Consider the following 115,343-nt stretch of genomic DNA (forward strand, 5'->3'; position numbering starts at 1 on the left):
CCAAATCGGCGCCGGCCTATCCATCGCCACCGGGCTTTTGACCCGCATCGGCGCGTCCGCCTTAGGCCTATTTTGCGTCGCCACTGCCACGCTTTTCCATACCAACTTCAGCGATCAGAACGAACTGCTTCATTTCGAAAAAGATCTGGCCATCGCGGGCGGCATGTTCGTGCTCGCCGCCGCCGGAGCGGGCACTCTCTCAATCGATCACTGGCTAAGGGGTCGCGGGCAGTAGTGCCGGGCCACGCTGGACGGCGACTGGCATGCGTCCCGTCGCAACCACGACACGACAGGTCACTATAAGGTTACACGGCGTCGCGCCGCTCTGCCCGATAGGATCTCAAGATCGCATCGACCGCCTTCGCCGCTTCGGCAGCGTTCGTCTGGTAGTTGGCAACCGATAGGCGCATGACCTGCCTGCCGCGCCATGTCGCTGCGCCGGCAAACAGAGCGCCCTCGCGCTGAAAGGCGCCGATCGTTCGCTTGGTGAGCTCGTCGGCCTGCTCAGGCGGCAGGTCCGCTCCGAAGCGCACAATCACCTGATTGAGGAGCACATCGTTGCCAATCGCAATTCCCGGTTCCCCGGCAAGCACCAGTGCCATGCCTGTCGCAGCGTCGCAGGCGCCGTCGACCAGGGCCTCGACGCCGCTGCGCCCGAGATGCCTGATCATCGCCCATGTGGCAAAGCCGCGCGCCCGCCGCGACAGCTCCGGCACATAGTGCGAAGGATCGCGCTCGCCCTCGCTGGCAAGCGGCAGATAGCTCGCCGATATGGTCATGGCCCGCCGGTGCGCAAGTTCGTCGCGCACGATCGCATAGCCGCAATCATAGGGCGTCTGCAGCCATTTGTGCCCATCGGTGGCCCAGCTGTCCGCCTGCTCCACGCCGGCGGTTAAATGACGCCGCCGCGCCGAGGCCTGCGCCCAGAGGCCGAACGCCCGGTCGACATGCACCCATGCGCCCTTCGACTTGGCAATCGGGATCAAGTTGCCGAAATCGTCACAGGCGCCCGTATTGATCTGCCCTGCCTGGAGGATCGCTATGCAAGGGCCAGAGACATCGGCAACGGCCTGCTCGAACGCCACCGGCGCGATGCTCCCCAGATCATCCGTCGGGATCCGCACCACGCGATCGTGGCCGAGGCCGAGAAACTGCAACGCGGAGAACACCGTCGTATGCGCATCATCGCCGATCAGCACCGTGATTTGCGGCGCTCCCCGTTGGCATCGACATCCCAGCCTGACCGTAGCAGCACCTCGCCTCGAGCGGCCGCAAGGCAGGTGAAATTCGCGACGGTCGCGCCCGTGACAAAGCCGACAGAACAGCCAGCGGGAAGTCCAAGCAGCTGAAGCAGCCAGCGCGCGCCTACCGTTTCAGCGGCGGCCGCCGACGGCGACGCCGTATGGTTGCCGGCATTCTGTCCCCACGCGCTCGTTAGAAAATCGGCGGCAACTCCCATCGGGTGAGAGCCTCCGATGACCCAGCCGAAAAAGCGCGCGCCGGTCATCAGATGCAATCCCGGCTCCGCCGTCGTCACCAGTTCGTCGAGCACGTCGACCATCGGCGATGACTGTTCAGGCAGCGGGGCGGCAAAGGCCTCCACGGCGGTGGCATAGTCACGCAATGGGCGATGGGGGCGACTGTCGGCCGTGTCACGAAAGCGCACGGCATGATCGGCGGCGATTGAGAACAATTCCTTCGTGCCCATGGCATCCGCCTCCCCATATCGCGCTGCCAAAGCATGCGATGGCGGAGATTAGCCTGAACTCTGTGGCGGTGCAGCCCGACGGCTAAACGCACCGGTGACGTGCCCTCAGAGCGTCAGCCCCCGACGCTGCGAAACGCTGTGGGCGCATCTCGTTTCTCACTGCCGTAGAGTTCATTCATGATTTTGGCGACCTCGACGGCGTGGCGTTCCGTCAAGCCATGCAGTATCTGCCCGCCGAAGGACGCAGGCTCTTCAGTCTGGTTGTCCCACACCATCCAGAGATCGAGCGGGTCGCAAATGACGTCGTATCGTTGATCGGAACTATACATGGGTAAATTGCCTTACGAACCCTACCCGTTTAAGCCCCTACTATTAACGCGCCCTTGCTTCGGACTCCCAATTAGCGCGAGCGATTTCTTGTCCTGATGATCGGGAAGCCCAGAAAATACCAGGACAAGGCAGTTCCCAAACCCACCGGCGCGATCGCACCGATGTTGCCGCCGCGCAGCAGGCAGGCCAGAAGCCCTGCGGCCACCCCGACGATCACCAGATCGATCAGGCACGGCCGCGATTCGGATGATGATTTCTCTCCCATGATGTCGGCTTAGGTCATCCGCCGGGGTTGAAAAAGGCCTTGCCCCCGAGATACCTAACAGAGTCTGAATATCAGTAACATCGTCTCTCTGAGAGACGTCCGAAGTACCAATTTGATGCACCCGCCGCCGCTGGCGCAGAACAAAACTGACGCGCCCTCATTTATCGCGCAGGAACGCTGCCCGTGACGATCCGATCCGTCTTCATCACGTCCATCTGCGGCCAGTTGGACGCAGCCTCGGTCGCCGGGCGACTGCCGACCGCCAGAATTGTGATCAGACCAGCCACGATGGCAGTAAGAAGCAAGCCGCTGTAGGTCATTGTTTCGAGCCTCAATGCTGTGGTTTCCCAGCCACTGCGGCGCAAACTGATACGAGACGCTGAATGAAGGCCTAATGAACATGGTTAACGTATAGCGTTTCCCTGTTTGAAACACGGTCTGTGGATAACTAGTCGCCCTCGCCCGTCTGCACGGACCGCTCCTCGAACAGCCGCTTCAAGGCGTTGAGCCGCTCGCGGTCAATCTTCGCGTCCGTCACGGCGATCCAGCCATCGATATAGTGCTGGGGGGCATAGACGTGGCCGTACCCCATCGGAGAACTCGTTGCGATCGCCATATCGACCAGCAATTGCAGCATTGTCAGCGCCGGAAACCAGCGCAGGCTCGGCGAAACATCTGGCCCGCGCGGACGCCTCATCCATGCCGGCTCCCGATAGAAAGAATAGGGATCGAAGAACGTCACGGCGTCGCTGGCATACTGCAGATAGACGATGCGAATGGGTCCCCAGTTTGCGCCGGGAATATCCAACTGGTTCGTCTGGTTGGTGAATCGGATGAGGGATCCGTCGCGGAACTGCGGCAACCACGCAGGTGATTGGGGATTGCGCGCGGCCGTCACGTCTCGCCACATCCTGCTTTCAAAAGGAGGCCCGCTCCACAACGCCCCCTGGAATGGATCCGCCACGATGTCGAAGATATCCGCGGAGACTTGGGAATTCAGTGCTCCAAGGCTGAGGCCGTGCAGGTAAAGCTTCGGTCTCTCGTCCCGCGGCAACGTTGTCCAGTAGCCGTAGACCTCGCGAAACAACGCCCTGGCGGACGCCGAACCGTATTCCGGCTCGACAAGCAGCGACAACCAACTTGTCAGATAGGAATATTGAAGCCCGACGCTCGCCACGTCCCCGTGACGCAGATACTCGAGCGTGTCCATTGCCTCCGGGTCGATCCAGCCGGTTCCCGTCGGAACGATGATGATGAGGAGCGAGCGTTCGAATGCGCCTTGGCGCTTCATCTCTTCGAGTGCGAGCTTTGCGCGCTCCTCGATCGTTTCTGCGTTGTTGAGGCCCACATAGGTTCGCAGCGGCTCGCGCGCCGGCGTCTTCCAGAAATCGCCGATTTGCGCGGCTGTCGGCCCAGAGACGATGAAATTACGGCCCTGACGCCCAAGTCCCTCCCAGGCGACAAGCGAGGCGGCGCTTCCGGTCTTTGCCGGATCGCCTGGGATAGGAACGCCGTCTTCCAGAAGCGCATCGACCCTTTGGAATGAACTGTCGGCTAGATGCAACGCCGCACGCAGGAGCACGCCGTCTACGACAGACCAGAAGAGGGCGATCGCAAGGACACCCCCAGTCAGCTGCGAGACGCGGCGCGGCACGAAGCGCGACAGCCACTTCGACAGGAACAGACACGTGAACCGGAACAGCCGACCGATCAGAAGAGCAACGAAGAAGGCGACGGTTGCGACAAGCGCGACACTGAAAGGCTCAGCCGTATCGACGCGCTCCATGTGCCACAAGTCACGGATCGAATTCTGCCAGCCGGCAGCGCGCCAAAGGACGACCACCGACAGCACAACACCCAGTCCGCAAACGATCAGGTTGCCGGGCAGTCTGCGTCCGCTGGCGACCGGCAGCTCCAGGTATTTCCACAGCCAGGTAAAGGTTACCCCGAAAAGATACCCTACGGCGGCGGCGATGCCCGACAGCGCGCCTTGAATGAAGAAGGAGCGCGGCATGAGGCTCGGCGTCAGCGATGCGGCAAAGAAAATGAAGCCAAGTGCCAACCCCGGCGTCGAAAGCGACACGAATAGGCGCAGCAGCAAATGTCTCATGCGTTCCCTCTCATTTGCTTCTCGCGCCTGTAGAGACCGACCATTTGCCGTTCGTGACTTTGACATTCCCCATCAGCACGAAATTCAGGAAAGGCGCCCAGGCTGCAATCGACAACAAGCAGAAAACGATGCCGAACAAGCTCATGCATGGGAAGCAAGGCGAGAACCGAAGCATTCGTGGACTCCATTGCGGACGCCATGCACATTACTATCTGAAAGCGCAAATTCAAAGGACGCAACGGGCAGGTAGGCATCACGAAAAAGGTCCCCCGTGGCGTCGCCCGGGAGACCCTCGATCTATTTGTTAGTCAACTCATCAGGCAGCGCGGGACATCCGTCCTGCACCATTTCCACGGGCAGCACGCAGTCTGAAATTGGCCAGCAAGGTGCTCAACTGCCGGCTTTCTTCGGCCAGTGTCTGGCTTGCAGCCGTCGTCTCCTCCACCATCGCGGCATTCTGCTGCGTCATCTGATCCATGTGGTTGACCGAGGTGTTGATCTCGTTGAGCCCCGTGGCCTGCTCGCGCGCTGCAGTCGCGATCGAGGCGACATGGTTGTTGACACGATTGACCAGCTCCTCGATTTCGAGCAGCGCATCACCAGTAGAACGCACCAGCGTTACGCCGTTTCCGACTTCGCTTGCCGAGGTGCTGATGAGTACCTTGATCTCCTTTGCTGCGTTTGCGGAGCGTTGAGCCAGTTCGCGTACTTCCTGTGCGACCACCGCAAAACCGCGACCCGCCTCGCCTGCACGTGCCGCCTCGACGCCGGCATTCAGCGCCAGCAGGTTCGTCTGGAAGGCAATCTCATCGATGACGCCGATGATCTGGCTGATGCGGTTTGATGAGTCCTCGATCCGGTTCATCGCGGTGACCGCATTGCGGACGATCTCGCCCGACTTGCCGGCGCTGGTCTTGGTTTCCGCCACCATCTCGCGGGCTTCCGCCGCACGTTCCGAAGCAGTCCGCACGGTCGCGGTGATCTCGTCGAGTGCCGCCGCCGTCTCTTCAAGGGCGGCCGCCTGCTGCTCGGTGCGCTTCGACAGATCGTTCGTGGCTGCACTGATATTGCCGGCGCTGTCGTTGACGACACGGGTCGATTCCGCGATCGCCTGAATCACGCCGTTCAGCGCGTCGACGGCTGAGTTGAAGTCGGAACGCAGCTTGGCGTAATCGTCGCCGAGATCGCCGATCGATACGGTCAGGTCACCGGCGGCAAGCTTTTCCAGGCCTGCCCCGAGCGACTGGATCGCAAAGGTCTGGCGATCGGCTGCCGAGCGCCAGTTGGCCTCGTTGCCGCGACGCTCCTCCTCGATCTGCAGCTGGTGCTGGCTCTCGCGATCGCGCATCAGGGTACGCTCGCGGACGGAGTCACGCAGCACAAGCAGAGACTTCGCCATTGCGCCGATCTCGTCACGCCGCTCGTGATCGACGATCTCGCCGACGTCGCGTTCATCGGCAATGGCGTTCATCGCGCCCTTCAGCCGAGCGATCGGCGAGGTCACGCTGCGTACGATCCCGAAGGCGACGCCGATGATCACGATCGCGCCGATCAGGCAAGCCCCTACGGCCCAGATCGCGTTCTGGCGATAGAGCGCCGCAAGGTCGTCGGCATAGACGCCGGTGCCGACCACCCAGCCCCAGGGCTCGAAGCCGACCACATGAGAATATTTGAGCACCGGATCGGCCGCACCCGGCTTTGGCCAGTAGTAATCAACGAAGCCTTCGCCACTCTTCTTCACGGTATTGGCGAACTCGACGAAGATGAACTTGCCGGTCGGATCCTTGTTCTGGGACAGGTCCGTTCCGTTCAGCTCCGGCTTGATCGGATGCATGATCATCCTCGGGTGCATGTCGTTGATCCAGAAGTAGCCATTGCCGCCGTAGCGCATGGCTGAAATCACCTCCTTCGACGCGGTCTGCGCCTGCTCCCGCGTCATGGCGCCGGACTGTTCCAACTTGTAGTATTTCTGGAAGATGGCGATCGCCGTCGCATCCATCTGCGCAAGACCATGCTTGCGCTCGCTCTCCAGCTTCGCGTGCGAATAGTTGAGGAAGAAGGTGATGGCGAGCACCAGAATGGTCAGCGCCAGCCCCACGAGAGAATAGAGGCGAGTGGAAATCTTGACGTTACGCATTGAGCCCCGGCAGTTCAGAATTTGAGAATAGTCAAATACTGCAATGCGAGCCTTACCGGATCGTGAATTTTAATTAGAGTTTACTGAACTGCCGCTGCGTGAGCACTTTCGCCACCACCGCATATTTCCAAGGCAAAGCATTGATTTTTATTGACAAGCCACGACCCGTGCAAACCGCGCTAGTACCGCGCCACAGAGATTATGACGGGTTGGGTTATCGTAGAATGGGCAAGTCTTCTGGTGGGATGAGAAGTTGGATGCTGCGTGCTGCGCCTGGCACGCGGGATATAAATCCTGCCTTCTCGAGGGTCAGCACCATCTGGTGAACAGACGGAGCCGTAACGGCGAAGTGGCGACGCATGTCGGCTTCGGCCGGAGGCTGTTTGAAGATGCGGCTGTAGGCGTAGATGAAGGCCAGGTACTGGCCTTGGACTTGCGTAAGGCCATGTCTTGCCGTTGCGGCTTGCGGGTCAAGTGAGGGACTCATTTTCGGATTCATCTGCGTCTCCGCGCTGAAGGAGGTGTCGATGAATATAAAGTTTCACGTAGAGCTTAGCCAATCGGAACGTGATCAACTGGCCGTTTTGTTGAGCGGGGGACGCCATGCGTCGCGCAAGATCAAGCGCGCCCAGATCCTGGTGGCGGCGGACGAAGGCTTCAGCGACGAGGTGATCGCGGCAACCTTGAACGTCAGCGGATCGACGATTTACCGGACCAAGCGCCGGTTTGTGGAAGCCAATCTGGAAGGCGCGCTCAGTGAAGAACCGCGCCCGGGTGTTGAGCGCAAGCTATCGAGCAAGGAGGAGGCGCTGTTGGTGGCGACCGCCTGCTCAAAGCCGCCGCCCGGGCGAGCCCGCTGGACCCTGGAGCTTCTGGCCGATGAGATGGTCCGACTCACCGATCATGACGAGTTGTCCTCGGAGACCGTACGTCGCCGGCTGGCTGAGAATCATCTCAAACCTTGGCGCAAAGACATGTGGTGCATCCCAAAGCTCGATGGGGAATACGTCGCGCGCATGGAGGATGTTCTCGACCTCTACGCAGAGACGCCTGATCCACAAAGGCCCGTGGTCTGCTTCGACGAGAGCCCGACCCAACTCATCGGCGAAGTGCGCGAGCCCATTGCGGCCAAGCCTGGCCAGCTTGAACGCTACGACTGCGAGTATCGCCGAAACGGCACGGTCAATCTGTTTGTCTTCATGGACGCCCACCAGCCCTGGCGCAGGGTGAAGGTCACCGATCGGCGAACCAACCAAGACTTCGCCCAGTGCATGCGCGAACTGGTCGACGTCGATTATCCCGACGCCCCGATCATCCGCGTGGTGATGGACAACCTCTCCACCCATTCCGCCGGGGCGCTTTACGACGCATTTCCAGCCCCGGAGGCTCGAAGGGTGCTGAAGCGACTGGAGTTCCACCACACGCCCAAGCACGCCAGTTGGCTCAACATGGTCGAGATCGAGATCGGTGTCCTGCGCAGCCAATGCCTCGACCGTCGTATCGACAATAAAGACACCATAATCGCCGAAGTCGCAGCCTGGGAGCAGCAACGCAACGCTAATGGCGCAAAGATCCAATGGATGTTCACAACCGAAAAAGCCCGCCAAAAGCTCCGCAAAGCTTACCCCGTCAAAGAGTCATAATCTCTGTGGCGCGGCACTAGGTAAGATCTCATAGAACTATGGTAGCAGGTGCGGCGGCCAACGCACCGTCTCTCGACAGGGCCGCGTTTCGCTTCAACGGCATCTGCGCTACGGTCCTTCGGAATCGCTATCCATATGCTGAAGAGGAACCTTGCATGACCGACAACGCCAAGCCGAGTGGCGCGCTGACCCTTCGCACCGTGGCGATGCCCGCCGATGCCAATCCGGCGGGTGACATTTTCGGTGGCTGGGTCATGGCACAGATGGACCTTGCCTCGGGCATCACCGCCTCCGAGCGCGCCAAGGGCCGTGTCGTCACTGCGGCCGTCAAGGAGATGGCCTTCGCCCTGCCGGTGAAGATCGGCGATACACTGTCGGTCTATACGACGATCGAAGCCGTCGGCCGCACCTCGATCATGCTCTCGGTCGAGGCTTGGGCCACGCGCGCCCGCTACAACAACATGGAAAAGGTGACAGCGGCGACTTTCATCATGGTTGCGCTCGACGAGAGCGGAAAGCCCAAGCCGGTTCCCGCGGAGTAGGCCATGGAATCGGTCGCCTCGCCGGAGGTCTTTCTCCACATCAAGGTGGTGATGGGGATGGTAATCTCGCTGAGCCTTGCGCGGCTGCTGACCGGCATCGCTGGTATCATCCAGCATCCGGGAAAGGCCAAGCCCTATGCCGTACACTCCCGCCGGCGCTGGTTCTTCGGCACGCTCGCCCTCACCTACGCTGTCGACATCGTCGACACTGCGATCAAGGGCGCTGACCACATCCACTCCATCGGCTGGGAGTATCCGGCGCGCAACATCGTCTATGTCATCCTCTGCCTCATCGCCGCATGGACCGCAAACCGCCGCTTCCACACGGCCTTTGTCTGGCTCAATCTGGTCTATCAGGTCAGCTTCATCTTCCGCATCTACGACATCCTCGGGTAACAATTCGCAACTTTTTGGTTGCCAATTCATCGCGAATATGCGATTTAAAAGGCAACCAGGAGGTTGCTGATATGTCTGACCGCGTTGAGAAGATCATCGAACTGAATGCGCCGGTCGAGCGCGTCTGGAAAGCCATCACCGATCACCGCGAATTCGGCGAATGGTTCCGCGTCCAGCTGGACGGCCCCTTCGTGCCGGGCGAGAATTCGACCGGTCACATCACCTACCCCGGCTACGAGCACATTCGCTGGCAGGCGACCGTCAAGCGCATGGAAGAGCCCGAACTGTTTTCCTTCACCTGGCATCCCTACGCCATCGATCCCGATGTCGACTACTCCGGCGAGCCGCCGACCCTGGTCGAGTTTCGTCTGGAGCCGACGTCATCGGGCTCGCGCCTGACCGTCACGGAATCGGGTTTCGACAAGGTCCCGCCGCATCGCCGCGAGGAAGCCTTCCGCATGAACGACGGCGGCTGGGCCGAACAGATGAAAAACATCGAGGAATACGTCGATCGCTAACGTCGAATTCCACCGCGCGAACGCGGCAATCCTGTTCGCCGCGCTGGGGGACCCGACGCGCCTGTCGCTGCTGACGACCCTCAGCGACGGGCGCGAACGCTCGATATCAGGGCTTTCCGTCGGGACCGCACTCAGCCGGCAGGCGGTGACGAAGCATCTGCACGTGCTGGAACAGGCCGGCCTGGTCCGCTCCGCCAAAGTCGGGCGGGAAAGCCATTACGCCTTCCAACCCGATCGGATCGGCGAGATGCGCGCCTATCTCGACAGCGTCTCGCGACAATGGGACGCCGCGCTCGAACGCCTGCGCGGCTTCGTGGAGCGGTAGATCTGTCTGGGCGTGCAGGAACGGCATCGGCTTGTCGCGCTGAGACCGGGACGATTCCGCCCGTTAAGTCGCCCGCAATTCCAGACCGTTAGCCGCGGAAGATGAAGGATGCGCCGATCGCGATCAGGGCAAAGCCGATCACGTGGTTCCAGGTCAGGGTTTCGCCGAGCCAGAACACCGAGAAACCGGAGAAGACGAGCAGCGTGATCACTTCCTGCATCGTCTTCAGCTGCGCCGTCGAGTAGACCACCGAACCGATGCGGTTGGCCGGCACGGCAAGGCAGTATTCGAAGAAGGCGATCGCCCAGCTGACGACGATGGCAATGAACAGCGCCGTGCCCTTGTGCTTGAGATGTCCATACCACGCAAAGGTCATGAAAATGTTGGAAGCGAAAAACATGACAACCGGCCAGACGGCCGAGAAGCTTTGCCAAGCACGCCGCCCGTTGCCAACATGGACAGCCCTACCCCGCCGGTAGCCGGCGCGCCCGGACCATTCGTCCACGCCCGCGCAATCGCGCCGGAGACGATCCTCTGTACAGACCGCGACGAAATCCGCGAAGGCGGCTCCCGCTCCCGGCGCGATTGCAATGCGGCCAATATCCGCAAGGGCACGTCTCGCCATCGGCGACGACGGCAGCTTCGCGATCGTTCCTAACGAGGATGCCGGAAAGGCAGCGCTGGCGGGTGCGTCCATCGACGTTGCGTCGTTGGCGGCATCGACCACGCAAGGACTGGATGACCATCGCCCGCCGCGTGGCGGCCCTTCCAGCGCGTGAACGCAGCCAATGGCCTGATCCCGGAGAGAACCCGCGCATCCTCAATGACCTCAAGGTGTGCGCGGCTTTCGTGAACTACTCCTCGTCACAAGCTGCCACATGGGCACCGACCATCCGGGCGCCCGCTCCTTCTTCCGGGACAAGAAAAAGCAGTTTCATGTGCGGCAAGACCCGCAGCCGGGCGCCACCGCGGTTCGCCGCTATGCGCCGCCCTTCACCGACCAGAGCTGGGCCCAAAGGCAACGGCCATGTCGGCTTCGTGGTCGCCTGGACGAGCACGACGGTAACGCTGCTTGGCGGCAACCAGGGCAACACGGTGTGCGAAAGGACCTTTCCGCGGCTAGAGAAGAACAGCTCCGTCGCGAAGGAATCTGAATTCGTCCGCTTCCTGATGCCGGTCATCGTCTGACCCAAGGGTAGTCGAAAGAAATGCAGGCGCGGCCATGCCGCGCCTGCCTTCAGCGGTTCGCTTGTCCGATCATGCGCGCACGCCGTGCGGCTCCTCTGCCTCATCCGTGCCGAACCGCACGTCCTTCTTCTCGAAGCCGAAGCCGGCAAGCAGCGCGACGACGATGGCGACGATCACCGCCACGATCAGGAGCGCGTAGGCATAGTCGCCGTCCCAATGCGCGGCCAGCCCCGCCTGCAGCGTCGCATTGCCGGAGGCCAGCAGATTGCCGAGCTGGTAGGCAAAGCCCGGGAAGGTCCCGCGCACCTCGTCCGGCGACAGTTCGTTCAGGTGCACCGGCACGATGCCCCAGGCGCCCTGCACGAAGAACTGCATGAGGAAGGCGCCGACGGCGAGCAGCACCGGCCCCGGCGCATAGACCCAGAGCGGCGCCACCGGCACGGCGATCAGCGAAGCGATAACGATCGCTTTCCTGCGGCCAATCTGCTGCGACAGCGCGCCGAAGAACAGGCCGCCGCAGATCGCGCCGATATTGTAGACGATCGCGATCGCGCCCGTTGTGTAGCTGTCATAGTTACGTTGTGTTTCCAGGAAGGTCGGATAGATGTCCTGCGTGCCGTGGCTGAAGAAGTTGAACGCCGTCATCAGCAGCACGACCCATATGAACAGCGGCACGTTCTCCCGCAGCACGCTGAGGAAAGGCCGCCGTCCCTGCTCCCGGCGCTTGAGGAAGGCCGGGCTCTCCTCGACATTGCGCCTGATATAGTACACCAACAGCGCCGGCAGTGCGCCGACGAAGAACATGCCGCGCCAGCCGATAACCGGAAAGAGCAGGAAGAAGACGATCGAGGCAAGCAGATAGCCCGAGGGGTAGCCGGCCTGCAGGATGCCGGAAACGATGCCGCGGCTTTCCTCCGGCACGGTCTCCATGACGAGTGAGGCGCCGACGCCCCACTCGCCCCCCATGGCGATGCCGTAGAGCGCTCTCAGCACGATGAACATGGTCAGCCCGGTGGAAAAGCCGGTCAGGAACTCGAACAGTGAATAGAACAGCACATTGACCATCAATGTGATCCGCCGGCCGTATTTGTCCGACGCCAGCCCGAACAGCAGCGCGCCGAGCGGCCGCATGGCCAGCGTCAGGAAGATCGCAACCGACACGGCCGGAACGTCGGTATGAAACTCCTCTGCAATGTGCTTAAGAACGAAAACCAGAATGAAGAAATCGAAGGCATCGAGCGTCCAGCCGAGATAGCTGGCGATCACGGTGTTGCGCTGCTGCGGGGTGAGCGCGCGCAGGCTCTGCAGTGCGGACATCATTGTTCCTCCGTCCGAAAGCGGCGGCGAGGCGGGCAATGTCCGGATGCCGTCGAAGAGAGGGATCGACCAGGGACGGGCGAGGTCGAAGCTGTGACAGGCAGCCTCGGCTAACGTCAGCAATGCTGTCGTGGTTCCCGCCTGCGACAGTTTGACCGTCGCTCAGCGCTCGGCGGCAAGCTTCTCGCGGATATGATCCGGCCCGCCTACCATGCGTCGGGCGAACGGCCGTTCGGGGTCGACAACGCGCCAAAAGGGAGCGCTGTCGTCCTGGCTGATGCGTACCAGATGCCGGTGCACGGTCACCGGGCAGCACGCATCCGCTTCGTACTTCGCCGCGAGTGCGCGCCTTACTCCGCGATATCCGACAGATGGCCCGGCCGGGCGGCGCGCAATTCGTCGGCGACCATCGTCTCGCTCGGGATCAGCATGCTCTGAATAGAGTTTTTGCCCTTGCGCCGCGTTTTGATCAGCGGAAGCTCCTCCACGACTCACCTCTGGAAACCGCGTCCAAGGAAAACGAAGAGCAGCGCCGGGATCCGCTGCTCCTCATTTGGTTCAAGACGGCACCCCATCCCATCGCCTCAGCTCAGCTTCCTGCGCCGCTCCAGCTCTGCCGCAGTGGGCTGCTCGAATTCGAACGAGCCGGTGATGATGTCGCCGCTTCGGACATATTTGTTCACCGTCACGCCGGAACCGGAGACCTTCGAACCGACGAGTTTCAGCGCGCCCGGAAAGGCGCCGTCGCCGAACAGTTTCTTGCCTTTGCCGAGCACAACGGGAAAGAATGAAATATGCAGTTCGTCGACCAGGTCGTTTTGGAACAAGGTCTGCAGGAAGTCGGTCGATCCCTGCGTCAGGAGATCCGGGCCATCGCTGCTCTTTAGCGCCTTGATCACACCGACGACGTCGGCGCCGAGCACTTGGCTGTTCTGCCAGCTGAGCTTCAGGTCCGGGTTACGGGTCGCAACGTACTTGGTGATTCGATCGAACAGCGGTCCGATCGGGTCGTCGGCAGCGACATAGGGCCAATGCGCGGCGAAGATATCATAGGTCTTGCGGCCGAGCAGCAAATCGAAGGGATTGGCGAACATCTCGCCCACGGCCTCCCCCATCGCCTGGTCAAAATAAGGGGCGGCCCAGCCGCCATACTTGAAGCCGCCGATTGGGTCCTCATGCGGGCCGCCCGGCGCCTGCATGACGCCGTCGAGACTGGCGAATGCACCTGTGATGATCTTTTTCATGTCTACTCCCCTTCGTGGGCCTCTTCGCAGCCCGCCTCAGATGTCAAGGACGTCCCACCGCGGCCTCAGCCGACAGCGGGTTAGGAGAAAATCGAACGCCACTGTTTACCAAATCCGAACGATTCATTTGTTTCCCTTTTGTACTCTTTGCCTCTTCACTTTCGCAATGACTCCCGCCATATTCCGCCCATGGCCAAAACTCCGAAGAAATCTCCCGCCCCGAATGGCTTCGAGGAAGCCCCACAGCCGTCTTTTGAAGGCGCCCCTCTTGAGGGTTCCGTCGCCGACTGGGTGAAGCAGTTGGAAGCCGATGCGGAGGCCTCCGGCGTCGAGACCCAGCGGCAAATCGCCTCAAAGGCGGGCAAGCATCGCAAGAAAGTGGAGATCGCCGCGTCGAAATCCGCACGCGGCACGTCGATGGGCGGCTCGACCGACCCGAAGACCCGCGCGGCAGCCGGCCTCAACCCGGTTGCGGGCATGGATACGACGCTGGAGGAGGCCGCCTCGCTGCAGGCCGGCACCGCCGTCACCGCCACTGTCGAGGCACTGTCGGCGCTGATCGAGAGCGGCAACCCGCTGCACAAGAACGGCAAGATCTGGACGCCGCACCGTCCCGCGCGGCCGGAGAAATCCGAGGGCGGCATCTCGATCCGAATGGACAGCGAATACCAGCCCGCCGGCGACCAGCCGACCGCCATCAGGGACCTCGTCGAGGGCCTGGAGAACGGCGACCGTTCCCAGGTGTTGCTCGGCGTCACCGGCTCCGGCAAGACCTTCACCATGGCCAAGGTGATCGAGCAAACGCAGCGCCCGGCGCTCATCCTGGCGCCGAACAAGACGCTCGCCGCCCAGCTCTATTCAGAGTTCAAGAACTTCTTCCCTGATAACGCCGTCGAGTACTTCGTCTCCTATTACGACTACTACCAGCCGGAAGCCTACGTCCCGCGCTCCGACACCTATATCGAGAAGGAATCCTCGATCAACGAGCAGATCGACCGGATGCGCCACTCGGCGACGCGCTCGCTGCTCGAACGCGACGACTGCATCATCGTCGCCTCCGTGTCCTGCATCTACGGCATTGGCTCGGTCGAGACCTATACCGCCATGACCTTCCAGATGAATGTCGGGGACCGACTCGACCAGCGCCAGCTCTTGGCCGACCTCGTCGCCCAGCAGTACAAGCGCCGCGACATGGATTTCCAGCGCGGCTCCTTCCGTGTCCGCGGCGATACGATCGAGATCTTCCCGGCCCACTTGGAAGACGCGGCCTGGCGCATCTCCATGTTCGGCGACGAGGTCGACGCCATCACCGAGTTCGACCCGTTGACCGGCCAGAAGACCGGCGACCTGAAATCGGTGAAGATCTACGCCAATTCGCACTATGTCACCCCGCGCCCGACGCTGAACGCTGCCATCAAGTCGATCAAGGAGGAGCTGAAGGGCCGCCTCGTCGAGCTTGAGAAGGCCGGTCGCCTGCTGGAGGCCCAGCGTCTGGAGCAGCGCACCCGCTACGATATTGAAATGCTCGAAGCCACCGGCTCCTGTCAGGGCATCGAGAACTATTCGCGCTACCTCACCGGCCGCGACCCAGGCGACCCGCCGCCGACCTTGTTCGAGTACGTCCCCGACAACGCCATCGTCTTCATCGACGAAAGCCACGTCACCGTGCCGCAGATCGGCGGCATGTACCGCGGCGACTTCCGCCGCAAGGCGACGCTCGCCGAATACGGCTTCCGCCTGCCCTCCTGCATGGACAACCGGCCGCTGCGCTTCGAGGAATGGGACGCGATGCGCCCCGACACCATCGCGGTCTCGGCCACGCCAGGCGGCTGGGAGATGGATCAGTCCGGCGGCGTCTTCGCCGAACAGGTGATCCGCCCGACCGGCCTCATCGACCCGCCCGTCGAGGTCCGCTCCGCCCGCAGCCAGGTCGACGACGTGCTCGGCGAGATCCGCGAGACCGCGGCCAAGGGCTACCGCACCCTCTGCACCGTGCTCACCAAACGCATGGCCGAAGACCTCACCGAATACCTGCACGAGCAGGGCGTGCGCGTCCGCTACATGCACTCCGACATCGACACGCTGGAGCGCATCGAGATCATCCGCGATCTCCGCCTCGGCGCCTTCGACGTGCTCGTCGGCATCAACCTTCTGCGCGAAGGCCTCGACATTCCCGAATGCGGCTTCGTCGCCATCCTCGATGCCGACAAGGAAGGCTTCCTGCGCTCCGAAACCTCGCTGGTCCAGACCATCGGCCGCGCCGCAAGAAACGTCGACGGCAAGGTCATACTCTACGCCGACAACGTCACCGGCTCGATGAAGCGGGCGATGGAGGAAACCGGCCGCCGCCGCGAAAAGCAGATGGCCTACAATGCCGAACACGGCATCACCCCGGAATCGGTCAAGGCGAAGATCTCCGACATCCTCGACTCCGTCTACGAACGCGACCACGTCCGCGCCGACATCTCGGGTGCGTCAGGCAAGGGCTTTGCGGACGGCGGAAACCTCGTCGGCGCCAACCTGCAGACCCATCTCAACGCGCTGGAAAAACAGATGCGCGACGCCGCCGCCGACCTGGACTTCGAAAAGGCCGCGCGTCTGCGCGACGAGATCAAGCGCCTCAAGGCCGTCGAACTCGCAGCCATGGACGACCCTCTGGCCCGCGAAGAATCCAGGGCGATGGAAGGCGGCCGCCCTCGTCCTTCGAGGGGCGCTGCGCGACCGCCTCAGGATGAGGACGGAGCGACGACTGCAGCGGGTAGCCCTCGGGGTGGGGACGCAGCAGCGAGCCGTGGCCACAGTGAGAGCCCTCATCGTGAGGAGGCCCAAAGGGCCGTCTCGAACCACGAGGGCGGGCGAGGAACCTCCTACTTCGCAAAGCCCGGCCTCGACGACATGGGCCCGGGCACCGACACCGCAACGCCCCTCTTCCGCAAGCCGGACCTCGACGAAATGGGCCGCGACATCGCCGAGCCCGCGCGCAAGAGCCTCTTCCGCCGCAACAGCCTCGACGAAATGACCGTCGGCCGCACCGAAAGACCGGTCAGCGGCGCGCTGCCGGAAAAGCCAGGGGAATCGATCGGTACGAAGAAGCGCGCCTCGCCGCTTCCCTCTCCGTCGTCATCCTCGGGCGAGCGCAGCGAGACCCGAGGACCCACCGACGACCCGCGCCCCCTCGTCCGCGGCAAGACGGGCATTGGCTCCTACGAGGACCCGGCCGAGCAAAAGCGCAAGGGCAGGACAAAGGGGAAGACCGGGCGACCGGGGCGCTGACCTGACCCTCTTCCCGTCATCCCGGACTTGATCCGGGATCCATTCACCGCGTGTCCGCGTGGTGAATGGATCAGCGAACATGAACCCGAACCCAAAATGGCCTTCGCGCGATCGACATCGCGCCGCTGGATGCCGGACCAAGCCGGCATGACGGCTATGGCCACGAATGATTGCAGTGTTTCACAAGAACACGCATCATCCGGGCATGAAGGGTTGCATATACATCCTGACCTCGCAGCGTAACGGCATGCTCTGCACCGGCGTCACGTCCGACCTGCCGCCCCTTTACGAGCGCCAGAACGATCTCAGGCGGGCTTCACCAGCCGCTACGGCCGTGCCTGTGCGGCACACATAGGGGGCTGCAGAGAGACCGGCGTTGCGAGCACAAACCGCCAAACGGGCACTCGACGGCGTCATTTGCACCTTTTTCAGATGAGGCTGGATCGAGGCGGAGGGTGCGAAAACGCCGAAACAGCGCCGTTCCGGCACAGAATCCGGAAAAGATACAGTGCCGGCTGTGCATCCTTACCTTTCGTCAAGTGTCTGAATCTTTGGCCATTCCCGGCGCGCGGAATCGCGTGCCACAATATTGCCGCTTGCCTTTTGCTTCGAATGCTGTCACCAAATGCAGCTCTCGGGCATTTGCATGCCGGTGACTGGACTGATGTGGTAACGCCTTCCGGCAGGAAGGCAGCGTGGGGGACACCCGCGTGCGTAGACGTTCTTTCCCCGTTCGTGAACTACTCGACTGACCCTTCGCGCGCTGAATTTCGATGAGGGAGCGCGAAAGCTAAAGCCGTCCATTTCCTCTCGGGGGGATGGATACCAGACAGACTAAGGGAAAAGGACTATCCCAATGGCCACCAAAGGCGTCGTAAAATTCTTCAACCAGGACAAGGGTTTTGGTTTCATCACTCCGGATGGCGGCGCGAAGGACGTTTTCGTTCACATCTCCGCGCTCCTGGCTTCCGGCATCCAGTCGCTCCGCGAAGGCCAGCAGGTAACCTTCGACACCGAGCCGGATCGCATGGGCAAGGGCCCGAAGGCCGTCAACATCTCGGCCAACTAATCTAAATTTCCTGTTTCGGCAGGATGGAACGGCGCTCCGCAAGGGGCGCCGTTTTCGTTTGCGGGGATGGGCAGGAGGGCCGTTGAGGAAAGCGATCGTGGCAGCGGGCGCCGGCTCGAAGAGGGGCCGCCTTGCCTGACCGCTCTCTAGGCGCCGACCGCTTCCCGCGCGCCTTCGAAATCCACCGCCGCGAAGGCAGCCGCGATCACCTCGGGCCCCGCCCCTGTCTTCACCGCATCGGTCGAAAGGATCTGCCGATAGCGCCGCGCGCCGGGCAGCCCGGTAAACAGCCCGACCATGTGCCGCGCCACCTGCTGCATCCGCCCGCCGCTTTCGATATAGCGCTCGGCATAGGCCATCATCCGGTCGCGGATCGCGCCCCAATCAGCCTCCTGGGCCGCTGCACCGTAGAATCGCTGATCGACGTCGGCGAGAACAGCGGCGTTCTGGTAGGCCGCGCGTCCGAGCATGATGCCGTCGATATGATTCAAGTGAGCGGCCGCCTCGTCCAGCGTCTGGATGCCGCCGTTGATGCCGATGAAGACATCCGGCCGCGCCCGTTTCATGCGGTAGACGATCTCGTAGTCGAGCGGCGGGATTTCGCGGTTCTCCTTCGGCGACAGGCCCTTGAGCCACGCCTTGCGCGCGTGGATCCAGACGGCGTCGGCGCCGGCATCGACCACCCGGTCAAGAAGATCGGGCAGAGCCGCTTCCGGATCCTGCTCGTCGACGCCGATCCGGCACTTCACCGTCACGGGCCGGTCGGCAACCGCCTTCATCGCCTTGACGCAGGCCGCCACCGTCTCCGGCGTCAGCATCAGGCAGGCGCCGAAGGTGCCCGACTGCACCCGGTCCGAGGGGCAGCCGACATTCAGGTTGATCTCGTCGTAGCCATAGGGCGCGGCGATCAGGACCGCTTCTGCGAGCTTTGCCGGATCCGACCCGCCGAGCTGCAGCGCCACCGGATGCTCCACCGCATCGAAGGACAGGAGACGTTCGCGCGGCCCATGGATGATCGCATCGGCCACGACCATTTCCGTGTAGAGCAGCGCATTGCGGCTGATCTGCCGGTGGAAATAGCGACAATGTCGATCGGTCCAGTCGATCATCGGCGCAACGGCGAAGATCGGAACCCTTGAAATCAAGGCTTTCTGGTAGAAATTCAATTCGTTAGCCTCGGTGGTCTTTGTCATGCTTTGTCAGGCTCTTTCCGCCTGTTGCACCGTTTTTCAGCGTAAGATACAACATTGTAGTACTTCGACGGAGAAATCTCGTACCATGGGAACCATCAGCGCCCGCAAGCGTCAGGACGGAAGCACCGGATATACCGCTCAAATCCTCAGAAAGAAAGGCGGTGCGATAGTTTGGCGCGAGGCGAAGACATTCGATACGAAGCGCGAAGCCGAGGCGTGGATCCGCTTTCGTGAATCGGAACTGGATCAGCCAGGCGCAATCGAACGGGCTTCTGCAAAGTCCTCTACGCTGGCCGACGTGATCGACCTGTACACCAAAGAGAAGAAAGACATTGGGCGCACGAAAGAGCAATGTCTCCGCTCTATCAAGGGATACGCCATTGCCTCGATGGATTGCGCAGCGATCAAGGCCAGCGACATATCGGCCTTTGCGCGCGAGCTTTTGAGCGGCGGCAGGAAGCCACAGACCGTCGGCAACTACATCTCGCACCTCTCGGCCGTATTCAAGGACGCCCGTGCGCTCTGGAGCATTCCTCTCGACTACCAGGCGATGCGAGACGCGCAAGCGGCTCTGTCCCGCCAGGAAACCATCAGCAAGTCAGCGAAGCGCGATCGGCGCCCTACCCTGCCTGAACTCGACAAGATCATGCAGCACTTTGTCGACCGCCAAGCGCGCGCCCCGCAGTCCTCGCCGATGCACAAGATTGTTGCCTTCGCGACCTATTCGACGCGCCGGCAGGAAGAGGTTGTCCGCATTCGTTGGGATGACCTTGACGAGCCGCACAGCCGCATCCTTGTGCGCGACATGAAGCATCCTGGACAGAAGAAGGGAAATGATGTCTGGGTTGAACTACCGCCCGAGGCACTGCGCATCATCAAGGCAATGCCAAGAAAAAGCGAACGCATCTTCCCGTATAGTGTCGACGCAGTGAGTGCGGCGTTCACCCGGGCCTGCCAGTTCCTCGAAATCGATGACCTTCATTTCCATGACCTGCGGCATGAAGGCGTATCTCGCCTGTTCGAGATGGGCCGCTCCATTCCGCTCGCCGCAAGTGTCAGCGGGCACCGCTCATGGAACAGCCTGCAACGCTACTCTCACCTGCGCGAGGTCGGTGACAAGTTTGCTGGATGGAAGTGGCTTGAGGAGGCTTGCCAATAGGGAACCTTTTCCGCCGCCGCCGGTTATACCAATGCAGCGTTTCCAACACGCTGTGGGACCAAGCATCGCCCTATGCAGGTCCGCAAATGGCCCGGCGCCGCCCCCTAGCCCGTCGGGCTTTGCTTTCTTCGCGGAACCTTTCAACGGGCCAAAAGTTCACTTAACAGCGGCACCGATCCTGTAGTGTCGTACGGCTTGCAGCTTTCATGCTGCCAGGCCGTGGTGCCGGAGCCCGGCCAGACCAACGCCGGGCTCTTTTTCTCCAAAGACGAAAAAAGTCCGCCTCAATAGACGGACCAATTTCAATGACTATTCGATGTTGCCTGTAGCCACCCATTACTTCTGCGACTGGGGCCGGCATTCGCGCCGATGGCTGCGGTCTCCTCGGTGGCGCGCCCTTAGATGACAGCCGCGGGCGTGCTGGCTGGTAATCAGGGGGTCGCGGGTTCGTTCCGTGGAACATGAATGGCGCGTGACGGCGTCCTTACGTCGCGGCCTCAGCCAACAGATGGCGCGTTTGGACGCCTCATACCTGCGCACAAGCTTCCGACAACCTACGTATAATTTCGCAAGGTGCCGGGCGCTGATAGGTTCTCATTGCCTCATCTCACCCCAACCCACACGATGAGGCGGCAACAGCGCCTCGGTGCTTCTGCGTCAACGCACTGGGGCGGCGGATTTTGCATCCGCATTGACCGTCTCAACTGGTCATGTTGAGGCGGTCTTTCTTTCGCGTATGCCACCAAGAAAAAGCCGCCGGCATTCGTCCGACGGGTTCAAGCCTCCTCATGTGGCCACTGTCCGTGGCATGCCGACTAGAGCATCGCACTTGAATTGAGAATCGAGTGGGGTTTTCACGAGGGTATTGGTGTGATTCACTGCGGTTGGAGGTGAATCACATGGGTAAATCTCATTCTGTTGATCTTCGTCAGCGTGTTGTTTCCATGGTCGCTAGCGGCCAATCACGGCGAGCCGCTGCCCGTCATTTCGCAATCAGCGACAGCAGTGCGATCAAGCTGCTGCAACGCCGGGAGCGGACTGGGCTGATAACCCCCGCGCGTCAAGGAAGGCCACCAGGTGCAGGGAAACTGTCGGCGTTTCGCGATTTCCTGGTCGCACAGGTCGAAGGCAAACCGGATATCACCATGCCAGAGCTTGCCCGTCGCCTTGAGGATGAACATGGATTGGTTATTCCACCATCGTCCGGTTTTTGATAACGCAGGGATACACATATAAAAAAACAGATAATGGCGTCGGAACGCGCTCGCGCTGATATCCGAAAGGATCGTGATGTCTGGATTTCGAAACGCCAACCCCGGATGCGATTTGAACCGCATCGACTTGTTTTCTTGGACGAAACCTCGGTGAACACAAAGATGGTGAGACTGCGTGGGCGCTCCCCGCGCGGCGAGCGTCTCATCACGGATGCGCCCTTTGGCCACTGGGGGACACAGACATTCATTGCAGGCTTGCGCTGTTTCGGTCTTACTGCGCCCTGGATTATTGACAGGCCGATGAACCGGGAAATCTTCGACACCTACATCGAGACCCAGCTTGCGCCGACACTCGAACCAGGCAATGTCGTCATCCTGGATAATCTTCGCGTTCACAAGAGCGATAAAGCCAAAGCCTGCCTCAAGGAAGTTGGTGCGTGGCTCCTGTTTCTGCCGTCTTATTCGCCAGATTTGAACCCGATCGAAATGGCCTTCGCCAAAATTAAGGCCCATCTCCGAGCCGCCGCCGCTCGCACGTTTGACGCACTCTCAAATGCGCTCGGATCCATCTGCAACCTCTTCAACGTAAGCGGTTAGCTGATGGCGTGAGACTTGAAGTTCCAGGGCATGAGCGCCTCGAGCTCGGATACAGGCCAGCCTTTAGCGATGCGGGTCAATGTCTGGGAGAGCCAGTCGAGTGGATCGACGTTGTTCATTTTGGCTGTTTGCAGCAAGGTAGCCACCGTCGCCCACGTGCGTCCACCACCCTCGCTGCCGGCGAATAGACTGTTCTTCCTCGTAATTGTTTGGGGCCTGATCGCGCGCTCGACGATATTGGAGTCAATTTCGATCCGGCCGTCCGTCAGGAAGCGCTCCAGTGCTTCGCGCCGGGTGAGCGCGTAGCGGATTGCTTCGGCGGTCTTGGACTTGCCAGAGACCTTGCCCAGTTCCTTCTCCCAAAGATCAAAGAGGCCGGAGACGATGGTTGCAGATTTTTCCTGACGCAGCATGGAACGGCTGTCGGCATCCCGACCGCGGACCTCATCCTCGATGCGCCACAGCTCGGTCATCGCGATGATCGTGTCCGTTGCTGCCTTTGAGACACCGCTGATGTGAAGGTCGTAAAACTTGCGGCGAAGATGCGCCCAGCATCCTGCGAGCAGGATCGTTTCATTGCTGCCGGCTTTGGCACGTGTCTTGGCGAGATTGGTATACGCCGAGTAGCCGTCTACCTGCAGGATACCGCTGAATCCGGCGAGATGACGCGCCACGCAATCAGCGCCTCTGCTGTCTTCAAAGCGGTAGGCCACCATCGGCGGACTGGTCCCGCCATAGGGGCGATCATCGCGAGCATAAGCCCAAAGCCAGGCCTTCGTCGTTTTCCCGGACCCAGGGGCAAGAGTGGGTAAGGTCGTTTCGTCGGCGAAGATCCTTTCGCCCTCCTTGACGCGCTCAAGGATGTAATCGGCGCATATCTGAAGTTCGAAGCCCAGATGCCCCATCCACTGGGCCATCAATGATCGGCTGATCTCGACACCGTCGCGTAGATAGATCGCCTCCTGCCGGTAAAGCGGAAGGCCGTCGGCGTATTTGGAGACGGCGATATAGGCGAGCAGCCGCTCTGTCGGCAGGCCGCTTTCGATGATGTGTGCCGGTGCCAAAGCCTGGAGCACGCCATCGTTGCCCCGGAAGGCATATTTGGGGCGACGCGTCACGATGACCCGGAACTTTGGCGGCACGACATCCAGTCGTTCGGAGCGATCCTCACCGATCAGGACCTTTTCCAGCCCCTCGCAGCCGGCCGGGATCTCCGGCTCGATCACTTCCTCGATGCGTTCGAGATGAGCGGCAAAACCCTTGCGCGGACGTGCCGCTCGTTTCGGCTTGTCTTTGGCCGCGTGATCAAGCTCGCTCTGGATTGCCGAAAGGCCGGTCTCGACTTCCTCGAAGGCAAAGGACACCTGCTCGTCATTGACGCCAAGGCGCAGTCGCTCGGAGCGAGTGCCATGTTGGGTGCGCTGCAGAACCTTCAGGATCGAGGTGAGGTTGGCAATCCGCTCGTTGGCGCTCTTCTCCACCGCCTCTAGCCGGGCGATCTCAGCTTCAGCGGCCTTCAGTCGGGCTTCTTTCGCAGCCTGCTCGCGCGCCATCGCGAGGACCATCGCTTTCAGTGCGTCAACGTCGTCCGGCAGGTCGTGAGGGGGCAAATCCATGGCCATAAGTAGAGCACAAAAACAGCCGTTTTCCCAACCATTACAGCGGCATGATTCATCTTGCCGCAGGCGCTGTCAGCCCGTCAACAAGGGTCGCCGGACCTTGGTCGGGCGGATCTTTTTCCAATCCATTCCGGCCAGCAACGCCATCAGCTGAGAATGGTCCAGCCGTATCCGTGCCGCCGATATGCCCGGCCAGCAGAAGCCTTGATCTTCCAGGGTTTTCGAATAGAGGCAGACCCCACTGCCATCCCACCAGACAATGCGAATACGATCGGCCCGCTTCGATCGGAAGACGTAAAGCGCGCCATTGAAGGGATCGAGACCGCCATCCCGCACCAGCGCCATCAACGACGCGGCCCCCTTGCGGAAGTCGACTGGCTGGCACGACACATAAACCACCACACCCGAAGCGATCATGCCTTGCGAGCCGCCCGTAGAACCCTCACCAGATGATCAGGGTCGAACGCGCCGCCGACGCGCACCACCATATCTGCAATGACAATATCTACCGAGCCGCTGCTTACCGTTTCAACACGCGCGAACTTGATCTGTTTGCCCGTTTCCTCCGTCAGGGGCGCAACAACTCCCGATGCCAGTGCTTTGCGACGCCACCCATAAAGCTGCGAGGGATCCAAGCCTTCAGACCGGGCAACCGCCGAGACATTAGCCCCAGGCTGCAGCGTCGCGGCGACGATCCGCGCCTTTTCGTCATCCGGCCAGTCACGAGGCTTGCGTCGTCTTCGCACGGGCTCCGCGGTCAAAACCTCAAAGGTTCGAGGGTGATTCACACTATCATTCATAGGACTCTCCGCATGACTCATGCAGAAAATCGCCGATCAGCAGTCCGAAAGATACGTGGGGTGGCCTACACGCTTACTCTTCAACAGCCAAGAATGTCGAAACTATTTTACAGCCGCAGGCTATGGGTTCGATTAAAGGTACGGCGCTCTAGAAATTGAAATACAGGCTCACACCTGACCTACGATGATAGGGGTAGTAGTCGCCACCATAGCCGTTCCGGGGATATCCGGAATATCGGGGATAGCCGTAGTATCGCGGACGGTAACACGAGCCGTAATACCGGCAGTCGCGGTAAGCGTACCGCCGATTCTTCCAGTGGCCATACGCATATCCATTGCCATGACCGCGGTTTTTGACCTGCTCGACATCGGTGGTGTGGATAGGTGCTGCTTTCGGCACGACGATCGGCATGGCGTTTAGCGGCAGGGCGAAAGATGCAGCCAGGACCATGGCTGCGAGTGTGGGAAAAAGCTTCTTCATCATCGGCGCATCCTTTCAGGCTGCGAGTCTGGGTTAATAGGCCTTAACCTCCGATGAACAGCTCCCGCTGCGGACTTCCCGAAAAAACACCGGCCGGCGCGCTGCTTGTGTTTGGCGCAGGTGGTGACCGCGCCGGCCATTGGTGTAGTACAAGAAGCCGCGCCATGAAGGCGGACCGGCGCGCATTGTCGCGCCTAAAAAAACTCGTTACGTTTTAGGCTCGCATAAAAAAGCCAGTCGTGTTTTCCGCGGCGATCGTTGGCCGGCCGGTTTTCAGGCGTTCGGTGTAGAAATTGGATGTCGTCATGCCGCGCTCACAGCGCAAAGGCGGGCGAAACGCCAGTTTTCCCCGCGCAGGACAGCAATGTCAGGATGCAGGACGACGGCGACGGTCACTTGTTGAACCACGCTTCCCTCCGCGGTCGCTTTCCGTCTAAGATGCGGGGGACTCATGAACAGCAAGAGCTCGCGATGTCCCTCCCCGCCACCGTCATCCCCCTGCCGCAGCCCGTTCTGCTTCCCGTAGAAGGCACCGCCGAACTCTTCCCGGTGCGCCGGGTCTACTGCGTCGGGCGTAACTATGCCGAGCATGCGATCGAGATGGGGCATGACCCAAGCCGCGAGCCGCCCTTCTTTTTCCAGAAGAACGCCGACAACCTGCTGCCCGCAGGCAGGGATTTTCCCTACCCGCCGCTTTCCAGCGACGTGCATTTCGAGGTCGAGTGCGTGTTGGCGCTGAAGGCCGGTGGCCAGGATCTCCCTGTCGATAGGGCGCTCGACTGCATCTACGGCTACGCCGTCGGCATCGATTTCACCCGCCGCGACCTGCAGGCCGAGGCGAAGAAGCTCGGCCGTCCCTGGGAGGTCGCAAAGGCGTTCGAATATTCGGCGCCGGTGTCGCCGATCGTCCCGGCAAGCAAACTCGGCCACCCCTTGGGCGGACGCATTTGGCTGGAGCTGAACGGCAAACGCGCGCAGGATGGCGACCTCAACCAGATGATCTGGAAGGTGCCGGAGATCATCGCCGAACTGTCGAAGCTTTTCATCCTTGCCCCGGGCGATGTCATCATGACCGGCACGCCAGCCGGCGTCGGTGCCGTGAAGAAGGGCGATCGCGTCGATTGCGGCATCGACGGCATCGCCACGCTGTCGGTCAAGGTGGCCTGAGAGGAGACGCCATGCCTGTCTACGCGCTCGCCGGACTGACGCCGGACCTGCCGCCCGCCGGCACCTATTGGATCGCCCCCGACGCGCATGTAATCGGTCAAGTTACGCTTGGCGAGGATGTGGGCGTCTGGTTCGGCGCGGTATTGCGCGGCGACAACGAACCGATCACCGTCGGCAGGTCGACGAACATTCAGGAAGGCGCCATGCTGCACACCGATCCGGGCTTTCCGGTGACGATCGGCGAAGGCTGCACCATCGGTCATCATGCGATCGTCCATGGCTGCGTGATCGGCGACAATTCCCTGATCGGCATGGGAGCCACTGTGCTTAATGGCGCCAAGATCGGTCGCAACTGCCTGGTCGGCGCCAATGCGTTGATCACTGAGGGTAAGCAGTTTCCCGACAATTCGCTCATCGTCGGCTCGCCGGCGCGGGTTGTCCGCACGCTCGACGATGCAGCAATAGCAGGGCTGCGCCGCTCTGCCGAGAAGTATGTCGGCAACTGGCAGCGTTTCGCGCGCGACCTGCATCCGCTCTGACACCGCCGTCAGAACAGGAGGCCAACGCTGGTGACATTCTTGACGGCGATCTTCACAAGACCGAAATCCGCCGTCAGTTTCTTCTGCGCGGCCCCTTAGATGAGGAATTCGAACCCGGCCAGCGCACTGTTGAGATTGACTTCGAGAAGATGCAGCGTCAGGTCTGCGGCCTTGACTGTAATGGTTTTTTGGCGCGAGCTATGCCATGACCTTGCTGGTTTTCTGGGCGATGTAGTTGAGTTGGTAGGTCAACTCGTCACGATTGGCCGTCCATTGCTTCTTCGCCGTCGCGCGGCAACGGACCGAAGACCTTCGAGAAGCTCATTAGCAGATTTCGGCGCAAAACTCGTATCGACCGGTTGGATGCTTTCCTAGCAATGAGCCTTCCATCGTTCTGGCGATCCCGCAGGTATTCGGCACAATCGAAATGTTCTCGGTTTCATTGGCTTGCGGGCCATTTGCCTCAAACGCCGCCCGCGATCCTTCAATCGCCTGTCGGCAGCGTTCGATGTTGTCGGCCACCCGGGCGGGTGGGCCGAGGGTTTGCCTTGTGGTTTCGATCTTGTCACGCTCGAATGCGCGCCGTCTCGCTTCGCATACACGGCCTCATTGTAAGCCGGTGGCACATCCGCTGAGCGGAACCGTCCGTATCAGCCACAGCAGATGGCGTCTTGGCATATGTGCGGTGCCCAACCCCCGCCGCATAGCAATCATTGAGAGCGCGTGGTTGCAGCCTAAGCCGCACAGGTCTCGCACAGACCGCGGATCTCGATCGTGGTCTTCTCCGCCTTGAACTTCTTGCCGCGGGTCCAGTTCATCAGGCGGTGATCGACCTCGTGGTCATGGAATTCCATGACATGCCCGCAGCTTTCGCAGATCGCGAAGGCGACGATGCCGTGGCTGTGGCAGTTCTGATCCGGATGGGCGCAGGCAACGAAGGCGTTGATGCTCTCCAACCGGTGGACGACACCATACTCAAGCAGCTTCTCCAGCGCGCGATAGACTTGCAGCGGTGCGCGAAAGCCATGGTCGCGCAGCTTGTCGAGGATCGTGTACGCGCTGAGCGGTCCGTCTGCCTTCTCGAGTACCTCGAAGACGAGGGCCTGGTTTTTGGTCAAAGCAGGTGCGTTCATGAACGTTGTCCTTCCAGGGCCTGCCCGCGCCAGCGCTTCGGCAGCAGGCTCAGGATGAAGAGGATCAGGGCAGCCACGACGATCGACGGGCCGGAGGGCGTATCATACGTCAGCGAGCCGAACAGCCCGCCGACGACGGCGACGGCGCCGATCAGCGAGGCGAAGGCGGCCATGACCTCAGGCGTCGAGGCGAAACGGCGCGCTGCTGCCGCCGGGATGATCAGCAGCGAAGTGATCAGCATGATGCCGACGATCTTCATCGCGATGGCGATGACGACAGCCATCAGCAGCATGAAGAAGAGCCGCGCCCGCTCGGGCTGCAGTCCCTCGGCCTCGGCAAGCTCGGGATTGACCGTAGAGGCCAGTAGCGGACGCCAGAGCCAGGCAATCGCCGCCAGCACGAGAATGCCGCCGCCCCAAATCATGACAATGTCTGTCTTCGAGACCGCAAGGATATCGCCGAACAGGAAAGCGATGAGGTCGATACGCACCCAGCTCATGAAGGCGACCATGACGAGGCCGATCGCCAGCGTCGCATGCGAGAGAATCCCTAGCAATGCGTCCGCAGATAACGCCTGCCGCTTCTGCAGGAACAGCAGAAGGATCGACACGGTCGCCGCAACAAGGAACACGGCAAGCGTCAGATTGAACTGCAGGAGCAGCGAGAGCGCTACGCCGAGCAAGGCCGAATGAGCGATCGTATCGCCGAAATAGGCCATGCGCCGCCAGATGATGAAGCAGCCGAGCGGGCCGGTCGTCAGCGCCAGCCCGACGCCGGCAAGGATCGCGCGGACGAAGAAATCGTCAAACATGGCGTTCTCCTGCAGGCTGCCTGTGATCGCGGTCGTGTTTGTGATCATCCGTATGATGATCACCGGCGGCATGGGTATGATCGTGACCGTGGCCGGCGTGATCGTGGTCGTGGCCCTCGTGGCCGTGATGGTGCCCGTCATCGGGATGGCAGTGATCGGTCACCGAGCCGTCCGAATGCAGCACACGGCCATCCGGCAGATGCGTGTGATCGTGGTGATGGCTGTAGACGGCGAGCGCCTGCGCTGCGCGGCTGCCGAACAGGCGGACATATTCCGCACTCTGGCTCACCGCCTGTGGCGTGCCGCGGCAGCAGACATGGCCGTTGAGGCAGATAACGGTGTCCGTCGCCGCCATGACGACATGCAGGTCATGAGAAATCAGCAGGATACCGCAGCCGGTCGTGTTGCGGATCGACCGGATCAGATCGTAGATCGCAATCTCGCCAGAGAAATCGACACCCTGAACGGGTTCATCGAGGACAAGGAGATCGGGCTTGCGGGCGATCGCCCGCGCCATCAAAGCCCGCTGAAACTCGCCGCCGGACAAATGCTGCACTTCCGCGCCTAGCATATGCGACAGTCCGACAGCATCGAGCGCAGCGGCCATGTCGCCTTCGGAGAGCGGCCCAGTCAGCGTCATCAGCCGGCGAACGGTGAGCGGCAAAGTCCAATCGATCGCCAGTTTCTGCGGCACGTAGCCAACCTTGAGACCAGAGGCACGGTCCACCCTGCCCTCGTCCGGCTTCAGCACGCCGATCGCCGTCTTGACCGTCGTAGACTTGCCCGATCCGTTGGGGCCGATCAGCGTGACGATCTCGCCGCGCGAGACCGAGAAATCGACGCCGCGGACGAGCCAACGGCCGTCCCGTTGGACGCCGACATTGGAAAGCGACACCAGCGGCTTCGCTTCGGAATTTGCGGGAAAGGACATCATTTTTCCGAATGTGCTGTTGCGACTTGCTATCGCACACGTTATAGCATAACGCAATTGATGTAATAACATTACAACTGCAATTCAAGCGGAGCACACAGATGAAACTCGCGACGGCCCTTATCCTCGCAGTCCCCGCCATCTTTTTTGCCGAGGCGGGCAGAGCGGCCGATGCGCCTGTCGTCGTGACCTCGATCAAGCCGGTGCATTCCCTCGTATCGGCTATCATGCAGGGAGTCGGCACACCCGAACTGATCGTCGACGGTGCCGCCTCGCCGCATACCTACAACATGAAGCCCTCCAACGCGCGTGCGCTTCAGAATGCCAAGGTCGTCTTCTGGGTCGGCCCTGGGCTCGAAGCGTTTCTGGAGAAGCCTCTCGAGGCGATCGGGTCCGATGCGCTCGTCGCCGAACTCGACAAGGCTCCCGGTCTAACGAAGCTCAAATTCCGCGAAGGCGGTGCGTTCGAGCCGCATGATGACGGCGACCACAATGATGGAAACCACCACGACGGCAATGGGCACGACCAGGCCCATGCGGATGAGGATCACGACCACGATCACGGCGCGTTCGATACCCATCTCTGGCTCGATCCGCAAAATGCAAAAGCGATGGCAGCCGAGATCACGACTACTCTGGTCGCAGCCGATCCCGCCAATGCCCTCACCTATCAGGCGAACGCGAAGACGTTGGACGACCGGCTCGACGCACTCGACAAGGAGATCGCCGGCATCGTGTCAGCGGTAAAGGACAAGCCGTTCATCGTCTTCCACGATGCCTATCAATATTTCGAACACCGCTACAATGTGCGGATCGCCGGCTCGATCACCGTCAGTCCCGAAACGATCCCAGGCGCCGAACGCATCGCGGAAATTCACAAGAAGGTCGGCGAGTTGGGTGCCACCTGCGTTTTCGCCGAGCCGCAATTCCAGCCGCGATTGGTCGACGTGGTCATAGAGGGCACCAAGGCGAAGGCCGGTGTGCTCGATCCCGAAGCGGCAACGCTCGATGCCGGGCCGGACCTCTATTTCAACCTCATGCACGGCATTGCCAACAGCATGAAGGACTGCCTTGCGCGAGAAAGCTGACACAGAAAAGGCGGGCCCGGAGCCTAATGCAGTTCACTTAGTGAGCTGCGGGCAAGTTTGATGGTTCAGGATGGGGATTCGTTTTCCCATCCTGTTTTTGTTTGTGATGTCACGCACCCTTGGACATTCGGCCGAATTATCGGCTCTTTCGCAGGCGATCGACCCGGACTGGATCGCTCAGGCTCTCGCCACGACAGGCAAGGCGAGCGTCCGCAAGCGCAAGCTGCCAGCCGAGCAGGTCGTCTGGCTGGTGATTGCGTTGGCCCTTTATCGTCATCAGTCGATCCCGGAGGTGGTGGCCCATCTTGATCTGGTTTTGCCCGATGAGATCAACGCGGATATTGCCAAGAGCGCGTTGACACAGGCACGGCAGCGCTTGGGTCAGGCACCGTTGGCGCAGTTGTTTGCAATGAGTGCATCATGCTGGGATGAACGCCACCAATCCGGGCGTGCCTGGCGGGGTCTTTGTCGTTATGCCGTGGACGGCAGCACGCTGCGGACGTCCGACAGCCCGGAGAACCGGGCGCATTTTGGAGCGCAGGCCTACGCGTCTGGCGTTGTCGCAAGCTATCCGCAATTGCGGCTGCTGACGCTGACGGCGCTGGCGACGCATCTGGTGCGTGATGCGGTGTTCGGAGCCTATGGCACAAACGAGATGCTCTATGCCAAAAGCCTGCTCGACCGGGTTCCGGACCATTCGCTGACGGTCTTCGACAAGGGCTTCTTCAGTGCCAGCCTTCTCTTGCAATTGCAGACGAAGGGACATGAGCGTCACTGGCTGATTCCGGCCAAAGCCAACAGCACATGGGAACGACTGGATCCGCACCCCACCGATTATCGGGTGCGCATGAAGGTCTCGCCCCAGGCGCGGCAGGCAGAACCGGACTTGCCGGCCTTCTGGGAGGTCAGGGCCATCGAGACGACCACCAGCCATGGCAAAAAGCGCATATTGTTGACATCGCTGATGGACAGACAAACTTATCCGGCAAGCGAAATCGTCCATCAGTATGAAGAGCGATGGCGCATCGAGACAAGTTATCGCGAACTCAAGCAGGAGCTTCTCGGTAGCGAACTGACCCTGCGAAGCGGCACGCCGGAGACTGTCTATCAGGAGGTCTGGGGCGCGTTGCTGGCCTACAATCTGGTGCGGCTCGAAATGGCAGAGGTCGCGACCGAAGCCCAAGTCGAGCCAACCCGACTAAGCTTTATCACAGCCCTGCATTACCTGCGTCACGAATGGGGATGGATGGCGATCGAAGCACCCGGCAAAATCCCCGCCCACCTCACCAGATTGAGAAACAGATTGGCAGACTTGCTGCTGACAGAAAAACGGGGGCGATCATGCCCCCGTGTCGTCAAAAAACTGCCTGCCAGATACCCGATAAGAGCCGTAAGCAAACCTAAGTGAACTGCATTACGGCCCGGAGCCCGCCTTTTCTAGCGTACCGAATGTAATATTATACCATATCAGAGAGAAAAGATGGATAGAAGACTTCCCGTAACGGTCTTGTCTGGTTTCCTCGGAGCCGGCAAGACAACGCTGCTGAACCACATCCTCGGAAACCGGCAAGGCCTGCGCGTCGCCGTCATCGTCAACGACATGAGCGAGGTCAACATCGACGCAGCCCTCGTTCGCGACGGCGGTGCCAACCTGTCACGGACCGACGAACAGCTGGTGGAAACGAACGGCTGCATCTGCTGCACACTGAGAGATGATCTCCTGAAGGAAGTCCGCAACCTGGCGGAACAGCGGCGCTTCGACTACCTCCTGATCGAATCGACTGGCATTGCCGAACCTCTGCCGGTGGCGACAACGTTCGAATTCCGCGATGAGAACGGCGCCAGCCTCTCCGATGTAGCGAGGCTTGACACGATGGTGACGGTTGTGGATGCCACCAACCTGCTCTCGGACTATGCATCCGCAGACTTTCTGGCTAATCGCGGCGAAACCGCGGGCGACGGCGACAATCGCACCATCATCGATCTGCTGGTCGAGCAGATCGAATTCACCGATGTGATCATCCTCAACAAGATCGGCACCGCGACGCCGGCACAACGCCAGGCAGTGCGTCAGATCATCGTCGGACTTAATCCCGACGCTAGGCTGATCGAAACCGACTTCGGCCAAGTGGACCTGGACGAGGTCCTCGGGACGGGACGTTTCGACATCGATCGCGCCGAGACGCATCCGCGCTGGTACAAGGAGCTGCACGGCTTTTCCGAGCACGTGCCTGAGACGGAGGAGTACGGCATCCGCTCCTTCGTCTATCGGGAAAGACGGCCCTTCGACCCCGCCAAGCTGCAGCGCTTCTTCGGTTCTGCCTGGCCGGGCGTTGTCCGAGCGAAAGGGTTTTTCTGGCTTGCAACGCGCCCTCGTCATGTCGGCGAAGTCAGCCAGGCCGGAGCGTTCCTGCGGACAGCGAGGATGGGGCTGTGGTGGGCGTCGGTACCGCGTGAACGATGGCCGGAGGATGAGCGCTTCCTGGCCACCATAACTCCCTATCTTGACGCGGTCTGGGGCGACCGCCGACAGGAGATCGTCTTCATCGGCAGTGAACCGATTGACGAAGATTGGATGCGGCAAAAGCTTGACGGCTGCCTCGTGCCGGCAGAGACCTTTACACCGGAAAAGTGGCGCGCACTGCCGGATCCGTTCGCGAGCTGGGGAGAACGCGCTGCGTGACGAAACAAGCCTATCGCTGCCGTTGTGAGGAGTGCGAGCAGCTTCCCCTGCTGGCCGGTTTCGTACAGCGGCTGCTGGAGGCCCGCAAACAAGCGTCCGATTGAATGAGAAGGGCGGCACGAAAGCCGCCCTTTCCTGACGTGGCCGTTCAGCGAATGACGATGTTCGCGATCACACCGTTGACGGCGCCGATGAGCAGGAAGTTGTTATCGACCTGCACCCAGCGATAGCCGCGTGGCGGAGCCGACAGGCGATAACGGTGATAGTCGCGCACGTCGCGCATATGGCGGCGTTCGACGGGTGTCATGCGGTGACCGCGCGTCCAGCGATACTTCGTAACGTGCACGTCGCGCTCCACGACAACCGGCCGACGATGATCCTGAGCGCTCGCTTCGGTCGTTGCCAGCAGCGGACCAGCAAGCACGGCAGCAGCGAGAAAGACGGTGGTAAGCTTTTTCATGGGAGGTTCCTCGTGTTGAACACGGCCCGAACCTAGGCCCAAAATGATGAACTGAAACTGAAACTTAAATTAAACTTCTGTAATAATAACATATGTTTAGAAGAATACTCTAAATTAAAGATTGCGACATCGCCCGGTATTTCTGGGCGATGTCGCATATCTATCAAAGCTCTTCATAGTTGAACCAGTCGAAATCCGCTGTCTTCGTGCGGCCTGAGGTATCGAAGGCAAAGACCCCGGCGAATGCGCCGGTAAAGGAGCCATGCTCGCCTCGCCCGCCCTCATCGGAAACGATGCCCGCATCGAGCACCGGACCGATCGGCTGCCACGCGCCCTTCCCTTCCGTCTGCCAGAAGAACTGCAGGTCGTTGTCTCGGATCTCCATGGAAAGCTGCACGCGTCCCTCGGCCGGAATGGCAACGCCGCTGCCGGCCGGGAAGCTGAGGCGGCTGTTTGGATAATCGCCATCACACGAAAAGACCGTGACACACCGTCCAAGCTTCTCGTGCAGGGTGACGCCGATCGCATGGAACTTATGCCTGTTGTAATAGTGGGTCAGGCCGGCAACCTGCTGGTAGGTGTCGGGATCGAACTCCACGACAGTCTCCGCCCGGAAGCTGTGGTTCTCCTGGCGACGGGCGACGAGAGACTGTTCGAACCACGAGCCGATGCTTTCGCGCGCGATCAGTCGCAGATGACCTGCGCGATCGGTGAGGTTGAAGATGCGCTCGGGCTTTGGCGTTCGAAGCCACTGGAAATCATCGGGCAGAGTGACGCCATCGAAGGAGTATTCGCTGCGCACCGGCTTCTCGACAGGCACTGCACCGGTCAGTCCTGGCACGGTGACATCCGGAATGGTCGTGCCGTTTTCGAGATATAGCCAGTCATCCTCCTTCCACACGCACTTCTGAAGGCTCGTTTCGCGGCCGAGCGTGCAGCGACGCTTGGGCGGCATCGGGCGGCCGCAGAGATGGGTGTGGTAGACCTGGCCGTCCGGCGTCTCGACATGCTGGCCGTGCCCTGCCCTTTGCAGAATGGCTTCGGGATGATCCTTTGACGTGATCAGGTGCCGGTTCGGATGCAGCTCGTAGGGGCCCTCAATCGTCCGCGAACGAGCCATCGTGACGGCATGATCATAGCCGGTGCCGCCCTCGGCGGTCGTCAGGTAGTAATAGCCGTTGCGCTTGAAGAGATGCGGGCCCTCGACCAAGCCCAGCGGGCTGCCGGCGAAGATGTTCTTGGTCGGCCCCTTCAGCGAATTTGTCGCCGCGTCCCACTCCTGCAGCAGGATGCCGTCGAAGGCCGGCGACTTCGGCGCACCGCCGAAGCTCTCGGTGCGATGGTTCCACTGCATGTTGAGGAACCACTTGCGGCCGTCCTCGTCGTGGAACAGCGAGGGGTCGAAGCCGGAGGAGTTGACGTAGACCGGTTCGGACCACTCGCCTTCGATATCAGGCGAGGTGACGATGTAGTTGTGCGCGTCCTTGAAATTGCCGTCGAAGCGTTTGACGTCGGTGTAAACAAGCCAGAACAACCCGTCGGCATAGGAAAGACAGGGCGCCCAGACGCCGCAGCTGTCGGGATTGCCGCGCATGTCGAGTTGCGACTGGCGCTCAAGCGGACGCCGCACCATCGTCCAATTGACCAGATCGCGCGAGTGGTGAATCTGAACACCGGGATACCACTCGAAGGTCGAGGTCGCGATGTAATAATCGTCGCCGACGCGGCAGATCGACGGATCGGGGTTGAAGCCCGGCAAGATAGGATTGCGGATCATGGTGACATCTCCTCCCACACACGCTGGATTTGCAGCACGTACATCAAAAAGCATTTGAAAAACGCCCGAAAGATCGTTCCGGGCGCTTGGATTTATTCCCGTTCCGCAGACTTTGCCCAGAGATTGATGTCAGCCTCGCGGGCGTAGCCATCGATCTCCTTGAGTTCGTCTGCCGTGAATTCGAGATTATCGAGCGCTTTGACGCAATCGACGATCTGCGACGAGCGGCTGGCGCCGATCAGCGCCGACGTCACGCGGTCGCCGCGCAGCACCCAGGCGATCGCCATCTGTGCCAGCGTCTGACCACGGCGTTCGGCGATCTCATTGAGCTTGCGGATATTGTCGATGATCGCGGGACGGATGAAGTCCTTCTTGAGGAAGTGGTTCTGCGCAGCGCGGCTATCCTGCGGAATACCGCCGAGATACTTGGTTGTCAGCATGCCCTGCGCCAGCGGCGAGAACACGATCGAGCCCATGCCCACGTCATCCAGCGTATCCAGCAGCTTGTCGTCCTCGACCCAGCGGTTGAGCATGGAATAGCTCGGCTGGTGAATCAGGCATGGCGTGCCGAGATCCTTGAGGATCGCCGCCGCGTCACGCGTACGCTGCGAATTGTAGGAGGAGATGCCGACATAGAGCGCACGGCCGGAACGCACGATATGATCGAGCGCGCCGCAGGTCTCATCGAGCGGCGTATCCGGGTCGAAGCGGTGCGAATAGAAGATATCGACATAGTCGAGGCCCATGCGCTTCAGGCTCTGATCGCAGGAAGCGATCAGATACTTGCGGCTGCCCCACTCGCCGTAAGGGCCCGGCCACATGTCGTAGCCGGCCTTGGACGAGATGATCAGCTCGTCGCGCAGGCCGGCAAATTCGGTGCGCAGGATCTCGCCGAAGGCGATCTCGGCGCTGCCCGGAGGCGGGCCGTAGTTGTTGGCGAGGTCGAAATGGGTGATGCCGAGGTCGAAGGCCGTGCGGCACATGTCGATCTTGCGGTCATGCGGCGTGTCGCCGCCGAAATTGTGCCAGAGGCCAAGGGAGACGGCCGGCAGCTTCAGGCCGGAACGGCCTGTGCGGTTATACTTCATCTTTGAATAGCGGTCGGAAGCCGGTTGCCAGCTCATAATTCTGATCCTTTAAGCAAAAAGGCGCGGGCTTGTCGCCCGCGCCGGACCATAGTCCTTTGGTCGCTTACTTCAAGAGCGCCTGCGCCTCTTCGATGCCGAGTGCTGCCGGCTGCGTGCAGGTCGTCGTCAGCTCTATGAAACGGCCTTCCTCGCCCGACTTCAGGATCGACGTCATGACGTCGACGCCGTGCAGCGTGCGATCGAGCGAGCAACGCGCATCGCGGCCCTCGATGATCGCCATCGCCATGTCGGCGAGACCTGCGGTGCGGTAGTTTGCGCGCGGTCCCTGCGGGCTCTCCTGGTTGAAGATACCGAACGGATGCTCCCAGCCGTCGAGCGCCTTGATCTCCTTGTCGCGGCCGCTGGCCTCGACGACGCCGCCGAAAAAGTTCGGATCCGGCACGTAGAGCGAACCGTCGGTGCCGTAGAGCTCCATGTTCGCATGGCGGTGAGACCACACATCCCAGCTCGCCGTCAGCGTGACGGTCGCGCCGCTGACGAATTCGAGGATCGCCTGGATCGTCGTCGGCGTCTTTACCGGGATGATCTCGCCGCTGCGCGGCGCACTGGTGATCGTGCGGGTTTCCGATGCCATGGAGGTCATGGCGCCGACACGCTTCACCGGACCGATCAGGTTGATCAGGTTGGCGATGTAGTACGGGCCGAGATCGAGGATCGGGCCACCGCCGGGCAGGAAGAAGAAGTCCGGGTTCGGATGCCACATCTCCATGCCCGGGCTCATGACATAGCAGGCACCCGAGGTGACGCGACCGATGCCGCCTTCGTCGATGTACTTGCGGGCAAGCTGATGCGCGCCGCCGAGGAAGGTATCCGGAGCGCAACCGACGGAAAGGTTCTTCTCCTTGGCAATGCGTCGCAGCTCCTCACCCTGTTCGAGGGTGAGGACCAGCGGCTTTTCCGAATAGACGTGCTTGCCGGCTCTGAGGATCGCTTTCGAAACCGGAAAATGCGCGTCGGGGATGGTCAGGTTGACGATGACGTCAATCTCGTCATTGGCGAGAAGCTCGTCGATCGTCTGCGCCTTGACGCCGTATTCTTCGGCGCGGGCCTGGGCAGCCTGCACGTTGATATCGGCGCAGGCCAGAACCTTCAGTCCCTTGAACAGGGGCGAAAGCGAGAAGTAGGTGGTGGAGATGTTGCCGCATCCGATGATGCCGACGCCAAGTTCCTTGGTCATGGTGTGCCTCAGTAGGTCTTGAAGGATGCAATCGAGCGGGTGATCAGGCGATCGACATCGGCCGGATTGTCATGCTCGACGACGTAGTGCTTGGTCGTGGTGTCCTTGAGTGCTGCGATGAGTTTTGCCCAAGGCAGTGTGCCGTGGCCGACATCGGCCCAGCCGTCCTCGTTCTTGTTTTCACCTGATGGAGCGATGTCCTTGACGTGGGCCGAGGTGATGCGCGAGCCGAGCTTTTCGATCCATGCGAAGGGATCGGCACCGCCGCGGACGACCCAGGCGATATCGGCTTCCCAGGAAATGTCAGAGGCGCCTTCGAAGATGCGCTCGATTGGCAGCGAGCCGTCGGCGAGCTTCACGAACTCGAAGTCGTGGTTGTGCCAGCCGAATTCATAACCGGCGTCCTTGTAGGGCTTGCTCATCTCATGCAGTCGCTTGCCGAATGCGAGCCAGCCGGCACCGTCGGTCGGTCGTTGATCGGCCGCCAGATGCGGGGCATAGATCGAGTCCATGCCGAGTATCTTTGCAATGTTCAGCGACTTCTGAACTTCGCCATCCAGGAAATCCGGACTGAAATGGCCGCTTGCCATCGTCAGACCGTTCTTGTCGAGTTCCGCGCGCAGGCTCTTCAGGCCGGCATCGTCGAGATCCGCGTAGATGCCGCCAAAGCCTTCGACTTCCTGATAGCCGGCCTTGCCGAGCTTTTCGAAGATCGCCGAATAGGGCTGGAAGTTACGGGCGCTGTAAAGCTGGAAACTCAGTTTCGTCATCATTCCTCCTCGGGCCTCGTGCCCATTGCATTTCAGTCAGGGTTAATCCACGGACTGACAAGATTGCAGGTCGTAGAAACGGAATTCCGGCAGTTGGCCGTCCTCGAGCGGCCTGGCCGGGGCGAAGGTGATGCGGCGCGTCTCGCCCGCCGCCAGATCGAAGGCGTTGTCGGAATACTTGCCCTCGGTGTCGGTCTCGATCATCACGAAGAGCGCAAGTCCCTTGGCGGTGACGTTAAGGCAGACGGAGCCGGCCTCCTCGACATATTCGTGCGTGACCATCAGGCCGGCGGGCTCGAGTTCCAGCGCCTTATAGGTGCCATGGACATAGTGCCCCTCGCCGCCCATACCGTTCGACGCCGTGAAGCGCCACGCAAGCAGCGTGCCCGCAGGCAGATCTGCCACATCGATGGATGCGGCGGTAACCGCGCCATCCGGCGTGCAGACGGCCTGGACGTCCTTCAGGTGCTTGCGCTCGCCCCTCATGTCGAGGATCGAGATCGACAGATCGACGCTGACTTCGGCGAGCGTATCGTTGACCAGCGAGAAGCGGATCTGCTTGCCATCCTCGGACGGGATCGCCGCGACCGCGACCGGCTGGAAGAAGCGCTTCACCAGATAGTGCATCGCCTTCCAACGCCCGCCGTAGTCGAGGCTCGACCAAGAGGCGACGGGCCATGTGTCGTTCAGCTGCCAGTAAATCGTGCCCATGCAATGCGGCTTCAGCGACCGCCAGTATTCCACCGCGGTCTTGATCGCCAGACCCTGCTGGATCTGTGATAGATAGACGAAATTCGGAAAATCCTTCGGGAAGCGGAAGTAGCGGAACATCGTGCCTGCTATGCGCTCGTTGCCGCCGGCATTCTTCTGGTGCAGCTCCATCACAGGCGAAGCAACGTTCATGTCCTTCGCGTCGGCATACGTCTTGATGACGGGCAGCGACGTATAGGACTGGAAGCCGAATTCCGAGCAGAAGCGCGGGCGCACGGTGCGGTAATTGTCGAACGACTTGTTCTCGTGCCAGACCGACCAATAGTGCATATCGCCGGAACCGTCGGCATGCCAGGCGTCGCCGAAATCGAGATAGCCCGACGCCGGGCTCGACGGCCACCAGATGGCATCGGGTGCCGCCTTCTTCATCGCCTGCTCGATCGTCCGGTTGAGGCGATCGTAGGAAACAAGATAGCGGTCGCGATCCTTTCTCGATTCCTCGAACCAGGTCAGTGCGCCAACCAGCTCGTTGTCGCCGCACCAGAGTGCGATCGACGGATGCGAGGACAGCCGACGGACCTGATAATCGACTTCGAGCGTGACGTTGTCGAGGAAGTCCTCGGTCGAGGGATAAAGGTTGCAGGCGAACATGAAGTCCTGCCAGACCATGAGGCCGAGCCGGTCGCAGAGATCGTAGAAATGGCCGTGCTCGTAAAACCCGCCGCCCCAGACGCGGATCATGTTCATGTTGGCGGCCTTGGCCGACCGTAAGAGATCCTCGGTCTTCTCAGGGCTCGACAGCGAGAACAGCGCATCGGCCGGGATCCAGTTGGCGCCGCGGCAGAAAATCTCGCGGCCATTGACCTTCAGCGCAAAGCGGCTGCCGGCAGCATCGGGCGTCGTGATGAGTTCGACCGTGCGAAGGCCGATCTGCTTGGTCACCGCCTCCGTTGGCAGATCGACCGTCAGTGCATAAAGCGCCTGCTCGCCGCTGCCGGCAGGCCACCAGATCCGCGGCTTGTCGATCTCGAAGACATGATTGACCGCCGTCTCGCCGGTACCAACGCCGACGTCGAGGCGAACGCGCTCGCCATCAAGCGAGAAATGTACCGGTACAATCCCGGGGTTCTTGGCAAACAACGTCGCGCTGACCTGCAGATCCACGGAACCGTCGAGATTGTGAACCTGCCGCGTCGTGACGTGCTCGATGCGTGCCGTCTCGAGCTTGCGCAGCGTGATCGTGCCGTAAAGCCCTAGCGGCGCAATCGCGATGTTCCAGTCCCAGCCGAAATGGCATTGCGGCTTGCGCAGCATGTTACCGTTGGGGATCGGCGAATTGCCCGTCGAATAGGGAATGTAGAAAGGCTGCCTGGCCTGTCGGTCGGCACCGGCCGCAATGCCTGAATGCAGGACGACGCGAATAACGTTGTCGCCGGCCTTCAACTGGTCGCCGACGTCAGGTCGATAGCGCCGAAAGCTGTTATCTGCGAGCAGCACTGGCGAACCGTTGATGAAGACGGCAGCCACGGTATCGAGATAGTCGATATCGAGAAACCAGTCGCCGTTCGGCTCCGACAGTGTGAAGCTACGCTCAAGCACCCAGTCGCGGTGCGCCACCCACTGAACGACCTCCTCGTTGCGGCCGAAATATGGATCGGGAATAAGCTCGGCGGCATGCAGTGCCGTGTGCACATCGCCCGGCAGCGTGATGGATGTCGTGACGTCGCCATCGGCTGAGGTGAGGGTCCACGATCCGGATAGGTCGAGGTTAAACCCATTTGTCGGCAAGGATGTCATAGCATTATCCCGATCGGGCCGCGCTTGGGAATACCCGCACCCGCGGGCCGCAGCCGAACTTGATGGCCGGATGGCCGATTGGACGAATGGGCGGAACCGGTTGCTCCGCCCGCATTTGCGGTTTCTAGAGGCGAAGCTCGGTCTCGGCATCGAAGATCGACGCCAGAGACATATCGAAGCCAAGCTTGACGGCAGAGCCCGGGTTGAAGCGGCGTGCGCCGTTGATGCGCACCGACATCGTGTGGCCGGCGTGCTTCAACCAGAGCAGGTTGTCGGCGCCCATGGGTTCCTCGATGTCGACGGTCGCATCATGAACCTCGGCGCCGAGATTCTCGTTGACCTTCACATGCTCCGGACGAACGCCGAGGATGACCTTGCGGCCGGCCTGCAGCACTTCGGGCGTGTGATAGTCTGCGACAGAGAAGTTCACGCCATTGGCAGTGAAGAACGTCTGCTCGCCCTGCTTGGTGATCTCACCGCGCAGGAAATTCATCGACGGCGAACCGATGAAGCCGGCAACGAAGAGATTGCGCGGCCTGTTGTAGATCGTCGTCGGATCGGCGAGCTGCTGGATGATGCCGCTCTTCATGATCGCGATACGATCGGCGAGCGTCAGCGCCTCGATCTGGTCGTGGGTAACGTAGATCATCGTGTTCTTCAGCGACTGGTGCAGGCGCTTGATCTCGACGCGCAGTTCCGACCTAAGCTTGGCATCGAGGTTGGAAAGCGGCTCATCGAAGAGAAACACGTCGACATCGCGCACCAGCGCACGACCGATCGCCACGCGCTGACGCTGACCGCCCGAAAGCTCGGCCGGCTTGCGCTTCAGAAGCGGCTGGATCTGCAGGATTTCCGAAGCGCGTGCCACGCGCTTGTCGATCTCGGGCTGCGGGATCTTGGCGACCTGCAGGCCAAAAGACAGGTTCTTCTCGACCGTCATCTGTGGATAGAGCGCGTAGGACTGAAACACCATGCCGATGCCACGATCCTTGGGTTCCTCCCAAGTGACGTTCTTGCCCTTGATGAAGATCTGACCGTCGGACGCGTCCAGCAGACCGGCAATGCAGTTCAGCAAGGTCGACTTGCCGCAACCGGACGATCCGAGCAGCACGAGGAATTCGCCGTCATTGATCTCGAGATTGAGATCCTTGAGAACGCTAACCGCGCCGAAGTTCAACGACAGATCTTTGATGGAAACGCTCGAATTCATGGATCAGCCTTTCACTGCGCCAGCGGCAATGCCGCGGACGAAAAGTCGCCCTGACACGAAATACACAACCAGCGGCACCAGACCCGTGAGGATGGTTGCGGCCATGTTGACGTTGTATTCCTTCACGCCCTGGACAGAATTGACGATGTTGTTGAGCTGGACGGTCATCGGATAATATTCCGGCCGGGTGAAGACGACGCCGAAGAGGAAGTCGTTCCAGATGCCGGTGACCTGCAGGATCATTGCGACGACGAAGATCGGCAGCGACATGGGCACCATAATCTTTAGGAAGATCTGCCAGAAGCCCGCGCCGTCGATGCGCGCCGCCTTGAACAGCTCCTGCGGCAACGATGCGAAATAGTTGCGGAAGAGCAGTGTCAGAATCGGCATGCCGAAGATGCTGTGGACGATAATCAGGCCGGTCAGCGTGCCGTAGATCCCCAGTTCACGCAGTACGATGACGATCGGATAGATCATGACCTGGTAGGGAATGAATGCGCCGATCACGAGGATGGAGAAGAACAGCTCCGATCCCTTGAAGCGCCAGTTGGCAAGCGCATAGCCATTCACCGAAGCGATTGCGATTGAGCCGACCACGGAAGGAACTGTGATCCGCACCGAGTTCCAGAAGCCACGCGAAAGACCGTCGCAGTTGAGGCCGGTGCAGGCTGTCGCCCATGCCTTGACCCAAGGCTCGAAGGTGATTTCGACCGGCGGTGAGAAGATGTTGCCAAGACGGATCTCGGGCATCCCTTTCAGCGACGTGACGATCATCACGTAGAGCGGCAGCAGGTAATAGGCCGCAGCGACGAAAAGGGTGCCGTAGAGCATGATATTGCGCGGAGAAATCACCCGCTTCGGCTTCGGACCACGCGGCCCGGAAAGTGTCTTGTCCGTCACGATACCGGTATCCGTGTTCTTGAGAGCAATGGTGTCAGGCACGTTTACGCCCTCCCCCGAATTCCAGATAAGCCCAGGGAACGATGATAATTGCGACGGTCACAAGCATCATGGTCGATGCCGCGAAGCCTTGACCCAGATTCTGCGCCTGGAACATGTAGTCGTAGACGTACTTGGCGGGCACTTCCGACGAAATGCCGGGACCGCCGCTGGTTTGCGCCACCACGAGGTCGTAGACCTTGACAATGCCGCTGGCGATGATGACGAGCGTGGTAATGAACACCGGCCGCATCATCGGAATGACAATGAAAAGATAGGTCTTCCACATCGGGATACCGTCGACGCGCGAGGCCTTCCAGATATCCTCGTCGATACCGCGCAGACCGGCGAGCATCAGGCACATGACGAGCCCGGTTCCCTGCCAGAGTGCTGCGATCAGAACACCGTAAATGACGATGCTCGGCGTATAGAGCGGATCGAAGGTGAAGCTCGTCCAGCCGAGCGAACGCACCACCGACTGGATGCCAAACTCCGGATTGAGAACCCACTGCCAAACGAGACCCGTCACGATGAAGGACAGGGCAAAGGGGTAAAGGAAGATCGTGCGGAACGTATTCTCGAACCGGATCTTCTGGTCCATCAGCGCCGCCAGCACGAAGCCGATGACAAGGCTGAAAATGAGCGAGAGAACGCCGTAGACGGCAAGGTTCTCGATGGAGACGATCCAGCGCGGAGCAGCCCAAAGGCGCTTGTATTGATCGAAACCGACAAAGCTCAACCGCGGAAGGAGCTTCGAGTTGGTGAATGAATAGAATACCGTCCAGACCGTGCCGCCGAGAAAGATAACGAGGGCGGTGAGGATCATGGGGATGGATGCAATCTTCGAATTCAGATTGCGCAGTAACTGATTTGGCCGGCCTGCTTTCGCTTGACCCGTCATTGTAATTCCTCCTGAATCGCAATTCCTCTGAGATCCAGAGCGGCGAACCTCCTGCAGGTCGCCTCCTCTTCTCACTCCCGTACCGAAACCGGACCACCATGCATCAGCACGCGCCGGTATCGAGCGCTGCCGCCACCCGGATCACGATGGGAGTTCCGGGCAAACCCGGCTCCGTTGACCGGAGCCGGGTCGCAACAGCGTCGGAATGCGACGATCAGTCGGCAGAAGCGATGATCTCAGCGAAGCGCTTCTGAGCGGCTTCCGGCGTCATCGACGGATTTGCGAAGAACTCGGAGAAGAGGTCTTCCTTCTGCTTCTGGCTGTCAGCCGACAGAAGTTGGTCCGTACCTTCGATCACGTTACCCTTGGCCAGGATATCGAGACCCTTCTTCATGCAGTCGTTGGCGGCCGCGAGGTCGACGTCGCCGCGCACCGGAAGCGAGCCCTTCTTCAGGTTGAAGGCAACCTGCGTCTTAGGATCGAGAAGCGTCTTGGCGAGAACGTCCTGCGCCTTCGACTTGGCTTCGTCCTTGAGCAGTGGGAAGTAGAAGGCATCACCACCCGTGGAGATGATCTCGTTCACGCCGAGGCCCGGAAGGCAGGTATAGTCGGAACCGGCTTTCTGACCGGCCAGCTGGAATTCGCCCTGCGCCCAGTCACCCATGATCTGGCCACCGGCCTTGCCTGTTATGACGAGGTTGGTTGCCTGGTTCCAGTCCTGAACGTTGCTGCCCTTCGACATCTTGCGAGCGTCGTCGGCAGCCTTGAAGACCTTGGCGATCTCCGGACCGGCAGCCGCTTCAGCGTCCTTGTCCTTGAATACCTTATGGAAGGTATCCTTGCCGGCGATGGCAACCATCAACACGTCGAACGCGCCGGCAGCCTGCCACGGCTGACCACCGACGGCGAGCGGGACGATGCCGGCCTTCTCAAGCGCCGGAGCAGCAGCGACGAATTCGTCCCAGTTCTTCGGCACTTCGACGCCGGCCTTCTTGAAGGCTGCATTCGAGAGCCACAGCCACTGCCAGGAGTGGATGTTGACCGGGGCGCAATAGATCTTGCCGTCGATCGTGCAAGAATCGAGCAGGCTCGACGGACGGATGATGTCCTTCCAGTGCTCGGCAGTAGCGACATCGGTCAGATCGCGCATCAGCCCAGCCTGAACCAGTTCTTCCGCCTGGCGGCCGTGGTTGAATTGTGTCGCGCCCATCGGGTCGCCGCCGGTGATGCGGCTGATCATGATCGGACGCGCAGTACCGCCGGAACCGGCGATTGCGCCGTCGACCCACTTGTTGCCGGTCGCATCGAAGGCCTTTGCGAGTTCCGCCACGGCAGCAGCTTCGCCGCCAGATGTCCACCAATGGGTGACTTCAAGATCGGTCGCGTCCGCCGCACCGAGCGGCAGCACGACGGAAGCGGCAAGTGCAGCCGCCATCAAACGAAAATTCATGAGTTCTCCTCCCTCACTGAAACGTTGCCGGAAAAACTTAATTCAATCGATATTTCGGCGCAACAGCCCGCCTAGAAAATTTTCCTCCTGGCCACCATTTACTACCAATGCCTGTCGGAACGCGCTGATTTTCGACAGGTCGCCGCAAAGATGAGCAACCGAACGAGCATTTGCACAATTTAGCTATATATTTGATAAACCTGCATTTATATCGACTGCGCGACAACATTCCACTGTGCTTTCGTTCGCACATGCACAAAATTCGGGAAAAATTAGCGATTTCAACCATTACGGGCAGTCGTGATCTGCCCTCGATAAAAAGTCCTCGACATTTCTACTGTATCGTTACAGATTTTGCTTCTTAGAGGAGGAGCGGCTTTTGCGTTCTTCGTGCTTACAGCGCTCCGAAAAGACACTATAAGCGGGACCAAATCGCGCGGGACGGCCTAGAGGGATGGAAAACAAAGCGAATTTTGCAGGAGCGGTCTCCGAGGCAACTCGAGAGCGGCCGACACTGAAAACGATTGCCTTCATGACCGGGCTCGGCGTGACGACGGTATCGCGCGCGCTCAAGGATGCTCCTGACATCGGTGCGGAAACCAAGGAACGCGTGCGCATGGTCGCCCGCCAGCTTGGCTACCAGCCGAACAGGGCCGGCGTGCGCCTGCGAACCGGCAAGACCAACGTCATTGCGCTGGTGTTGAGCATCGATGAAGAAATCATGGGCTTCAGCAGCCAGATGGTATTCGGCATCTCGGAGGTGTTGACCGGCACACCCTACCATATCGTCGTCACGCCGCACTCCCACAGCAAGGATCCGATGCTGCCGGTACGCTACATCCTGGAAACAGGGTCCGCCGACGGCGTCATCATCTCGCGCATCGAGCCCGACGATCCACGTGTTCGCCTGCTCACAGAGCACAGCATGCCCTTTGCCACGCACGGGCGCACCGATGCCGGCCTCACCCATCCCTTTCACGACTTCGACAACGAGGCTTTCGCCCATCAGGCCGTCGAAAAGCTGGTCGGCAGGGGCCGCAAGCGCATTGCGCTGCTCCAGCCTCCAAGCAAGCTGACGTACTACACGCACACGCGCATCGGATTTCAGACCGGACTGCATGACTACGGAGCCGAGGAAGTGCCGTTACGCGTCACGATCGACAACCCGCTAGAGGAAATCCGCAATGCCGTCGAGGTGATGATGCGCGCCCAGAATGCGCCTGACGGCATCGTCTGCTCGGCCGGAAGCGCCGCCATCGCCGTCAACGCGGGTATCGAGGCCGCCGGCAAGCGACTTGGCCACGACGTCGACATGGTCTCCAAGGAATCGGCGCCGATCCTCAACTGGATCCGTCCCGAGATCATCACCGCCTATGAGGATGTCCGCCATGCCGGGCGGGAAATGGCGAAGGCGGTCATAGCGCGCATCGACGGAATCGAGCCGGAGCTGCTGCAAAGCATCAGCCAGCCCGTCTGGTCGCGGAGGAGCATTTAGACCATCGGCGCGCCAACCCCGATCTGGTGGCAGTAGAGAGACAAGCAATCACAGCGGAGACGCACTGGATATGACGACGGCACTGCTGATCATCGACGTACAAAACGCCATCCTTGCGGGAAAAGGTACTCCCGAGCGTCAACCCATCATCGACGCTGCGCTGAATGAAACGGTTTCACGGCTCCAGTCGCTTCGTGCCGAGGCCCATCGCGTCGAGGCACCGGTCGTGCTCGTCCAGCACGACGGCGATCCCGGTCATCGCCTGGCGGTCGGCACTGCCGGCTGGGCCATCCGGTCGGAACTATCGCCTGCCGAGGGCGACACCATTGTTCACAAGAAGAGCTCAGACTCGTTCTTCGAAACGGATCTTGCCGACCGATTGGCGGAGCGAAATGTCACGCATCTGATCGTTGGCGGCTGCATGACGCAGTTTTGCGTCGACACGACAGTCAGGCGTGCGGTGTCGCTGGGCTATGATGTTACGCTGGTTGGCGATGGCCATACGACGGCCGACTCCGATACGCTGAACTTCGCCGATATCGTCGCGCATCACAACGAAACGCTCGACGATTTCGATGCCGGCAGCGCCCGCATCCTGGTCCGCCCGATGGCGGATATTCGCTTCTGACACGGCATTCCCGGCGTACAAAGCCTAGAAACGCAAGGCCAGCCGGGCAAACCCGGCTGGCCTTTTAGCAGACTTAGAACGTCGCCGCACCACTGCCCCACGGGCCATGGTGGAAGTCCTTGCCGTCGAGGCGATCGAAGCCGTGTGCGCCGAAGAAGTCGCGCTGTGCCTGGATCAGGTTGGCCGTGCCGCGGCCCTGGCGATAGGCATCGAAGTAAGTCAGAGCCGAGGTGAGCGCCGGAACCGGCAGACCGGCCTGCAGTGCGGCACCAACCACGCGGCGCAGGGCAGGCAGCGATTCCTCGACCATCTCGGAGAAAGCCGGCGTCACGATCAGGTTTGCAGCGTCCGGAGCCTTGGTAAAGGCCGAGGTGATCTCATCGAGGAACTGCGAACGAATGATGCAGCCGGCACGCCAGATCTTGGCGATAACAGGCATCGGCAGCGACCAGTTGAACTCGCGCGACGCTTCCGCCATGACCGCGAAGCCCTGCGCATAGGCACCTATCTTGGCGGCAAACAGCGCCAGTTCCAAATCCTTGTTGAGCTCCGGTCCGTAGGCGATCGGGAACTTGTATTCCTGCTTGCCGAAGATCTTCTCGGCGGCTTCGCGCTCAGTCTTCATCGACGACAGGCTGCGAGCGGCGACGGCGGCCTCGATCGCGGTTGCCGGAATGCCCATGTTCTGGGCTTCGATCGCCGACCACTTGCCGGTGCCCTTCTGGCCAGCCTTGTCGAGAATCATGTCGACCATCGAACCGCCGGAAACCGGATCGGTCGCGGCCAGCACCTTCTCGGAGATTTCGATAAGATAGGAGTTCAGGCGGCCCTTGTTCCATTCGCCGAAGATGCCGCTGATGTCGTTGGCGCTCTTGCCGAGACCGTCGCGCAGGATGCCGTAGATTTCGGCGATCATCTGCATGTCGGCATATTCGATGCCGTTGTGGATCGTCTTGACGAAATGGCCGGCGCCGTCATTGCCGAGCCAGGCAACGCAAGGGTCGTCGTTGTACTTGGCAGCGATCGAGGTCAGAACCTTCTCGACGCGCTTCCAGGAGTCTTCGGTGCCGCCGACCATGATCGAAGGACCATGGCGTGCCCCTTCCTCGCCACCCGACACACCCATGCCGATGAAGGTCAGATCGGTGTTCTTCAGGCGGTCGAAACGTGCGATGGTGTCGCGGAAGTTCGCATTACCGGCATCGATCATGATGTCGCCCTTGGAGAGATGCGGGCGCAGCGCTTCCATCTGCTGATCGACGGCCTCGCCGGCTTTGATCATGATGATGATCGGGCGTGGCGGGCGGATCGCGTCGACGAATTCTTCGATCGTCTTGCAGGGAATGATCTGCTTTTTGAGCTCGCCGGCGCTTTCGTAGAATTCATCCGTTTTCTCAGGCGTGCGGTTGAAGACGGCAATCTTGTTGCCTTTTTCCGCAATGTTGAGCGCCAGGTTGGAACCCATAACGGCAAGGCCGATCAGCCCGATTTCTGCCTTTTCCACGATACACCTCCGATGAGTCATTTTGGACCGGTGTTGTGGCACTCTCTGGCTCAAACGGCAAGTTCGATTCGGCTTCGGTTCGGCCTCGTATTGCCGGCATTGCAAACTAAGCCATATTCCCTCTTGGTCTCACAGGAAGAGAACCGATGAGTAGCGCAGCACCACAAGACGATGCCGTTTTGGCCACACGCGCTGGCCGATACAGGGAGTATGCGCCCTCGCCTGTGCTTGGGGCTCATTTTTGCTGCCTTTGGTCACATGATATCCATGACGGAGCCAATCAGAGGATCGCGATCGTGCCGGACGGCTATTGCGACATCGTCTGGATGGGAGGCAGGCTTGTGGTCGCCGGGCCGGACCGCAGCAGTGCTTTCCCGTTCCTTGCCGGTAGCGAGAGAATAGTGGGCGCGCGCTTCGCCCCGGGCGCAGCGGCCGAGTGGCTCAATGTGCCGCTCTGCGACATCGTCGGCCAGTCAATTCCTCTGGAGGATTTCTGGGGCGCTCCGGCGCTGAGATTGAATGAATTGCTGAGCGGCTGTGCCGAACCGCATGAACGGCTGCTGCAGTTGAAGGCGGCGCTCGAGCAGAAAGCCGCCAAACGCGAGCCACCGGCAAGCGACATGGGCTCAGTATTTGCGCGGGCGAGCGATATTTCGAAGTCCGAGAACGTGGCCGATGTGATGCTCGACGAACTCTCCATCGGCGCGCGCCAGCTTCGCCGACGTTGCCACACTCATTTCGGCTACGGGCCGAAGACCCTCGCCCGAATTCGCCGGTTTCAGGGCATGCTCGGCCTCTGCCGGAGCAGCAAGGTCCTTCCGCTCGCGGAGTTGGCCGTAGCGGCCGGCTATGCCGATCAGGCTCATATGACCCGCGACGCACGGGAAATCTCCACGCTGACACCTATGCAGCTTCAGCAACAGATAGCCGGCTGAATGTCCGTTTTCTTCAATACGAAACGGTCTGTTCTGCTATCTCCATTTAGAGCAATACAGGAAAGCGCAATGTCTACGATGCCCGCCAGGATCATTCACCGTTCCATCGACAGGAATTGGCGTGACGTATATGCGTTTGCCGCCGCCCCGCAGAATATGCCGCTCTGGGCGTCAGGATTGGCCTCAGGGCTGGAGCGCAACGGCGATGACTGGATTGCCACAGGCGCGCTCGGCACGGTGAAGGTCAGTTTCGTCCCGCACAACGAGTTCGGCGTCATCGACCATACGGTGACGATCGAGAGCGGATTGCGCGTCTACAACGCACTCCGGATCGTGCCGAACGGCGACGGCTGCGAGGTCATGTTCACGCTGTTGCGTATCCCGGGCATGACGGATGAGCAGTTCGAGGCCGATGCCGCCCATATCGCGAAAGATCTCGCGGCATTGAAGGCATTGATGGAAGGATAGGAGACAATCATGACGGCAGCAACGGACGACCGACGCATCGACTATGTCGAATTCAACGTCGGCAATATAGAAGCCTCCAAGGCATTCTACGGCAGGGCTTTCGGCTGGTCTTTTACCGACTACGGCCCCGAGTACTGCGAATTCGATGACGGACGACTAAAAGGTGGCTTTACGACGCTGGGCACTCCGAGGCCAGGCGGACCGCTCGTGGTCCTTTATGCGCACGATCTGGAAGCCGCCCTTTCAAGCGTGGAAGGTGCCGGCGGAAAAATAGTTCGCCCGATCACCGGTTTTCCCGGCGGTCGCCGGTTTCACTTCAGCGACCCGAATGGGTATGAGCTTGCCGTGTGGACGAAGAGTTGATCAGGCAGCGACGGTCGAGGCAGTCGCCCCCGCATGCTGGAGAATGATCAGCGCCCCGATCACGCCACCCGAGGAATCGTGCAGTGGCGACATGCGGCAGCGAACCGTCTTCACGGCGTCGCTGTCGCGGCGCACGTAAGCGTAATCGCTCCCGCACCCGGCAAAACAAGCGTCGAGCTTCGCCTTCGCGCCCTCGTAAAAGCGCTTCTCGCCAATGAACTCGATCAGGTGACGGCCGATCATATCGATCGGCTTCCTGCCGAGATATGCCGAGTTGACCGTGTTGGAATAGAGATAGCGATAATCCCGCGTCAGCACCGCGACGCGGTCCGGTATCGCCTCCAGGATCGCAGCGTTCAGGAAGTTGCCGTTGTCGACGTTCGGCGTAAACGCAAGGGGGGCAGCCACAGGCGGCCGCTCGACGGACGGCGGCATGCGCCAAGGCGGTGCCGCTCCGCCAAAATACTTTTCCATAAGTTCGGAAAGCAGTGCGACATAGGCGCGCACAGATTCGCTGTCCTCAGCATACTGATCGATCAGGCAGCCGACGAACTCGAGCTGCGTATGAACTTCGAGAATATTTGCGGCTGGGTATCCAAGGATAGCATCGACAAGAGGCTCGATTGAGCAATCGAGCGTGTTCACGCGCGCATCGTCGCCCGCAGCGATTGCTGCGTCGATCTGCGCACAACACAATGAGAACGCCCGAAAAAGCCCTAGCAAGACGCCTCCAATGCATTCCTTAAGGGAATGCGACCGAGAGATCGGCTGAGCTTGCGTTACGGAAGTTGAAACCGCCGACGCCTAGCCACTCGCCTTGATGGTAATCGGTAACATGACGCACGTTCATATTCAATGAACGCATGCCCCTGTTTTTCAATGATAAGATGTAGGGATCGACGCCGGCCTACAGCACGTCGTGCTTTATCTTCCAACGATCGTGATACCAGAGCCACTGTTCGGGATATTCCCGCACCCAGCTTTCCACCTTATCGTTCAGGAGTTGCGCCGTCGCGACCATATCGAGATTACCGTTTTCATCCCGAGGCGTCTCAATCTTCGGCTCGATTTCAAGCCGATAGCGGTTGCCCGGCAGCCGGATGCAGCGCGCCGGATAAACCTCGCAATTAAACTGGCGGACGAGCTTGCCGAGCAGCGGGTTGGTCTTCACATCGAGCCCGAAGAACTTGGTGTTCAGACCCTTGCGGAACTTCTGATCGACCAGCACGCCCACGCCCTGCCCGGCCTCCAACTGCCGCGCCAACGCAAAAGACGAGCCGGCGTGAGACGGCACCAGCTTACCCATTCGCGCGCTCCGAAAATCAAAAACCTTCTGCGCGACATACGGATTGTTCGGCGGACGGAAGAGGACGGACACATAGAGTCCGAACGCCGCGCCGGCCACCGGCAGCAGCTCGAAATTGCCTGTATGCCCTGTGAAAACGATAAACGGACGCGGATTGTCGCGCAGATCGAGGAAGATCGGTATGCCCGAGACTTCCACCCTGCCCGGTTCATTGCGTTCAGGATCGAAGTCGAACAGCCTGTCGAGGAATACATACTCGGCAGCAAGCCGCCCCATGTTCCCCCAACTCGCCAACGCAATCTCCTGGAGCTCCGCCTCGCTCTTCTCAGGAAAGGCATTGCGGAGATTGGCGAGCATCAGGCGATGGCGCTTCATGCGTGGCCCGAGCTTGCGCGTCAGCCAATCCGCAAAGTTGATCGCACCGTCGGCCGGAAACAGCTTCAGGACGTTCAGGAAACCGAACATGGTCTGCGCAATCAACCACTGGCGAAAGTGGTCGAGCGCAAGGACGATCCGCGTGATGAAGAGCTTCAAGAACTCAATCCATCTTGAGGATGATTTTGCCGAAGATCTGACGCGATTCCATCCGCTCCAGTGCGCGGTCGATGTCAGCGAAGCTTACTTCGGTGTCGATGACAGGATGGACCAGTCCGCGCCCCATCTTCTGCATGGCATTCGCCATGTTCTCCATGCGGCAACCAAAGGAGCCGAGCAGCTTCAGCTGTTGCTGGAAGAGCATCATAAGGTTCATGTCAGTGGAAACGCCGGAGGTCGAACCGCAGGTGACAAGACGGCCCCCGCGCTTCATCGAGAGCATCGAACCGGCCCACGTATCCTTGCCGACGTGCTCGAAAACGACGTCGACGCCCTTCTTCTTGGTCAGCTTGCGGACGAGGCCTTCAAAGCGGTCGGTGCGGTAGTTGATGACGTGATCGGCGCCGAGCGCCTTGGCCTTCGCGATCTTGTCGTCGGAGCCGACAGTCGTGATGACGGTGCAGCCGATCTTTTTGGCCAGCTGGATCGCCGCCGTGCCGATGCCGGAGCCGCCCGCGTGCACCAGGATGGTTTCACCCGGCTCCAGCTTTGCGTTGTCAAACAGCATGTGCTCGACCGTTCCAAAGGTTACGGGAGCAAGTGCCGCGCCGATGGCGTCGACGCCGGGAGGTGCCGGAACGAGCAGGCGTGCCGGCAGGTTCACCTTCTCCTGCGCGAAACCATCGAGATGGAAACCATGAACGCCGGAAACATGTTCGCAGAGATTGTCGCGTCCTTCGCGGCACGGACGGCAGAGGCCGCATGTGCGCGCGCCATAGATCGACACCAACTGGCCAGGCAGGACATTGGCAACGCCGGGTCCGATCGATTCGACAACGCCCGCAGCTTCCGCACCGATAACGAGCGGCATCTTGCGCTTCGCAAACGCCATGCCGCGCCAGCCCCAGACGTCGATGTGATTGAGAGCCACTGCCTTGACGCGCAGTGTAACCTCACCTGCGCCCGGAGCCTCAGGTTCCGGCAGGTCGGTGATCTCAAGCTTGCGATCGTCAATCAGTTGCAAAGCGCGCATGGCAAAGTCCTTCGCCGAGAGGGCGTTCTATCTCGATGTTTTGTTGGGAACCGATTAAGCCGGTTCGAGCGCCATGACAAGGCTGGCGTTCTGCCCGCCGAAGCCGAAGGAGTTGGACAGTACGGCGCTGACCTGGCTCTCCCGCTTCGTGTTGGGCACCACGTCGATAACGATCGATGGATCGGGGTTGGTGTAGTTGATCGTCGGCGGCAACGTGCCGGTCAGCATCGTCTGCAACGAGAACACCGCTTCCACCGCACCTGCGGCCGTCAGTGTGTGGCCGATCATCGACTTGTTGGACGACAGCGGAATGGACGCCATCCGCTCACCGAATACCGCCAGCATGGAGGCATATTCCATCTTGTCGTTTTCAGGCGTCGAGGTGCCATGCGCATTGATGTAGCCGATTTCGCCCTCACCCATTCCGGCATCGGCCAGCGCTGCGCGGATCGTCGCGATCGCCGGGCCGCCATCCGGAGAGGAACGGGTGCGGTGGAAGGAGTCGGCCTTTTCGCCGGCGCCCTTCATGATGCCGAGAATCTTCGCGCCGCGCGCGACGGCCGCTTCGAGCGATTCCAGCACCAAGGTGGCGGCGCCTTCGGCGATGACAAAGCCGTCGCGATCCTTGCTGAACGGCTTGGAGGCCTTGGTCGGCGGATCGTTTTGCGTGGAGAGAGCCGAAAGCAGCGAAAACCGGATGAGTGCCTCTGCACTTACCGAGCCGTCGGTCGCGACAGCGAGTGCGCGCGAGGTGCGGCCCTGGCGGATCGCCTCAATGCCGAGCTGGATCGCCGTCGCGCCAGACGCACAGGCCGTGGACAGCGTCACCGGCAGGCCGCGCGTGCCGAAACGATCAGCAAGGCGTTCGGAAATTGCACCGAACAGCGATGCCTCATGGAAAGCAGCATCGGGACGCAGACGCATGGCAGCCAGGAACCGGTCATAGGCGTCTCCGGCGTGATCGGCCGGCGGCGAACGGTCGGCGAGTTCGAAACGCGCACTCCATTCCGGTTCGATCGGCGGCGCAGCCAGGAACAGCGGTCCATCAAAATCACCGCTGATACCAGCATCGGCGAGCGCTTCGATCGTGGTTTCCCGGGCGAACGCATAGGAGCGTTCGACGGCGTTTGCGACCGGAATGTCGATAAAATCGACGGTGCCAGCGATGCGGGTCGAAAGCCCCTCGGTCGGAAAGCGGTTGATCGCATGAATGCCTGAGGTACCGGCCGTCAGTGCCGACCAGTTGTCCTTCAGGCCCTGCCCCAGCGAGGTAATGATACCGACACCCGTCACTGCGACGATCGGGCGGCCTAGGTGATCCTTGTAAGCCGAATCTTTCATTTGCACACTCCTCACGCTTCCGCCGAAAGAACCGCGACGCCTTCGCCGCGCTGATGACCGACTGTCGTAACGATGGCTGCCTTGGTCGCGGCGCCCATCGGCTTTTCGTGGGTCGGGTCGAAGACCGGGACCTTCGCCTTGCTGTCGATGGCCAATGCCGCCAGCGCCAGACCGAGCGTGAAGTGCGCCTCAAGTCCATGGCCGGTAACGCCGCCGAAACCGCGGATAGCCGCGCCTGGCAGATGACGTTCGAGAACGGCCTTTTCGCGCCCCGCCAGATCCGGAATGCCTGTCGAGCCGGAGAAGATCGCCGTGCTTTCCGGCGGAACGTCGACCGCGGCTTCCAGCAATCGCTCGAGGCGCTTCTCAAGATTGCCGGGATTGCGATTGCCACGATCGCCTTCGATGGAGGACATCGACGCGTAGATATGCGCGCCGCGTGCCTCAGCATGGGCGCGCGATTCCAGAACGAGGAATGCGCCGAGCGAGCCGGAAATCACACCGCCCTGGTCGCGCGACCAGAGCGGCTGCCATTCGTTGCGGCTGTGGGAGTTGATGGCTTCGAACAAGAGCACCATGTCCAGACGCTCCGCCGAGAAAGCTCCGCCAACCAGGGCGTGCGTCGATTCACCCGACTTGATACGATAGAAGGCCGTTTCGACTGCCGAAATGCCGGCAGATTCTTCGCCCATGAAGGTCCGCGAAGACCCCGTTACCTTATGGACGATGGAAATGTTGCCGGCGAGCAGATTGGACAGCTGCGCCAGAAAGAGCGTCGGACGCAGCTCCGTCGTCAGCTTCTCGTTCAGAAGAACCTCGCGGTCGTTGCGCTTCAGGCCCTCGTCAACGATCAACGTATCGACGTTGATGTCGCGCTCGCCGCCGCCAGCCGCGACGATCATATCCATGCTGCCGCAGGCTTCCGCATCATCCTTGAAGCCAGCGTCATCGAGGGCGAGCCCGGCTGCAAAGACACCGATGCGCTGCCAGTTTTCCATCTGCCGCTGATCGCCGCGCTTGGCAATCTGCTGCGACCAATCGATCTCCGGCAGCGGGTGGACCGGATACGGCTTGAACTTCTCAAGCTCGACGATCGTTTGAGGTGGGCTCTCGGCGTTGAGCAACGCAACATGCGGCTCCTTGCCGACGCCCTGGCACGTTACAATGCCGACGCCCGTGATCACGACATCATTATGAGCCTTGCTCATCCATTCACTCCCTGCGCAGCGATCGCATCCATCAGGCCAACTTCACCGGCACGTTTCTTGACGATATCCCCGAGCGGAACTTCGCTGAAAGGCATGGTCCGCAGCTTCAGCTGCGCGTCGCAAACCTTCTTGCCGCCGCTTGTGATCTTCGCCTTGGTTACCGCAAATCCCGAGCCGTCATGCTCCAGAAATGCCTCGATATCCAGTACCGCCTCCGGTTCAACGAAGGTACGCATCTTGGCGCCGTCGACGGACATCAGGAACGGCATGGCCGCAAAATTAGTGGCCGCCAGCACGAGCATGCCGGATGCCTGCGCCATCGTTTCAATCAGCAGCACGCCGGGAACCAGGGGCATACCGGGAAAATGACCTTCGAAGACCGGGCTTTTCGCCGGCACGACGGAGCGCGCCTTGAGCGTCCCTTTCTGAAGGTCGACCGCCTCGATGCGGTCTATCATCTGGAAGTATTCCAGTAGCATCGGATCCTCCGGCCACAAGGACACCTTGCCCCGCGGCTAGGCCTACTTAGGAACGAAACCGCCCGGCCGCCATGGTTAACAGCGGCAGGGCGGAGAAAAAGATGACGGTGCCGATCAGGCCTTGGCGGCGCGCAGCTCGTCGATCTTGGCACAGAGGTTCTTCAGCACGAAATATTCTTCCGTGGAAACCTTGCCTTCGTTGACTTCCTGTGTCCACTTCTCGAGCGGGATCTTAATGCCGAATTCCTTGTCGATCGCAAAGACGATATCGAGGAAATCGAGGCTGTCGATACCGAGGTCGTCGATCGTATGGCTCTCCGGCTTGATCGTATCGCGATCGATCTCGCTGGTTTCTGCAATGATGTCGGCAACTTTATCGAATGTAGCGGTCACGCCTTTACCTCTTGAAATGACGATTTAACCCTCCTCATAGGCAAATCCATTTCAAAAAGCCAATGCTTTCATCCGTCTCGGCACGCAATTTGCAAGACCAGTGTTGCTTAAACAGCAACGCATAACGCGCCGTTTGTCGCGCAATGCGTTGGCAAAACACCCCTGTTTGCGCTTAGAGCAGCACGAGGAAAAGAACCAAGGCGGCCGCGGCAAGGATTGAACAGCTCGCATAGAAGACCGAGACGCCATCTTCGATATCGGCCACCGTTGCCGAATCGCGCCCGCCGCCGTTGATCATCGGCTCCATGACGACAACCCCGGAATAAACGCGTGGTCCGGCGAGCTGCACATTCAGTGCCCCCGCCATTGCCGCCTCCGGTCGCCCGGAATTCGGCGAGCGATGCAGGCCGCCGTCGCGCGCGGCAATGCGCAGCGCCTCCCGGCAGGCCGTGCTTCCTCGCCGCAGCCAGGCTCCGGCCGCGATCAGGAGAATCGAAAAGCGCGCCGCCGGCCAGTTGGCGAAGTCGTCCAGGCGCGCGGCCGCCCAGCCGAAATCCGCGTATCTCTCGGATTTGTGGCCGATCATCGAATCCGCCGTATTCAGCATCTTGTAGGCGAAGAGGCCGGGCAAGCCAAAAACGGCGTACCATAGAGCTGGAGCAACCACGCCATCTGAAAAATTCTCGGCAAGGCTCTCGATCGCGGCGCGGCAGACGGCGGGCTCGTCCAGTGTTTCCGGATCACGCCCAACGATTCGCGAAACAGCCAGTCGGCCACCGCTGAGGCCTCCGCTCTTCAGCCCAGCGGCAACAGCTTCCACATGATCGGCAAGGCTCTTCTGCGCCATGAAGACGGCAACGCAAATGACTTCCAGGAGGATTCCAGGAAGACCGAACAGCGAGAAGAACCAATACAGCACAAGACCAGCCACACCGCTTAGGAACAAGAGACCGGCGATCGACCAGACGCCGTTGCGCCGGCGATCGCGTTTGTGGAGCTCGGCTCGATTGAACATCCGGTCGACGCGGGAGATCGCGTTTCCGAGCAGCACGACGGGGTGCGGAAGCCGCATCCATAGCGCATCCGGATCCCCGACAATCCTGTCGAGCAAAAGGGCCAGAACCAGCACGAGAAGGTTATGGTCGAGTGTCATGACGTATAACTCTGCAATGCATCCGAAAGCCGTTGGTCGCCAGCCGCATCGGCGGTGAGACCAAAACGCAACCAACGCGGCTGATAGTCGAACTTGCGGACCAGAATATGATGTTGGCAGAGATGCCGATGTAACTGGGCTGCCGGCTTATGGTCGACAAGCGCAAAGAGATCGGTTCCGCCAATAATGCGCAGACCGCCTTGATCGAGAACCTTGCGTAGCGCACCGGACCTCTCTGAGATCCGAAGCTGTATCGGCGCGATGTCCGATCGGAGGAGGTCTGCTGCGATCGAGAGAGCAGGACCGGAGACAGCCCACGGGCCAAGCAAGCCTTCGATGCGCTCCACGATCGGCAGAGCGGCCACGACAAACCCCAGGCGCAACCCTGCCAGCCCGAAGAACTTGCCGAAGGAACGGGAGATGACAACGTTCGGCATTCGCGAGGCAAGAGGGACCAGGCTCATCTCCGGGCATGTATCCCCGAAGGCTTCGTCCACAATGACAACAGCTCCCCTAGCCTTCATCTCTTCGCTGAGTGCGACGAGCCTCTCCGGAGCGTAGATGCGACCATCAGGGTTGTTCGGATTGACGACGACGACAACTGCGTGATCGGCTCTGACGTCATCCAGACCGGCGATAAGCTCAACGCAACAGCCTGCCATCGGGAACGCGCGCTCATATTCGCCGTAGGTCGGAGCGAGAATCGCAACCCGCTTGCCGCCCCCGTCGAAAAGCCGCGGCAATAGCTGGATGAGGGATTGCGTGCCGGGAACAGGCAGCGGGAGAATATCGCCGCTGCGATAATAGCTCTGCGCCGCCGCGCGCGCCTGATCAATCAGATGCCTGTCGGGCAGCCGGTGCCAGGCGCGCATCGGGATCTCGGGCACAGGCACCGGGCACGGATTGATGCCCGTCGAAAGATCAAGCCAGTGTTCTGCCTCGCCGCCGTAGATTGCAGCGGCAGCGGTGATGCCGCCTCCATGGACGATCGGGGCGTTCATCTTGCCCCCTCGGCAAGGTCGATCAGATGCATGTAGGATCCCGCAATCTGTCCACGCTGAAGGCCGGCTTGCCCGAGGTCGTTGCCCAACGCATCGGTCACCTGAAACAGACGATCGGCCCCGCCCTCGGAAACCACGGCCGAATAGTGGAACTCGTGCGCGGTCATCGGCTGTTCGAAGTAGGCAGCGTTCAACGGCTTCACCCGCCGATAGCCGAGATGCCGTTTGCGCTCCTCGTAGCTGGTGACTACGGGCAAGAGGCCGAGCATCTGATGGCGCTCGCCGGCGCCGTCAACCAGCCCTTCGCCGAGAACCATATATCCGCCGCACTCCCCATAGATTCGCACGCCCTTGCCCGCGGCGTCGATAACCTTTGACCTGAAGTTGCTGGCAGACGCGATCCGCCCGGGATGAAGCTCGGGATAGCCGCCTGGCAGATAGATCGCGTCTGCAGCGGGATCCGGCGCCTCATCGGCAAGCGGCGAGAAGAACGAGATTTCGGCACCGCGCCGACGCCAGCCGAGAAGCATGTGCTCGTATGAGAAAGCAAAGGCGACGTCGCGCGCCACGGCGATCCTGCTACCGAGCGGTGGCAACCGGGCGATGTTGGCAGTAGATGGACGATTGAGCCCTTGACGCGCGATGCGCAGCAGGAATTCGAAATTGCATGCATCGGACACGGCATCGGCTGCATGCTCTATGAAGCTCTCGAGCGTCTGATGTTCTCCCGCCTGAACGAGACCGAGATGCCTTTCGGGAAGGGCGATGTCATTGTCGCGGCGGACGACGGCAACGATCGGCATGCGGACCGCATCAAGCGCTTTGCGAAGCATCATCTCATGCCGTTCGCCCCCAACCTTGTTGAGAATCACGCCGGCGATGCGAACATCGGCCCGGAAGCCAGCAAATCCAGTCACCAGTGCCGCCACCGACTGCGACATATGCGAGGCATCGACGACGAAAACCACGGAAAGACCAAGCATGGCGGCAAGATCGGCTACGGTCCCCTTCCCGTCGGTCGCACCATCGAAGAGCCCCATCATCGCCTCGATGACGAGGATGCGGTCGCCGGAGCGATGCAGGGTCGCATTGGCGGCAATCAGTTCCGGGCGCATCGCCCATGGATCGAAGTTGAGACAGGCAACGCCGCTCGCCGCCGCATGAAAGGCCGGATCGATATAGTCGGGGCCCGCCTTGCCGGGTGCTATCGCGACACCGCGCCTTCGAAGCGCCCGCAGGAGCCCCAGTGTCACCGTCGTCTTGCCCGATCCGGAGGACGGGGCCGCAATCAACAAACCGCTCATGCCGTCTCCCTGCTGTTCGAGTCCCGGAAGGGATCAGAGCGCAACTTGCGTCCCGCAAGAGCACCCAGCCAATCAAGCGATTGCCTCAGCCGCACCACCTCCCCGACCACAACAATCGCCGGCGGCTCGAGCCCCGAGGCCGCCGAAGGTGCCTCGCCAAGTGTCGTTTCGAGCACTTGCTGATCGCCCGTCGATGCGTTGCAGACGAAGGCGACCGGTTCTTCCGGGGACCGCCCCGCTGCAATGAGATTTCTGCTGATCTGGGCGATATGCTTCATCGCCATATACATCACGATCACAGGCGAGGCCTTGCCGATGGCCTCCCAATCGATGGCATCCGGCACGATTCCTGAGGAGTCATGCCCGGTGAGGAATGTAACCGCATGGTTGACATCCCTGTGCGTTACAGGAATGCCGGCATAGGCCAATCCGCCGATACCGGCCGTGATGCCCGGAACGATGCGAAACGGAACATTGTGCTCGACCAGCGTCAACGCTTCCTCGCCGCCACGCCCGAAGACGAAGGGATCGCCACCCTTGAGACGCAAGACGCGCTTTCCGGCACGGGCAAGTTCAACCAACCGCAACGAAATGTCGCGCTGCCTGGCGGACGGCTTTCCACCTCGCTTTCCGGCATATTCCAGCAGGGCGTCCGGCCGCGCGAGCTTCAGGCAATCGGTGTTCACAAGCGCATCGTGAACCACCACGTCCGCCTCCGCCAGCCCCTTGGCGGCAAGAAGCGTCAGCAATCCCGGCTCGCCCGGACCCGCACCCACAAGCCAGACGCTGCCCGGCTCAAGAGCCGGCAGATGTGAAAACGCAGCTTCGATCATTGGCATGATCTATGCTCCGCAGGTGGCGAGGTCAACGCCGCTGGGCAAGAGAAAGATATGAAAGGCAGGCTCTCTCAGACCCCTCTGCCGGTCCAACGGACGCGCAAAGATCCGCGCCCGACCGAGCGCAAGTTCTCACGCGCGCAAAACCGCATCGCGTATGAGATTGATCACCCTTTCGGAGTCGATGCCAGTGCAGACAACCTGGCTCGGTAGACCGTCCCAATTACCGGGCGGGAAGTGGCGGCCGTCCGGCTTCACGATCGTCTGCCCGTCGGCAATACCGCCGCAGACGACGCGAACCGGACCATGGATAGTCGAGAACAGCTCGGGAGCGACGACATAGACACATGCACAACTGTCGTGAACCATCATGCCGTCTTCGACGGCGTGCTTATAGAAATCGATATAGTCCTGCGAAAGATCGTTCAGCAGCTTCGCGGCGCTGTCGCCCTTGGCCGCAACGTCGGCGAGGTAGCTGCGGCTCATCGTCGTGATCGCGGTCACGTCAAGACCAATGACGGCGACCCTCCAGGGCGCGGTCAGGACGATGTCGGCCGCTTCCGGATCGCCATGGATGTTGGCTTCCGCGACCGGCGACACGTTGCCCGGAACGTAGAAGTTGCCGCCCATGATGACAACGTCCTTCACGAGACCGGCAATCTCCGGGTCCTCTTTGAGCGCCATGGCCAGGTTGGTCGTGCGACCGACGGCAACCAGCCTGACCTCGCCCGGATTGGCGCGGACCGTATCGATGATGAAGCGGTGCGCAGAACGCGGATCGAGCGGCAGATCGATCGTTTCAGGCACCTTGATATTGCCGAGGCCGTTCTCGCCATGCACGAAGGTCGGCCACCCCCCCTCCCGACGCTCCGGATCGATCGTCACGCTCGCCCCCTTGGCGACGGGAGCAGGAATGTTCCATTCACGCTTCAAGAACAGCGCGTTGCGCGTCGTCGTCTCGACCGAGGCGTTTCCGAAGACCGTCGTGATGCCGATCAGATCGATCTCGGGATGGCGGTGCAGGAAGAGCAGAGCCATTGCATCATCGACGCCCGGATCCGTGTCATAAATGACCTTATGCATGAGTATGCCTCTTTTCGTTATTGTCGTAGGGCAGCCGGACGGCGCCGCGAAATCGGCGGCCACCATAGCGCCCGCTAATCTTTCTGCAACAGGGCACACGCAATCGCTGCAGTGGCACGGCGCGACTTGATCTTCGGGACGATGAGCTCCGCATGCGGTCCAATCACGGCCAGCGCAGCCGATTCGGCGACGCCGTGACATCCCACGCGGGCAAACACGATCGCCGACGGATTTTTCAGCCGCGGCGTCTCTTCTTCGAGCCGCGCGGCAGCGAAGAATAAGAGCGGCGCGCCGAGGTCACGTGTTACTGCAACGATCGCGGCTTCATTGATGCGACAGTCGATGGTGGCGACGGCCGCTAGCTCGGCTTGGACAATGCCCGCTGCCGCCAATGCCGTTCGGGCAAGCTCGTTTACCTCGTCCTCCGACGTTCCGCGCTCGCAGCCCAGACCGAGCACGTACCGGTGCGTCCTATCGAATACAATTCCAGTCACGTGCGACAATGAAACCGGCCCCTGTGTCCCTCAAGCCATTGCAGCAAGGGGCCGGAAATGCAACATGCGTGCGCCGCATACTGCATTCCAGAGTTTCCTCCCTTGTCCGACCTTGCCCCTCATCTGCTCTTCATGCTCGCCGCAGCCGGCTTTTTCGCTGGATTCGTCGATTCCATCGCTGGCGGCGGAGGCCTCATCACGGTCCCGGCGATGTTGATTGCGGGTATTCCACCGCTGCAAACACTTGGCACCAACAAGGTGCAGTCGGTGTTCGGCGCAGCCTCCGCCACGATCGCCTATGCCCGCAACGGACATGTTCATCTGCGTACGCAGCTGCCGATGGCGCTGATGGCAATCTTCGGCGGCTCCCTTGGAGCCGCTTTGGCAACGATCGTGCCTGGTGACGTCCTGCGGGCAATCATGCCGGTCCTTCTTGTGGCGATCGCGCTCTATTTTGCGTTGAAGCCAAACCTGAACGACGTCGACAAGCATCGCCGCATGATGCCCTCCGTCTTCGGCCTGACGCTGGTTCCGGCAATCGGATTTTACGACGGCGTCTTCGGTCCGGGCACCGGCTCCTTCTTCATGCTATCCTTCGTGTCGCTGGCCGGCTTCGGTATGCTAAAGGCCACGGCGCATACCAAGCTCCTGAATTTCGGCTCGAACATCGGCGCGCTCGTCGTCTTCGTCTCCTTCGGTGCGATCCTTTGGAAGATCGGGCTAATGATGGGCGTCTGCCAGTTCCTCGGGGCGCAGCTCGGCTCGCGGCTTGCGATGCGCACCGGCGCGCGCCTGATCAAGCCGCTGCTCGTCGTCGTCTGCGTTGCCTTCACGATCAAGCTTCTGGCCGATCCAGCCAATCCGATCCGCGTCTGGCTGGAGATTTGACGCTGGCGCCCGGTGTGCCGGCTTGGCTCCTAGAAGAGCGTAAGCAACAGCGTCCCGACGGAGACCGGCGGCACCCCGAGACAGTTCCTGTCAGAACTCCACGCCCGGCTGCCCCTTGATGCCCGAGCGGAACGGATGCTTGATCAGCTCCATCTCGGTGACGAGATCGGCAATTTCGATCAGCTCGTCCTTCGCGTTGCGCCCGGTCAGAACGACGTGGCTCATATACGGCTTTTCGGTCTTCAGAAACGCCACCACCTCGTTGATGTCGAGGTAGTCGTAGCGAAGCGCGATGTTGATCTCGTCGAGCAGCACCATCGAATTGCGCTCGTCCCGGATCAGCTCTTTGGCCTTCTCCCAGGCCGCGGATGCGGCGGCGACATCACGGGCGCGATCCTGCGTCTCCCAGGTGAAGCCCTCGCCCATGGTGTGGAACTGGCAGATGTCGGAGAAGTGCTTCTCGATCAGATCGCGCTCGCCGGTCCACATCGCGCCCTTGATGAACTGCACGACGGCGCAGGGCTTTCCATGCGCGATATGCCGGAAAATCATCCCGAACGCCGAGGAAGACTTGCCCTTGCCTTTACCGGTATGGACGATGATGAGGCCCTTCTCATCGGTCTTTGAGGCCATGATCTTGTCGCGGGCGGCTTTCTTCTTGGCCATCTTCTCGGCGTGGCGTGCGTCGTCGTGGCCAGCCGGCTCAGTGGTTTCGTCAGTCATCTCAATTTTCCCCGGATGCAAGCTTGAATGTGTCTGAAAGGTCGAACCGCGCCGAATTGCTGCGCGGCGTCCAAAGGCGGCGATCGATGGCCTCGAGCAGCCGTTCCTTCATGTCGTCGAAGGCGGCCGGATTTTTCTCGACCATGAAATCGCGCACCTTCTGATCGACCACGAAGGCCTGATAGACGGCTTCGAAATGATGATTGCCCACCGCGCCTGTCGTCGCGGAAAAGGCGAAGAGGTAATCGACGGTCGCGGCGATCTCAAAGGCTCCCTTGTAGCCATGGCGCATGACGCCATTGATCCACTTCGGATTGACCACGCGGCCACGCACGACACGCCCGATCTCCTCTTCCAACGATCGGATGACCGGCTTTTCCGGTCGCGAGTGGTCGTTGTGGTAGATCGACGGTCGGTCACCCGCCAGCATCTCGGTCGCGGCAGCCATGCCGCCCTCGAACTGGTAGTAGTCGTCGCTGTCCAGAAGGTCGTGCTCGCGGTTGTCCTGGTTCTGCACCACCGCCTGGATCGAGCGCAGGCGCTCTTCGAAGACGCCGCGCTCGGCCCGGCCTTCCTCGCCGGCGCCGTACGCGTAGCTTCCCCATACGAGATAGGCTTCGGCGAGATCGGCCCGGCGTTCCCATCCCTTCTCGTCGATCAATGCCTGCAAGCCGGCACCGTAGGCGCCCGGCTTCGAGCCGAAGATACGATAGCCGGCACGGCGTCGGGCTTGCGCCGCGTCCAGCCCGGCAGCCTCGAGCCGCGCCGCTTCGCCGCGCATGCGCTCGGCAATCGGATTGTCCGCCGGGTCCTCGTCCAGCGCACCGACGGCACGGATCGCCTTGTCGAAGAGCGCGATCTGTTCGGGAAACGCATCCCTGAAGAAGCCGGAAATGCGCAACGTCACGTCGACACGCGGGCGGCGCAGCAGCGCCGGCGGGATGATTTCATAACCGGTGACGCGCCGCGAGGTCATGTCCCATACCGGCTTCACGCCGATCAGCGCCAGCGCCTGGGCAATATCATCGCCGCCGGTGCGCATGTTCGATGTGCCCCAGGCGGTCAGGCCGAAGGATACCGGCCATTCGCCGTGATCCTGCACATACCGGCGGATCAGCAGTTCGGCGGACTTTTTCCCGAGTTCGTAGGCCGCCGGCGTCGGAACCGCGCGGCTGTCTACCGAATAGAAGTTCCGCCCGGTCGGCAGCACATCCGGGCGTCCTCGCGTCGGCGCACCCGACGGCCCGGGCGGCACGAAACGACCGTCGAGCCCCCGGAGCAGGCCTTCGATCTCCGCGGCCCCGCATGCAACGATGGCAGGCTTGAGCCGCGTTTCGATCATCCCCAGGACGGCGCGCGTAGCCCCCCAATCTTCCGGGCAAGCGACCTCGCCGGCGACCAGCCGTGCCGCAAGCAGTTCGATCCGCTCGACCGCATCGCCATTCGTGCGCCAGACACCATCCATGGCCGCCGCAAGGGTATCCGGGAACGGCCCCGGCCAAGACCCGGCCATGTCGCAGTCGAGAGGGTCGAAATCCAAGCCTACATCGGCAGCAATCGCCCGCTGTAGGCTGCGGTCGCCACCGTGGCCAAGACCACGCGGGACCCGAGCCAGCGCCACGCTCAGATCGGTCAGCAATCGACCCTGCGGCGAGACACCGAAGACGTGCAAACCATCGCGGATCTGCATTTCCTTGAGATCGCAGAGATAGGAATCGAGCTTCTTCAACGCCTCGTTTTCGCTCTCGCCCTTGTCGATACCAGCATCGCGGTCGAGACCGATATCTGCGACAAGATCGAGAATCTGCTTGCTGAGAAGCCGAATGCGGCGTGGATCGCCACCTGACGCCTCGTAGTATTCGTCGACCAGTGCCTCCAGATCCTTCAGGGGCCCGTAGCTCTCGGCACGCGTCAGCGGCGGTGTCAGATGGTCGATGATGACAGCCCCGGTCCGCCGCTTGGCCTGCGTTCCCTCGCCGGGATCATTGACGATAAACGGATAAAGATGCGGCATAGGCCCGAGGATCGCCTCTGGATAGCATTCCTCGGAGAGCGCCAATGCCTTGCCTGGCAGCCACTCGAGATTGCCGTGCTTGCCCATGTGGATGACGGCGTGAGCGCCGAACTCGTGGCGAAGGAAAGCGTAAAAGGCGAGATAGCCATGCGGCGGCACGAGGTCCGGCGAATGGTAGCTTTCCTTCGGATCGATGTTGTAGCCGCGCGCCGGCTGGATGCCGACGAGCACCTCTCCAAGCCGCAGGAACGGCAGTGCAAAAGCGCCGTCCAGCACATAGCGATCGGTCTCAGGCGCACCCCAGCGCGTGTTGATTTCGTCCTGAATCTTTTTGGGAAGACTTCTGAAGAAGGCATTGTAACGACTCAATGAAAGCACTTCACTTGCAAGCTTCCCATCCGTGCCGGAATTTGTCGGTCCTTCCATCAGGCGCCGGATCAGGGAGTCGCCATCATCCGGCACACCCGCGATTGTGTAACCGGCGGCACGCATTGCCTTCAGCACCTCGACCGTGCCGGCAGGCGTATCCAGCCCGACGCCATTGCCGAGCCTTCCGTCGCGGTTCGGATAGTTCGCCATCACGAGCGCAATGCGCCGGTCGCCGGCGGATGTCGTGCGCAGCTTCGCCCAGTTGGCAGCAAGCTGGGCTGTATAGCGCATTCGCTCGATATCGGGCTCGCTGCCGACGATGTTGGCCTCGACCCTCGCGTCATAGCGGGCCGCCGATTTGAACGAGACCGCACGGGCAAGCACGCGCCCATCAACCTCCGGCAGAGCAACACTCATTCCAAGGTCGCGCGCGGTGAGCCCCTGCGAGGAGGAGGTCCATGCCTGCCGCGACGACGCCGAAAAGATCGCCTGAAGCACAACCGCGTCGTTGGCCTCAAGCACGGTCGGCTCGCGATCCGCACCGGGCGCAGACACTGCAAAGCCAGTCGTGTTGATCACCACCTCGGGTTTGATGGCGTCGAAGACGCTTTCGAGAATGCCCTTCGAGACGGGGTCCTTGAGACTGTAGGCGAACACCGGCAGCGGCCGGATGCGTTCGGCCAGCAGCGTATCGATCAACGCTTCGACCGGTCGCGTCTCGCCGCTCTGCACGAGCGCGCGATAGAAGCTGACTGCCACAACTGGCGAATGCGGCACCTCCTGCGGGAATCGAACCCGCTCGTCGCACGCCGACTTCCACTCCTCGACGCCGACGACGCCCTTGCCCGGCCACCAGATCCCAGCCTTCATCAGCGGCGAAGCCGCCTCGGGCTTTTCCGCGCCTGAGAGCATCGCGCCGGCATAGGAGAGAAACGCATGCGAATTGGCGTCACCTCCTTCGATAAGATAGGCCCAGAGGGCATTTAACTCTTCGAGCGGCACATTCGAAAACGGTGTCAAACCCGCGTCCGGCTTCGAATCTCCCGGCAGTACGGCGATGAGCGCGCCATAGCGCGCTGCCGCCGCATGAAGCGCTTCCAGCGCATAGTGAAAATAGCTGGCACCGCCGAGCGCCCTGACGACGATCAGCTTCGCGTGCCGGGCTGTCCGCTCGATATAGGCATCGACCGACATCGGGTGTTTCAGGCTCATCAGGCTTGCGAGCCGCAGCGAAAAACCGGCGGCCGCACCATCATACGCGGCCGCCATGGCGGCAAGCTCGGTATCGGCGGCCGACAGGAATAGGACATCGCCGGGAGATTGACCGAGATCGATCGCCTCCTCGCCGTCGCTGATCGTTCCCTGTTGTGCCAGGAGCAGATGCATTGGTCTGCCTTATGCCAGCGCTTCGATTGCCGTGCGAACTGCCGCCTCGTCCATGTCGTGCAGGCCGATCACGACCAGGCGGGTGCCGCGTGCTTCGCCGGGCGCCCAGGCGCGATCGAAATAATGGTCCACACGGCTTCCGACCGCCTGCAGCTGCAGGCGCATCGGCTTGCCGGGGACATCGACGAAGCCCTTCAGCCGCAGCACGTCATGTTCGCCAATGACGCCCTTCAGCGCATCCACGAACGTGGCAGGATCGGCAACAGGGCCGAGTTCCACGACGAAGCTATCGAACTCGTCGTGGTCATGCGGTACACCATCCTCGTGCTCGAGCTCATGGTGGGATTTGCGGTTGGCCACGTCATCCTCGGTACCGACCCCGAGCCCGAGCAACACGCTTGCCGGAACCTCGCCGTTGCGCGCCTCGATCATCACGGGCTTGCGGGCGATACGGGACGCGACCTCATCGCGCACGCGACCGAGGCCTGCCGTGTCAAGAAGATCGATCTTGTTGAGCACGATCAGATCGGCGCAGGTGAGCTGATCTTCGAAAAGTTCTTCGATCGGGCTTTCATGATCGAGCGATTCATCCTCCACGCGACGGGCTTCCACGGCACCGTGATCGTCGGCAAAACGGCCGGCCGCCACGGCAGCGCTATCGACAACGGTGATAACGCCGTCGACGGTGACCTGCGTGCGAATGTCAGGCCAATTGAAGGCCGCCACGAGCGGCTGCGGCAGCGCGAGACCGGAGGTTTCGATGACGATGTGGTCGGGGCGCTGTTCGCGCTCCAGAAGCTTGGTCATCGTCGGAATGAAGTCGTCGGCAACCGTGCAGCAGATGCAGCCATTGGTGAGCTCGATGATGTCATCTTCGGTGCAATTCTCGGCGCCGCAGCCCTTGAGCACCTCGCCGTCGACGCCGAGATCGCCGAATTCGTTGATAATCAGCGCGATTTTCTTGCCGTTCGTGTTGGAAAGCAGATTGCGGATCATCGTCGTCTTGCCGGCGCCGAGAAAGCCGGTGATCACGGTCGCCGGGATTTTCTGCTGGTTCATGAAATTCAACCCTTCATCTTCAGCGGCAGACCTGCCGCGATAAAATACACGTCCGCAGCTTCCGCCGCGATCATTTGATGCAGGCGGCCGGCATGATCCCGGAACTCCCGCGCCATGCGGTTTTCCGGAACGATGCCGAGACCGACCTCGTTGGAAACGATGACGAGGCGCGCGCGTGCCGCAGGCACGTAGGCGGCAAGCGAGGCGAACTCCGCCACCATGTCGCGCTCTTCCATCATCAGATTGGTGACCCAAAGCGTCAGGCAATCCACCAGGATCGCCCGTCCTTCGCCATCGATTGCCCGCAGGCATCCGACAAGATCGAGCGGCTCTTCATGGGTGTGCCAGAGATCGCCGCGGTCGGCTTTGTGCGTGTCGATCCGGGAGCGCATTTCCTCATCCCAAGCCCGGCCGGTCGCCACATAGTGGCGCTCCAGGCCGCCCGAAACGACCAGTTGCTCGGCAAAGCGCGATTTTCCCGAGCGCGCACCGCCGAGAACGAAGGTCGTGCCAGATGATATCAGGCTCATGGAAAATACTGTCCCATCTGCGGACGCCTTCCGCACGGAACCGGAACGGCTGCACGCAGCCTTAAAATCTTACTTTCAGCCATGACAACCTCCGTGCTGGCAGCGGGCATCGCCCAGGGATGGGCTTTTTGCCCGGCACGATTGGCAGGTCTCCTGGCTCGCGGGTTTTGGCCGCGATCGGGGCAGACCGGAAACCGGTCGCCCCTGATCGTGCCAGCGGATTTTCCTCGTCTTCCCGGCTGCATTTCATGAAAAGGCGGACGATTCGTAGACTTGAGAGGCGTCCAGCCCCGGTTGATCATGACGCACTGCCAGTGACTTTTCCGTCGCCGCTTCCGCGCCGCCCGCCTGCACTATTGCAGACTGTCAACCACGAGGAACCAACGCCGGACGGAAAACCCTGACCGCTCTACAGTCGCGGGGTCGGCTATGATGACGGCGCCCGGATTGGGTCCACCGCTTCACATTCCCTTTTCATCCGCACCGATTCAACCGGTCCGGAACCATCCGTTATGGAGTCATCGTTAGGCAAGGCCCCTGGCGAAGTCAATCGTAAGCCGTCGTCTCGCAATATGACATTGCATGCCTGAAACCGCGACCAAGACGACCTTCTCTACCAAATTTATCGTCTTTTATCAGTGGCTTACGTCACAAATAATTGTTGCCGGCGCCGGTCTTTTGCCGCAATTGCATCGCAAGCGGGTTGCGCCACTGATTTGCCCGTCCCTTTCTGCACTTGATCGCGCCTACACCTGCCTAGTTTTCCTGTCATGCTCCTAAAAATCAATATCCGCCGTTTCGGTCCGTTTCATACGCTTCTCGATATCGGGCGGATGCGCGCTCTGTTACGGCGCAGCGAAATGGGGATGGTCATCGCCGGCGCGATCGTCGGGGTGATCTCCGGCCTGGCGGTGACGGGCATGAGCCTCGTTTCCCGCGCAATGCACAGGCTGATCTTCGGAATCAGCGACGTCGAGAGGCTGAGCTCCTCCCAGATCGACGACAAGTTCCTGCTGCTGACGGCACCGGTTTGCGGCGGCATCCTGCTCGGTCTTCTGCTGTTCATCCTCGCCAAGACCCGTAAGAAGCCGATGGTCGACCCGATCGAGGCGAACGCATTACATGGCGGACGCCTGTCGCTGACCGACAGCATCCTCGTTGCCGTTCAGAACCTCATTTCGAACGGCTTCGGTGCCTCCGTTGGTTTGGAAGCCGGCTACACGCAGTTGGCAGCCGGTCTGGCCTCGAAGCTTGGCCTGAAGTTGCAGCTTCGCCGATCGGACCTGCGCGTTCTCGTCGGATGCGGCGCGGCCGGTGCGATTGCGGCGGCCTTTAATGCGCCACTGACCGGCGCGTTCTATGCCTTCGAGCTCATCATCGGCACATACACCATCGTCTCGCTGACACCAGTCGTCGTGTCCGCGCTGGTGGCGACCCAGATTGCGCGGCTGCTGGCCGGCAGTGATTTCCTCATCGATGTCGGCGAATTCGGCTCCGTCATGCCGGCCGACTATGTCCCGGCGCTGCTGCTCGGTGCCGTCTGCGCCGGCGTCGGTATTCTCATCATGCAGGGCGTCGCCTCGATCGAGGAACTGGCGCGCAGGAGTTCCATCGCAACACCGCTGCGCCCTGCCCTTGGCGGCATCGTCGTCGGTCTCCTCGCCCTTATCACGCCGCAGATCCTGTCAGCGGGACACGGAGCGCTGCACCTCAATCTCGGGCGCGATCTCGCGATTCCGGTCCTCCTTGGGCTGCTTCTCCTCAAGGCCTTGGCCTCCGCGATCTCGATCGGCTCGGGTTTCAGAGGCGGCCTCTTCTTCGCGTCGCTGTTCATGGGGGCGCTGCTCGGCAAGCTATTTGCCTATTCCGCGCCCTATTTCGCCCACGCGACGCTGACACCCGTTATCTACGCGGTCGTCGGCATGAGTTCGCTCGCAGTCGCCGTTATTGGCGGGCCCCTGACGATGACGTTCCTGGCGCTGGAGATCACGGGCGACTTTCCGATCACGGCACTTGTCCTTGCGGCCGTCATCACCTCCTCACTCGTCGTGCGCAGCACCTTCGGCTACTCCTTCGCAACATGGCGCTTCCATCTGCGCGGCGAGAGCATTCGCAGCGCCCACGATGTCGGCTGGATTCGCAACCTGACGGTCGGCCGGCTGATGCGCGCCGACGTCAAGACCGCCAAGGCCGGCCTTTCGATCGAAGAGTTCAAGGAACGCTTCCCCATTGGCTCGGCGCAGCGCGTCGTCCTGGTGGACGATACGGGCAAATACAGCGGGCTAGTGCTCGTCCCGGATATTTACGCGAACCTGACCGACACCGACGACACCGGCGAGGATCTCAGCGAATTCATCCGCTACAAGAACGATTTCCTGCAGCCGCAGATGAACGCCAAGCAGGCAGCCGCCATCTTCGACAAAACCGAAAGCGAAGCGCTCGCGGTCGTCAACAATCTGATCGAGAGGAAGGTTGTCGGGCAGCTGAGCGAGGCTTACACGCTGCGCCGCTATAGCGAAGAACTCGATCGCCGTCGCCGCGAAATATCCGGCGAGATCTAGCCGAAGAGCTCGTCAAGCCAGCGCCGGTCAAGGCAGGCTTCCAGCTCGGCCGCAACGTCGTCTAAAGCTTTCTCGACACCGGCACGGTAATCGTTCGTCTCACCAGAAAGACCGAAACTCCACAGCAAACGGGTACGATAGATGTCACTCGCAAAGAGCCCGTGCAGATACGTGCCGGCAATCCGACCGTCGGCCGATACGGCACCGTCCGGTTCGCCATCGACGATCGCGAATGGCCGGCCGCAATCCTCTCCTACGGTGATGCCGAGGTGGATCTGATAGCCGGCAAGCGGTGCGCCGTCTTCCACCGCCATAGCGACGCTGTTCCGCACCGTCTTTTCCGGCGCCATCTCCGTCTCGACGTCCAGCAACCCGAGGCCGGTGACCTGCGCGGGGTCCCCCTCGATGCCCAGGGGATCATGCACCTTGCGTCCGAGCATCTGATAGCCGCCGCAGATGCCGATGACCCGCCCGCCCCGCTTCACATGGGCCAAAAGATCAACATCCCAACCCTGCACGCGCATATCCGCCAGGTCGGCGATCGTCGATTTCGAACCGGGCAGAATCACCAGCCGGGCATCCGACGGCAACCGCTCTCCGGCGCGAACAAAAACCAACTCGACATCCGGTTCTGCCGCCAGCGGATCCAGATCGTCGAAATTCGCGATGCGGGGAAAGACCGGCACTGCGATCTTCAGCGCGGCCGAACCGCCCCGTGCCAGGCTCTCCAGCGCGACCGAGTCTTCGGCGGGCAACCGCGAAGCGTGCTTCAGCCATGGCACGACGCCGAGGCATGGCCATCCCGTAAAACGCCGCACTGCATCGATTCCGGCATCGAAGAGCGAAACGTCACCACGAAACTTGTTGATGATGTAGCCGGATATCATTGCCCGGTCGTCATCGGAGAGGATGGTATGCGTGCCGACCAGCGAGGCGATCACGCCGCCACGATCGATGTCGCCGACCAACACCACCGGCACGCCGGCACGCGTCGCAAATCCCATATTGGCGATATCACCGGCCCTGAGATTGATTTCGGCAGGCGAGCCCGCCCCTTCCACGATCACAAGATCCGCTCCGACCGAAATCTCCGAAAAGCTCTGCATCACGTAATCGAGGAGTGTCGGCTTGAGCTTCTGATAGTCCCGTCCCTTGGCCTGCCCCCAGACCTTGCCCTGAACGATGATCTGGCTGCCGTATTCGGTTTGCGGCTTGAGCAACACAGGGTTCATGTGCACCGAGGACTGCACCCGCGCAGCGAGCGACTGCAGCCATTGCGCCCGGCCGATCTCACCGCCGTCGTCAGCGACCGCGGCATTGTTCGACATATTCTGCGGCTTGAAGGGACGGACCGCAAGGCCGTGATTGGCAGCAAGCCGGCAAAGCCCCGCAACAAGAACGGTCTTGCCGACATCGGAGCCGGTACCCTGTAGCATGATGGCCTTGGTCATTGTCGCGGAACTCCGGAGAACTCGCCTCGGCCTACAACGACGTCTCTGTTGCGGTCAATCGCAGGCGTCGAAAATGCGAAGGCCGCGTCAACCGTTGAGGGTTGCGCGGCCTGCCGAAATACGCTGGCGCGTTCGCCCATACACGGCGAAGCTCACGTTCTCCGGGACGCAATACCTGATCCGGAGAAGCAGCGGTGTCCCCCGCTACGCAACAACAGATAGCGCCACATTGTTACCGGAGGGTTAGCAAGTCCTTAAGCAAAGGTGAATTTCAGCATTTTCTGACTTTTCTTCTCGATCGTGGCGTCGCTGGCAAGCATACCAGCACGATCTCCGAACGCTCGCGGTAACCTTTTGATGAGACTAGCATTAACGATTTCAAATCAGGCGCTTATGCTTCACGCCTCAACCACAGAAGAGAATTGATTTCCGCAGCCGAACGCGTAGGCTGCCTTTCCAAGGTGCCAGGACGAGCGCCACAGCTACAGCCCGGATAAACGAGGACCTCCGCAAGGTGGGAACGCCTAGGTTGTAGCCGCGGCAGCAAGAATGGGAACGCAAGATGAGACTTCTCCGCACGTCAATCCTGCTCGCCGCAGGAGTTTGTGCAGCCGCCGCGACTGCGCAGGCTGCCGAATGCGGCAACGTTACCGTCGCTGAAATGAAATGGGCTTCGGCCGGCATTGCCGCCAACTTCGATAAATTCATTCTCGAGAAGGGTTACGGCTGCTCGGTTAGGATCGTCCCGGGCGACACGATGCCGACCTTCCTGTCGATGAACGGAAAAGGCGAGCCGGATATCGCTTCCGAGTTCTGGATCAACTCGGTACGTACCGAACTCGATAGCGCGGTCAAGGAAGGCAAGCTGATCCAGGCGGCTGAAATCCTCTCGGAGGGCGCTGTCGAGGGCTGGTGGATTCCGAAATTCATCGCCGATGCCAACCCGGATATCCGCAGCGTAGAGGATGCCCTCAAGCATCCCGAACTGTTCCCGGCGCCGGGCAATTCATCGCAGGGCGCGGTCTATAGTTGTCCCGTCGGCTGGAGTTGCCAGATTTCCACGTCAAATCTGTTCCGTGCGCTGGGCGCCGAGAGGGACGGGTTTCAGCTTATCGAAACCGGCAGCCCGCAGGACCTCGATGATTCCATCGCAAACGCATTCCAGAAAAAGGCCGGCTGGCTTGGCTACTACTGGGCCCCGACGCCCATCCTCGGAAAATACGACATGACGCGCCTGAGCTTCGGCGTCGCTCATGACAAGGCAGAATGGGACAAATGCACATCGGTCCCCGGCTGCGCTCGGCCGCAAGTGAATTCCTATCCCGTCTCCCGGGCGTACACGATCGTGACTAAAGCCTTCGCCGAGCGAGCCGGACCGGCCATGGATTACCTGGCTCCGCTCCTGGGACAACACGACGATCAACGAAGTGCTTGCCTGGCAGGATGAGAACCACGAGAGCAACGAGGACGCCACGATCTACTTCCTCCAGAATTACGCCGCCCTGTGGACCAAATGGGTTCCCGCCGATGTCGCCCAGAAGGTCAAGGCTGGGCTTTAAGGTGAGCAAGGCAATCCCTCGCCTGCCGATGCGCCTTCTCGATAGATCCTCGCACAACCGCGCGCGCGATCGATCGGCATCGTGAACGTCTTGCTTGTGGCGGTATGGGTTTCCTCTAAGCGGCGACTGCTTGCTTGCCCGAATCGCGCCAAGCCGCTGCCAAGACGAGGAGAACAAAGATGACATCCGTTCCGTTTCCCGACCGCGACACAATCGCATCAAAGCTTGCGAGCCTTGACGAACGGGCGAAATCCTACGTCGTCCTGCTGATGGAAAATGCGGCACAGGACGAGAACGTCATCGATGGTCTTTACCGCCACCTGAACAACGCGGCGAGCGCACCCTTTGTGAACACGCCGAAATTCGAGAATCTTGGGAAACGGATTGGCGAGGCGGCGCCGGCCTTCCTGCAGATACGTCTCATGGAGGCCGCGAAATCAAGCCATCATCCGGCCTATGTGGCGTTGCGGACCGGGCATTTTGCGTTCCGGCGGGGTGGAAAAGGCCTACCCGCCGGCAGTGATCTGATGGCGTATTACCGCGTCGCCGCGCGCCCGACCGAACGGCCCGCATCCTGAGTCGCGTTCACCGCATTTGCCGTATCGCGACCGATGCCGCGGATCGTATTCCCACACGAGGAAAGCACGAGCAGAATTGCGAGGGCGGAGCCGATTTTGGCCATTGTGGTCATTGCGAAATCCTCTTTCTCAACCGTCCAGGGCGCGGCGACAGCCGCCGCGCGCGTTAAAACGCCGAAGGAAGAAAGGAGGTCACCGCAAACTTGTCAAGCAGCAACGGCCTTGGCTTTTTCCGCAAAGGCAAAGCGGATGCTTTCGGCCACTGCCCGCATCGGGCCATTCATCTGCGACGCAGTGAGAAGCCTGATGTCGAAGGAGCCGAGTTCAGGCAACCCCTCCTGCACGCCGAGGATTGTCATCTCATCGGTGACATAGGAGCGCGGCAGCGGCGCGATCGCCAGGTCGGAAACCACAGCCGCTCGCTGGGCCATCGTGTGGCCGCTGAGGAAAGCGACACGATAACCGCGCTTCATGCGCTCAAGTTGAGACAGTGCCTCGGAGCGCCAGATGCAGCCATCCTCCCAGATCGAGATCGGCAGCGGATCGCGGCGGTGCGCCGTACCGCACTTGGCGCCGGCCCATATCAGCCGCTCGCGAAAAACGATCTCGCCATCCGTCGGCAGGGGACGCGTCGCGCAATTGATCAGTGCCAGGTCCAGCCGCTGCTCTTCCATGCGCTTCTTGAGCCCGATGCTCATGTCGATGGTGACATCGACCATGATGCTCGGGAAACTCTCGGCGAAGCTTTTCAGGATGCTCGGCAGCAGTCGTTCGCCTATATCCTCCGGCGCGCCAAGCCGCACGACGCCGCTGAGGTCGGGCATAATGAATCGTGAAACCGCCTCGTTCGACAAAGCAAGCATGTTTCGCGCATAGGAAAGCAGCAGTTCGCCATGCTGGGTCAGGCTGACCGACCGCGCATCCCGCAGGAAGAGCGTGGCACCGAGCTGTTCCTCCAGCTTCTTGATCTGCATGGAGACGGCCGATGGTGTCCGATAGACAGCCTCGGCGGCCGTGGAAAAATTGCCGGTCTCTGCGATGGCAACAAACGTGCGCAGCACGTCGTTATCAAGCAAAGGAATGGGACGGCGAAAGGGAATGCTCATCGTCGCATCTTTCAATTTTTCTGAATTTGAATTCCATATCATTTTGTTTGATTGAAAGTCAACCGGGCAATATCCTTCGATCGTAGCGGCTGGTACTGATGAAAGGAGGCCGCGATGAGCACTCTCAACGCAATCTTCGACATCTTCTACGCATTCAGATCGCGTCAGATCACACGTCAGACACGCAATCGAACGCGAGACCAGTTGGCGCGACTGCCGAGACATCTCGCCGATGACCTCGGTCTGCAAGCTTTGGGTATGACACCCCCTTGCTGAGGACGCAGCGTATATCCTTGCGCCTTCAAAGACGCGGTAAAAGGTTCTAATATACGCTCCGGGTGGCTACGGAGCGGAACGACCATGGCGATGAATGACGCGTGTTTCCAAGGTGATATCCCTGCAGCCTATGATCGGTACCTGGTGCCGATCCTGTTTGACCCTTATGCGGCCGATCTGGCGCAGCGCTTGGCGTTGCTTCATCCGCACCGCGTTCTCGAAGTCGCAGCCGGGTCCGGCGCCCTGACGCGTGCGATATCGTCGGCGCTTCCGCACGCCGAAATCATCGCCACCGATTTGAACCAGGCCATGCTGGATGTCGCCGCGTTGAGACATTCCGGGGGGCATGTCGCATGGCGACAGGCCGATGCGTTGAGCCTGCCCTTCCCCGATCAGATCTTTGACGCCGTCACAAGCCAGTTCGGCGTCATGTTCTTTCCCGACAAGCACCGCGCCTACCGCGAAATCCTGCGCGTGCTGAGGCCGAAGGGGACGTTCCTCTTCAACACCTGGGACGCCGTCGAGAACAACGATTTCGCAAAGGCTGTCAAGGCTGCGACGGATGCACTGTTTCCAGACGATCCGCCGGATTTCTTCCGGCGGACACCGCACGGCTACTTTGATGCCGAGGCAATCTTATCTGAACTCGAGCGTGCCGGCTTCCAGTTGGCGACCTTCGCAAAGGTCGAAAAGACTGCCCGCGCATCCTCGGCAAGGGACGCGGCGACCGCCTTCTGCAAGGGCAGTCCGCTCCGCATGGAAATCGAAGCACGCGAACCGAAGGTCGATGTCCTGGCACGGGTAACCGAGATCCTTGAACAGATCTTTGGCAAAGGTCCGATCGAAGGGCGGATGTCGGCGCTCGTGTTCACCGCCGAGGCGCGACGCTAGACCTGACAAGCTCGCACCAACCGCTCGTTTCATGGCGCCAAAACGACCGCCTATCGTCGACAACCCCGATGGGCCGTGGCCCCGGAACATTCAACGCTGAGCGGCGTTCTTTCTTCGCAACGCAACCCGTTGTCGTTGCACGGACTGCATGTCCCTCAACTGCAGTCACATTGGCCCGGCGCTGTCCAAACCAGCACCGGGCTCTGCCCGTCATCTCGCGCACGACATTCACCCTTCGGATAATTCAGCATCAACTAAAATAGAACTTGAAATCGCGGCTTCGGAAACGATGATGCTTGCCCTCAGCCAGGAGGGTAGCGATGTCACAGTACCAGGAGACGCGGCGGTTCAAATGCACGGGCGACGCTGGAAATCCCTGCATCGTCATTGAACAGATCAGGGTTGCCGATGAAGCCATCTCCAGCCCTAGAACCGACTACGTGACGGTGGATGGCGAGGTCGCCAATCGCCTCGACAGGAAGCACTTTCTGATCTTGATGAAGGGTGAGGTTGTGAAGATTCAGCGGGCTCTGAGGAGAAAACATTGAGCTAGGCCAGTCGGCGTCGGCATCGCAGCAGGCGCCAGACACCTGGTCGGACAGTCCTTCCCATGGGCTAAGATGTCGCCGCCGGGCGGATGTCATCATCGCGTCATGTGACGGTGATGTCTTAACGCACCGGGCGCTGAGACTCGTTTTCATTCCGGCGCTGTTCACCGCTGGAATGACTGATGCTGTATATCATTGCCGTCGCTGGTACCCTACTGGCAGCCAATACCCTCAGCCTTATGATCGCGGGATGGCGGATTCGATCGCGCCAAGACGAAACGCCAAGCGTCCCCGCGCGTCCGCCTGTCTCAATCGTGGTACCGCTTTGCGGCGTGGAACAGTTTTCGCGAGAGACGCTCGAAAGCGCACTGAGCCTGGACTGGCCCGATTACGAAATCATCTTCTGCGTTGCCGACAAGACCGATCCGGTTGTTTGCCTGGCTGAGGAGTCGCTCCGAAAAAAACCGCTGACAAAGGCGATGATTTCCGTCGGGGATGATCGCATCAGCGCAAATCCGAAACTCAACAATTGCGTCAAGGGCTGGAACGCGGCGTCGCATGGGTGGGTGGTTCTTGCCGATTCCAACGTCTTGATGCCCACGGACTATCTCGCACGCCTGATGGCCGCATGGCGGCCTGATAGCGGACTTGTCTGCTCGACGCCACTTGGTTCCCGTCCGAACGGATTTTGGGCGGAGGTCGAATGCGCGTTTCTCAACACGCATCAAGCGCGTTGGCAATATGCGGGAGAGGCCCTTGGATTCGGCTTCGCGCAAGGCAAGAGCATGCTATGGCGCAAGAAAACCCTCGACTCCCACGGCGGCATCCAAGCACTTGCGGCTGAAATCGCAGAAGACGCCGCCGCTACAAAACTTGTGAACACCATGGGCCTTAAGGTACATCTCGTCGCCGGGCCGTTCGAGCAGCCCCTGGGAAGGAGAACCTTCCGCGACGTATGGGCCAGACAGTGCCGTTGGGCGCGGTTGAGACGCGTCACCTTCCCTCATTTTTTCGCGCCGGAAATACTGCTTGGCGTGGTTCCGCCTCTATTTCTATGCATGAGCGCTGCGCTTATTTCCGGGACCAGTCTTTTCGTAGCAGCCTTGGCGGTTTTATGCGCCGCCTACGCACCAGAACTTATTCTTGCAGCCCGCAAGAATTGGTACATGTCCCCGCTGTCGCTCGTCGCAATGGTCACGCGCGATGCTCTGCTCCCAATCATCTGGATGAGGAGCTGGATGGCCGGGAGCTTCGATTGGCGCGGAAACAGGATGGTGATCGGATCGCAAGGGTCTCGTCTCGAAGCTGGCGTGGCCGGACCAATTGCAAGCCCCTAGCAACTGCGGGCGCATTCGAGAACGCCTCGTACTCGTTTCGAAGCTGCCCCATTCCAGGTCAGCGGAGCCGAAATTTTCAGGGTTTGAACTCAACTTGGCAATGGGACCGATGAGCCGCTCATCCGCGAAATTGGCACCCGTTGCCGATCGCGCTCTGCGCCACGAGCCGCTGGATGGGCGCCCTGTTTGGCCCGCGTGCTTCTCCAGGCGCGCATGTCAACTTATCGCTTCACCTGCAAATCAATGACATTTGCCCCAACCATCATGTCGAATGCGTCCTTGGTCATAGGCTTCGAACCCTTGCAGATGATCGCAACCGAGTTCTTTGAGGATTGCCCGCTGCTCTTCGGTCTCCACGCCTTCCGCAGTTGTCTTTAGCCCCTTGGCCCTTGCCAGCCTTATCATCGCCTCGACGATAGCTCGGTTGTCAGCCTCTTCGCTGCCGAAGCCGTCCACGAAGCTCTTGTCGATCTTGATACGATCGACTGCGATATACTGTAGGCGACCGAAGGAGGAGAAGCCCGTGCCAAAATCGTCCAGCGCGAAGCGGACGCCTTTGGAGCGAAGTGCCTCGATATTCCGTTGACATTCCCCTACGCTGTCGAGAAGCGTGCCCTCGGTTATTTCGATCTCCAGCCGTGTCGGATCGATCCCATGATTGTTCAAAGCCGCAGTGACCCTGAGCGCATACGCCTCGTTTCGAAGCTCGATGGGTGAGGCGTTGATCGCAATCTCGAGATCCGGCCACCGCTGGGCCGCCAGGCAGGCCTCCTCAAGAACAAGATCGCCAAGTTGGGCGATGACGCCGCACTCTTCGGCAATAGGAATGAACACCTCCGGGCTGATAAGACCTCTTGAGGGGTGCTTCCATCGAAGGAGCGCCTCGGCGCCAAACAAGGCTCCATTCGGGGCTGCGTAGACCGGCTGAAAATGCACCTCTAGATCTCTGCGATTCTGGACCGCCAGCCGCAGGTCGCATTCAAGTTCGCGGCGGTCTTGGACCAAGTCGTCCATGTGGGGCCCAAAGATCGCAAAGCGGTTCCTGCCCGCCGCCTTCGCATTATAGAGAGCGATGTCAGCCTTCCGCGTCAGGTCGGATGGATCAACATCAGGTCCGATACCAATCACAACACCAATGCTCGCACCGATGCTGATTGGCGTTCCGTTGATCTCGAATGGACGCCGCATGGATTCGATGACTCGCTTGCACGACTGCGAGATCTGATCGTTCGTGACATCCGTGATGACCGCTGTAAACTCATCGCCTCCGAGCCTGCCAACGATACTGTCCGCAAAAATCTCGCGCAACCTGTCGGCTACGAGCACGAGGAGCCGATCGCCAACAGGATGCCCCAATGTATGCGCGGCGACAAACAAGGTGAGACTCGTATTGCCTCGCCTGTGAATGTTCCTGATGCACTTGATCATTGCCTCACAAGATTGCTCCTTTCTGCTGCGAGCGTTCAAGTCGCGGAGAGTTGAGCTGTTTCGGAATTTGCGCCGAAGATCATGGCATGGGCTTTATTTCGACGCCACTCTTTGACGCGCCGTTGCACTGTTCGCAGGAGTCCGTCGGGGTACTCATTCGGATAACGCTCTTGAAGCCGCTCGAGCAACTCGCGGCCTGTCCGCCAAGGTTCCTCCTCAAACCAAGAGCGGAGATCGTCGGTCACGCGGATGAGCGGGTCTGGTCTACGTCGCTCTCGGCGCAGTTTTGGTTTCGCTTTGGCCGTCGGACGGACTTCGCCTTCCGTCCAGGCGTGGCGCAGGTTCTGCAAGAACGTTTCGATATCCGGCGTGGCTGTTGACAGCGAGGCATTGCTGGCAACCTCGACAAGACGCTGCTGCGCTGTTCGAATATCGCGCAATAGTTTCACAGGATCCAACTGATCGCCGATGTGCGATAGCCGATTTCGGACTTCGGTCGGTGTTCTCGGATCTGCCAAGAGCCTCTGATAGGGTGTCGCAGGAGGATGATAGATCTTTTTGACCACCGCGCCATCGCGACGCTTCTCCCGCAGCTTAAAGGATGGCTGAAAGAAGTTTATGAACAAGCGCACCGATCGGTATAGATCGGCCAGGGTCGCAGCGGCCTCGACCCCCTCATAGCGATGATAACCAACAATGCGGCGAACGATCGACCCATTCTTCTGCTCGACGAAAGCCTGATCATTCTTGCGGTAGGGACGGCAACGCGTGAACTCGATATTGGAATCAAGGCAGTAATCCCTGATCGTTTCGTTGATGAACACGCTGTCATTGTCCGTATCGAAGCCGAGCAGCGGAAACGGCATCAGACGCCGCAACTCACTCAACACTTCCGTCAGAAGCTTCTGCTCACGCACAAGCAGAGGCGCACATTCCGTCCAGCCACTGGCAATATCGGTGAGGACTAGCGTTTGGACGAAGCTGCCCCGCGCAACGGGGCCGGAGTGGGAGACAAGATCTGCTTCAACAAACCCAGGCGCGGGATCATCCCAGTCAGAGAATGTCCGGACGGGGACGCTACGCCTTAACGCAGACGAAGCCACCGAATGCCGGCGTCGCCGGCCGCCCGCTGTTTCGCGAATGTCTTTCAGAGCGCGATCAATCGTCGCGGCGCTCATCTGCAATAACAGAGCCCGAACCCGGTCATCCAGGTTGAGGTGTCCGTGCCGCTCCATGGAGATGACCAGCGTCGGGAGCAGCGCCTTTAGCCGCTTTCCACAAACACGGTCGGACGACTCCCACAACACGATAAGCGCTTGGCGGGCGGCTTCGTCATAGATCCGAGGACGTGGTCGAGACGCGACTTGATTATGTGTGCCGCGGAGTAACCGCATCGCATGTTTCCGGTGCATGCCGCTGATCGCAACGAACTGATCGAGAATGCGCGATTTTTCCTCTCGGCTGCCTTGGAGGTAGCGCTTTGCTAAAGCTGCAATCAATTCTTTCTTGGTCGTCACGCTGATGTGCCTCATCTGATTTGCTCCGCACCCACAAATGCTGGGAGCAAATCAGATGAGGCAACGGCCAATAATCAAGGAGCATTTTTGGCGAGGCAATGCGGCGTCTCATCCTGATCGTCGCGCTATACCAATGTATCATTCACCTGCTTGAAACGATCAAGATCCATGAACAGGACCGCGTTCGACTGGGTCGCGGCAGACCCCGAGATCACTGTAGCCAAATGCTCAGCAAACTGCGCCCGGTTGGCCAGTCCAGTGAGGGTGTCGTGCCGAGCGAGATGTTCAAGCTCGGCCCTGCTCTGCCGTAACTTCCGGTTTCTCGCACCAATCATCGCCCCCATTCCTGCCAGCGCGACGAACACGGACACTCCGACAGCGCTTAAAGCCGGGCGAACTGACTTGGCGACAGCTTCCCCGGGTTCAAAGGGACGCCAGGAGAAGTATCCGAATTCTTTGCCATCAGCACTTCCAATTGCCGCGAAAGACCGTTTGACTTGCGGCGACTTGGTCCAGGCAAAGGTGAGGTCATCAAACTGATATTCGCTCGACACCCCCGTCAGGAAGCTGCCATCGAGATAACGAATGGCAACATGGAAATATATCTCCGAAGGGCTCTGCTTGATGTTCCCGGTGTCGGAGACGATCGGCTTCACGCTGACAATTGCCGGGTGGCTGTTGACGGTTGAGAGATCACTTTCCCCAATACTCAAGACTTGGTCAGAAATCCCGGTATCGTCACCGTCAACGAGCCTTGCGCGCAGCCGGTCCGCCAACGGCGACACGACATCCCGGACCTCTTGGTAGGCTTTCGCCGAATTCGCCTCGTCCGAAGCAAAAACATATACTGCGCGACCATCCGGAGCGATCACATAAGCGCGATCGTGCTGAAAGTAGGTGAACATCCACTTGCCGAGGTTCATCTCCATCCAGTCCGCATTGCCGTCGCTGACGTTGCGAACCGCATCGTCCCAGACAGTCGCACTCTCCTGGTCGTGGGCTACCGCCGCCTGCATTTTCGAAACGAGCGTCTCTGCAAGATGCGTTTGACGCTCGGCTGCGATTTTATCGCTCCTTTCGGTGGCAAACTCCAGGACTGCGAAGAGCCCAGTATAGATCGAGAGCGCAGCGAAAAGAGGAAGAACGAAGAGGAGGAGAAGCAGTCGGAAGCGCGCGTATTTCATACTCAGGAGCCCTTTTTATGGTCCTGATACTAGCACACGAACATTAAGGCGCGCTTTCATTGAAACCGGAACTCCAGAATGCAGCGAGCAAACATCTCGGATCCGTTGGTTACGTTCCCTCTGCATGCACGCCAAACACGGTGCCAATAGGTTGGCTCTCCTCAGACAATCGATGTTTGGACCGAGCGCCCAGCTGCCCGCCATCATTCAAAAACACTGATGATATCCATAAAATCTATTCGTTTGTTTGATGGGATGGAAACACCCATATTCTAGGCATGAAACAAGCGTCCTCCGCCGAGGAAAGGAATAGGCCATGACGACGATTACGCACACCAAGACGCCTTCAAGCGAAGCCCATCTGCATATTGCCGACTACGCCCGCAAACTGGTTCGTGCATGGCATCAGTGGCAGGCCGCCCGCGAAATCGAATCCATGCCTTTCGACATGCGCAAGGACATTGGCTGGCCGTCGGCGGATGACGCGGATGAGCGCAAGGTTATGTAATGAATCCGACATTCCTCCCCGTGTGAAAGCGGCGCCTCGCATTTGTGCAGCGCCGCTTTCTCCGTCTTGACGGCCACCATATTAAATCTTGAATTTCCGTGACATATATTTTTGGCAATCGCCCTTTTTTGAACTTTTGAAGGCAGCGATCGTCATTTGACCTTCGTCAATTTCAGCAATGTCGCAAATTTGCTCTTTGCGGCCGCATATATCCATGAGAATGTCGCTTTCAGGATATCGAAACGACGTATTCCAAGCAACGAATAGTGCATTCGACCTCGAGCACGGATTTGTCTCATGAATAAGATGTCGCATAAGCAACAACGCTCTCTTGTCTTCTTCATGGTTCCGCAGTTTACGATGCTGCCTTTTTCAGCGGCAATCGATACGCTGCGCATCGCCAACCGTATGCTCGGCTACCAGGCCTATACGTGGCGGCTGACCTCGGTTGACGGGCAAAAGGTCTATTCTTCCTGCGGCATCGGTATCGAGGCAAATACGTCGCTTGCCGACGAGCGCCGCAACCTCGGTGGCGAGCATCGCCCGAGCATGGTGCTGGTCTGTTCCGGCATCGATGTCGAAGACTTCAATAACAAGTCCGTCAGCGCTTGGCTGCGCGAATCCTACAATCGCGGCGTCGCCGTCGGGAGCCTCTGTACGGGCGCACATATCCTCGCCCAGGCGGGGCTGCTGAATGGCAAGCGCTGTGCGATCCATTGGGAAAACCTGCCTGGCTTCTCCGAAGCTTTTCCGCAGGCCGAGGTCTACGCCGATCTCTATGAAGTGGACAGCAATCTCTATACCTGTGCTGGCGGCACTGCTTCGCTGGACATGATGCTGAATTTGATCGGCCAGGATTTCGGCGAAACGCTGGTGAACCGGGTCTGCGAGCAGCACCTGACCGATCGCGTGCGCAGCCCGAACGATCGCCAGCGCCTGCCGCTGCGCGCGCGCCTCGGCGTCCAGAATGCCAAGGTTCTTTCCATCATCGAACTGATGGAGGGCAACCTTTCCGAACCGCTCTCGCTTCTGGAGATCGCCGATGGCGTCGATCTGTCGCGCCGGCAGATCGAACGGCTCTTCCGCCAGGAAATGGGGCGCTCGCCGGCCCGCTACTATCTGGAAATAAGGCTGGATCGCGCCCGCCATCTGCTGGTGCAATCGTCCATGCCGGTGGTCGAAGTGGCGGTCGCATGCGGCTTCGTCTCTGCCTCGCATTTTTCTAAGTGTTATCGCGAACTCTACCACCGTTCGCCGCAGCAGGAGCGAGCCGAGCGCAAGATGACGATGGCAACGGCACGCCAGGCCATCGCAGCCTGACAATGGCAAAGCGGCTATTGAGCCGCCTCCTCCGTCATACGCGCGTCGGAATAGACCTGATTGCGACCCTTGTGCTTGGCCATATAGAGAAACTGGTCCGCGGCGTTCAGGTAGTTGTCGAAGGTTTCGTGGTCGGAAATTTCGGCAACGCCGATCGACACGGTGACGGAAAGCTCTTCGTCATCCGCCATCACCTTCAGGCGTGAGATGTCCGACCGTATCTCGTCGCACAGCTTGGTCGCGGCAATCGAGTCCATCATCGGGAACAGGATCGCAAACTCTTCGCCGCCGAGGCGCGAAAGCAGACGATCGCTCCCCTCGAAGATCGCCGCCAGCCTGCCGGCGACCGCCTTCAAGACTTCATCGCCGATTTCATGCCCATAGGTATCGTTCAGCCGCTTGAAGTGATCGATGTCGAGGATCGCAACGGCGCTCGCAGCCTTGTGACGCAGGCAGTCATTCACCAGCTTCGGTCCAAGGTCGTAGAAATAGCGGCGATTGTAGAGCCCCGTCAGATAGTCGCATGCTGCAGCCGCGCGAAGCTGCTTCAACTGTATCAAGGTCTCGACGTTGTTGGCGATCCGGCATTGCAGTTCTTCGGCGACGAACGGCCTGTAGAGAAAATCGGATGCGCCGGCCTTCAGAAAGCTCGCAGAAAGCATGCGATCGCTCGAGGATGAGACCCCGATGATCCGCAGCCTGTCAGAGCCAAAGCGCCGCCGTATCCGCCGCGTCAATTCGTAACCGCTGATGTCGGGCATTTGATGATCCGTGACGACAACCTCGATATCGTCGTAGGCCTCAAGCGCGGCGAAGGCTTCCAGTCCGGATGCGGCTTCAACTACCATATATTGCTGCGCCTCGAGCAGCCCGACAAGGACCTGGCGCGCGGAAGCGACATCGTCGACCACGAGAACCCGCGTCTTCCGATTCGACAATACCCGTCTGACGCTGGCAACAACGTTGTCGAGCGCGAACTCGTTGTCCTTCAGCACATAATCGATGACATTGCGCTCCATGATGCGGTTGCGCGTATCGAGGTCGAACGTGGCGGTGAAGACAATGGTTGGAACAGCAGCCTTTATGGTGCAGTCGAGCGCCTCGCCATAGGGGGCGTCCGGCAGATTGAGGTCGACGATCGCCATGCTGTAATCAGTCGGCGACTGGGCGATCGTCTCTTCGAGCATTTTGAGGGAGGAGCACGGTTTGACGTTCAGCCCCAGTTCGGCATGAAGCCGGTGGCACAAAACGGCGGAGAACATCCGGGAATCTTCAACCAGGAGTAACCGCTGGCCGCCAAAGCGTGGCCCGGACCCATCCCGATGGAGATCCTCCCGGACAGCCATTCACTCCTATCCCCCAGAAAGCCGCAGCGGTCCGAATCGATCATCTTCTCGGCTTATGTGAAGATAACTCACACAAACACGCCTGAGAAGATATCGAAACTTGGCAATACCGGAAATTGCAGAAATCTCGATCTCAAGCGCGTGAGAGCGCCTCCGCCTACCATCGTCGGGCGGAGGCAGCGCGTCAGGCAACGGCACGCTCCTTGCGCATCGACTGGATTTGCAGCAGCGTGTCCAGATTCTGGTTGACGCGGCAATAGAACTCCTCGTCGATAAATGGTCGCAGCATGAAGTCGTTGCCGCCAGCCTTGAGGAAGCGCGCCGACAGCAGCCGGTTCGACGATGACGACACCCCGATGATGCGGAGTTCATGGGAGCCGATGCTGGCGCGGATGCGCCGGGTCAGCTCGAATCCGTCAATGTCGGGCATGTTGTAGTCGGTGATCATCAAACCGATGTCACGGTTCGCCTTGAGGATCTCGAGAGCCTTGGCGCCGCTGTCGGCTGTACTGACCCGGAAATTGTAGCGTTTGAGACGGCTTGACAGCAGGGCGCGTGCCGTCGGGCTGTCGTCGACGATCAGAACGTGGTGACGATGATTGGTGAGGAATCGGCAGATCGATTCCGCAAGCAGGTCGACCGCGAAGACATTGTCCTTGAGGATGTAGTCGACAATGTCCTTGGCCATCAGCTTGTCGCGCATGCCTTCCTGGAAGGTGCCGGTAAAGACGATGGTTGGGATGCTGAGGTCGACCAGATACTCCAGAGCCTCGCCGTTCTCCGCGCCTGGCAGGTTGATGTTGGAGATGGCGAGCGTGATCGGGTCGGTCGACTTGTCGTAGGACAGCTGCAGCTCTTCGAAACTCCGGCAGATTTCCACATTGATATCGAAGAGCTCCTTCAGCCGCTTGCCGATCATCGACGTAAATACGTTCGAATCCTCCGCCAGAATAATGCGCGCATCAGCAAACATGCCTCCGGAATATTGCATTCCCGAAATACCCAAAAACGCCATTTCCAAACCTTTTGATGAAACTCCTGTCCCCGGTTCAAATCGGTACAATACCGGGTTTGAATAAGTATTAATCGGCCGTGTTCTCTAACCAACAAAAAGGCGGCCACGAGGGCCGCCCTGACATTCTTCAAAACATGCTTAAAAGACTATGCGCGCAGCGCCGCATTGTCTGGATCGAAGGGGCTCTCGCCAACGACAGTGGCGTTATACGTCGTCCCGAGGATCTTGATCTTGAGCTTGGTACCCTCCTTGGCGTAGTCGGGCCGCAGCATCGCCAGCGCAAGCGAGCGGTTGATGCGGTAGCCGAACGTGCCGTTTGTCGCACGCCCGACAAGCTCGCCAGCCTCGTTGTAGATGGCCTCCGAACCGCGGGCATCGACATCGTTGCCGGTCTCGACAACGAGGGTCGCGAAGTTCCACTTCAGGCCCTTGTCCTTATAGGCCAGCAGCCCGTCGCGGCCGAGGAATTCCTTCTCCGGCTTGATGAAGCGATCAAGCGCCGATTCATAGGCGTTGTACTCGATCGACATCTCGCGCGGGATGAGGCGGTAGGACTTTTCGACCGACATCGACAGCATCGCGCGAATACCGAAGGGCTTGATACCGAATTCGGCGCCCGCTTCCATCAACTGATCGAAGATGTAGTTCTGCATCTCGATCGGGTGATGTAACTCCCAGCCAAGCTCGCCGACGAAATTGACGCGCAGCGCATGAGCACTCGCAACGCCAATCGAGATCTCTTTGCCGGAAAGCCACGGGAAGTCCTTGTTCTCAAGGCTCGTGCGTGTGAGTTTCTTGAGGAGGTCACGTGACTTCGGGCCGGCCAGCACAAGCACGCCGAGCCGCTGGGTGATCTGCTGAAGGCGAACGGAACCGTCCTTCGGCGCCAGCTTGCGCAGGTAATCGTGGTCGTGCGCCTCGTAGGCGCCTGCGGAGACGAGATAGAAGCGGTTTGGCGCCCATTCGTAGACCGTGAACTCGGCTCGTACGCCGCCGTGGACTGTCAGCATGTGGCAAAGAGCAATGCGGCCGCGCTTCTTCGGGATGGCGTTTGCAAAGATCGATTCGAGCCAGGCGCGCGCACCAGGGCCGGAGACCTCCATCTTCGCGAAGGCCGACATGTCAAGCACGCCGACATTCTTGCTTACGTTCGTGACTTCGTTGCCGACATGCTCGAAATAGTTCGAGCGACGGAAGGACCACCTTTCGAGGATGCGGCCGTCTTCTTCAGGCGATGAGTGGTTATGGTTGGTGAGGACATCTGCGCCGACGCCGAGCTGGTCCTTCGGCAGATCGTAATCCTCGGGGGCAAACCAATTGGCACGCTCCCAGCCGTAGACAGAACCGAAGACGGCGCCCAGCTTCTTCAGACGCTCGTAAACCGGCGTTGTCTTCAGAGGGCGCGCAGCCTCCCGCTCTTCGTCTGGATAGTGCATGGTGAAGACGTTCGCGTAGGCCTCTTCGTTCTTGGCGATGAGATATCCTTCGGTTGCGTAAGGGCCGAAACGACGGGGATCGACGCCCATCATGTCGACAGTCGGCTCGCCGTCGACGATCCATTCCGCCAACTGCCAACCGGCGCCGCCGGCTGCGGTGATGCCGAAGGAGTGCCCCTCGTTGAGCCAGAAATTGCTGAGGCCCGGCGCGGGACCAACGATCGGGTTACCATCAGGCGTATAGGCGATGGCGCCGTTGTAGACTTTCTTGATGCCGACTTCGCCGAATGCCGGAACACGGGTGATAGCAGTCTCGATATGCGGCATCAGGCGATCGAGCTCTTCCTGGAAGAGTTCGTATTCGCTCTCGTCCGACGGACCGTTGACATAACAGACCGGTGCGCCGTGCTCATAAGGGCCGAGAATGAGGCCACCATTCTCTTCGCGCATGTACCAGGCGCTGTCGGATTCGCGCAGCACGCCCATCTCCGGCAATCCCTTGGCCTTTCGCTCGAGGATAGCCGGATGCGGCTCGGTGACGATGTACTGGTGTTCGACGGGGATCACGGGGATGTTGATGCCGACCATCTCGCCGGTTTTACGGGCGAAGTTGCCGGTACAGCTGACGATATGCTCGGCGGTGATCTCGCCCTTGTCTGTCGTCACCTTCCAGAGACCGTCGGGCTGCTGCTCGATCGCTGTGACCGTGGTGTTGCGGTAGATCGTGGCGCCGCGGTCGCGGGCACCCTTGGCGAGCGCCTGCGTCAGGTCGGCCGGCTGGATATAGCCATCGTCCGGATGCTGGATCGCGCCGAGAAGGCCGTCCGTCTCACAGAGCGGCCAGATTTCCTTGACCTGCTCCGGCGTCAGCACGTTGACCTTGACGCCGATCGTTTCGGCGATGCCGGCATAGTACATGTATTCGTCCCAGCGATCCTTGGTGCGCGCCAGGCGGATGTTGGAGACTTGGCTGAAACCGACATTCATGCCCGTTTCCTGCTGAAGCTCCTGATAGAATCGAACGGAGTACTTGTGGATCTGGCCGACCGAATAGCTCATGTTGAACAGAGGCAGCAGGCCGGCGGCATGCCACGTCGAACCGGAGGTCAGTTCCTTGCGTTCGATCAGGACGACATCGTCCCAGCCCTTTTTGGCAAGGTGATAAAGCGTCGAAACGCCAACGACGCCGCCGCCGATGACCACTGCGCGCGTATGTGTCTTCATGGAGAATTACCCTCTGTTCTATTAACCTGTCCGACGAATGCCGCCGACGGAAATCGCCTTTGCGAACTATGCAGCGACGTCGGGCTTGCCAAATGCCTGTTTACGACATGGGAAAAGCTTGCCGCGACTGCATGCAAATAGGCAAGCCGCAAAAGGCCTTTGACCGAAAATCCGTGGACAGAAATTGCGATCAGAGAGAAACGTCGTTCACTTTACGACGGCCGATCCCTTGATGATGTCGATCGTTTCTCCGCCATTTAGACCGATCCGGTCGCCGTCAGGCGCGGTGATGAAGCAGCCCGACGGGCAGAACGTCTCCGATGCGCCGGGATCGAGCACGAGCTGCATCTTGTTGCCGCCCTCAGTCAGGACGATCACAACAGCCGCGCTGTCGGTGTTGGTAATGGAAGCTGCGTGAGTTTGGCCTGCGGCCACGAGCGAAAGAAGCAGTACGACGGCAAATCTTGCCATACAGTGCGGCGCGGATCATGCGCCCTCCCTTGGAGCGTCTCGGCGCTGCTGCCCCCAGCAACGAAAACCCGATTGCACACGTTATACGGCGACCGCTCTGAACGATCGCTGAACAACGCGTTTACCCCTTGAGATTGCCATCAGCCGACTTGCCGCGCAACCGGCGCACCGTGCCGGCCTCCTCGTCCAATTCGCTCGTCTCGGAAACGTTGTCGATCTTTGCCGGCGGCTTGCCTGCGTTGGCCGCTGCTCCAACCTGCTCCGGCTGTCGATGGAACACGACGTCGCTCTGCGGAAGAGGTATTTCGATACTCTCCTCCCTGAACCGCTTCAGGATCGCGATGCGGAGATCATTCCTGACTTTCAAGCCGTCACCCATGTCGGCAAGCATGAAGCGCAGCTCGAAGTCCAGCGAATACGGCCCGAAACGGAGGAATTCCACGTGCGGCTCAGGATTGCGAAGAACCACGGGCACGGCGTTTACCAGCTCCAGCAGGATGTCCATGACCTTCTGCGGGTCGGAATCATAGCTCACCGAGACCGGAATTTCGGAGCGCCCCATCTTGTTGCGATGGGTCCAGTTGCCAACAGACGCATTGATCAGTTCGGAATTCGGCACGATGATCGACTGCTTGCGGAACGTCTCTATTTCGGTCGCGCGCACGGAAATCCGCTTTACGATACCTTCAGCAGCCCCGGAGACCACGTGGTCGCCAACCTTGAATGGCCGCTCGACCAGCAGAATCAGGCCGGAGACGAAGTTCGACACGATGTTCTGGAGGCCGAAACCGATACCGACCGACAGTGCAGAGGCAACGAGTGCGAAGCTCGAGAGGTCGATGCCCGCGGCGGAAACGCCGACGATCGTCGCAAGACCAACGCCGAGATAGCCGATACCTGTCTTGACCGAGTTTCGGACGCCAAGGTCGACATGGCTGCGCGCCATGACGTTGCCGTCAAGCCAGCGCTGGATCCAGCGCGTCAGCAGGTAACCACCGGCAAAGAGCAGGATGCCGGTCAATATCCCGACCAGCGAGATGCTGATGCCGCCCAGCCTGACCTCCGTGAGAAGGCGATAGGCGATGAGTTGAAGATCCTGGATATGGAAGCCCCACAAGAGCAGTACCAGCGGGATCCCAACCATCAGGGCGATGCCGGAGATGCACATGCCGACCAACAGTCCCGCCTGGTCGATGGCGACCGGACCAAGCTTGAAGCGCCTTTGGAGGAAGCGACCAAGCGATGTCTCGCCGAAGGTTTCGCTGCGCGAAATCGCCCTCCCCGACAGAAGACCAATATAGGTCGTGACGATGATTGCACCGGTGATAATCAACTGTGTCGCGACGAAGCGCGCAAGGCCGACATAGCCGGTCAACGCCGTTATGATCAAACCTGCACCCAGCACGCGCAGAATGATCGCCATGCCGCGCGGCCAATGGCGTCCCGGCGCGTCCGGATCCCCGTTTCGCGCCAGCATCGGCCGGCCGAAAGACGCTGCGATCAGGATGAAACCAATGATCAAGGCTGCAATCAGACTCTTGACGACGGTCAGGACGAGTGGAGACCCCATCGCTTCGCTGATGCTGCCGAAGAGGTAGTCAAGCGCATTGACGGCTGCCATCGCAAGCAGGCAGGCGCCGATGGAGCTCGCACCGCGGTTGGAAAGCCTGACAAGACGCCAATGTGGCTCCCTTGGTGCGAACACCGCATTGGTGAAGCGCCTGACGAAATAAATCAGGCCGATCGATCCGAAGAGCGCGCCGATGATCGGCGCGATATCCGGCCTCAGAACGTTGAAACCATTGAGGAAGAAGTAAGACGTCACCAAGAGGGCAGCAAGCGCAAACGTCCTGATCAGCGTCGACCAGAAAGCGATGGAGAGACGGTTGATATAGGAGGGCTGCTCTTCCGTCTCCTTACGCTGAAGGTAACGACCAAAGATGCGGTAGCCGCCAGACAAGAGCACCATTGCCGTCATGAGGGACATGAAGATGGCCGCAAAGAACGCAAAAGCCTTGAACTTCAGAACGAATCCCAGCCAGCTGCTGAGCGCCTGGATGAACTCCGAGCCTTCCTGGACGAAGGCGCGTGCCGCATCGTCGAGGACGGAAAACGAGATGTCGGTACGCCGCAGCAAGGTGGCGGCAAAAAGCTGACGGCGGGTTTCGGCAATGCGGTTGCCGAGCTTACCGATGGAGGCGGACAGGGTTTCGGCATCGCCGGTGACGGCATTGATCTGGGCACGCTCCGCCGTCAGGGCGTTGCGTTCGGTCGTGACGATCTCCGCCTCCGCCGGCTGACCTTCCTTCGGTGGGTCGCCTAGCTCGGTAAGGCGGCTCTTGATCTGGTCGAGCCGCGGTCTGAGGCCAACGGATATGTTGAGAACCGAGCGGCCAAGTTCGTCGGTCTGTCCAGCGAGAGCCACCAGCGCATCATCATCGTCGCTCTTCTGCTTGACGGCATCCTCCAGCGAGACGAGATCTTGCTTTGCTTTCTCTATCGCCTTTGCGGCCTGCTCGATTGGATTGTCAGCACCAGACGCCTGCTCGGTCGCTTGTGGCTGTTGCGAAGCCTGCGGTTGCGGTGCCTGCGCGCTTGCAAGGTTCGCGGCGGCGGCCGCCAGCGTTGCAACAAGGAGAATGCGAAGCAAGAGTCGTATCGGCCGCAAAATATCCCCACTCGGGTTTGCTGGATCGAAATTGGATTTCCAGCTTTTCATAAGAAAGAAAGGCGACAGAAAGGCGACGCGCTCAGAAGCCGGCGCCCGGCTGTGCCAGATATTCCAGTTCTGCCGTGGTCGATTGCCGCCCGACGATGACATTTCGATGCGGAAAGCGACGGTAGACTGCAATCACCTCCCGGTGGCGAAGCGCATAGTCGACATATTCCTCATCGCCAAGCGCCCTGAACAACGCCACGGCACGCTCCTGCTCCTCCAGATCTTCACAATGCTCGAAAGGCATGTAGAAGAACGTCCGGCATTCCGGGCTGACTTGCTGGTCCGCTTCGGCTTCCAGCGCGAGCTTTGCCTCGCGCAGCGCAAGCCCATCGGTGGCGAACGCGAGCGGTGTCGCACGATATATGTTGCGCGGAAACTGATCGAGCACGATCACTGCGGCAAGCCTGCTGTTCGGGGTCGAGCGCCATTCCTCCGTCACGCCACGCGAGAGTGCAAGATGGGTGTCGCGGAAGCGCTGGCGAATATCCCGATCAAGGTCCAACGTCGCCTTGAACCATTGGTCACGCCCGCACTCCTCGAACCAGAAGTCGAAGACCTCTTGCGGCGTGCAGATATATCCGAGATCCATATTTCCTCCTGACAAAGGCCGACCGCAAAGCGACCAACTATTTCGTGCCGATCTTGTGACCCGACACTTCGGCGCCTGCATCCGGCGCCAGCTGCAGGAAACGCAGTGACGATATGATACCGATTGCTCCGACGACAAGAAACGTCCAGCGGAAATCGATGAGCCCGGGACCTTCAACGCTACGCAAAGCGACGGAGATGTTGAGCGCCGCCGCCGCGATCGCGACGCCAAGCAGCATCGAAACTTGCTGCAGCATACTCGAGAGCGTGGACGCAGAGCTGCGCTGCGCTGGATTAATGTCGGCAAAAGCCAACGTGTTTAGTGCCGTGAATTCCATCGACCGCGAGAGGCCCGCAATCATCAGCAGCGCGTAGATGATCGCGCGTGGCGTCTCGGGCACGAGAAAGCCGCAGGCCGCAATCGACAAGGCGGCAATCATCCCATTGAAGAAGAGCACGGTGCGAAATCCAAGCTTGGCGAGCAGCGGCGTCGTCACGGCCTTCATGCCGAGATTTCCGAGGAAGTACACCAGCAGATAGGCACCCGCCTCGATCGAGCTCAGTGCGAAGCCGAGTTGGAAGAGGAGCGGCAAGAGGAACGGCGTGGCATTGATCGCGACACGGCTCGCCGTCCCAGCCGAAAGGGTCGCAATCGCATATGTCTGCACCCTGAAGGCGGATAGATCGAGCAGCGGATTGCTGACCCGCAGGAAGTGTCGCGTCGCCATGACAGACAATGCAATGCCGGCCGCGAGCATCAGCAGGATCGGCAGCAGGCCGCCATCCCATTTCACGGAGAGTTCAAGCGCCGCCAGCAGGAAGGTCAGCCCGCCAGCGCTGAGAACGAATCCCAGCATATCGAGCCGGCCGGCATCCTCTTCGCGCTGCTCCGGCACAAAGCGAAGAACCAGCGCCATACCGAGCACGCCGATCGGCAGATTGATGAGGAAGTTCCAATGCCAGCTTGCATAGGTGGTGATGAAGCTGCCAAGCAGCGGACCGATAACGGGAGCCGTCAGCGCCGGCCAGGTAATCAGCGCGATCGCCTGGACGAGTTCCGATTTGCGGGCATTCTTCAGGACAATGATCCGGCCGACCGGCGTCATTAGTGCGCTGCCCGCTCCCTGCACGGCGCGAGCGACGACAAACTCGGCAAGGCCGCCGGAGAGCCCGCAGAACAGCGAGGCGACGGTGAAGACGGCAATGGACGCCATGAAGATCCGCCTTGCGCCGTATCGATCCCCAAGCCATCCCGAAAGTGGAATGAAGGCCGCCATCGTCAGCATGTAGACGGTGATGCCGATACTCATCGACACCGGTTGAACACCGAAACTCGCGGCCATCTGCGGCAGTGACGTAGTGACGATGGTGCCATCGAGGATCTGCATGAAAAACGAAACGGCGACGACCAGCGCTACGATCTTTGCCCTGCGGATGCTCTCCGCATCGTCTTTCTCTGTCGTCTGCATAGCTATCATTGATCTGCCGGTGTGAATTGGATGCAGGAACGGGCAGGAAGCCGGATCCGATAAGTGCCGAATAGCACTACCGCTAGATAGGCCGATCGGTGCAATGCGGAAAGAGAAAATCCTGAGATCTCAAAGGATTTTGATCTCCGAAAGGCCATCCAGGCATGCCGCAGGCACCTCGCGTTGCGCGAAATTTCGAAACAAAAACAATTGACAGCTACATCTTCTGCGGCCACCGTGGCCCGCAGGGGCAGCGTCAATGTCATCTCAGCGGCCGCGCGGTGGCACCCGGCTCCTGACGCAGCGTCGCTTCACCATTCACGTGACCGGACTCGGAGCACAATTCGATGATCGACACGCTGCTTGTTCTCAACACCGGCTCATCGAGCCTCAAGTTTCAGATTTTCGAGGATCAGACCCTGGACGTGCTGATGAGCGGCAAGGTCACCGGCATTGGTGACACACCTGAGATGCGCGCCAAACTCCCCGGTGGACAAGAGACGCAAACCTCCCTGCCCGCGAACACGGATCACGATTCGGCGCTCAGCGCCGTGATGGACCTCATCGGCGGGCACGACCACGCCTGGCGCACAGCGGCGGTTGTACATCGCGTCGTCCATGGCGGGCAGGATTTCGCAGAGCCCGTCATTGTCACGCCCGAGGTGATGTGCCGCCTCGAAGCGCTGATCCCGTTGGCGCCGCTTCACCAACCGCACAACCTCGCCGGCATCACCGCTTCTGCCAGGCTCGCAAGCGGAGCGCCCGATATCGCCTGCTTCGATACCGCCTTCCACGCGGGACACGACGAATTGACCAGCAGCTTCGCCCTGCCACAGGAGATGCGCGACAAAGGCGTTCGCCGCTATGGTTTCCACGGGCTTTCTTATGAATGGATCTCGCAGGTGCTGTCCAGGGACTATCCGGACCTTTGTGCCGGCAGCGTCGTCGTCGGCCACCTCGGCAACGGCGCCAGCCTCTGCGCGCTGAAGAACGGCATCAGCGTAGATACCACGATGAGCATGACCGCGCTCGACGGCATACCGATGGGAACGCGCAGCGGATCAATCGATCCCGGCGCCGTCCTCTACATGCTTCACGACTTGGATCTCGGCGTCGAGACGGTCCAGGATATCCTCTATGAGCGTTCCGGCCTGAAGGGATTGTCCGGTATCAGCAATGACGTCGAGGCGTTGCTTCGCAGCGACGATCCGCACGCCGCCTTCGCCCTCGAATATTTCGCTCTGAAAACGGCCCAGCATGCCGCGATGATGGCCGTCTCCATGGGCGGGATCGATGCCTTTGTCTTCACGGGCGGGATCGGCGAGCACGCCGGCCCGGTCCGCGAGGCAATCCTCGGAAGGCTCCGCTTCCTCGGTGATTTCAAGACGCTCGTGATCCCGACAAACGAGGAACGCCTGATGGCAACGCACGCCAAAAAGCTCCTACGCTCGGCAGCCTAGGATCTCCAATCAGGCCAGGCTCAGCTTGTCGATAAGGCCGCTGACGCCCTTGACGTTCTCCACCAGCACGCGGATGGCGCGGCGTTCCAGGTCGCTGGATACCGTCCCTTCAAGCACTACTCTGGAATCCTGAACCGATACCTTGATCGCATCGGTGTCGAGACCGAGGTCGCCCTGCAGTCTTGCTCGAATGGCACGAGCGAGAGCATCGTCACCACTTGCCGTTCTCTCGGCCGGTGCAGCAACGATGCCCTTCAGGAGATCGATGCGGCTGACAATGCCAAGGAGTCGCTTGCCGCTGACGACAGGAACACGCTTGATCTTGTGCTGGAACATCACCTCGGCGACGGTCGCCGCGGGCGTGTCGGGCGTAACGCTGATCACGCTTGCGGACATGACATCTGATACCCGCCAGCTGCGGCTGCGGATATAGTCGTCGAAATCGACGAGCGATGTTTCATCGGGGTTGCCGGCGGACCTGCCGCCGCCAAATTCGATGCGGCGAAGCAGGTCGCCCTCAGTCAGCAGGCCACAAATGTTGCCATCGTTGTCGATCACAGGCAGGCCGCTGATGTTCTTGGCAACCATCAGGTCGATTGCCTGATGCACGCTGCTGTCGGCGCTGATCGTCGTGATGTCGGTATTCATGATGTCTTGAGCAAACATGATAATCCCATCGCACTCTGGAGGAAGTCGAATGGTGCCGATCGGATGCCAAGCGCAAACAGCGCATACATCGGCCGCCGAAAAATATTGCGCAAATCGGCGCGCAAGTCGATCAGCGATCACGATCTTAATTTCAACCTGAGAGATTAGTTTTCAATCGCGCGCAAAACAGTTGCGAAGGCCGCGACCGACGCGTCTGTCCGTGAAGCGGAGGTGTGCCGGGGAAGCGGCACCTTCGCCTTCCGGCCAAGCGTCGGCCGGAGTGTTCAATGGCTCCTTTAGGGATGGCGGCACGGCGGTGGCTCAGCCGAGAAGGTTTCTGATGGCCCGCATGAATACCCGCGAACCGATGGCAATCAGCTCATCGGGAAAGTCGTAGTCGGGGTTGTGCAGGCGCGGATGATCTTCGCCTGCCCCGAGAAAGAACATCGCGGCGGGCGCCACGGTCCGGAACACACCGAAGTCTTCTGATGCTTTCATCGGCAGCAGGCTGCTCGCATCGTCATGGCTCACGCCCTCGTCATCCAGCGCCTGGCGCAACTGCGCCACTGCTTCGGCGGAATTGTAGCACTGGTGGAACACGTCCTCGTAGCTGATCTCCACCTGCAACTGTCCGGCTTTCGCCTGGGTCAGTACCAGTTCCTCGGCGCGCGAAGCCAAGGCAGTCATCGCTTCATCGGTCAGCGTCCGCAAGGTTGCCCAGATTTGCGCTTCACCGGGACTGATGCCGAACGCCGGTTCCCCCAGACGCGCATGTGTGACCGTCACCAGGAGTAATCCGGGCCCAGCGGACCGTTGTTCCCCAGTGTTGTCAGACCATCGAGCGGCCGCGCCATCGCGAAAGTCGGCGCAATACCTTGCTCCGGATACGAAGCGTGCGATGTCTTGCCCTTCAGAACGATCTTCATTCCGCGCGATGCGCAATTGACCGGCCCTGCCTTCAGCAGGACGTGGCCGAGCCGGACGCCTGGGAAATTGTGAAGTGAGAGCGACATATCCGGCGTCAGTGCCGCAAACTTCGGATCCGCAAGCACGGCCGCCGCGCCCGCACCGTTCTCCTCGGCCGGCTGGAACATCAGGATTGCCCGCCCTCTCGCAGGCCGCCTCTGCCCGAGCCCTTTTGCGAGCGCCATCAGGATCGCCATATGGCCGTCATGGCCGCAGAGGTGACCCTTACCCCGGACGGTCGAGCGGTGTGCTACATCGGAGATTTCGTCGATCGGCAGGCCGTCCAGTTCCGCACGGATCATGATCGTTGGGCCTGACGCCGCCCCCTCGTAGACGGCTGCTAGGCCATGTCCGCCGATGTCGGCAACGATGCGATCGGGTCCGGTGAGACAGAGTTCCTCTTTCAGCCGCAACGCGGTTTGCGCCTCTTCACCGGACACTTCCGGATTACGGTGAAGCTCACGCCGAAACGCCTTGATTTCGCTGAATTCTCCATCCGTCAGAAACATCGTCAAAATCCCGGGAATACAATGACCTTGCCGCACGAAGCGCTCCGGGCACGAACCTAGCCTGTCCGTCATTCATAGTCGATGGAGAAGGTCGCCGGTAGGATCCGAGCGCGCAGAGGCGGCGGCCGCGCCAGATAAAGAGGCCGCGACTGCGGACTCAGCCGGGAAAAGATCTATCCCCGAAACGTATAGTCGGCGATCGAAGCAGGTTTCATCTCAATGGAGAAGCCCGGCTTTTGCGGCGGCATATAGGCCGCATCCTTGATCACGCAGGGATCGAGGAAGTGCTCGTGCAGGTGATCGACATATTCGATAACGCGCCCGTCCTTTGTTCCGGAAACGGCGACGTAGTCGATCATCGACAGGTGTTGTACATATTCGCAAAGCCCGACGCCGCCCGCATGCGGCCAGACCGGTAGCCCGAACTTCGCTGCGACCAGCAGGACAGACAGTACTTCGTTCAAGCCCCCCATGCGGCAGGAGTCGATCTGCACGATATCGATCGCGCCTTCAGCGATGAATTGCTTGAACATGATGCGGTTCTGGCACATTTCGCCGGTGGCGACCTTCACGGGACCGATCGCCTGGCGGATCTTGCGATGGCCGGCAACATCGTCCGGACTCGTCGGCTCCTCGATGAAGAACGGCATGGCGAAAGCGAGTTTGTTCACCCAATCGATCGCCTGCCCCACCTCCCATACCTGGTTGGCATCGATCATCAAGTAACGGTCGGGACCTATCACTTCGCGGGCGATCCTCAAGCGACGGACATCGTCTTCGAGGTCGCGGCCGACCTTCATCTTCACATGGTTGAAGCCCGCGTCGATCGCTTCCTGGCACAGGCGGCGCAGCTTCGCATCGGCGTAACCAAGCCAACCGGCCGAGGTCGTGTAGCAGGCATAACCTTCCGTCTCGAGCGTCGCGATCCGCTCGGCCTTCCCAGTCTCCGCGCGCTTCAGAATCTCGATCGCCTCATCGCGGGTCAAAACATCGGTCAGATAGCGATAGTCGACAATGTCGGCGATCGCCTCCGGCGACATCTCCGCCACCAGTCTCCAGACGGGCTTGCCGGCCTGCTTGGCGAGCAGATCCCAGACGGCGTTGACGACAGCGCCTGTCGCGAGATGCATCACGCCCTTCTCCGGCCCGATCCAGCGCAGTTGGCTGTCGCTGGTGAGATGCCGCCAGAATTTGCCTGGATGAGCAAGAACATCGGCAAGCTCAGCGCCGACGATGAGATGGCGCATCGCCTCGATCGCCATGCAGCAGATGTCGTTGCCGCGGCCGATGGTGAAGGTGAGCCCGTGGCCGGACAGGCCGCTTTCATCGGTCTCCAAGACGACATAGGCCGCCGAATAATCGGGATCCGGGTTCATCGCGTCAGAGCCATCAAGGCTCTGCGACGTCGGAAAACGAAGGTCGAAGACGCGAAGGTCGGTGATACGGGTCATGGCATTCTCGAATTCGGTTACACGGGCGTTCGGTTCTATAGATGGCACCCACCAATCAGACGGCAAGCTCGGAACATCGCGCCAATACAACCACGCTGCGTCGCCACCGACAACTCATGAATGAGTTTTCTTTTTATATGCAAGACGCGCGGGGGCGCAACGCGATGTCAACTTACGCTTTTCGGCAATTGCACATTTGTATATGTAAGTGCGTATTCACAGGAGAAGTTTGATGGAAGCTGATGACGCTGATCGATACCGCGCCCCGGCGCTGGACAAGGGGCTCGATATCCTTGAGCTTTTGGCCAGCGTCGAGGAAGGGCTGACCCAGGCGGAGATCGCCAAACGTCTCGATCGCAGCCCCAACGAATTCTATCGCATGCTCGACCGCCTCGTGCGACGCGGCTACGTCACCAAGCTGGAGGGCGATCGGTTCACCCTCACGCTCAAGCTTTTCGGGCTGTCGCAACTGCATGCGCCGACGCGCCGCTTGGCTTCCTTCGCCACACCGTTGATGCGCGAGCTTGCGCAACGGACCAAGCAGGCGAACCACCTGGTCGTCTTTGATCGCGGTTCGGCGGTGGTGATCGCCCAGCACGAGGCGCCGGACTATTGGGGCATCTCGATCCGCGTCGGCTCCCATATTAGTCTCTTCGACACCGGTTCCGGCCATGTGCTTCTTGCCTTCCGAAGCGACGAAGAACGACAGATGATGATCGCAGAACATGCACGCAGCCGCGAGGAGGTCAATCTCGGACCGGAGTTTCACGAGCGCCTCGCCCATATCCGCGAGCGCGGCTACGAAATGATGGCGAGCGCGCAGACGGCAGGCGTTCATAACCTGTCGGCGCCGATCCTTGGGCCAGACGGGCGCTGCATTGCAGCTCTTACCTGTCCCTATATTGCCCTGGTCAACGCGCCGGCCTCTCCCGACATCAGCCAGACGATCACCATGGTGATGAAAACCGCGGGCGAGCTTTCGCTGCTGGCCGGCTCTGACGTCAGAACACCGGCGTGAGCCAGCTCGCCAAGAGCACATTTCGCTCGGCTGGTCGCTTGCCGGGGCACAGCTTCGGAGCGTTCGCCACGGCAGCTTTTGAACGCGACCCACACAGCTTTAAGGCCACTGTCAGCTAGCGACCTCATTAGAAATCCTGGCGACGCTCTGCGACGCCCCCAAGCGAAACCATCATGGTGATTGGGCATGCTGCCGCAAGGCAGGCACGCAGCAGCGGAGGTGACGCGTGAACGTATTGCTGGTTGAGGACAACGTCCTGCTGGGAGATGCCGTGCGCGATCACATCGCGGCCGACGGTCATTCAGTCGACTGGTGCCTTAACCTCGCCGAAGCGACGGAAGCGGCCGGAACCGGCAAGTACGGCGTAATTCTGCTCGACTTGCGCTTACCTGATGGCAACGGCCTTACTCTGCTGAAGGCGCTTAGACGACAAGCGAATTTCGTCCCCGTCATCATTCTCACAGCCCATGACCAGACCTCGGATCAGATCGAGGGCTTGCAAAGTGGCGCAGACGATTTCCTGGTGAAGCCCTTCGGGCTCTCGGAACTTTCGGAGCGGATGAAAGCGGCAAACCGCAAGCACTGAATCCTGATTGGCCGCCCAAATGAGGCGGCCAATACCCGTAGGCCTCGGCCAACCGCTGCGGCAGCACACCGAGGCTGACTGGTTCATCACTGGATACTTGCCGTCTTGTCCGTCTGTCGGCGACACGCGGCGAAAACATCGAGATGCGGATCATAAACCTTGGTCGCCACATCCATCAGCCCAAGCACGCTGTGGAAGAGGTTGTCATGTGAACGGGAGCCATCCGTCTGTTTGGCCATGCAGCTCATGTCGAAGCCGGCGGATTTGGCGAGATCGTCGCTGACCCACGCCAGGAACGGGACGTGCGTCTGCTGCGACGGCGCCACGATATACGGCGCACCATGCAGGTAGATGCCGTTCTCGCCAAGCGATTCACCGTGATCCGATACGTAGATCGCTGCACCCGCGACTTTCTCAGAATGCTGCTTGAGCTTGTCGATGACGGTCGAAACGACGTGATCCGTATAGAGGATGGTATTGTCGTAGGCGTTGGTGATCTCTTCGGCCGTACAGTTGCCAAAGTCATTTGCCCGGCAGTCGGGAACGAAGCGTCGGTACTCATCGGGGTAACGAGCGAAGTAGGCAGGCCCGTGACTGCCGATTTGGTGGAGGACTAAGACGCTGTCACCCTTCACGTGATCGAGCCAATCGTCGACCTTGTCGAGCAGGATGGCGTCAAGGCACTCGCTGTCCTTGCAAAAGCGTGGATCGTTAGACTGCGGCAGCGAGGTATAGGCGACGCGGTCAGTCACGTGATAGCTGCCGGTATCGTTGTCCAGCCAGGACACGTCGACCTTGGCGTGGCTCAGCACGTCGAGAAGGTTCTCGGTCGCCAGGCCCTTGCGATGCGTATAGGCCGTCCGCGGATAGATGGAGAACATGCAAGGAATCGAGATTGCCGTCGCTGTACCGCAGCTGCTCGTATTCGGAAAATAGACGACGTTCTGCTTTTCGAGTTCCGGATTGGTCTTGCGCGGATAACCACCAAGCGAGAAATCGTCTGCACGGGCAGTCTCGCCGGCGACGATGATTGTCACGCGCGGCTTGTTTAGACCGGCCGTATTTACCCGATGCGCATCTATGCCAAGCGGCGCAGCAGCGACACGCGCATCCTCCTCGGACGAGACTGCAAATCCAATGGTGCTTGTGATCGGCGCAAATGGATTTAACCTCTCGAGGATGTCCCTGTGAGCCCGCCCGACACCCGCAAAGGCCCGGTAGTCGCCGAATCCGATTGTGGCGAAGACGGAAAGGCAAGCCAGGATCACGCCCGTATTATGAGCAAGCTTGGACAGCACCGGGCGATGCCGGATACGCACCCACACAATGAGAAGCGACGGCAATATTCCAGTGAGCAGCATATGAAGCGCAAAGCGCACCGTTATCAAATGCCCTGCCTCCGCGCCTGTCGACACAGCTGCATTGCGGATCATCTCCTTGTCCACGATCACCCCGAACTGATCGGTAAACCAGGAGCCGGCGGCTGCCGTGAGCACGAAAAGGATCAGAAACGGCTTGGTAACGTACTTCGCAGAGAAAGCAGTGACGATTGCCATGCTGACTGCCGAAATACCGATCGCAAACAGCACGAACGACAGACGATCGGTAGCGAAATCGCCATAGGCAGTGCTCCAGAACGCGTGATTTGTCACAAAAAGCAGGTAGAGAGTGGTAGCAACGCAAAGGGTCACGCTGCCGATTGCCGGCCGCCGGTCAATCAGGCGGGCCTTGGTGGCACTATCTTTCAATTGGTCGTCTCCGCGTCCAGATTTGGCGTCGACGGAACCAGGATTGGATCATAGGTAGTTCATGGCCGCCGATAATATTCGCCAGCCATGGCCGGATTTTCTGACAGTCACCTGAACGCTTGAAGACGAGGCATCGCAGCCGCCTCTAAAGGGCGAGCATACATTGAGCGGTTCAGGCCAGCGGATTGCCGTATTGCGCGCCGGATAGCGTGCGCGACACGGCATTGCGCCAACCGGCGATCTTCGTCTGCCGCTCGGCCTCCTCCATCGAGGGCTGGAACCGCCTGTTGCAAGCCCAGGCCTTTCCGAATTGCTCGTGGTCCGGCCAGACCGCCGCTCTCGAACCCGCGAGCCAGGCCGCGCCCAGCGCCGTTGTCTCCAGAACAGCGGACCGGTCCACTGGATTGCCGACCACATCGGCAAGACGCTGCATCGTCCAGTCGGAACTGGCCATACCGCCATCGACGCGCAGGACCGTCTCGATGTGATGGCCGCCCCAATCCTTCCGCATCGCGATCAGCAGATCGAGTGTCTGGTAGGCCACGGATTCGAGTACCGCATGCGCCAATTCGGCCGGGCCGCTGTTTCGGGTTAAGCCGAAAATCGCACCCCGCGCCTCTGGATCCCAATAAGGAGCGCCGAGCCCCGTAAAGGCAGGTACCACATAGACCTGCTGATTGGGATCGGCTCGCGTCGCCAGGGTGCCGCTCTCCGATGCCTGTGAAATAAGGCCAAGGCCGTCGCGGAGCCATTGCACGGCTGCACCGGCGATGAAAATCGAGCCTTCCAGCGCATAGGTCGTCTTGCCGCCGAGCCGATAGGCGATCGTCGTAATCATCCGGTTGCTGGATGCCACGCAGTCACGCCCTGTGTTCAGCAGGGCAAAGCAGCCTGTCCCATAGGTCGATTTCATCATGCCGGGCTTGAAGCAGGCATTGCCGATAGTGGCCGCCTGCTGGTCGCCGGCAACACCGAGGATTGGGATGGCTGCCCCGAAGACATCGCGATCGGTGACGCCGAAATCGTCCGCGCAGTCCTTGACCTCCGGAAGCATGGCTGCCGGGATCCTGAGGAGGCCAAGAAGCTCGTCGTCCCACCGGCCCTCCGTTATATTGAAAAGCAGCGTTCGCGACGCGTTGGTGGCATCCGTGGCATGAACGCGTCCGCCGGTCAGATTGAAGATAAGCCAGCTGTCGACAGTACCGAAACACACCTCGCCAGCCTCGGCACGCTCCCGCAATCCGTCGACATTGTCGAGCAGCCAGCGCAGTTTCGTTCCGGAAAAATAAGGGTCCAGTAGCAGACCCGTCTTAGCGCTGAAGAGCTTCTCGTAACCGTCAGCCTTGAGACTGTCGCAGACCTCGGCCGTGCGCCGATCCTGCCATACGATTGCCTTGTAGAGCGCCCTGCCCGACTTTCGCTCCCAGACAACGGTCGTCTCACGCTGGTTGGTGATACCGATCGCGGCGATATCGGCCACTGGAACGTTGGCGTTTGCCAAAGCTTTCCGTGCCGTATTGACCACCGTGGTCCAGATCTCGTCCGGGTCATGCTCGACCCAACCTGGTTGGGGATAGGATTGCTTGATCTCTTCCTGCGCAGAAGAGATCATCTTCATCCCGGCGTCGAAGACGATCGCGCGCGAGGACGTCGTGCCCTGGTCGATCGCGAGAATATGGCCGCTCATTGTCTTCTCCGGGCGCAACAGTTCGCCTCGCCGCCGCGAATGCGCCAGCTCATACGATAGGTCATTCCATGGGGTGGTTGGTGCCGACGGCGTTTGCGCGCCGTCGGCATTGCTATTGGTCGGGCCTCGTACCCGACCAAATGCCGCTGATCAGTTGGACTGCCAGCTCTTGACCAGTTCGTCGTAATTGACGGTAACCGGCTTTTCCTTCTCATTCTCGATCTTCAATTGGGGAGCGAGGTTGCCCTTGGCGACCGCGTCCTTGTTCCAGTATTCGAGATCATGCTCTTCGGCGAGCTTCGGACCGATATCGCCCTGCACCTTGGCGCGCTCCAGGCGTTGCAGGACCTTTTCCTGCTCTGCGCAAAGCGAATCCATGGCTTCCTGCGCGGTCTTCGCACCCGAAGATGCATCGCCGACGGCCTGCCACCAGAGCTGTGCCAGCTTCGGATAGTCAGGAACGTTGGTGCCGGTCGGCGACCACTGGACGCGGGCCGGCGAGCGGTAGAACTCGATCAGACCGCCGAGCTTGGGAGCACGTTCCGTGAAGCTCTTGTCGCGGATGGTGGATTCGCGGATGAAGGTGAGACCAACATGGCTCTTCTTGACGTCCACCGTCTTCGAGGTCACGAACTGCGCGTATAGCCACGCAGCCTTGGCGCGATCGTCAGGTGTCGACTTCATCAGCGTCCAGGAACCGACGTCCTGATAGCCGAGCTTCATGCCGTCCTTCCAGTAGACGCCGTGCGGGCTCGGTGCCATGCGCCATTTCGGCGTGCCGTCCTCGTTGACCACTGGCAGGCCGGGCTTGACGGCATCGGCCGTGAACGCGGTGTACCAGAAGATCTGCTGGGCCACTTCACCTTGCGCCGGAACGGGGCCGGATTCGGAGAAGTTCATACCCTGCGCTGCCGGCGGTGCATAGGCCTTCAACCAATCCAGATACTTCTGGATCGCATAGACAGAGGCCGGGCCGTTGGTGTCACCACCGCGCGCGACGCACGAGCCGACGGGACGGGAGTTCTCATCGACCTTGATGCCCCACTCGTCGACCGGAAGGCCGTTCGGAAGACCCTTGTCGCCGTTGCCGGCCATCGAGAGCCAGGCGTCGGTGAAGCGCCATCCGAGCGACGGATCCTTCTTGCCATAATCCATATGGCCGAAGACCTTCTTGCCGCCTACGTCACGGCCGGTGAAGAATTCGGCAATGTCCTCATAAGCGGACCAGTTGACCGGAACGCCGAGATCGTAGCCGTACTTCGCCTTGAAGTCGGCCTTGTTCTTCTCGTCGTTGAACCAGTCGTAACGGAACCAGTAGAGGTTCGCGAACTGCTGGTCGGGAAGCTGGTAGAGCTTCTTATCAGGTGCCGTCGTGAACTTGGTGCCGATAAAGTCATTGATGTCGAGGCCAGGATTGGTGACGTCCTTGCCTTCCTTCTCCATCCAGTCGGTCAGCGAGCGGGCCTGCTGGTAGCGCCAATGCGTACCGATCAGGTCCGAGTCGTTGACATAGGCGTCGTAGATGTTTTCGCCCGACTGCATCTGTGTCTGCAGCTTTTCGACGACGTCGCCTTCGCCGATCAGGTCGTGGGTGATCTTAATGCCGGTGATCGCCGTGAAGGCAGGCGCCAGAACCTTCGATTCATATTCGTGAGTCGTCAGCGTTTCGGAAACAACCTTGATGTCCATGCCGGCAAAAGGCTTTGCCGCATCGACGAACCACTGCATTTCCTTTTCCTGGTCGGCGCGGGAAAGCGTCGAGAGTTCGCCGACTTCCTTGTCCAGAAAGGTTTTCGCCTCATCCATGCCGGCATAGGCGGAGCCCGCCATGGCCAGCAACATGCTTGCTGTTGTCGCTAGTAAATGCTTTCGCATAATATCCTCCCAGGGTTGCGATTGCAGTCTTCACGTTTCAGGCGGCCAGTGCCCCCGGCCATCTGTCTTTCCCTGCCGTCACACGTAGCGGAAGACGCCGATGGCGTAGACTACGGAAATGGCAAGAGCCCACCACAGGTTGGGTCCAACAAGACCCAGCCATGCGAGTTGAATGAACGCTGCGCCAAGCAGCGATACGAAGAGCCGGTCTCCTCGCGTGGTTTCAAACCTGAGGATTCCCACACGCGGCGAACCGCCTGGCGCGAGATACTCCCAGACGCTCATGCCGACCAGCAGCATGAGAATCGTCAGGAAAAACAATGCTGTCGGCAGCGTCCACGCCATCCAGGAAAAATGCATGAGTGGTCCTCCCTTGTCAGACGCGACCGAGCGCGAAGCCCTTGGCGATGTAGTTGCGTACGAAGTAGATGACGAGCGCGCCGGGAATGATGGTGAGCACGCCGGCTGCCGCCAGCACGCCCCAGTCCATGCCCGAGGCAGACACCGTTCGCGTCATGATCGCCGAGATTGGCTTGGCCGCCGTCGTCGTCAGCGTGCGGGCCAGCAGCAGTTCCACCCACGAGAACATGAAGCAGAAGAAGGCGGCCACGCCGATGCCTGAAGCCACAAGTGGCATGAAGATCCGGATGAAGAAGCGCGGGAACGAGTAGCCGTCGATATAGGCCGTCTCGTCGATCTCCTTCGGCACGCCCGACATGAAGCCTTCGAGGATCCAGACCGCCAGCGGCACGTTGAACAGGCAGTGGGCGAGCGCCACCGCTATGTGCGTGTCGATGAGGCCAAAGGCGGAGTAGAGCTGGAAGAACGGCAGCGCGAAGACGGCCGGCGGCGCCATCCGGTTCGTCAGCAGCCAGAAGAATAGATGCTTGTCGCCGAGGAACCGGTAGCGCGAGAAGGCATAGGCCGCAGGCAGCGCCGCCAGCACCGAGATCACTGTGTTCATGGCGACATAGGTGATCGAATTGATGTAGCCGTTGTACCAGGACGGATCGGTGAAGATAACTGTGTAGTTTCTGAGCGTCGGGTTAAGCGGCCAGAGCGAGAAGGTGCCGGTGATCTCGGCATTTTCCTTGAAGCTCATGTTGATCAGCCAGTAGATCGGCAGCAGCAGGAAGATGATGTAGATCGTCGAAACGACCCAGGAGAAGTTGCCCGCTGGCTTGTATTTCGCAGGCTTGTATTTCATTGTCTGATCCATGGTCCTCTCCTTTCTCACGCGTTCTCGTCGCCGCTGGTCATCACGGTGTAGAAGATCCATGAGAGTAGCAGGATGATCAGGAAGTAGATGATCGACATTGCCGCTGCCGGACCGAGGTCGAACTGGCCGACGGCCATTTTCACGAGGTCGATCGACAGGAACGTGGTCGAGTTGCCGGGACCGCCGCCGGTGACGACGAAAGGCTCGGTATAGATCATGAAACTGTCCATGAAGCGCAACAGCACGGCGATCAGAAGCACCCGCTTCATCTTCGGCAGCTGGATATAGCGGAAGACGGACCAGCGCGACGCGCCGTCGATCTTCGCCGCCTGATAATAGGCATCCGGGATCGACACGAGGCCGGCATAGCAGAGCAGGACGACAAGGCTTGTCCAATGCCAGACGTCCATAACGATGATGGTGATCCACGCATCGATCGGGTCACGGACATAGTTGTAGTCAAACCCCAGTGCTTCCAGCGTATGTCCGAGCAGGCCGATGTCGACACGACCGAAAACCTGCCAGATCGTACCGACCACGTTCCATGGGATGAGCAGCGGCAGCGCCATCAGCACGAGGCAGACCGGCACGCCGAGCCCCTTCTTCGGCATGTTCAGCGCGATGAAGATGCCAAGCGGGATTTGCAACGCCAGAATGATCAGCGAGAAGGCGAGATTGCGCTGCAATGCCGCCCAGAAGCGGTCGGAATGAAGCGTCTGCACAAACCAGTCCGTACCCGCCCAGAAGAACTCGTTGTTCCCGAATGTGTCCTGCACCGAGTAGTTCACAACGGTCATCAGCGGAATGACGGCTGAGAAGGCAACCAGGACCAGAACTGGTAGAACCAGAAACCAGGCTTTGTTGTTCCAGGTCTTTTCCATGCTCAGCCCTCCCTGCCGACGCGCCAGGAATTGGCATAAATGTTGATTGCATCCGGATCGAAGGTCACCCGCGCATCGGTCGGGATTTCGGAGTCCTCCGTCACGACGATGGCGATCGGTTGACCGGCAAAGGTGGCCCGCACGACCTTCTGCCGTCCAATGTCCTCGACCCTGTTGACGGTGACCGGCATCCCCTCGCGGCCGAGATTGATGAACTCCGGACGGATGCCCAACTCGGTCTTTGCACCAGCGGCCGTTTGCGGCGCATAGTCCAATGACAATGTCTCGCTGCCGATACGGACCGCGTTACCCTGCAACTGGACCGGCAGGACATTCATGCCCGGTGAGCCGATGAAGTAGCCGACGAACGTGTGACTCGGCCGCTCGAAAAGCTCTGCCGGCGTGCCGATCTGGACGATTTCCCCCTCGTACATAACGACGACCTTGTCAGCGAAGGTCAGCGCCTCCGTCTGGTCGTGGGTCACGTAGACCATGGTGAAACCGAACTGTTTGTGCAGCCGCTTCAGCTGCGAACGCAGCACCCACTTCATGTGCGGGTCGATAACGGTCAAAGGCTCGTCGAACAGGATGGCGTTGACGTCGTTGCGCACCAGGCCGCGACCGAGCGAAATCTTCTGCTTCTGGTCGGCGGTCAGGCCCTGCGCCTTGCGTTTGGCCATACCCCCGAGGTCGATCATCTCGAGAATGTCACGAACGCGGCGGTCGACGTCCGGTTCGGCGACGCCACGATTGCGCAACGGAAAGGCCAGATTGTCGTAGACGGTCATCGTGTCGTAGATGACCGGGAACTGGAACACCTGCGCGATGTTGCGCGCCTGTGTCGAAAGGTTCGTCACATCGTTTCCGTCGAAGAGGATGCGGCCATGCGATGGCTGCAGCAGGCCGGAAATGATGTTGAGCAGTGTTGTCTTTCCGCAGCCGGATGGTCCGAGGAGCGCGTAGGCGCCGCCGTCCCTCCATTCGTGATCGACTTCGCGAAGCGCGTAGTCCGTGTCCGACTTCGGGTTCGGTCCGTAGGCGTGGCGGATGTGGTCGAGCGTGATGCGTGCCATGTCCTTCTCCCTTACGCCTTTGCGCCAGTTGCGATAGCGCGACCGTCGGTGCCAAAAGCCATGACATGACGCGTGTCGAGGTACACGTCGACCTCGGTGTCGGGATCAATGTTGTGAATACCGTGGGCGAGCATGACCCAGCGCACGCCATCGAAATCCAGGTGCACGAAGCTCTCCGACCCGGTAATTTCCGAGATCTGTGTGCGAGCCTGCAGCCTTGCGGCGGCCGGGGTTTGCAGCGAAAGACCGAGGTGATGCGGATGGAAGGCAATGGTGACCGGACCATCGGCCATTGCGGCCAGATGTGCAGGCACCGGAAGCATCGTCGCATCCTTCCTTTGGAACACTCCACCAGCCTTTACGACATCAATGAAATTGAGCGGCGGATCGGCAAAGGTCTTTGCCGTGACAAGATCGAACGGGTTTCGATAGACTGAAATGGTCGGTCCGAACTGGGTCACACGACCTTCCGAAAGGGTCGCCGTGTTGCCGCCGAGCAGAAGCGCTTCGGAGGGCTCCGTCGTGGCATAAACGAAGATCGCGCCGGATTGCGCAAAAATCTTCGGTAGCTCGGCCCGCAGTTCCTCGCGCAACTTGTAGTCGAGGTTTGCGAGCGGCTCGTCCATCAGCACCAGGCTGGCATTTTTGACGAGGGCGCGCGCAAGCGCCGTGCGCTGCTGCTGGCCGCCGGAGAGATTGAGCGGCGTCCGGTCCAGATAGGGCGTGAGGCGCAGCAGATCGGCGGCCTTGCGCACTTCCCGGTCGATCGTCGCCACATTCTTGCCGGCAATCCGCATCGGCGAGGCGATGTTCTCGTACACCGTCAGCGCCGGATAGTTGATGAACTGCTGGTAGACCATCGCGACATTGCGCTTCTGCACCGCCATGCCGGTCACATCCGCGCCGTCGAAATGGACGGAACCACTCGTCGGACGATCGAGCCCGGCCATCAGCCGCATCAGCGACGTCTTGCCGGACAGCGTCGGCCCCAGCAGCACATTCAGCGTGCCTTTTTCAAACGCAAGACTGGTCGCGTGGATATGATACTCCCCGCCCACCATCTTTGCGGCGTTCCGCAATTCAAGCATTCCGGTTCCCGTGCCTCCTCAACAGCGGGGACATTACCGCTTCAACCAGCCATCTGTGCCGGTCGCGCGGCCATGTACTCCTCCAATAGCGCAGCCTGTTCCTTGGTTAGACGCAGGCCGTCCTTCGTTCTTCGCCACAGCACATCATCTGCGCGTCTGGCCCATTCGTGATCGATGAGATAGCGAACCTCTGCTTCGTAGAGATCGCCACCGAAACAGCGTCCGAGGTCCTCGGTGTTGGTCGCCCGTCCAAGAAGAACCGACGCCTTCGTGCCGTAGCGGCGCACCAGTCGGCGCGCGTGCCGGTCGGCCAGGAACGGATAGCGGCCCCTCAGTTTCGCGACTTCAGCCTCATAGCCGGTTGCTGCGAAATCGCCGCCCGGCAGATGGCTTTTCGCTGTCCACGGCGCGCCTTTGGCACCGATCGCCGCAGCGATTTTTTCCAGCGCATGCTCGGAAAGCCGCCGATAGGTCGTGAGTTTGCCGCCGAAGACGTTGAGGAGCGGCGCACTTTCACCCTCGCCTTCGATTTTCAGCACGTAGTCGCGGGTTGCCTCCTGTGCCTTGGAAGCGCCGTCATCAAACAGCGGCCGCACGGCCGAATAGGTCCAGACGATGTCTTCCTGCCGCACCGGCTCCTTGAAATACTCGCTCGCCGCGTTGCAGAGATACGCCGTTTCTTCTTCGGAAATTTTCACATCCTTTGGATCGGCCGAGTAGTCGCGGTCGGTGGTACCGATCAGTGTGAAGTCCTGCTCGTAGGGGATCGCGAAGATGATGCGGTTGTCTGGGTTCTGGAAGAAATAGGCACGCGGATCGTTGAACTTCTTCTTCACCACGATATGGCTGCCCTGGACGAGCCGTACATGGTGAGCCTCGTTCTGCCCGAAGGCCGCGCGAATGACGTGATCGACCCAGGGACCGGCTGCATTCACCAGCATCCGCGCCTGAAAACTGTTCGCCTGCCCGCTAACGGTGTCGATCGTCTCGATCGACCATAGACCGTTCTCGCGCCGCGCCGACACCACCTTCGTTCTCGGCATGATCAGCGCGCCGCGGTCGGCGGCATCCCTCGCGTTCAACACAACCATGCGTGCATCGTCGACCCAACCGTCCGAATACTCGAATGCCTTCGTGAAGAGCGCCTTCAACGGCTTAGCAGCCGGATCCCGACGCATGTCGAGAACGGCGGTCGGCGGCAATAGCTTGCGGCCGCCGAGATGGTCGTAAAGAAACAGCCCGACGCGGATCAGCCATGCCGGTCGGATGCCGCCCTTGTGATAGGGCAGTACGAAGCGCATCGGCCAGATAATGTGCGGCGCCATCGCCCAGAGCACTTCGCGCTCCATCAGCGACTCGCGCACCAGACGAAACTCGTAATGTTCGAGATATCGCAAGCCCCCATGGATGAGCTTGGTCGCGCCGGAGGACGTGCCGGACGCGAAATCGTTCATCTCCGCAAGCGCGACCGTATAGCCGCGCCCAATCGCATCACGCGCGATCCCGCAGCCGTTGATGCCACCGCCGATGATGAAAAGATCGTGAATCTGACGGCTCACATTCCCCCTCCGAGCCAGAATATACTGCAACGCAACATGCTTGCGCATTTGCGAAAGTGAATGCAGTTAAAGCGAAGATTATTCGAATGTCAAACGAATGTTTTTCGAATTTTTGAAAGCCACAGATTTGCCGTGAACGTCAACGTCATGTCGGGACTCCCCACGGATACCGCAGGGGGCCTTGCGACACCGCGATCCGTCCCTCCGAGGCTCAATATTGTTCGGGCGGCGCTTTGAAATATGCTCGCGGAGCGGCGCCCAGCATCCGTCTGAACATCGTGGTGAAGGCAGCGACGCTGTCGTAGCCGAGGTCGATGGCGACGGCCGTGACGGCCTCCCCGGCCGCGAGGCGGGGCAAGGCTGTGAATACGGCCGCCTGCTGGCGCCAGGTCGAGAGACTGATTCCCGTTTCCTTGCGAAAGAATCGGGTGAAGGCGCGACGGCTCATGGCAAGCCGCTCTGCCCAGTCGTCGATAAGCAGCCGGGCACTCGGATTTTCTATGAAGCCGCGGCAAAGGGCCGCCAGGCGTGCATCAGACGGAAACGGCAATCCCAGCGGCCGGTCAGGAAGCCGCAAGACCTCTTCCAGCAGCAGAGCCATGACGAGATCATGCCGCCCGCTCGTGGCTCCCGACGGTGACGCGGCGGCCTCTATGATCAGCGCGCGAGCAAGGTCGGTCAGTGCCACAACACGA

At 60.3% G+C, this 115,343-nt stretch carries 102 protein-coding genes, 7 pseudogenes and 1 riboswitch (2 of these 110 running past the window's edge); of the genes and pseudogenes, 35 read left to right on the forward strand and 74 right to left on the reverse strand.

Annotated elements, in window-relative coordinates; genetic code table 11:
• A protein-coding gene (locus WGT02_RS13080) for a DoxX family protein (protein WP_024312859.1) crosses the window boundary here: on the forward strand, positions 1-235 show its 3' portion. 185 nt of this gene lie to the left of the window's left edge; the window shows 235 of its 420 coding nt (coding positions 186-420); its start codon lies off the left edge, out of view; it ends in the stop codon at positions 233-235.
• 70 nt (positions 236-305) lie between these two features.
• Here WGT02_RS13080 and WGT02_RS13085 read toward each other — a convergent pair.
• From WGT02_RS13085 to WGT02_RS13115, 7 genes and pseudogenes are all read right to left on the reverse strand, one after another.
• A pseudogene (locus tag WGT02_RS13085) lies at positions 306-1,708 on the reverse strand (pyridoxal phosphate-dependent decarboxylase family protein).
• 113 nt (positions 1,709-1,821) lie between these two features.
• Positions 1,822-2,037, reverse strand: coding sequence for a hypothetical protein (locus tag WGT02_RS13090; protein ID WP_024312863.1), 216 nt, complete (start codon positions 2,035-2,037; stop codon positions 1,822-1,824).
• Between the two features lie 71 nt (positions 2,038-2,108).
• Entirely contained in the window at positions 2,109-2,303 is a 195-nt protein-coding gene (locus WGT02_RS13095; RefSeq protein ID WP_037119333.1) for a hypothetical protein, read from the reverse strand.
• A 161-nt stretch (positions 2,304-2,464) separates the two neighbouring features.
• The gene (locus tag WGT02_RS13100; protein WP_375678352.1) at positions 2,465-2,638 is read right to left on the reverse strand and encodes a hypothetical protein; all 174 of its coding nucleotides are present in this window, start codon (positions 2,636-2,638) and stop codon (positions 2,465-2,467) included.
• A 113-nt stretch (positions 2,639-2,751) separates the two neighbouring features.
• A complete protein-coding gene (locus WGT02_RS13105; protein ID WP_024312865.1) occupies positions 2,752-4,413 on the reverse strand; it encodes an alpha/beta-hydrolase family protein in 1,662 nt (553 codons plus the stop codon).
• A 316-nt stretch (positions 4,414-4,729) separates the two neighbouring features.
• Positions 4,730-6,550 (reverse strand): methyl-accepting chemotaxis protein, encoded by a 1,821-nt coding sequence (locus tag WGT02_RS13110; protein WP_024312867.1) that lies wholly within the window; start codon positions 6,548-6,550, stop codon positions 4,730-4,732.
• 214 nt (positions 6,551-6,764) lie between these two features.
• A complete protein-coding gene (locus WGT02_RS13115) occupies positions 6,765-7,049 on the reverse strand; it encodes a LexA family transcriptional regulator (RefSeq protein WP_225039569.1) in 285 nt (94 codons plus the stop codon).
• 28 nt (positions 7,050-7,077) lie between these two features.
• Here WGT02_RS13115 and WGT02_RS13120 point away from each other — a divergent pair, with 28 nt between their 5' ends.
• From WGT02_RS13120 to WGT02_RS13140, 5 genes are all read left to right on the forward strand, one after another.
• Complete coding sequence (locus tag WGT02_RS13120) at positions 7,078-8,193, forward strand: IS630 family transposase (RefSeq protein ID WP_208245192.1); 1,116 nt, start codon at positions 7,078-7,080, stop codon at positions 8,191-8,193.
• A gap of 155 nt (positions 8,194-8,348) precedes the next feature.
• A complete protein-coding gene (locus WGT02_RS13125; RefSeq protein ID WP_024312868.1) occupies positions 8,349-8,735 on the forward strand; it encodes an acyl-CoA thioesterase in 387 nt (128 codons plus the stop codon).
• Between the two features lie 3 nt (positions 8,736-8,738).
• Positions 8,739-9,131, forward strand: a complete 393-nt coding sequence (locus WGT02_RS13130; RefSeq protein ID WP_024312869.1) for a hypothetical protein — start codon at positions 8,739-8,741, stop codon at positions 9,129-9,131.
• Positions 9,132-9,202: 71 nt separating this feature from the next.
• Positions 9,203-9,649: an SRPBCC family protein gene (locus WGT02_RS13135; protein WP_208250264.1), complete on the forward strand. Its 447-nt coding sequence runs from the start codon at positions 9,203-9,205 to the stop codon at positions 9,647-9,649.
• Positions 9,642-9,974: a helix-turn-helix transcriptional regulator gene (locus WGT02_RS13140; protein ID WP_029709866.1), complete on the forward strand. Its 333-nt coding sequence runs from the start codon at positions 9,642-9,644 to the stop codon at positions 9,972-9,974. The genes WGT02_RS13135 and WGT02_RS13140 overlap by 8 nt, the downstream gene beginning before the upstream one ends.
• 88 nt (positions 9,975-10,062) lie before the next feature.
• Here the strand turns inward: WGT02_RS13140 and WGT02_RS13145 are convergent, their stop codons facing one another.
• The gene (locus WGT02_RS13145; protein WP_029709867.1) at positions 10,063-10,374 is read right to left on the reverse strand and encodes a DMT family protein; all 312 of its coding nucleotides are present in this window, start codon (positions 10,372-10,374) and stop codon (positions 10,063-10,065) included.
• A 338-nt stretch (positions 10,375-10,712) separates the two neighbouring features.
• On the opposite strand from WGT02_RS13145, the gene WGT02_RS13150 reads away from it, so the two are divergent.
• Positions 10,713-11,162, forward strand: a complete 450-nt coding sequence (locus tag WGT02_RS13150) for a hypothetical protein (RefSeq protein WP_225039667.1) — start codon at positions 10,713-10,715, stop codon at positions 11,160-11,162.
• 69 nt (positions 11,163-11,231) lie between these two features.
• Here the strand turns inward: WGT02_RS13150 and WGT02_RS13155 are convergent, their stop codons facing one another.
• The 3 genes and pseudogenes from WGT02_RS13155 to WGT02_RS13165 form a co-directional block, all read right to left on the reverse strand.
• Positions 11,232-12,479, reverse strand: coding sequence for an MFS transporter (locus WGT02_RS13155; protein ID WP_208250263.1), 1,248 nt, complete (start codon positions 12,477-12,479; stop codon positions 11,232-11,234).
• Between the two features lie 162 nt (positions 12,480-12,641).
• Positions 12,642-12,967 (reverse strand): annotated as a pseudogene (locus WGT02_RS13160) (hypothetical protein).
• A gap of 96 nt (positions 12,968-13,063) precedes the next feature.
• On the reverse strand, positions 13,064-13,723 hold the full coding sequence (locus WGT02_RS13165) for a dihydrofolate reductase family protein (RefSeq protein ID WP_208250262.1): 660 nt from the start codon (positions 13,721-13,723) through the stop codon (positions 13,064-13,066).
• Between the two features lie 189 nt (positions 13,724-13,912).
• On the opposite strand from WGT02_RS13165, the gene uvrB reads away from it, so the two are divergent.
• From uvrB to WGT02_RS13180, 3 genes are all read left to right on the forward strand, one after another.
• Positions 13,913-16,996, forward strand: coding sequence for an excinuclease ABC subunit UvrB (gene uvrB, locus WGT02_RS13170; RefSeq protein ID WP_208250260.1), 3,084 nt, complete (start codon positions 13,913-13,915; stop codon positions 16,994-16,996).
• A 166-nt stretch (positions 16,997-17,162) separates the two neighbouring features.
• Entirely contained in the window at positions 17,163-17,351 is a 189-nt protein-coding gene (locus WGT02_RS13175; RefSeq protein WP_375678356.1) for a hypothetical protein, read from the forward strand.
• Between the two features lie 501 nt (positions 17,352-17,852).
• Positions 17,853-18,065 carry a cold-shock protein gene (locus WGT02_RS13180; protein ID WP_208250258.1) on the forward strand — a complete coding sequence of 71 codons (213 nt, stop codon included), beginning with the start codon at positions 17,853-17,855 and terminating at the stop codon, positions 18,063-18,065.
• Positions 18,066-18,211: 146 nt separating this feature from the next.
• On the opposite strand, the gene dusA is transcribed toward WGT02_RS13180, so the two are convergent.
• Positions 18,212-19,174 carry a tRNA dihydrouridine(20/20a) synthase DusA gene (gene dusA / locus WGT02_RS13185; RefSeq protein WP_375678358.1) on the reverse strand — a complete coding sequence of 321 codons (963 nt, stop codon included), beginning with the start codon at positions 19,172-19,174 and terminating at the stop codon, positions 18,212-18,214.
• A gap of 169 nt (positions 19,175-19,343) precedes the next feature.
• On the opposite strand from dusA, the gene WGT02_RS13190 reads away from it, so the two are divergent.
• Positions 19,344-20,417 (forward strand): site-specific integrase, encoded by a 1,074-nt coding sequence (locus WGT02_RS13190; protein ID WP_208250257.1) that lies wholly within the window; start codon positions 19,344-19,346, stop codon positions 20,415-20,417.
• 899 nt (positions 20,418-21,316) lie between these two features.
• Positions 21,317-22,228, forward strand: a pseudogene (locus WGT02_RS13195) (IS630 family transposase).
• On the opposite strand, the gene WGT02_RS13200 reads toward WGT02_RS13195, so the two are convergent.
• The 4 genes from WGT02_RS13200 to WGT02_RS13215 form a co-directional block, all read right to left on the reverse strand.
• Positions 22,225-23,844 carry an IS66 family transposase gene (locus tag WGT02_RS13200; protein ID WP_208250256.1) on the reverse strand — a complete coding sequence of 540 codons (1,620 nt, stop codon included), beginning with the start codon at positions 23,842-23,844 and terminating at the stop codon, positions 22,225-22,227. The pseudogene WGT02_RS13195 and the gene WGT02_RS13200 sit on opposite strands and share 4 nt — an antisense overlap.
• Positions 23,845-23,919: 75 nt before the next feature.
• Entirely contained in the window at positions 23,920-24,264 is a 345-nt protein-coding gene (tnpB, locus tag WGT02_RS13205) for an IS66 family insertion sequence element accessory protein TnpB (RefSeq protein WP_003495066.1), read from the reverse strand.
• The gene (locus tag WGT02_RS13210) at positions 24,261-24,647 is read right to left on the reverse strand and encodes a transposase (RefSeq protein ID WP_208250255.1); all 387 of its coding nucleotides are present in this window, start codon (positions 24,645-24,647) and stop codon (positions 24,261-24,263) included. Before WGT02_RS13210 ends, tnpB begins: the two co-directional genes overlap by 4 nt.
• A gap of 148 nt (positions 24,648-24,795) precedes the next feature.
• A complete protein-coding gene (locus WGT02_RS13215) occupies positions 24,796-25,131 on the reverse strand; it encodes a hypothetical protein (RefSeq protein ID WP_208250254.1) in 336 nt (111 codons plus the stop codon).
• Between the two features lie 468 nt (positions 25,132-25,599).
• Here WGT02_RS13215 and WGT02_RS13220 point away from each other — a divergent pair, with 468 nt between their 5' ends.
• Both WGT02_RS13220 and WGT02_RS13225 read left to right on the forward strand, forming a co-directional pair.
• The gene (locus tag WGT02_RS13220; protein WP_024312881.1) at positions 25,600-26,295 is read left to right on the forward strand and encodes a fumarylacetoacetate hydrolase family protein; all 696 of its coding nucleotides are present in this window, start codon (positions 25,600-25,602) and stop codon (positions 26,293-26,295) included.
• An 11-nt stretch (positions 26,296-26,306) separates the two neighbouring features.
• Positions 26,307-26,834, forward strand: a complete 528-nt coding sequence (locus WGT02_RS13225; RefSeq protein WP_024312882.1) for a gamma carbonic anhydrase family protein — start codon at positions 26,307-26,309, stop codon at positions 26,832-26,834.
• Between the two features lie 734 nt (positions 26,835-27,568).
• Here the strand turns inward: WGT02_RS13225 and WGT02_RS13230 are convergent.
• From WGT02_RS13230 to WGT02_RS13240, 3 genes are read right to left on the reverse strand one after another with little or no spacing between them, the layout of a single operon-like run.
• Positions 27,569-27,967, reverse strand: a complete 399-nt coding sequence (locus WGT02_RS13230) for a Fur family transcriptional regulator (RefSeq protein ID WP_024312884.1) — start codon at positions 27,965-27,967, stop codon at positions 27,569-27,571.
• The gene (znuB, locus tag WGT02_RS13235) at positions 27,964-28,779 is read right to left on the reverse strand and encodes a zinc ABC transporter permease subunit ZnuB (protein WP_208250252.1); all 816 of its coding nucleotides are present in this window, start codon (positions 28,777-28,779) and stop codon (positions 27,964-27,966) included. Before znuB ends, WGT02_RS13230 begins: the two co-directional genes overlap by 4 nt.
• Entirely contained in the window at positions 28,772-29,710 is a 939-nt protein-coding gene (locus WGT02_RS13240) for a metal ABC transporter ATP-binding protein (protein ID WP_024312886.1), read from the reverse strand. The genes znuB and WGT02_RS13240 overlap by 8 nt, the downstream gene beginning before the upstream one ends.
• A gap of 101 nt (positions 29,711-29,811) precedes the next feature.
• Between WGT02_RS13240 and znuA the strand changes: the two genes are divergently transcribed.
• From znuA to WGT02_RS13255, 3 genes are all read left to right on the forward strand, one after another.
• Positions 29,812-30,798, forward strand: a complete 987-nt coding sequence (gene znuA / locus WGT02_RS13245) for a zinc ABC transporter substrate-binding protein ZnuA (protein WP_024312887.1) — start codon at positions 29,812-29,814, stop codon at positions 30,796-30,798.
• A 70-nt stretch (positions 30,799-30,868) separates the two neighbouring features.
• Entirely contained in the window at positions 30,869-32,206 is a 1,338-nt protein-coding gene (locus WGT02_RS13250; protein WP_208250251.1) for an IS4 family transposase, read from the forward strand.
• A 72-nt stretch (positions 32,207-32,278) separates the two neighbouring features.
• Positions 32,279-33,481, forward strand: coding sequence for a GTP-binding protein (locus tag WGT02_RS13255; protein WP_208250250.1), 1,203 nt, complete (start codon positions 32,279-32,281; stop codon positions 33,479-33,481).
• Positions 33,482-33,629: 148 nt separating this feature from the next.
• Here the strand turns inward: WGT02_RS13255 and WGT02_RS13260 are convergent, their stop codons facing one another.
• The 10 genes from WGT02_RS13260 to WGT02_RS13305 form a co-directional block, all read right to left on the reverse strand.
• Positions 33,630-33,941, reverse strand: coding sequence for an RcnB family protein (locus WGT02_RS13260; protein ID WP_208250249.1), 312 nt, complete (start codon positions 33,939-33,941; stop codon positions 33,630-33,632).
• A gap of 163 nt (positions 33,942-34,104) precedes the next feature.
• Positions 34,105-35,718, reverse strand: coding sequence for a glycoside hydrolase family 43 protein (locus WGT02_RS13265; protein ID WP_208250248.1), 1,614 nt, complete (start codon positions 35,716-35,718; stop codon positions 34,105-34,107).
• Positions 35,719-35,810: 92 nt separating this feature from the next.
• A complete protein-coding gene (gene mgrA / locus WGT02_RS13270; protein ID WP_208250247.1) occupies positions 35,811-36,842 on the reverse strand; it encodes an L-glyceraldehyde 3-phosphate reductase in 1,032 nt (343 codons plus the stop codon).
• Between the two features lie 67 nt (positions 36,843-36,909).
• Positions 36,910-38,043, reverse strand: coding sequence for a Gfo/Idh/MocA family protein (locus WGT02_RS13275; protein ID WP_024312892.1), 1,134 nt, complete (start codon positions 38,041-38,043; stop codon positions 36,910-36,912).
• Between the two features lie 8 nt (positions 38,044-38,051).
• Positions 38,052-38,813, reverse strand: coding sequence for a sugar phosphate isomerase/epimerase (locus tag WGT02_RS13280; protein ID WP_024312893.1), 762 nt, complete (start codon positions 38,811-38,813; stop codon positions 38,052-38,054).
• A gap of 42 nt (positions 38,814-38,855) precedes the next feature.
• Positions 38,856-41,321, reverse strand: coding sequence for a glycoside hydrolase family 2 protein (locus WGT02_RS13285; RefSeq protein WP_208250246.1), 2,466 nt, complete (start codon positions 41,319-41,321; stop codon positions 38,856-38,858).
• 124 nt (positions 41,322-41,445) lie between these two features.
• Positions 41,446-42,531 carry an ABC transporter ATP-binding protein gene (locus tag WGT02_RS13290; protein ID WP_024312895.1) on the reverse strand — a complete coding sequence of 362 codons (1,086 nt, stop codon included), beginning with the start codon at positions 42,529-42,531 and terminating at the stop codon, positions 41,446-41,448.
• Between the two features lie 3 nt (positions 42,532-42,534).
• Positions 42,535-43,473, reverse strand: a complete 939-nt coding sequence (locus WGT02_RS13295) for a carbohydrate ABC transporter permease (RefSeq protein WP_024312896.1) — start codon at positions 43,471-43,473, stop codon at positions 42,535-42,537.
• Complete coding sequence (locus WGT02_RS13300; protein ID WP_024312897.1) at positions 43,466-44,371, reverse strand: carbohydrate ABC transporter permease; 906 nt, start codon at positions 44,369-44,371, stop codon at positions 43,466-43,468. The genes WGT02_RS13295 and WGT02_RS13300 overlap by 8 nt, the downstream gene beginning before the upstream one ends.
• A gap of 214 nt (positions 44,372-44,585) precedes the next feature.
• Positions 44,586-45,821 carry an ABC transporter substrate-binding protein gene (locus WGT02_RS13305; RefSeq protein WP_024312898.1) on the reverse strand — a complete coding sequence of 412 codons (1,236 nt, stop codon included), beginning with the start codon at positions 45,819-45,821 and terminating at the stop codon, positions 44,586-44,588.
• A 454-nt stretch (positions 45,822-46,275) separates the two neighbouring features.
• On the opposite strand from WGT02_RS13305, the gene WGT02_RS13310 reads away from it, so the two are divergent.
• Positions 46,276-47,316, forward strand: coding sequence for a LacI family transcriptional regulator (locus tag WGT02_RS13310; RefSeq protein ID WP_024312899.1), 1,041 nt, complete (start codon positions 46,276-46,278; stop codon positions 47,314-47,316).
• A 70-nt stretch (positions 47,317-47,386) separates the two neighbouring features.
• The gene (locus tag WGT02_RS13315; RefSeq protein ID WP_208250244.1) at positions 47,387-47,944 is read left to right on the forward strand and encodes an isochorismatase family protein; all 558 of its coding nucleotides are present in this window, start codon (positions 47,387-47,389) and stop codon (positions 47,942-47,944) included.
• A gap of 73 nt (positions 47,945-48,017) precedes the next feature.
• Here the strand turns inward: WGT02_RS13315 and gndA are convergent, their stop codons facing one another.
• The gene (gene gndA / locus WGT02_RS13320; protein ID WP_029709870.1) at positions 48,018-49,469 is read right to left on the reverse strand and encodes an NADP-dependent phosphogluconate dehydrogenase; all 1,452 of its coding nucleotides are present in this window, start codon (positions 49,467-49,469) and stop codon (positions 48,018-48,020) included.
• 125 nt (positions 49,470-49,594) lie between these two features.
• Between gndA and WGT02_RS13325 the strand changes: the two genes are divergently transcribed.
• From WGT02_RS13325 to WGT02_RS13335, 3 genes are all read left to right on the forward strand, one after another.
• Positions 49,595-50,383 (forward strand): helix-turn-helix domain-containing protein, encoded by a 789-nt coding sequence (locus WGT02_RS13325; RefSeq protein WP_024312903.1) that lies wholly within the window; start codon positions 49,595-49,597, stop codon positions 50,381-50,383.
• A 69-nt stretch (positions 50,384-50,452) separates the two neighbouring features.
• On the forward strand, positions 50,453-50,851 hold the full coding sequence (locus tag WGT02_RS13330) for a polyketide cyclase (protein WP_024312904.1): 399 nt from the start codon (positions 50,453-50,455) through the stop codon (positions 50,849-50,851).
• Positions 50,852-50,860: 9 nt separating this feature from the next.
• Positions 50,861-51,214, forward strand: a complete 354-nt coding sequence (locus tag WGT02_RS13335; protein WP_024312905.1) for a VOC family protein — start codon at positions 50,861-50,863, stop codon at positions 51,212-51,214.
• On the opposite strand, the gene WGT02_RS13340 is transcribed toward WGT02_RS13335, so the two are convergent.
• From WGT02_RS13340 to WGT02_RS13400, 13 genes are all read right to left on the reverse strand, one after another.
• Entirely contained in the window at positions 51,215-51,937 is a 723-nt protein-coding gene (locus WGT02_RS13340) for a PAS domain-containing protein (protein WP_024312906.1), read from the reverse strand.
• A gap of 184 nt (positions 51,938-52,121) precedes the next feature.
• Positions 52,122-53,054: a lipid A biosynthesis lauroyl acyltransferase gene (locus tag WGT02_RS13345; RefSeq protein ID WP_024312907.1), complete on the reverse strand. Its 933-nt coding sequence runs from the start codon at positions 53,052-53,054 to the stop codon at positions 52,122-52,124.
• A gap of 4 nt (positions 53,055-53,058) precedes the next feature.
• On the reverse strand, positions 53,059-54,087 hold the full coding sequence (locus WGT02_RS13350) for a zinc-binding dehydrogenase (protein ID WP_024312908.1): 1,029 nt from the start codon (positions 54,085-54,087) through the stop codon (positions 53,059-53,061).
• A 54-nt stretch (positions 54,088-54,141) separates the two neighbouring features.
• Entirely contained in the window at positions 54,142-55,428 is a 1,287-nt protein-coding gene (locus WGT02_RS13355) for a beta-ketoacyl-ACP synthase (protein ID WP_208250242.1), read from the reverse strand.
• An 11-nt stretch (positions 55,429-55,439) separates the two neighbouring features.
• Positions 55,440-56,636, reverse strand: a complete 1,197-nt coding sequence (locus WGT02_RS13360) for a beta-ketoacyl-ACP synthase (protein ID WP_024312910.1) — start codon at positions 56,634-56,636, stop codon at positions 55,440-55,442.
• A complete protein-coding gene (locus WGT02_RS13365; protein ID WP_024312911.1) occupies positions 56,633-57,115 on the reverse strand; it encodes a 3-hydroxyacyl-ACP dehydratase FabZ family protein in 483 nt (160 codons plus the stop codon). Before WGT02_RS13365 ends, WGT02_RS13360 begins: the two co-directional genes overlap by 4 nt.
• A 114-nt stretch (positions 57,116-57,229) precedes the next feature.
• Positions 57,230-57,508, reverse strand: coding sequence for an acyl carrier protein (locus WGT02_RS13370; protein WP_007533215.1), 279 nt, complete (start codon positions 57,506-57,508; stop codon positions 57,230-57,232).
• A gap of 172 nt (positions 57,509-57,680) precedes the next feature.
• Positions 57,681-58,661, reverse strand: coding sequence for an adenosylcobinamide-phosphate synthase CbiB (cbiB, locus tag WGT02_RS13375; RefSeq protein WP_024312912.1), 981 nt, complete (start codon positions 58,659-58,661; stop codon positions 57,681-57,683).
• Positions 58,658-59,662 carry a threonine-phosphate decarboxylase CobD gene (gene cobD / locus WGT02_RS13380; protein WP_024312913.1) on the reverse strand — a complete coding sequence of 335 codons (1,005 nt, stop codon included), beginning with the start codon at positions 59,660-59,662 and terminating at the stop codon, positions 58,658-58,660. Before cobD ends, cbiB begins: the two co-directional genes overlap by 4 nt.
• On the reverse strand, positions 59,659-60,966 hold the full coding sequence (locus WGT02_RS13385) for a cobyrinate a,c-diamide synthase (RefSeq protein ID WP_208250240.1): 1,308 nt from the start codon (positions 60,964-60,966) through the stop codon (positions 59,659-59,661). The genes cobD and WGT02_RS13385 overlap by 4 nt, the downstream gene beginning before the upstream one ends.
• A complete protein-coding gene (gene cobA / locus WGT02_RS13390) occupies positions 60,963-61,799 on the reverse strand; it encodes a uroporphyrinogen-III C-methyltransferase (RefSeq protein ID WP_024312915.1) in 837 nt (278 codons plus the stop codon). Before cobA ends, WGT02_RS13385 begins: the two co-directional genes overlap by 4 nt.
• A gap of 135 nt (positions 61,800-61,934) precedes the next feature.
• Complete coding sequence (locus WGT02_RS13395; RefSeq protein WP_208250238.1) at positions 61,935-62,885, reverse strand: nucleoside hydrolase; 951 nt, start codon at positions 62,883-62,885, stop codon at positions 61,935-61,937.
• A gap of 74 nt (positions 62,886-62,959) precedes the next feature.
• Complete coding sequence (locus WGT02_RS13400; RefSeq protein ID WP_024312917.1) at positions 62,960-63,379, reverse strand: cobalamin biosynthesis protein; 420 nt, start codon at positions 63,377-63,379, stop codon at positions 62,960-62,962.
• A 102-nt stretch (positions 63,380-63,481) separates the two neighbouring features.
• Between WGT02_RS13400 and WGT02_RS13405 the strand changes: the two genes are divergently transcribed.
• Positions 63,482-64,267, forward strand: a complete 786-nt coding sequence (locus WGT02_RS13405; RefSeq protein WP_208250236.1) for a TSUP family transporter — start codon at positions 63,482-63,484, stop codon at positions 64,265-64,267.
• A 90-nt stretch (positions 64,268-64,357) separates the two neighbouring features.
• On the opposite strand, the gene cobO is transcribed toward WGT02_RS13405, so the two are convergent.
• Genes cobO through cobU form a run of 4 tightly spaced genes read right to left on the reverse strand, consistent with a single transcriptional unit; the run spans position 64,358 to position 70,348 of the window.
• A complete protein-coding gene (cobO, locus tag WGT02_RS13410; RefSeq protein WP_024312919.1) occupies positions 64,358-64,990 on the reverse strand; it encodes a cob(I)yrinic acid a,c-diamide adenosyltransferase in 633 nt (210 codons plus the stop codon).
• Position 64,991: 1 nt separating this feature from the next.
• Positions 64,992-68,759, reverse strand: a complete 3,768-nt coding sequence (gene cobN / locus WGT02_RS13415) for a cobaltochelatase subunit CobN (protein WP_208250234.1) — start codon at positions 68,757-68,759, stop codon at positions 64,992-64,994.
• A 9-nt stretch (positions 68,760-68,768) separates the two neighbouring features.
• Positions 68,769-69,818, reverse strand: a complete 1,050-nt coding sequence (gene cobW, locus WGT02_RS13420; RefSeq protein WP_024312921.1) for a cobalamin biosynthesis protein CobW — start codon at positions 69,816-69,818, stop codon at positions 68,769-68,771.
• Positions 69,819-69,823: 5 nt separating this feature from the next.
• A complete protein-coding gene (cobU, locus tag WGT02_RS13425) occupies positions 69,824-70,348 on the reverse strand; it encodes a bifunctional adenosylcobinamide kinase/adenosylcobinamide-phosphate guanylyltransferase (protein ID WP_208250233.1) in 525 nt (174 codons plus the stop codon).
• Positions 70,349-70,473: 125 nt separating this feature from the next.
• Positions 70,474-70,871, reverse strand: a riboswitch (cobalamin riboswitch).
• 247 nt (positions 70,872-71,118) lie between these two features.
• Here cobU and WGT02_RS13430 point away from each other — a divergent pair.
• A complete protein-coding gene (locus WGT02_RS13430; RefSeq protein WP_024312923.1) occupies positions 71,119-72,909 on the forward strand; it encodes a chloride channel protein in 1,791 nt (596 codons plus the stop codon).
• Here the strand turns inward: WGT02_RS13430 and WGT02_RS13435 are convergent.
• Positions 72,906-74,360: a cobyric acid synthase gene (locus WGT02_RS13435; protein ID WP_208250231.1), complete on the reverse strand. Its 1,455-nt coding sequence runs from the start codon at positions 74,358-74,360 to the stop codon at positions 72,906-72,908. The two genes, WGT02_RS13430 and WGT02_RS13435, sit on opposite strands and share 4 nt — an antisense overlap.
• A gap of 562 nt (positions 74,361-74,922) precedes the next feature.
• Between WGT02_RS13435 and WGT02_RS13440 the strand changes: the two are divergent.
• Together WGT02_RS13440 and WGT02_RS13445 are read left to right on the forward strand one after the other, a co-directional pair.
• A pseudogene (locus WGT02_RS13440) lies at positions 74,923-75,919 on the forward strand (glycine betaine ABC transporter substrate-binding protein).
• A 179-nt stretch (positions 75,920-76,098) separates the two neighbouring features.
• Positions 76,099-76,447 (forward strand): annotated as a pseudogene (locus tag WGT02_RS13445) (hypothetical protein).
• 7 nt (positions 76,448-76,454) lie between these two features.
• On the opposite strand, the gene WGT02_RS13450 reads toward WGT02_RS13445, so the two are convergent.
• Positions 76,455-76,610, reverse strand: coding sequence for an entericidin A/B family lipoprotein (locus tag WGT02_RS13450; protein WP_007788385.1), 156 nt, complete (start codon positions 76,608-76,610; stop codon positions 76,455-76,457).
• A 93-nt stretch (positions 76,611-76,703) separates the two neighbouring features.
• Entirely contained in the window at positions 76,704-77,645 is a 942-nt protein-coding gene (locus tag WGT02_RS13455; RefSeq protein WP_024312926.1) for a LysR family transcriptional regulator, read from the reverse strand.
• 72 nt (positions 77,646-77,717) lie between these two features.
• On the opposite strand from WGT02_RS13455, the gene WGT02_RS13460 reads away from it, so the two are divergent.
• The 4 genes from WGT02_RS13460 (at position 77,718) to WGT02_RS13475 (ending at position 80,655) form a co-directional block, all read left to right on the forward strand.
• Complete coding sequence (locus WGT02_RS13460; RefSeq protein ID WP_176703570.1) at positions 77,718-77,879, forward strand: hypothetical protein; 162 nt, start codon at positions 77,718-77,720, stop codon at positions 77,877-77,879.
• An 84-nt stretch (positions 77,880-77,963) separates the two neighbouring features.
• Positions 77,964-78,770, forward strand: coding sequence for a class I SAM-dependent methyltransferase (locus tag WGT02_RS13465; RefSeq protein WP_024312927.1), 807 nt, complete (start codon positions 77,964-77,966; stop codon positions 78,768-78,770).
• 320 nt (positions 78,771-79,090) lie between these two features.
• On the forward strand, positions 79,091-79,318 hold the full coding sequence (locus tag WGT02_RS13470; protein WP_024312928.1) for a hypothetical protein: 228 nt from the start codon (positions 79,091-79,093) through the stop codon (positions 79,316-79,318).
• Between the two features lie 182 nt (positions 79,319-79,500).
• Complete coding sequence (locus tag WGT02_RS13475) at positions 79,501-80,655, forward strand: glycosyltransferase (RefSeq protein WP_208250228.1); 1,155 nt, start codon at positions 79,501-79,503, stop codon at positions 80,653-80,655.
• Between the two features lie 240 nt (positions 80,656-80,895).
• Here WGT02_RS13475 and WGT02_RS13480 read toward each other — a convergent pair whose 3' ends face one another.
• The 4 genes and pseudogenes from WGT02_RS13480 to WGT02_RS13495 form a co-directional block, all read right to left on the reverse strand.
• The gene (locus WGT02_RS13480; protein ID WP_225039824.1) at positions 80,896-81,669 is read right to left on the reverse strand and encodes a bifunctional diguanylate cyclase/phosphodiesterase; all 774 of its coding nucleotides are present in this window, start codon (positions 81,667-81,669) and stop codon (positions 80,896-80,898) included.
• Positions 81,670-81,744: 75 nt separating this feature from the next.
• Positions 81,745-82,083 (reverse strand): annotated as a pseudogene (locus WGT02_RS13485) (diguanylate cyclase domain-containing protein); the annotation flags it as partial.
• 35 nt (positions 82,084-82,118) lie between these two features.
• Complete coding sequence (locus WGT02_RS13490; RefSeq protein WP_208245018.1) at positions 82,119-83,615, reverse strand: DDE-type integrase/transposase/recombinase; 1,497 nt, start codon at positions 83,613-83,615, stop codon at positions 82,119-82,121.
• 110 nt (positions 83,616-83,725) lie between these two features.
• Positions 83,726-84,616 (reverse strand): CHASE4 domain-containing protein, encoded by an 891-nt coding sequence (locus WGT02_RS13495; RefSeq protein ID WP_263622946.1) that lies wholly within the window; start codon positions 84,614-84,616, stop codon positions 83,726-83,728.
• Positions 84,617-85,100: 484 nt separating this feature from the next.
• Between WGT02_RS13495 and WGT02_RS13500 the strand changes: the two genes are divergently transcribed.
• The gene (locus WGT02_RS13500) at positions 85,101-85,292 is read left to right on the forward strand and encodes a hypothetical protein (protein ID WP_024314081.1); all 192 of its coding nucleotides are present in this window, start codon (positions 85,101-85,103) and stop codon (positions 85,290-85,292) included.
• A 297-nt stretch (positions 85,293-85,589) separates the two neighbouring features.
• Positions 85,590-86,612: a GlxA family transcriptional regulator gene (locus WGT02_RS13505; RefSeq protein ID WP_024314080.1), complete on the forward strand. Its 1,023-nt coding sequence runs from the start codon at positions 85,590-85,592 to the stop codon at positions 86,610-86,612.
• A 14-nt stretch (positions 86,613-86,626) separates the two neighbouring features.
• On the opposite strand, the gene WGT02_RS13510 is transcribed toward WGT02_RS13505, so the two are convergent.
• The 7 genes from WGT02_RS13510 to WGT02_RS13540 all read right to left on the reverse strand — a co-directional run bounded on the left by WGT02_RS13510 (position 86,627) and on the right by WGT02_RS13540 (position 96,889).
• Positions 86,627-87,958 (reverse strand): diguanylate cyclase, encoded by a 1,332-nt coding sequence (locus WGT02_RS13510; protein ID WP_024314079.1) that lies wholly within the window; start codon positions 87,956-87,958, stop codon positions 86,627-86,629.
• 184 nt (positions 87,959-88,142) lie between these two features.
• On the reverse strand, positions 88,143-88,973 hold the full coding sequence (locus WGT02_RS13515; RefSeq protein ID WP_208250226.1) for a response regulator: 831 nt from the start codon (positions 88,971-88,973) through the stop codon (positions 88,143-88,145).
• 146 nt (positions 88,974-89,119) lie between these two features.
• Complete coding sequence (locus tag WGT02_RS13520) at positions 89,120-91,633, reverse strand: FAD-dependent oxidoreductase (RefSeq protein ID WP_208250224.1); 2,514 nt, start codon at positions 91,631-91,633, stop codon at positions 89,120-89,122.
• A gap of 207 nt (positions 91,634-91,840) precedes the next feature.
• Positions 91,841-92,104, reverse strand: a complete 264-nt coding sequence (locus WGT02_RS13525; RefSeq protein ID WP_024314076.1) for a hypothetical protein — start codon at positions 92,102-92,104, stop codon at positions 91,841-91,843.
• A gap of 121 nt (positions 92,105-92,225) precedes the next feature.
• Entirely contained in the window at positions 92,226-94,823 is a 2,598-nt protein-coding gene (locus tag WGT02_RS13530) for a mechanosensitive ion channel family protein (RefSeq protein ID WP_051166641.1), read from the reverse strand.
• Positions 94,824-94,854: 31 nt separating this feature from the next.
• On the reverse strand, positions 94,855-95,412 hold the full coding sequence (locus WGT02_RS13535; protein WP_024314074.1) for a DUF924 family protein: 558 nt from the start codon (positions 95,410-95,412) through the stop codon (positions 94,855-94,857).
• A 37-nt stretch (positions 95,413-95,449) separates the two neighbouring features.
• Positions 95,450-96,889 (reverse strand): MFS transporter, encoded by a 1,440-nt coding sequence (locus WGT02_RS13540; protein ID WP_024314073.1) that lies wholly within the window; start codon positions 96,887-96,889, stop codon positions 95,450-95,452.
• A 338-nt stretch (positions 96,890-97,227) separates the two neighbouring features.
• Here WGT02_RS13540 and WGT02_RS13545 point away from each other — a divergent pair, with 338 nt between their 5' ends.
• A complete protein-coding gene (locus WGT02_RS13545; protein ID WP_208250222.1) occupies positions 97,228-98,340 on the forward strand; it encodes an acetate/propionate family kinase in 1,113 nt (370 codons plus the stop codon).
• Positions 98,341-98,349: 9 nt separating this feature from the next.
• On the opposite strand, the gene WGT02_RS13550 is transcribed toward WGT02_RS13545, so the two are convergent.
• From WGT02_RS13550 to WGT02_RS13560, 3 genes and pseudogenes are all read right to left on the reverse strand, one after another.
• Positions 98,350-99,006, reverse strand: a complete 657-nt coding sequence (locus tag WGT02_RS13550) for a CBS domain-containing protein (RefSeq protein WP_024314071.1) — start codon at positions 99,004-99,006, stop codon at positions 98,350-98,352.
• 303 nt (positions 99,007-99,309) lie between these two features.
• A pseudogene (locus tag WGT02_RS13555) lies at positions 99,310-100,463 on the reverse strand (amidohydrolase).
• 173 nt (positions 100,464-100,636) lie between these two features.
• Complete coding sequence (locus WGT02_RS13560) at positions 100,637-101,914, reverse strand: L-fuconate dehydratase (protein ID WP_208250220.1); 1,278 nt, start codon at positions 101,912-101,914, stop codon at positions 100,637-100,639.
• Between the two features lie 232 nt (positions 101,915-102,146).
• Here WGT02_RS13560 and WGT02_RS13565 point away from each other — a divergent pair, with 232 nt between their 5' ends.
• Entirely contained in the window at positions 102,147-102,932 is a 786-nt protein-coding gene (locus WGT02_RS13565) for an IclR family transcriptional regulator (RefSeq protein WP_024314069.1), read from the forward strand.
• A gap of 226 nt (positions 102,933-103,158) precedes the next feature.
• On the forward strand, positions 103,159-103,518 hold the full coding sequence (locus tag WGT02_RS13570) for a response regulator (RefSeq protein ID WP_024314068.1): 360 nt from the start codon (positions 103,159-103,161) through the stop codon (positions 103,516-103,518).
• 86 nt (positions 103,519-103,604) lie between these two features.
• Here the strand turns inward: WGT02_RS13570 and WGT02_RS13575 are convergent, their stop codons facing one another.
• The 10 genes from WGT02_RS13575 to WGT02_RS13620 form a co-directional block, all read right to left on the reverse strand.
• Entirely contained in the window at positions 103,605-105,266 is a 1,662-nt protein-coding gene (locus tag WGT02_RS13575) for a phosphoethanolamine transferase (RefSeq protein ID WP_208250219.1), read from the reverse strand.
• 172 nt (positions 105,267-105,438) lie between these two features.
• Positions 105,439-106,953, reverse strand: coding sequence for a glycerol kinase GlpK (gene glpK, locus WGT02_RS13580; protein ID WP_208250218.1), 1,515 nt, complete (start codon positions 106,951-106,953; stop codon positions 105,439-105,441).
• Positions 106,954-107,103: 150 nt separating this feature from the next.
• Positions 107,104-108,828 (reverse strand): ABC transporter substrate-binding protein, encoded by a 1,725-nt coding sequence (locus tag WGT02_RS13585; RefSeq protein ID WP_208250217.1) that lies wholly within the window; start codon positions 108,826-108,828, stop codon positions 107,104-107,106.
• A 78-nt stretch (positions 108,829-108,906) separates the two neighbouring features.
• Positions 108,907-109,188: a DUF2160 domain-containing protein gene (locus WGT02_RS13590; protein ID WP_024314064.1), complete on the reverse strand. Its 282-nt coding sequence runs from the start codon at positions 109,186-109,188 to the stop codon at positions 108,907-108,909.
• Positions 109,189-109,204: 16 nt separating this feature from the next.
• Positions 109,205-110,035: a carbohydrate ABC transporter permease gene (locus WGT02_RS13595; protein WP_374046193.1), complete on the reverse strand. Its 831-nt coding sequence runs from the start codon at positions 110,033-110,035 to the stop codon at positions 109,205-109,207.
• 26 nt (positions 110,036-110,061) lie between these two features.
• A complete protein-coding gene (locus WGT02_RS13600; RefSeq protein WP_029709946.1) occupies positions 110,062-110,928 on the reverse strand; it encodes a carbohydrate ABC transporter permease in 867 nt (288 codons plus the stop codon).
• Between the two features lie 2 nt (positions 110,929-110,930).
• Positions 110,931-112,001 carry an ABC transporter ATP-binding protein gene (locus tag WGT02_RS13605; RefSeq protein WP_024314062.1) on the reverse strand — a complete coding sequence of 357 codons (1,071 nt, stop codon included), beginning with the start codon at positions 111,999-112,001 and terminating at the stop codon, positions 110,931-110,933.
• Between the two features lie 11 nt (positions 112,002-112,012).
• Complete coding sequence (locus WGT02_RS13610; RefSeq protein WP_024314061.1) at positions 112,013-113,089, reverse strand: ABC transporter ATP-binding protein; 1,077 nt, start codon at positions 113,087-113,089, stop codon at positions 112,013-112,015.
• 41 nt (positions 113,090-113,130) lie between these two features.
• On the reverse strand, positions 113,131-114,648 hold the full coding sequence (gene glpD, locus WGT02_RS13615) for a glycerol-3-phosphate dehydrogenase (RefSeq protein ID WP_024314060.1): 1,518 nt from the start codon (positions 114,646-114,648) through the stop codon (positions 113,131-113,133).
• Positions 114,649-114,859: 211 nt separating this feature from the next.
• Positions 114,860-115,343 carry the 3' portion of a helix-turn-helix domain-containing protein gene (locus tag WGT02_RS13620; RefSeq protein WP_024314059.1) on the reverse strand. Its footprint extends 341 nt past the window's final position, so the window shows 484 of its 825 coding nt (coding positions 342-825); the start codon falls outside the window, past its right edge; its stop codon occupies positions 114,860-114,862.

Source organism: Rhizobium sp. T1470 (genome assembly GCF_042140505.1).
GTDB lineage: Bacteria > Pseudomonadota > Alphaproteobacteria > Rhizobiales > Rhizobiaceae > Rhizobium > Rhizobium favelukesii.

Coding starts and splice junctions, on each gene's coding strand:
- WGT02_RS13115 (WP_225039569.1), bottom strand. CDS start 7,049: ATGAATCCGAAAATGAGTCCCTCACTTGACCCGCAAGCCGCAACGGCA.
- cobN (WP_208250234.1), bottom strand. CDS start 68,759: ATGCATCTGCTCCTGGCACAACAGGGAACGATCAGCGACGGCGAGGAG.
- WGT02_RS13285 (WP_208250246.1), bottom strand. CDS start 41,321: ATGACATCCTTGCCGACAAATGGGTTTAACCTCGACCTATCCGGATCG.
- WGT02_RS13530 (WP_051166641.1), bottom strand. CDS start 94,823: ATGAAAAGCTGGAAATCCAATTTCGATCCAGCAAACCCGAGTGGGGAT.
- WGT02_RS13545 (WP_208250222.1), top strand. CDS start 97,228: ATGATCGACACGCTGCTTGTTCTCAACACCGGCTCATCGAGCCTCAAG.
- WGT02_RS13290 (WP_024312895.1), bottom strand. CDS start 42,531: ATGAATTCGAGCGTTTCCATCAAAGATCTGTCGTTGAACTTCGGCGCG.
- WGT02_RS13125 (WP_024312868.1), top strand. CDS start 8,349: ATGACCGACAACGCCAAGCCGAGTGGCGCGCTGACCCTTCGCACCGTG.
- cobW (WP_024312921.1), bottom strand. CDS start 69,818: ATGAACCAGCAGAAAATCCCGGCGACCGTGATCACCGGCTTTCTCGGC.
- WGT02_RS13190 (WP_208250257.1), top strand. CDS start 19,344: ATGGGAACCATCAGCGCCCGCAAGCGTCAGGACGGAAGCACCGGATAT.
- WGT02_RS13265 (WP_208250248.1), bottom strand. CDS start 35,718: ATGATCCGCAATCCTATCTTGCCGGGCTTCAACCCCGATCCGTCGATC.
- WGT02_RS13250 (WP_208250251.1), top strand. CDS start 30,869: ATGGGGATTCGTTTTCCCATCCTGTTTTTGTTTGTGATGTCACGCACC.
- WGT02_RS13505 (WP_024314080.1), top strand. CDS start 85,590: ATGAATAAGATGTCGCATAAGCAACAACGCTCTCTTGTCTTCTTCATG.
- WGT02_RS13535 (WP_024314074.1), bottom strand. CDS start 95,412: ATGGATCTCGGATATATCTGCACGCCGCAAGAGGTCTTCGACTTCTGG.
- WGT02_RS13500 (WP_024314081.1), top strand. CDS start 85,101: ATGACGACGATTACGCACACCAAGACGCCTTCAAGCGAAGCCCATCTG.
- dusA (WP_375678358.1), bottom strand. CDS start 19,174: ATGATCGACTGGACCGATCGACATTGTCGCTATTTCCACCGGCAGATC.
- WGT02_RS13215 (WP_208250254.1), bottom strand. CDS start 25,131: ATGATGAAGAAGCTTTTTCCCACACTCGCAGCCATGGTCCTGGCTGCA.
- cobD (WP_024312913.1), bottom strand. CDS start 59,662: ATGAACGCCCCGATCGTCCATGGAGGCGGCATCACCGCTGCCGCTGCA.
- WGT02_RS13610 (WP_024314061.1), bottom strand. CDS start 113,089: ATGCTTGAATTGCGGAACGCCGCAAAGATGGTGGGCGGGGAGTATCAT.
- WGT02_RS13470 (WP_024312928.1), top strand. CDS start 79,091: ATGTCACAGTACCAGGAGACGCGGCGGTTCAAATGCACGGGCGACGCT.
- WGT02_RS13490 (WP_208245018.1), bottom strand. CDS start 83,615: ATGAGGCACATCAGCGTGACGACCAAGAAAGAATTGATTGCAGCTTTA.
- WGT02_RS13130 (WP_024312869.1), top strand. CDS start 8,739: ATGGAATCGGTCGCCTCGCCGGAGGTCTTTCTCCACATCAAGGTGGTG.
- glpK (WP_208250218.1), bottom strand. CDS start 106,953: ATGAGCGGCCATATTCTCGCGATCGACCAGGGCACGACGTCCTCGCGC.
- WGT02_RS13145 (WP_029709867.1), bottom strand. CDS start 10,374: ATGTTTTTCGCTTCCAACATTTTCATGACCTTTGCGTGGTATGGACAT.
- WGT02_RS13240 (WP_024312886.1), bottom strand. CDS start 29,710: ATGTCCTTTCCCGCAAATTCCGAAGCGAAGCCGCTGGTGTCGCTTTCC.
- WGT02_RS13455 (WP_024312926.1), bottom strand. CDS start 77,645: ATGATATGGAATTCAAATTCAGAAAAATTGAAAGATGCGACGATGAGC.
- WGT02_RS13225 (WP_024312882.1), top strand. CDS start 26,307: ATGCCTGTCTACGCGCTCGCCGGACTGACGCCGGACCTGCCGCCCGCC.
- znuB (WP_208250252.1), bottom strand. CDS start 28,779: ATGTTTGACGATTTCTTCGTCCGCGCGATCCTTGCCGGCGTCGGGCTG.
- WGT02_RS13510 (WP_024314079.1), bottom strand. CDS start 87,958: ATGGCTGTCCGGGAGGATCTCCATCGGGATGGGTCCGGGCCACGCTTT.
- WGT02_RS13350 (WP_024312908.1), bottom strand. CDS start 54,087: ATGCGCGCTTTGCAACTGATTGACGATCGCAAGCTTGAGATCACCGAC.
- WGT02_RS13430 (WP_024312923.1), top strand. CDS start 71,119: ATGCTCCTAAAAATCAATATCCGCCGTTTCGGTCCGTTTCATACGCTT.
- cbiB (WP_024312912.1), bottom strand. CDS start 58,661: ATGACACTCGACCATAACCTTCTCGTGCTGGTTCTGGCCCTTTTGCTC.
- WGT02_RS13460 (WP_176703570.1), top strand. CDS start 77,718: ATGAGCACTCTCAACGCAATCTTCGACATCTTCTACGCATTCAGATCG.
- WGT02_RS13275 (WP_024312892.1), bottom strand. CDS start 38,043: ATGACCAAGGAACTTGGCGTCGGCATCATCGGATGCGGCAACATCTCC.
- WGT02_RS13120 (WP_208245192.1), top strand. CDS start 7,078: ATGAATATAAAGTTTCACGTAGAGCTTAGCCAATCGGAACGTGATCAA.
- WGT02_RS13310 (WP_024312899.1), top strand. CDS start 46,276: ATGGAAAACAAAGCGAATTTTGCAGGAGCGGTCTCCGAGGCAACTCGA.
- WGT02_RS13315 (WP_208250244.1), top strand. CDS start 47,387: ATGACGACGGCACTGCTGATCATCGACGTACAAAACGCCATCCTTGCG.
- cobU (WP_208250233.1), bottom strand. CDS start 70,348: ATGAGCCTGATATCATCTGGCACGACCTTCGTTCTCGGCGGTGCGCGC.
- WGT02_RS13325 (WP_024312903.1), top strand. CDS start 49,595: ATGAGTAGCGCAGCACCACAAGACGATGCCGTTTTGGCCACACGCGCT.
- uvrB (WP_208250260.1), top strand. CDS start 13,913: ATGGCCAAAACTCCGAAGAAATCTCCCGCCCCGAATGGCTTCGAGGAA.
- WGT02_RS13105 (WP_024312865.1), bottom strand. CDS start 4,413: ATGAGACATTTGCTGCTGCGCCTATTCGTGTCGCTTTCGACGCCGGGG.
- WGT02_RS13480 (WP_225039824.1), bottom strand. CDS start 81,669: ATGGACGACTTGGTCCAAGACCGCCGCGAACTTGAATGCGACCTGCGG.
- WGT02_RS13360 (WP_024312910.1), bottom strand. CDS start 56,636: ATGAGCAAGGCTCATAATGATGTCGTGATCACGGGCGTCGGCATTGTA.
- WGT02_RS13540 (WP_024314073.1), bottom strand. CDS start 96,889: ATGATAGCTATGCAGACGACAGAGAAAGACGATGCGGAGAGCATCCGC.
- WGT02_RS13220 (WP_024312881.1), top strand. CDS start 25,600: ATGTCCCTCCCCGCCACCGTCATCCCCCTGCCGCAGCCCGTTCTGCTT.
- WGT02_RS13600 (WP_029709946.1), bottom strand. CDS start 110,928: ATGGAAAAGACCTGGAACAACAAAGCCTGGTTTCTGGTTCTACCAGTT.
- WGT02_RS13230 (WP_024312884.1), bottom strand. CDS start 27,967: ATGAACGCACCTGCTTTGACCAAAAACCAGGCCCTCGTCTTCGAGGTA.
- znuA (WP_024312887.1), top strand. CDS start 29,812: ATGAAACTCGCGACGGCCCTTATCCTCGCAGTCCCCGCCATCTTTTTT.
- WGT02_RS13150 (WP_225039667.1), top strand. CDS start 10,713: ATGACCATCGCCCGCCGCGTGGCGGCCCTTCCAGCGCGTGAACGCAGC.
- WGT02_RS13335 (WP_024312905.1), top strand. CDS start 50,861: ATGACGGCAGCAACGGACGACCGACGCATCGACTATGTCGAATTCAAC.
- WGT02_RS13210 (WP_208250255.1), bottom strand. CDS start 24,647: ATGAATGATAGTGTGAATCACCCTCGAACCTTTGAGGTTTTGACCGCG.
- WGT02_RS13305 (WP_024312898.1), bottom strand. CDS start 45,821: ATGAATTTTCGTTTGATGGCGGCTGCACTTGCCGCTTCCGTCGTGCTG.
- WGT02_RS13365 (WP_024312911.1), bottom strand. CDS start 57,115: ATGCTACTGGAATACTTCCAGATGATAGACCGCATCGAGGCGGTCGAC.
- cobO (WP_024312919.1), bottom strand. CDS start 64,990: ATGACTGACGAAACCACTGAGCCGGCTGGCCACGACGACGCACGCCAC.
- WGT02_RS13475 (WP_208250228.1), top strand. CDS start 79,501: ATGCTGTATATCATTGCCGTCGCTGGTACCCTACTGGCAGCCAATACC.
- WGT02_RS13565 (WP_024314069.1), top strand. CDS start 102,147: ATGGAAGCTGATGACGCTGATCGATACCGCGCCCCGGCGCTGGACAAG.
- WGT02_RS13175 (WP_375678356.1), top strand. CDS start 17,163: ATGATTGCAGTGTTTCACAAGAACACGCATCATCCGGGCATGAAGGGT.
- WGT02_RS13200 (WP_208250256.1), bottom strand. CDS start 23,844: ATGGATTTGCCCCCTCACGACCTGCCGGACGACGTTGACGCACTGAAA.
- WGT02_RS13525 (WP_024314076.1), bottom strand. CDS start 92,104: ATGGCAAGATTTGCCGTCGTACTGCTTCTTTCGCTCGTGGCCGCAGGC.
- WGT02_RS13385 (WP_208250240.1), bottom strand. CDS start 60,966: ATGAGCGGTTTGTTGATTGCGGCCCCGTCCTCCGGATCGGGCAAGACG.
- WGT02_RS13515 (WP_208250226.1), bottom strand. CDS start 88,973: ATGGCGTTTTTGGGTATTTCGGGAATGCAATATTCCGGAGGCATGTTT.
- WGT02_RS13395 (WP_208250238.1), bottom strand. CDS start 62,885: ATGCATAAGGTCATTTATGACACGGATCCGGGCGTCGATGATGCAATG.
- WGT02_RS13435 (WP_208250231.1), bottom strand. CDS start 74,360: ATGACCAAGGCCATCATGCTACAGGGTACCGGCTCCGATGTCGGCAAG.
- WGT02_RS13095 (WP_037119333.1), bottom strand. CDS start 2,303: ATGGGAGAGAAATCATCATCCGAATCGCGGCCGTGCCTGATCGATCTG.
- WGT02_RS13560 (WP_208250220.1), bottom strand. CDS start 101,914: ATGACCCGTATCACCGACCTTCGCGTCTTCGACCTTCGTTTTCCGACG.
- mgrA (WP_208250247.1), bottom strand. CDS start 36,842: ATGAGCTGGCAACCGGCTTCCGACCGCTATTCAAAGATGAAGTATAAC.
- WGT02_RS13330 (WP_024312904.1), top strand. CDS start 50,453: ATGTCTACGATGCCCGCCAGGATCATTCACCGTTCCATCGACAGGAAT.
- tnpB (WP_003495066.1), bottom strand. CDS start 24,264: ATGATCGCTTCGGGTGTGGTGGTTTATGTGTCGTGCCAGCCAGTCGAC.
- WGT02_RS13585 (WP_208250217.1), bottom strand. CDS start 108,828: ATGCGAAAGCATTTACTAGCGACAACAGCAAGCATGTTGCTGGCCATG.
- WGT02_RS13260 (WP_208250249.1), bottom strand. CDS start 33,941: ATGAAAAAGCTTACCACCGTCTTTCTCGCTGCTGCCGTGCTTGCTGGT.
- WGT02_RS13465 (WP_024312927.1), top strand. CDS start 77,964: ATGGCGATGAATGACGCGTGTTTCCAAGGTGATATCCCTGCAGCCTAT.
- WGT02_RS13300 (WP_024312897.1), bottom strand. CDS start 44,371: ATGACGGGTCAAGCGAAAGCAGGCCGGCCAAATCAGTTACTGCGCAAT.
- WGT02_RS13165 (WP_208250262.1), bottom strand. CDS start 13,723: ATGAAAAAGATCATCACAGGTGCATTCGCCAGTCTCGACGGCGTCATG.
- WGT02_RS13255 (WP_208250250.1), top strand. CDS start 32,279: ATGGATAGAAGACTTCCCGTAACGGTCTTGTCTGGTTTCCTCGGAGCC.
- WGT02_RS13495 (WP_263622946.1), bottom strand. CDS start 84,616: ATGCAGGCGGCGGTAGCCCACGACCAGGAGAGTGCGACTGTCTGGGAC.
- WGT02_RS13110 (WP_024312867.1), bottom strand. CDS start 6,550: ATGCGTAACGTCAAGATTTCCACTCGCCTCTATTCTCTCGTGGGGCTG.
- gndA (WP_029709870.1), bottom strand. CDS start 49,469: ATGACTCATCGGAGGTGTATCGTGGAAAAGGCAGAAATCGGGCTGATC.
- WGT02_RS13180 (WP_208250258.1), top strand. CDS start 17,853: ATGGCCACCAAAGGCGTCGTAAAATTCTTCAACCAGGACAAGGGTTTT.
- WGT02_RS13355 (WP_208250242.1), bottom strand. CDS start 55,428: ATGAAAGATTCGGCTTACAAGGATCACCTAGGCCGCCCGATCGTCGCA.
- WGT02_RS13090 (WP_024312863.1), bottom strand. CDS start 2,037: ATGTATAGTTCCGATCAACGATACGACGTCATTTGCGACCCGCTCGAT.
- WGT02_RS13155 (WP_208250263.1), bottom strand. CDS start 12,479: ATGTCCGCACTGCAGAGCCTGCGCGCGCTCACCCCGCAGCAGCGCAAC.
- WGT02_RS13280 (WP_024312893.1), bottom strand. CDS start 38,813: ATGACGAAACTGAGTTTCCAGCTTTACAGCGCCCGTAACTTCCAGCCC.
- WGT02_RS13550 (WP_024314071.1), bottom strand. CDS start 99,006: ATGTTTGCTCAAGACATCATGAATACCGACATCACGACGATCAGCGCC.
- cobA (WP_024312915.1), bottom strand. CDS start 61,799: ATGATCGAAGCTGCGTTTTCACATCTGCCGGCTCTTGAGCCGGGCAGC.
- WGT02_RS13135 (WP_208250264.1), top strand. CDS start 9,203: ATGTCTGACCGCGTTGAGAAGATCATCGAACTGAATGCGCCGGTCGAG.
- WGT02_RS13590 (WP_024314064.1), bottom strand. CDS start 109,188: ATGCATTTTTCCTGGATGGCGTGGACGCTGCCGACAGCATTGTTTTTC.
- WGT02_RS13605 (WP_024314062.1), bottom strand. CDS start 112,001: ATGGCACGCATCACGCTCGACCACATCCGCCACGCCTACGGACCGAAC.
- WGT02_RS13595 (WP_374046193.1), bottom strand. CDS start 110,035: ATGAAATACAAGCCTGCGAAATACAAGCCAGCGGGCAACTTCTCCTGG.
- WGT02_RS13450 (WP_007788385.1), bottom strand. CDS start 76,610: ATGACCACAATGGCCAAAATCGGCTCCGCCCTCGCAATTCTGCTCGTG.
- WGT02_RS13520 (WP_208250224.1), bottom strand. CDS start 91,633: ATGAAGACACATACGCGCGCAGTGGTCATCGGCGGCGGCGTCGTTGGC.